We start from the raw sequence: 112607 nt of genomic DNA, 5'->3' as shown, positions 1-112607 counted from the left end.
AGGCACTCTCCGAGCGTGGTCACGAAGGTGGCGGGATCCATGGCCGAGAGCGCTGACGGCCATCAGGAGCAGGTGCGACGGCTCGGGCTGTACGGGACCCGGGGCGTGGTGGCGCGGTGCAGGGACTTCACGCACGAGGCGTTGGCCGACTGGGGCTGGATTCCGGCGGAGAGCGAGGAGGCCGGCGAGCGGGTGGAGGATGTCCTGCTGCTCGTGTCGGAGGTGGTCACCAACGCGTGTCTGCACGCGGGCGGCCCTCAGGAGTTGGTGCTGCGGCACGGAGACGGCCGGCTGCGGGTGGAGGTGGCGGACGCGAGCCCTGAGCATCCGCGCGTCCTGGTGGGCCGCTCGCCCGCGCTGCCCGGTGGGCACGGTCTGATGGTCCTGGACCGACTGGCCGGTGCGTGGGGCAGCGAGGCGAAGGGCCCGGGGGACGTGGGCAAGGTGGTGTGGGTGGAGGTCAGTCTTCCGTCCCGTCCGCCGTGGCGCCGTCCTGGAGCAGGCCTGTCCTGAGCTCGCCGAGGATGCGGCTGAGCAAGCGCGAGACATGCATCTGGGAGAGGCCGAGGCGTCGGCCGATCTCCGCCTGGGTGAGTTCCTCGCCGAAGCGGAGTTCGAGGATGCGCCGGTCGCGGGCGTCGAGCAGGGCGATGAGCGGGCGGAGCGCCGTGAGGGACTCGATCAGCTCGTAGGAGGGTTCCGTCGTCGCGAGCTGCCGGGCGCTCGCGCCGGGGGCCGCGTCCTCGTCGCCGGCGGGTATGTCCAGGGAGTGGGCGCTGTAGGCATGGGCCGCGAGCTGGCCTTGGGCGACGTCCTCCTCCGTGAGGTGGAGGTAGGTGGCGATCTCGGCCCTGGTGGGGCGGTGGCCGAGGCGCTGCTCCAGGGTGTCGGCGGCCTTCGCCAGGTCGATCCGCAGCTCCTGGAGGCGTCGTGGGACGTGGAGGGCCCAGCTGGTGTCACGGAAGAAACGCTTCATCTCGCCGGTGATCGTCGGGAGCGCGAAGGAGGAGAAGTCGACGCCCCGGTCGGGGTCGAAGCGGTTGATCGCCTTGATGAGGCCGATCGTGCCGACCTGGACGATGTCCTCCATCGGCTCGGCACGGTTCCTGAAGCGCCGGGCGGCGAATTTGACGAGGCTGAGGTTGAGCTCCACCAGGGTGTTGCGGACGTACGCGTACTCCGGGGTTCCCTCGTCCAGCTCCCTCAGTCGCGCGAGGAGCGAGACGGAGAGCGTGCGGGCGTCGTCCGTGGATACGGCGGTGGGGTGTACGGGCTCGGGAAGCCCGTCGAGCGCGGCCTGGCGCGTCGAGGCCTCCGCCTCGTGTGGCGCCACCACGGATGGGCTCGGGGCGGCGGAGCGCGAAGTGACGGAGAGGGCTCTGACGGTCGACATGAGAGCTCCTTCGACGGTGGCGGTGGGCCTGCCGCCGCGGTCGCGAAGGGAGCGGCGGCGGTCCGTCTGTCGAGCGTCCTGAGAGAGAGATGCCCACTTTCTGCGGGTTTGACACGGTATCCGAGAATCGGGGCGGAGCTCTCGGGGTCGTTCACTTCCGGGCGGCGACGAGGGCGCGCGCGGCCCGGACGACGTGCGCGCGGGAGATGCCTGCCGCGTCGAGGAGCTCGTCGGTCTCGCCGGAGCCCGGCAGGCCGGTGACGGCGAGGTGGGCGAAGGCGGGGTGCGCGACGCCGGGGTGGTCGTCTGCCGCCGCGAGGGCGGAGAGGACCGCCTCACCGATGCCGCCTTCGGGGTGGTGGTCCTCGGCGACGACGAGGGCGCCGGTCTCCCGGGCAGCCCGGGTGAGGGTGTCTACGTCGATCGGCTTGACGGAGTACAGGTCGACGACCCGGGCCCGGACGCCCTCGTCGGCCAGCTGGTCGGCGGCGGCGAGGCACTCGTGGAGAGTGACCCCGGCTCCGATGAGCGTGACCTGGTCGTTCTCCCCCTGGCGGTGGGTCTTGGACCCGCCTACGGGGAAGGTCTCGCCGTCGGCGTAGAGGACGGGGTAGGCCCCGCGCGTGGCGCGCAGGTACGAGATGCCGTCCACGTCGGCCATCGCCGCCGTCAGCGCGGCCGCGGACGTGGCGTCGCTGGGGTACAGGACGGTGGATCCGAGCACCGCCCGCATCATGGCGAGGTCTTCGACGCCCATCTGGGACGGGCCGTCCGCGCCGATCTCGACACCGCTGTGGGTCCCGCACAGGGCGAGGGTGACCTGCGAGACGGCGGCCATGCGGATGAAGTCGTGGGCTCGGGTGAGGAAGGCGGCGAACGTGGTGGCGTACGGGCGGAACCCGCGTACGGCCATGCCGACCGCGTCCGCGATCATCTGTTGCTCGGCGATGTACGTCTGGAAGTACCGCTCGGGGTGGGCCTTGCCGAAGTCCTCGGCGTGGGTCGAGTTGCCGACCTCGGCGTCCAGGGCGACGACGTCGGGACGGGCGCCGAGGGCCGCCAGCGCTCGACCGAACGCGACCCGGGTGGCCACGTCGTCCCCCACGTCGAAGCGGGGCAGTTCCACGGTCCCGGCCGCGGCCGGGAGTGTGCGGCCGGACGGGACCGCGGGCGGCCTCGGTCCGCGCGCTCTGAACTCGTGGCCGCCGGACAGCTCGGCGACCGCGCGCTCGGCGACGTCCTCCGGCAGCGGTTTGCCGTGCCAGCCTTCCCGGTCGGCCACCTCCGGCACACCGCGGCCCTTGACGGTCCTGGCGACGATGACCGTGGGGGCCGCTCCGTCGGCGGCCGTGGTCATGGCCCGGTCGATCGCTTCGAGGTCATGGCCGTCGATCACGATCGCCCGGCATCCGAAGGCCTCGGCACGGCGGGCGTAGGCATCGGTGTCCCACCCCAGCTCGGTCGGCCCGCTCTGTCCGAGACGGTTCACATCGATCAGGGCGGTGAAGTTGGCCAGCCGACGGTGGCCCGCCTTGCCGAGGGCCTCCCACACGGACCCCTCGGCCGTCTCGCTGTCGCCGCACAGCACCCACACCCGGTACGGAAGCCTCTCCAGATCCCGGCCGGCCAGCGCGATGCCGACGCCGTAGCCGACGCCCTGGCCGAGAGAGCCGGTCGCCACGTCCACCCAGGGCAGGACGGGCGTGGGGTGGCCTTGCAGACGGTGTCCGAAGCGACGGTACGTCGTCATCAGCTCGTCGTCACCGATCGCGCCCGCCGCCTTGAACATCGCGTAGAGCAGGGGCGACGCGTGCCCCTTGGAGAAGATCAGATGGTCGGCGGCCGGGTCGTCGGGCGCGTCCCACGCGTAGCGGAGGTGGCGGGTCATGAGGACGGCCATGAGGTCGGCGGCCGACAGGCTGGACGTGGGATGCCCGGACCCCGCCGCGGTACTGGCGCGCACGGAATCGGCCCGCAACTGCTGGGCGAGCCCGAAGACCTCCGACAGGTCGCTCGTGGGGCCGACGTCGGTGAGGGGTCGTTCCGTTCGTTCCGCTCGTTCGGCCTGTTCCGCACGTTCGGCCTGTTCCGCACGTTCCGTCATGAGTGCACTCCTTTCACCCGGGGCGCGAGGACTCGTCCCCTCGGCGTCGTGCGTCTGCCCGGGTGTACGTCAGTCGCGGTCGTCGCGCGTCAGTCGACCGGTTCGTCGGGGGTGGGATGCTCGGGATGCACAGAGGCGTCCCGCGGCGCTCCCCTCGGCCCAGTACCGGCCTGATCGGTGTTCGAAAGCTCCTCGTCCGCCTCGACCTCATCGGGTACGGGGACGGACAGCGGGTCCTGTCCCTCGGTGACCTGCTGGTCCTCGGTGTCCCGGGGCAGGTGCTCTTCAGGCCGCCGGTTCCCTTGCTCGCGCATTGTCGTCAGCCTTCCTGTCCTGTGGCCGCCGTCCGGTCCCTCGATGCGGGCGGGGCGAGGCCTCGGTCAGCGGTCCTTTTCCTTCCGCTTCTTGTGACGCGCGCTCGTCGCTCCGGCATCGCTCTGCTCCTGCAGACGACGGCCTTCCGCCTGGAGGGCAGGATTCCGCAGCGCGATGCCGTCGGACTCCTTCTTGAGCCCCCGGATGCGCGTGAATGCCGCTTTCATCTTTCCCATCGTGCTCACCCTTGATCTTGTGCGACCGGAGGCAGGACGCCGGCCGGAGCGGCTGCCCGGTGCCTCTTCCTCGCGTATGTCCCTCTGGCCGCCCCGTAACCCCGCCCCGTACCCCGCCTACGTCTCCCGGAGGGTGACGCGGCGGCCGGCGCGGCGACCGCCCAGATCCGGTGGCCCGACGACGACCAGCGGGATGCCCCGGCGGCCGCACAGCCGACGGGCACGGGCGAGGACGCTGAGGGAAGCCGGAGAAGGGTCGGCGGTGGGCAACTGAACCCTCACTCGACCGTACGGGCGGTGGGCGAACAGGGCCATCTCGATCTCGAGGGTGGCCGCGGCTCGACTGGAGATGTCGAGGTCGCGGAGGATCGCCAGGTGCAGGACGCCGTCCTCCACGTTGTGCCCGATCAGCATGTCGCCTCCCGTACTCACAAGCCGTCCCCGGCCGGAGGACGCTCCGTACGGAGCTCGGCGGAGGGCGGCACGAGCAGTATCTCCCGAACGGGGGCGGATCGCCTGGCACCGCCTAAGGCCCGGCCGGCGGCGCGGCCTGGTCGGCGACCGTTCGCCGGTACGCCACGTGTCCGCCCAGCGCGCCGGTCACGGCGAGCGCCGTCAGCCCGGCGAAGGACCAGACGCGGCCTTTGACCGTGCGGCCCCGCATTCTCGCGCCCAGCGACGTCACGTAGCAGGCGATCATGGCGACGTTCGACACCGCGTGCGCCAACCCGACCCGGGCCTGCTCCGGGGGCAGGTCCGCCCAGTCGACCCAGCCGGCGAGGGCCGCGGGGGCCGCGCCGGCCAAACCCACGGCCGTGAGCGTCGTGGCGGCCGGCTGTCCCCCGGGAACGACGTCCATCACGCCGGCCGAGAGGAAACAGCCGACCGGGACCTGCACCAGTACGGGATGCAGCGGATGCCCCAGGGGCCGGCCCCGCAGCAGGTCGCGGGCTCCGTGCAGCGGAAGGGCTCGGACGGCCCGCTGAAGCGCGTGGACCGCTGGATCCGCCACCGTGAGCCGCTCGAGGCGTCCCACGGCTCTCAGCCACCCGGCGGACGCCGTGTCGAGGACCGCGGCCGGGCTCGTACACGCGGACCCGGTCCCTGCGGTCGTGGTGGTGCTGTCGGTGGTCGAGTGCGGACTACCGCGATGCATGGTGACTCCTCGACTCGTATGCGTGCGGTGCGGTGCGGTGGTGGACGTCGGAGGACGAATCCGTCGGCTCCGCACTGCGCCTGCCCAGCCAGGAGGGGTTGATGCGGAAGAGCGTCGGCATCAGGAGGCCACACTGCTCACCCCGCCCGTCCGGCGCCGCTTCCTCCTAGGCTCGACACATGACCGAGAACGACATTCAGCTCAAGGCCATCGCGGCGCTCACGGCCCTGCGCGGTGGTGTCGGCGCGGATTACGTCTCCGACCTGCTCGGGGAGGTCATCCCGACGCGGTTCGTCGTACCGGACACCGACGATCCGGCGGAAGTGGCAGCGGCCATGCTCGGCCAACTCGCCGAACCGCTGAGTGCGCTGATCAACGGCTTTGTGCTGGCCTTCGAGACACTCGCCGGCGCGTACGACCGGACCGATCCCGACACGCCGACCGACGCGATCCTGCAGGCGCTCGCGCTCGGCATCGCACGCGACGCGGAGTGATCCGGCGAGGGCCATCGAGCACGCGGCCAGGGTGCGGCGCGTACGCACTCGACGCGGTGCATACCGGCCGAAGCCCCGGGCAGGAGCCGATCAGGAGGCAGGAGAAAGGCCAGGTCCGCAACACCGGCGAGGCCGCGAGGCTGCGAGGCGAGTCGAGTCATGACCGAGAAGAAGATCATCACGGTGATCGGGGCGACCGGCAGGCAAGGCGGCGGCCTTGTGCGGGCCGTCCTGGCCGATGAAGGGGAAGAGTTCGCGGTACGGGCCGTCACCCGCCACCCCTACGGGGACCCCGCCCAGGAACTGAAGCGCCTCGGCGTCACGGACATCGTCCGGGCCGACATGGACGATCCTCCCAGCCTCGCCCCAGCCTTCGAACACGCGTACGGCGCCTTCCTCGTGACGAACTTCTGGGAGCACATGTCCGCCGAGCGGGAGAAGGCCCAGGCCCTGGCTCTCGCCCGGGCCGCTTCCCACGCCGGCGTCCAGCACGCGATCTGGTCCACGCTCGAGGACACGCGCGCGTGTGTCCCGCTGGACGACGACCGGATGCCCACGCTCCAGGAGCACTACAAGGTGCCGCACTTCGACGGCAAGGCGGAGGCCGACCGGTACTTCACCGAAGAAGGCGTACCGACCACCTTCCTGCGCACCACCTTCTACTGGGAGAACCTGCTCAGCGACTTCGCTCCGCAGCGCGGCGAGGACGGGGCACTCCAGCTGGTCTACCCGATGGGTGACCACAAACTGTCGGGCATCGCCGTCGCGGACATCGGCAGGACCGCGCTGGCCGTCTTCCGCCGTGGCACCGACTTCATCGCCGCCACCCTGAGCATCGCCGGAGAACACCTCAAGGTCGCCGACATGGCAGCCGCGATCGAGGAGACCCTCGGGGACCGGGTCCGGTACAGGCCGCTGACACCGGACGAGTTCCGCGCCCAGGGATTTCCCGGCGCCGACGAGGCGGGGAACATGTTCCAGTTCTACGCCGACTGCGAGGACCACTTCGTCAAGGCCCGTGACATCGACGCCGTACGCGAACTCCACCCGGACCTCCAGTCCTTCGGCACCTGGCTCGCCGCGCACAGGGACCGGCTGCGCACCGCCTGGCCATGACCTGGGCCAGGACGACGGCCCGATCGGAGCTCGTCATCCGACGCCGACGCCGACGAGGCCGTGGCCCGCAACAGGGAGCGCGGCGGCACCGTCGGCGTCGGTCCCGTGGGCCGGGAGGACATCATGAACGCGGCATACCAGGTGCAAGCAGGCCGGCGGACCGTCGAGGTCCGCCGACCGGGGAAGGTGCTCTTCGGCGACGACGGCATCACCAAGGCCGACCTCGCCGCGTACTACCGCACCGTCGCCCGGCGGATGCTGCCTCACCTGCGCGGCCGCCCCCTCATGCTGGAGCGCCACCCGGACGGCATCGACGACCCGGGATTCATGCAGAAGGAGATTCCCGAGCACTTCCCGGACTGGGTCCACCGCGCCGAACTGCCCAAGGAGGGCGGCACCGTCAGGTACGTCCTGTGCGAGGACACGGCGACCTTGGTCCTCCTCGCCGACCAGGGCTGCATCACCCCGCACCGCTGGCTTTCGCGGGCCGACCGGCCGGACCATCCGGACCGGCTGGTCTTCGACCTCGACCCGTCCGACGACGACTTCACCCCGGTACGCGAGGCAGCGCGGTGGCTTCACGGCCTCCTCGACGAGATCGCGCTGCCCTCCGTGCTCATGACCACCGGCTCGCGCGGACTGCACGTGCTCGTGCCACTGGACCGTCGCGCGCCCTTCGACGACGTACGTGCCTTCGCGGCCGACGTCGCGGGCGTACTCACCGATCGGCACCCGGACCGGCTCACCACCGAGGCCCGCAAGAAGGCTCGGGCGGGGCGGCTCTACCTCGACATCCAGCGCAACGCGTACGGCCAGACCGCCGTCGCCCCGTACGCGGTGCGGGCCCGCCCCGGCGCCCCCGTCGCCGCTCCGCTCGCCTGGGACGATCTCGACGACCCGGACCTCGACGCCCGCCGATGGACCCTCGCCGACGCGGACCGGCTCCTGGAGGCGGATCCCTGGAGTCCCGCCCCGCGCCCCCACTCGCTCAGCGCGGCGGCGGACCGTCTCCGTCGCGGAGTGGCATGAGCGCTCCTCCGGCGTCCTGGGCAGGCAGGCGGGATGTCAGGCCGGCGGAACGGGTCCCGGCGCCGGTCCCGGCGCCGGCCGGGGCGGCCGGGGCGGGGGCGTCGGCGCCTCCGGGTCGGCCGGGAAGGGGCGAGGGGGAGGCGGGGGTCTCGGATCCGAAGGATCCCGCGGGATCGGACGGGTGGGCGGCCCGGTCTTCGTCCGCGTCATGCCGCACCGCCTCCTTCGCCTCACACTGACCGGCTACCCGCCACCGCGACCGTTACGCGTGGGGTGCCCGCTCGCCGTCGGGGTAGTCGCCCCTCAGGGCCCCGGTTCCGTTCCGGGGCGCCCCCGGCCCCTGCCCGTACACCAGGAGGAGGCCATGACGGCGAAGCTGTCATGGGCGGCGCTGACCCGACATCGGCCGAACGGCCTCGCTTCGTCGTCCAGATCCACGACGCGACCACCGACCGTCACGACAAACCGATCCCGATCGCCACCGCCCTGGAGCACGGCCACGCGTCGTTCCGGCTCGACGGCCGGAAACCGCGGGGAGGTTACTCGCTCACCCGCATCCGCTCCGACCGCGACGGGGAACGGGCAGATCGCCGCCGCCGGTGAGGCCGCGTCATGAAGAGGATGTTCCGCCGCCGAACCGGGCTGTCCGCGGAAGAGGCAAAGAGGCACTGCGATGAACACGAGCGAGATGATCACCCGGCTGCTGCGGGAGCACGGCCGGACGTACGCCGACGAAGCGGGCATCACCCTCCGCGACAAGCCCGCCCCGCTGTACCAACTGCTGGTCCTCACGGTGCTCTGCTCGATCCGGATCAGGGCCGGGACGGCAACCGCCGCCGCCCGCGAGCTGTTCACGGCCGGCTTGCGGACGCCCCGGGCGATGGCGGAATCGAGCTGGCAGGAGCGCGTGGACGCCCTCGGGCGGGCGCATTACGTCCGCTACGACGAGAGCACCGCGACCGCGCTCGGAGAGGGCGCGGAGCTGCTCCTCGACCGCTTCGACGGCGACTTGCGGAACGTCCGTGACCAGGCCGAGGGCGACGCGGGGAGGCTGCGCGAGCTGCTGCGGGAGGTACCCCGCATCGGGCCGGTGGGCGCGGACATCTTCTGCCGCGAAGCCCAGGCCGTGTGGCCGGAGTTGCGCCCGTACTTCGACGAACGCTGCCTCACGACCGCCGCCGAGCTCGGACTCCCCCACACCCCGGCCGGCCTCGCCCGCCATGTCCCTCCGAAGGACTTGGCCCGGTTCGCGACCGCCCTCGTCCGCTGCAGTCTGTCCAAGAACCCCGAGACGTCGAAGCGAGCCGGGTCGTGAGGCGAAATCCGCAGGCAGGTCCCGGCGGACGCCGTCGGGGAATGTACCGCCGGAACACCCATGGACTCGCGGGATCGGGGCAGACGCGGTGCATGGGTGATGTGACATCCCGGAATCGCCCGCCGCGCGCCTGTGGTCTCACCACGAGCCCGGCCCCCATCCAGAGATCGAGGCACGTCATGATCCTCGTCGGAGTCATTCTGCTCATCATCGGCTTCCTCATCGGCAGCTCCGTGCTGTGGACGATCGGGATCATCCTGGCGGTCATCGGCGCCGCCCTCTGGATCCTCGGATCCATGGGCCACGCCGTGGGCGGCCGACGCCACTACTACTAGCCGGGCGGCGCGCCGGCACCCCCTCCGGCCGAACCGACAAGGCCCAGGGCCACTCCGATCCCACGGCGTGGCCCTGCCGCCAAGCCGGCCAGGCCGCCTGGCCACCCCTCCACCCCGGTCGACGTGTGGGCGCTCCCACCGGCTTCGACTCCGGTGACTCGCGCTGCCTCAGGTAGACGGAGAGAGGTGCGGCGGTTCCAGGACCCGGTGAGCTGGGACACGTACGTCCTCTCCGCCGAGTTCTGGAACCGCACGCTGCGGAACTGGCAGTGGTCCTCGTTGTACGTGACCACGCCCGAGCCTCGCAGGCCCGGCCCGTATCGGAAGGCGCAGGGCCACGCCACGGTTTCGTGGCTTCACACCCGCCGCGAAACCGTGGCGTCAGGGCATCACCGCTGTGCGTTCCCCTGCCTCACATCATCGGGCCGGGGGCCTTCCGCTCGGGGGCGACCGCCGCGTCTTCCGTGCCGCCGGCGGAGTCGCCGGGGCGGATCCGGCCGCGCCAGCCGCCGGTCTCGTGCGCGTGCTCCTCGATGAAGCCCTTGAACCGCTTGAGGTCGCCCTTGACCCGCCGGTCCAGGACACCGACCGCGCCGGCGGCCTTCTCCGCCATGCCGTCGGGCTCCACGTCCATGGCCAGCCGGATGCGCGTGTGCGCCTCGTCGAGGGGCTGGAAGCTGACGACGCCCTTCTGGCGGACGTCACCTCCGACCGTGCGCCACGAGATGCGCTCGTCCGGCAACTGGTCGACGATCTCGGTGTCGAACTCACGGGTCACCCCGGCCACGCGGGTCCGCCAATGACAGTGCCGGTCGTCGAGCTGCCGGACGTCCTCGACGCCTTCCATGAACTGCGGGAACTCCTCGAACTGCGTCCACTGGTTGTACGCGTTCCGCAGCGGGACATCCACATCGATCGTCTGCTCCACCTTGCTCATCACTGTGCCTCTTTCCTGTCGTCCAGGTCGTCACGGAGTGGGTGGTCCATCAAGCAGAGGGGTTCGCCAGGGCAGGCGGGGAGTGCTCCGTCAGGTCAATGGGCGGCGGCACCGAACTCGGCGTGCTGGGTGCGCAGCGCGAAGTCCGGTTCCTCCCGAGGCGGCGTGCCGAGGAAGAGTCGGCGCGCTTCGGCGCGGGCCTCCGCCATCAGCGTCCGGAACTGCTCGTCCGAGAGCCCGCTCGGGTCCCGTACCCTCCGGCCGTCGGCGTGCCCACTCATCTGCGGGCCTCCTTCCTGCTCGTGCTGTCATCGCCGCGCCTACCCGGTAGGAGGGCGAACAGACACGGAACCGGTGAACGGTTCAGGAGCGCCCGGTACCCGCGCCGGCCATGCATGGCAAGGCCCGCGCGGGGTACTCGCGTGCCGAAGCGAGGAGCCTGCGATGACGATCCTGACGATGGGTGTCGAAGAGGAGTTCGTGCTGGTGGACCGCGCGACCCGCGCCCCCGCCAACAGAGCGCCGGAAGTGATCCGGCGCGCCGCCCGCGAACTCGGCGACCAGGTACAGGCCGAGTTCTTCGACGCACAGATCGAGATCTGTACCCTTCCCACCGCGTGCCGCGACGACCTCCGCGCCCAACTCTCCCGGCTGCGCGGGGTCGTGGGCGCGGCCGCCGCGAAGTCACGGTGCAGGCCCGTGGCCTGCGGGACGCCCGTACTGCCGCCCGAGGAACCGCTGACGGTGACGGACGACGACCGGTACCGGCTGATGGCCCGGCGCTTCGCCTCTCTGGTCACGTCCGACGACGGACTCGTCTGCGGCTGCCACATCCACGTCGGGACCCTCGACCACGAGCGGGCACTCGCACTCGCCCTGCACATGCGGCCCTGGCTGCCCATCCTCCAGGCCCTGGCCGGCAACTCCCCCTACGCCCACCACCGGGACACCGGGTACGACAGCTGGCGCGCCGTCGAGCACGCCAGATGGCCGACCGTGGGCCCGACGCCCATGCTCGACGAGGCCGGGTACGCCGCCCATGTGGGCAGGCTGGTCAGGAACGGGACACTCCTCGACAACCGCATGGTGTACTGGCACGCCCGACCCTCCGAACACGTCCCCACCCTCGAGGTGCGCGTCGCCGACACCAACGCCGACCTGGACACGGTGGTCCTGCTCGCCCTCCTGGTCCGCGGGCTCGCCACTGGCCTGCTGCCCCACGTGGACGCGGAAGTTCCGCCACCCCGTGTCCCCGACCCGAGTCTGCTGCGGGCCCATCGGCTCGCCGCCGAGCAGGGCCTCCGCGGGACCGGCATGGATCCGGCGGACGGCCGCGAGCGACCCGCCGTCGACCTCGTGGACGCGCTCATCGACCACGCGCGCCCGGGCCTGGACGCGACCGGCGACACGGACTGGGTACGCGAGCAGTGGGACCGGATCCGTACCGACGGTGGCGGCGCGGCCCGCCAGCGTGCCGTCTTCCGTCGCCACGGCCGGCTCGGCGCGGTAGTCGACGCACTCGCCGCCGCCACGGTAGCGAGCTGATCCGACTGCTCTGAGCCGTCTCCGACGGCCTACGACCACGCTGTATCCGCCGTAGACACGTTCGGTTAGGCTGGCCTTCCCTGCATGCGAACCTTGGCGTGCAGGTTCGGGTTCCGGTGCCGCAGGTGGGAACCCAGAAGACGGAACGGGCAGAGGCAGGGCGCAGGTGAGAGACAGTGACCGAGCTTGTGCGCGTCGTGCGCCCGGTGGGGCGGAAACGCCCATGCGAGTGACGGACACGGGTTCCGGCCCGGCGCCCGGGACGAGGCGTCGTGGATAAGATCGCGGTGACGGCCGGAGCCCTGTACGTCATCATCCTGCTTCGCGCCGGAGGGACGTTCGCCGTCGGGTGGCTTGCCGCCGCGGGTGCCCGGCGCAGCAGGTTCGCCGGGCGGATCTCCTCGGAGAAGTTCCGGCGCGCCGAGCGGGCGATTCAGCGGTGGGGCGCGCCGGTGGTGGCCGCCTCGTTCCTGACCGTCGGATTCCAGACCGCCGCCAACTTCCTCGCGGGCAGCATGCGCATGCCGTTGCCGCGCTACCTCCCCGCCCTGTTCGTGGGCGGAGCGGCCTGGGCGCTGATCTACGCGACGGCGGGGCTCGGCATGCTCGAAGTGCTGGGAAGGCTCTTCGCCGAGCAGACGGCCCTCGGGGTGTCCGCCGTGGCCGCCCTCGTCCTCGCGGTGTGCGGGATGGTGGTGTACCGCAGAAGGAGGGCGGTCCCGTCCTCCGGCGACACCGTGGCCGACGAGTCGTAAGCCCGTCCTCCGTCTCGTCCCGAACGGACAGCAGCAGACCGACTGCGTGGCGGGACGCGTCACGCCCTGGCCTCCTCCGGTTGGTCCGAGGTCGGTGCCGGCGTCACGGATTCGGATGCGGCGGGGTGACGTGTGGTTCCGAGGTGCCACAGGAGGGTCAGGGCGGTGACTCCGGCGGCGATCAGTCCCAGTTCGGCCGGGGCGAGCCCGAACCATTCCTGCGCCAGCCCGCCCAGTCCGCCGCCGAGGGCGACCCCGACGTAGAGCGCGGAGGAGTTGAGGCCGAGCAGGACGGGTGCGGCGGCGGGGCCGAGGGCGACGAGCCGGTGCTGCTGCGGGACGACGATGACGCCGATGGTCACGCCCCAGACCGCCGCCCAGATCAGCGTGGGCACGAGGGCGCGGGTCGCCAGGGGGCTCAGCGCCAGGACGAGAGTCCCGAGGGCGAGGGCGCCGGTGAGGACGCGGGCGGAGTCGTGGCGGTCGACCAGGCGTCCGGCGGTGATGTTCCCGGCCAGGGTGCCGACACCCCAGGCCAGCAGGACGAGGGTCAGCAGCGACTCGTTGCCGCCGGTGGCGTCCCACAGGGCCGGGACGATGTAGGTGTAGAGCGTGTAGGTCCCGAGGAAGGCCAGTGAGGTGACCGCCAGCAGGGCCAGTACGTGGCCTTGCCCGAGCGGACGCAGACGGTCGGCCAGCGAGGCGGCGGGAAGCGTCACCCTGGGCAAGCCGACGGCGATCCCGACGGCTGCCAGCAGCCCGATTCCGGCGACGGCCCACAGGGTGACGTGCCAGTCGGCGCGACCGATCAGTGTGCCGAGCGGCAGTCCGAGCGCGGTCGCCGACGTGAGGCCGCCCAGCACGAAGGCCAGTGCCCGGCCGCGGCGTTCCGGCGGTGCGATGGCCGCCGCGGTGCTGGAGGCGGCGGCGGTGATGACGCCTGCTCCCACGGCGGTGACGACGCGGGCGGCCATCACCACCTCGTAGTCGGTCCCGAGCGCGGTGGCGGCGTTGCCGATCACGAAGACGGCCAGCGCGATCAGCAACGCCGACCGCCGGTCCAGGCCGCTGGTGAGGGCCCCCATGATCGGCGCTGACAACGCCAGCGTCAGGGCGAAGACCGTCACCAGCTGGCCGGCGGCCGGGGTGGAGACCCCCAGGTCGGCCGCGATCGCGGGGAGCAGGCCCGCGATGACATAGCCGTCGGTGCCGACGGCGAACGTCGCCAGGGCCAGGGGCAGGAGTCGTTTCAGCATGGAGCGTGCCGCCTTTCCGGAGTGGCATGGAGGTAGGCGATAGGTACGGTAAGTGACACATGGATGGTTGTCCATGCATCAATGAATGGCTACCCTGGAGACCTGCCAGGAGGGAGGAGAACGATGCGCGAGGTGTCCCAGCCGGCGACCGAGGCGATCCGGATGGTGGAGGTGCTGCGTGCGCTGGCCGATCCGGTGCGACTGGAGATCGTCCAACGGCTCGCCGTGACCGGCGAGGAGAGCTGCAACGCCATCGGCGGCGACCTGGACGTCCACCAGACGACGCTGTCCCACCACTACCGGGTACTACGCGAGGCGGGCGTCACCTGGACCACCATCAAGGGCCGGTCCCGAATGGTGCGGCTGCGCCGCGACGACCTGGACGCACTGTTCCCCGGCCTGCTCGACTCCGTACTGAACGGAGCCCGCCACACGCACGCAGGCACAGGCAGCAACTGACCGCCCTCCTCCGGCGCATGTCCACGACTGCGGCCGTGCCGCGACGTATCCCAGAGGTCGAATGTCGGGCACGGATTTCTACGCGCGTCGAATGGACGCCGGCATATATCGGAAAACACCATGCGGAATCTTCTCGCTTGGAGCTATGACCACAACATTCGACAGAGGGCGTAATTCACCCCCGGGCCAGGAGAGAATTCCGGACGCACTGTCCAAAAAAGATCCAGAGGAAAGACCCATGCGACGAAGACTCTCCGGCCTGACGACCTCCGTGGCCGCGCTCGGACTACTGGGCTCCCTCGTCACCGCCTGCGGCTCGTCCGGTGGCGAACCGACGACGTTGCGCCTGGTGGCACCCGAGTACGGCGCCGGCCCCGCGACCACCTCCAAGGTGTACTGGGACAAGCTGACCACCGCCTTCACCGCCGCCCACCCCGGCATGAAGGTCGAGGTGACGCTCTACCCGTGGGCCGACATCGACCGCGAGGTCACCCGCATGGTCAAGGAGAACAACGCCCCGGACGTGGCGCTGATGGGTGCGTACTCCGACTTCGCCGCGCAGGGCCGCCTTTACGCCGCCAGCGAGGTGATGTCGATCAGAACGGAGGCGAACTTCCTGCGGCCCCTCGCGGAGGCCGGCTCGGTCGACGGCGAACTCTACGGCCTGCCCTTCGTGGCGAGCAGCCGGCTGCTCTTCTACAACGAAGAGCTGTTCGACGAGGCAGGCGCGAAGCCGCCGAAGACCTGGTCGGACCTGACGGACGCGGCAAAGGCGCTGAAGAAGGAGGGCGTCCTCTACCCGTTCGCCCTGCCGCTCGGCCCCGAGGAGGCGCACGCCGAAGCCCTGATCTGGGAACTGAGCAACGGCGGCGGCTACACCGACACCAGCGGCGGGTACAGCATCGCGTCCGAGCAGAACGCGCAGACATTCCGCTGGATCAAGGCCAACCTGGTCGCGCCGGCCCTTACCGGCCCGGTCCCGCCGGCCGAGCTCAACCGGCAGGACGCCTTCGACGCCTTCCTGCGCGGCGACGTCGGTATGGTCAACGGCTATCCCTCACTGCTTCACGAGGCGAGGGCGAAGGGCATGAAGGTCGGCACCCTGCGCATGCCGGTGTCGGACACACTGGATGAGAGGGAGACCCCGCCGGCGGCGGGCGTGGCCGACTGGATGATGGCCTTCAAGCACGACGGCAATCGCGAACTGGTGGGCTCGTTCCTGAACTTTGTCTACCAGGACAAGAACATCAGCGAGTTCGCCGGGCGCTACCACCTGTTGCCGTCGACGGTGTCCGCCACCCAGGCATCCCAGTACGCGGCGGCGGACCCCAGCGCCGAGCAGTTCCTCACCGCACTGCGCACTGCCGAGCTCTACCCGGTCAACGACCCGTCCTGGCTCCAGGTCAGCGACACCATCAAGCGGAACATCGGCAAGGCCGTCGCGCCCTCCGCCGACCCGAAGGCCGTCCTGGAGCACATCGCCCAGCAGGCCCGGGACACGGCGCAGCAGAGGTAGCGGTCTCCGGAATCCGCGGGACCGTATCCCCTCGTGCTTGCACTGGCTTTTCAGACGAGCACGCGGGTGTGAGCGGGCAGGTAGGGAGTGATGTTGCGCCAGGCGCGCTCGATGTACTCCTCCTTCTCACCGACCGGAGCGACATAGTGCAGCGCGCCTTCGGCGGCGTCGTTGCCCTCAAGACGGGCGATGATCCAGGCGGCGAGGTACTGCGAGGCCAGGCAGCCACCGGCGGTGGCGATGTTGTCCTTGGCGTAGAAGGGCTGGTGGAGCACCTCGACGCCGGCGGCGACGACCCAGGGCCTGGTGGTCAGGTCGGTACAGGCGGGGATGCCGTCGAGCAGGCCGAGCTTGGCCAGCACGAGCGCGCCGGAGCACTGCGCCGCGATGAGTTGGCGCGAGGGGTCCAGGCCGCGCAGGACCTTCATGATCGCCGGGTCTTCGACGACCTCGCGGGTGGCGATGCCACTGCCGACGATGACGGCGTCAGCGGCGCACGCCTCCTCAAGAGTCGACATCTGCTCGATGACGACCCCGTTCATCGACGTCACCTTGGGGCTGGGGGTGGCGATGGTGACGCGCCAGTCGTCGGACCTGATGCGGTTGAGCACTCCGAGCGCGATCAGGGAGTCGAGCTCGTTGTAGCCCTCGAAGGTGAGGATGGCGATGTGCACGGTGACTGTCCTTCCGGCTGGGTGTGCCTCGACGGTAGGGACGCGTGAACAGGACAGTCAAAGAATTGTCATGGATACAATCCGGCGCATGGCAGCCCCGCGGTACAAGACGCTGGTCGACGCACTCGCATCCGACATCCGGTCGGGGCGACTCGCCGCAGGCGTGCGCCTGCCGACGCACCGCGCGCTCGCCGCCCGCGAGAGCATCGCCGTCGTGACCGCGACTCGGGTGTACGCCGAGCTGGAAGCGATGGGTCTGGTGAGCCGGGAGCAGGGTCGCGGCACGTTCGTGCGTGACATCGCGGTGCCCTCCGGTCACGGCATCGATCAGCAGGTCGTCGCCACGGGCGCGGTCGACCTCAACTTCAACTATCCGTCGCTGCCCGGGCAAGCCGATCTCCTTCGGCAGGCCCTGCGGGAGGTGGCCACCTCCGGTGATCTCGACACGCTCCTGCGCTACCAGCCACATTCGGGGCGTCCCCAGGACAGAGCCTCGATCGCACGGCACCTGAGGCGTCGCGGAATCACCACTGACGCGGAGCGGATCCTCATCGTCAACGGTGCGCAGCACGGCCTGGCCGTCACCGTCATGGCCACGCTCGACGCCGGCGACGTCGTCGCGGTCGACGCACTCACGTACCCGGGATTCAAGGTGCTCGCGCATGCCTTCCATCTCGACCTGGCGCCCATCCCCGCAGCCGCCGACGGGCCGAATCTCGATGCCCTCGAGAAGCTGTGCGCGACCCGCCCTGTGCGCGCGATCTACACCATGCCCACCTTGCACAACCCGCTGGGATGGGTCATGCCGGCAACCGACCGGAAGCGCCTGATCGAGATCGCCCGGCAGCACGGGGCGCTCATCATCGAAGACGCCTCCTACGCCTACCTGGTCGAGGACCCTCCACCGCCGCTGGCCGCCACCGCGCCGGACATCACCGTCTACGTCTCGGGACTGTCCAAGAGCATCGCCACCGGCCTCCGGGTCGGCTTCGTCGTCGCCCCGCCTTCTGCGGTGCCGTCGCTCGAACGCGCGATCCGAGCGACCACCTGGAACACCCCGGCCCTCACCACCGCGATCGTCTGCAGATGGCTCGACGACGGCACGGTGGACCACCTGGAAGCGCAGAAGCGAGACGACGCCAAGGCCCGCCAGGCACTCGCCGGACAAGAGCTGGCCGGCCTGCCACTCGTCAGCCACCCCTCGTCGTACTTCACATGGCTGCCGCTGCCCGACGACGCACGCGCCGATCGCCTGACCGCCACCCTCGCCCGCCGGCACATTTCGGTGTCCACGGCGGAGCCGTTCAGCACCTCGATGCACCCGCCACAGGCGCTCCGCCTCGCGCTGGGCTCGACCGATCTGGACCGTCTCCAGTCGACGCTGCGTACCGTGCGACGAGTCGCCATCGAGGACGCCTACGCCTGAACTCCTCTCGACTGGCCGAGCTGTCCGCCGCACCGAAGGTGTGGCTACAGGCCCTGCCAGGCGGGCTTCGCCGCGTACGTCGCGCGGAAGAGTCCGCGAGCTTCAGTTTGGAGGCCGCGGCCTCGTCCACGACGACCGTGGCGTGCGGGTGCAGTTGGAGCGCGGAGGCCGGTACGAGTGCGGCGACGGGGCCCTCGACGGTCTGCGCCACGGCCTCGGCCTTGCCCTCGCCGGTGGCGAGGAGCACGAGGTGGCGGGCTTCCAGGATGGTGCCGATGCCCTGGGTGATGACGTGGTGGGGCACCTGCGTGATGTCGTTGTCGAAGAAGCGGGCGTTGTCCACGCGGGTCTGCTGGGTCAGCGTGTTGATCCGGGTGCGGGAGGCGAGCGAGGAGCACGGCTCGTTGAAGCCGATGTGCCCGTCGGTGCCGATGCCCACAGGTCCACGCCGCCGGCCTCGGCCAGTGCCCTGTCGTAGGCCTCGCAGGCCGCCTGGACGTCCTCGGCGGAGCCGCTCCACCGTGCTCCGCCAGGTCGTCGAGCCCCTCGGGCTCTCCCCGGACGCCTTCATGGGCCCCGACGGATCCGGGCGCGGGAGGCGTCCACGGAACCGGCCGCGACCTGGGCGGTCAGGGCGTCGTAGATCGGGATCGGAGTCGAACCCCGGGGCCACGCCGAGCGGCGCGTCGGGCTTGCGGCGCAGGAGGCCGGCGATGCCGTCCGCGATGAGCTCGCCGCCCGCCTTGGCGTCCGGCCGCGGGTGTGCGCGTCGTCCTCACCACCGGTTTCGACCGACAGGTCACCGACCCGCTGCTCGCGGCCGTCGGCTGGCGCGTCGGCGACCGACTCGACGCCGTCGTCTGCGCCTCGGAGGTGGCCGCGGGCCGCCCTACGCCGCACATGATCCACGGCGCGATGGAGCTGACCGGGGTCACCGACCCCGCCGAGGTCCTGGTCGCGGGCGACACCGCGCTCTACATCCGCGCCGGCCACGCGGCCCGGGCCGGCATCGTCGTGGGCGTCCTCACCGGGGCCCAGACCCGCGACGAGCTCACGGCCGAACGCCCCACCCACATCCTCGAAGGAGTGAGCGAACTCCCGGCCGTCCTGCGGCGCTCCCGGCCGTCCTGCGGCTGTGACCCTCCATCATGTCCTTCCGCTCCACCGTGGTGGATACGGGTCCGGTGCCGGCTACTCCCCCGTTCGCCGGCCCCGGACCACGCCTCACGGCCGGTTCACCGGCGTGCGGGCGGTGGTGCGGCCTGGGGTCCGGGCCGCACCACCGCCCGGTGGTGCGATGGTGTCGCTACGGGGCGACCTTCAGCAGCTTGTTCGCGGTGCCGGGCGAGGCGTTCTTGATGGCGTCCGCGGTGGCCGCCCCGGTCAGCGCGGCGGCGGTGTCGGCCGGCGTCGCCGACGGGTTGGCCGCCAGGTACAGGACGGCGGCGCCCGCCACGTGCGGGGCGGCCATGGATGTGCCGGAGATCGTCTTGGTGCCGGTGTCGCTGTCGTTCCAGGCGGAGGTGATGTCCGAGCCGGGCGCGTACAGGTCGACCACAGCGCCGAAGTTCGAGAAGTCCGACTGCTGGTCGTCCTTGGTGCTGGACGCCACGGTGAGCGCCTCGGGCACCCGGGACGGCGAGCCCTGTCCGGCGTCGGAGGACTCGTTGCCGGCCGCGACCGCGAAGGTCACGCCGGAGTCGATGGCCCGCTTGACCGCCGCGTCCAGCGCCTCGTCGGCGCCGCCGCCGAGGCTCATGTTCGCGACCGAGGGCCCGGAGTGGTTCTGGGTGACCCAGTCGATGCCCGCCACGACCTGTTCGGTGGTGCCGGAGCCGTTGTCGTCCAGGACGCGAACGGCGACGACCTTGGACTTCTTGGCGACGCCGTGGGAGGTGCCGGCGATGGTGCCCGCGACGTGGGTGCCGTGACCGTTGCCGTCGTCGGCGGTGTTGTCGTTGTCCACGGCGTCGAAGCCGTGGCTGGCCCGGCCGCCGAAGTCCTGGTGCGAGACCCGTACGCCGGTGTCGATGACGTAGGCGGTCACGCCCTCACCGCCGTTGTCGGGGTAGGTGTACTTCTGGTCGCCCGCCGCGTCGGTCTGGTCGATCCGGTCCAGGCCCCAGGACGGGGGGTTCTCCTGCGTCTCGTTGATGCTGAACCGCTTGTTCTGGACGACCGTCCCGACGGCGGGGTCGGCGGCGAGGCGCTTGGCCTCGTCGACGCTGAGGCCGGACGCGGAGAAACCGTTGACCTCGGAGCCGTAGGAGCGCACGAGTGTGCCGCCGTACTTCTTCGCGAGGTCCGCCTTGTTCGCGGTTGCGTCGAGGATGACGACGAAGCTGCCGGCGACGGCGCCCGGGGCGCCGAGACCGTGCACGGTTCCTTCGGCCGGGGCGGCCGCGCCGGCGATGTTGCTCGCGAACAGCGCCGCAGCGGCGGCACCTGCCACACCAGTGGCTATGGCCGCGTTACGAAGTCCGTGGGATCGCTTGTGAGTTGCCATGAAAGGGGATCTCTCCTCGTGTTGACGTGTGGGGCGTCAAACGTTCGAGAGAACCCTGTGCGGGTTGGCAGGAGCAAATCAAGTGCGAACCCGGGGTACGGGCTTATTCAACAAGGTTTCTTAATGATCTCTCCGCATCGTCTTCACGCCGCACACGCCGTCTGGCGAACTCCTGCCTCAAATGGGCACGTTCTCGCTAGCCAGCGCCGAGGCGTCGCCGAGCTGGTGCGCGGCTACGAGGACTTCGCATGAAGCTGCCGGTCTCCGGGGAACTGCCCCCTGGCCGACGCCCCGCCGCCGGACGCCCAGGACCTAGGATGCGTGAGTTCGAACGGGCAGGACATCGGGGGTACGTGGCATGAGCGGTTACGGCACTGGTGGGTACGGTGACCCGGCGGGCGGCAACGGCCCGTACCCACCCCAAGGACACCCCCACGCGCCTCCGGTCCCCCCGCAGGGACACCCGAACGCCCACCCCGGTCCGCCACCGGGGTACCCGAACGCTCACCCCGGTCCGCCACCGAGGTACCCGAACGCCCACCCCGGTCCGCCACTTGGGTACCCGTACGCACCACCCGGCCCTCAGCCGGCATACCCGTACCCGCCGACCTACGTTCCGCTCCCGCCTCCGCGCACAGCGCCCTCGCGGGCCCGGAACATCCTGCGCGGCCTCTACAACCCCCTGTACGCCGCCCAGCGGACCTTCCGCCCCTCGCGCCCCGGGATCGTCGACGATCGGGAGGTCCGCAAGCTCCAGTTGTGGCGGACCGGTCTGGGGCTCGTCGCCTGGGTGGGTTTGATGCTCACCTACAAAGCCATCGCGAACGCCGACGACGTCCATGGCATGGCGAGCGAACGCCTCGACCAGAGCTGGTCCAGTGTGCTGGTTCTCGTCTGCACCTTCCCCGTAGTGGTCGGCGCCTTCGTGGCAGCCGCACGGGACGGCCTGCGGCGGGTGTACCTGCGCCGGGCTCTGCGCCCCCTCGGCTCGGTCCTGGCCATCATGGCGTCCATGGGCACCTCCGCCCTCGCCATGGCTCCGGAGACGGCGGGACTGCGGGACGCGGTGGGGCTTCCCGGCAGGATCATCATCGTCGTGCTGTGCCTGTGGGCGATCGGCTTCGCGCTCTACGGCATCGGACTGTCCTTGGTCCACGTGTTCCGCACCGCCGACATCCACGAAGTCCTACCGCCGATCCTCGCCGGCGTCCTGGTGTGGGAGATGGCCCTCCTGGATGTGATCACCGAAACCTACGCCCAGGTCCCGCCGGGCCCCCGGATGATCTTCGTCCTCGGCGCCCCCGTCACGGTGACGGCCCTGTCGTGCTGGGAGCTGTACCGACTGCGGCGCAACCACGGACTCACGCTCCGAACGGCCCTGCGCGGCTGACACCCCGTCGGACACGAAGGTCGACCATCAAGCCGCGCCACCCGGCAATACTGAAATGCCCGCTCCCGACCGCCCGCTGAGCCCCCGACCCCGGAGACGACATGCGCAACCCTCTCGCCACTCCCGCCGCCCTTGGCGCTGTTCTTCTGACCGCAGGCATGCTCCTGGGCGCTCCTGCCGCGCAGGCCCAAACCTCCGCTTACCCGGTCAGCGCTTTCGACGTCACCGTCGGGAACACGTACACCCGGGGCACCGTGACCTGGTACAACCGATCGATCGGCGTGTCGGGCGAGCACAAGTCGGTGAGCGCGACGAGCTGCCGGGGGACCACGGTCTTCGCCCTGGACTCCGACAACCGCGAAGTGGCGCGCTACGCCAGCCACGACAACGTGTGCGGCACCAGTGCGAAGTTCGACTTCACGATGACTGTGTACCTGCCCGGCGTCTCCATCGTGCGGGTCTGCCTCGACGACGGCGCCAAGCAGCCTCCGGTCACCTACTTGGAGTGCGCGCGCTACAGCCGCCCCTGACGGGCCGTTGGAGAGTGTGCGACATCCCATACATGGCAACGGCTGGTTTTGCGCCTTGTAGCCGGACCTGGCGGTCCGTCACCTTCGGGTGAGTGCTTCGTCGGACCGCACTGTCGGCTGCAGCTGCAATGCTTGGGCGGGTAGATCGGCCGGCCAGGGGAGGCACTTGATGTCAGGATTCGCACGCGACCCGAAGTACTACGGCGACCGGCTGGTCTACGAGCCTCTCGAGAGCAAGTGGTCCCGCTACCACGCCACCCACTGCGGCTGCGGACAGGACTGGCTGACCGCGCACGCCGTCCCGGCCGGCTTCACCGTCATACCGCGCGGCAGGTCCGGCTACTACGGCCTGGTCGGACCAGGCCTCACCGAGGGCGTCGACGAGACCGCACTCACGGCCAACGCCCTGTGGGAAGCCGTCACCGGCAAGCCCGGCACCCAGACCTGGCACGAGCAGGTCCACGTCACCTGCCGGACTCCGGAAGCCGAAGCCGCGCGCAAGGCCGCGAACGACGCGCACTACGGACGGATCCGCGAGGAGAGCGCGAAGCGCAAGGCTGCGGCACAGACAGAGCGGGCCACCGAGAAGCAGCTGAAGTACCTCGCGAACCTCGCCGAGAAGGCGGGCAAGGAACGCTTTGACGCCGAGTTCGTCAAAGCGGTCAAGGGAACGGACATCAAGCCGCGTGCTCCTCGGGAGCGAACCGCGACGGCCTCGAAGCGGCTGACCAAAGCGGCCGCGCGGAAGCTGATCGCTGCACTGCTGGAGTCTTGATTCCGGCCCGGCCTCTGCCACTGGACGCGAGGCCTGCCGACACGCTCCGCGACCCCGTGAAGGTGGAGGGAATGAGTCCGTTCTGTCCGGGTTCCGGGTGGGTAGGTGGTGGATAGGTCCCCCCGAGGGAGGCTGGCTCGATGCCGTGGTTCGTATGGCTGCTCGCCGCCGGGGTGCTTGGTGTCGCGGAGTTCTTCACCCTGACACTGGTTTTCGGGTTGCTGGCGGGCGCCGCATTGGTCGCCGCTGTCGTCGCAGGTGTGGGAATCGGCCTTCTCGGCCAGCTCGTGGCGCTCGGGGTGGCAGCCGCAGCCGGCCTCCTCATCGTCCGTCCTGTCGCGCTGCGGATGGCCCAGGCACCCCTCATGCGTGACGGCAGTGATGCGCTGATCGGCAAGCGGGCCGAGGTGATGCAGGAGGTCACCGCGAACCGTGGCCTGATCAAGCTCTCCGGTGAGGAATGGTCCGCTCGCGCCCTCGACGAGAGCCTCGTGATCCCGGTGGGAGCACTGGTGGATGTCATGGAGATCGATGGCGCCACAGCGGTCGTCTACCCCCGCGAGCTCCTTCCGTGAACGGCTGAACACATCGCAACGGAGGAATTGTGGATCCCGTCCTCATCCCGATTCTCGTGGCGGCGATCGTTGTCGTCTTCCTCGTGGCCGCCACGGTGCGGATCGTCCCGCAGGCACGCCGCTACAACATCGAGCGGTTCGGCCGGTACCGGCGGACGCTGCAACCCGGCCTGAACTTCGTCGTGCCGGTGGCCGACCGCGTGAACACCAAACTCGACGTGCGCGAGCAGGTGTACTCGTCCGCACCCAAGCCGGTGATCACCGAGGACAACCTCGTGGTGAACATCGACACCGTGCTCTACTACCAGATCACCGACCCGCGGGCGGCGGCCTACGAGGTCGCCGACTACCTCCATGCGATCGATCAGCTCACCGTGACCACGCTGCGGAACGTCATCGGGTCCATGGACCTGGAGCAGACGCTCACCTCACGTGAGGAGATCAACGCGCGGCTGCGCGCGGTCCTCGACGACGCCACCGGCAAGTGGGGCATCCGGGTCAACCGTGTCGAGATCAAGGCCATCGATCCTCCGAGCACCATCAAAGAGGCGATGGAGAAGCAGATGCGGGCCGAGCGGGACAAGCGCGCGGCCATCCTGCACGCCGAAGGGGAACGGCAGGCCAAGATCCTCACCGCGGAGGGCACGAAGCAGAAGGACATCCTGGAGGCACAGGGCACGCAGCAGGCCATGATCCTGCGGGCCGACGGCGAGGCGAAGGCGGTGGAGCGCGTCTTCCAGGCCGTCCATCGCAACAACGCCGACCCGAAGATCCTGGCCTACAAGTACCTCGAGACGCTCCCCCACCTGGCGAAGAGCGACAACAACACGTTCTGGGTGATCCCGGGCGAGCTGACCGAAGCCGTCCGCGCCGTCACCCACGCGTTCGGCGACCGGTCGACGATGGGTCTTCCCGCACGTACACCGACGGAGGAAGGAACCGCCCCCGATGCCGAGGGCGCGCCGGACGAGGGCGGGGCGCCGGAGCTCGAGGCAGGTTCGCCGCTCTCGCTCGACGCTGCCGCGGCCGCTGACGAGGTCGCGAAGAGGGCCGACGCCGTGGTGAGCGACGCGAAGGCGGAGGCCGAGGCCGCGAGGGCGGCGCAGGTACCGGGCCGGGGGCAGACGGCCGGCGATTGACGATCACCCGGGTTCATCCGTCGTCCGGGTCGTTGTCCGGGTCGTTGTCCGGGCCGTTGTTCGAGACCCCCTTCGTACCGCGCAGTGAGTGGCGCTGGACGAGGCGGGCGATGTCGCGTGCGGTGACGACTCCCACCAGGAGCGTGCCGTCGATGACGAGGATCCGTATGCCGCTCCTGCTCGGGCGGGCCCCTTCCAGCACGCCTTCCAGGAGGTCCTCCGGCGCGCACGTCGTGCATTGCGACAGCGGGGTCGCCACGTCACGTACACGCACGGTCTTGCGCTGCGGCGCGGGGATTCCCGCGAACCGTGACAGGTCGACCAGGCCGCTGGGGCGGCCTTCGAAGTCGGTCAGGGGCAGGACGGAGTGGCGGGCCCGCATCGCCACGTCGTCGACGCAGCGTTCCACGGTGAGCCAGTCCGGGCAGGTCTCCACGGGGCTCGACATGGCATCGGACGCTCTCACCCCGTGCAGCGCCGCGGTCATTCCGGCCTGCCGTCGCTCCGCGCCGGCGACGATCAGGACGAAGAAGCCGATGACCATCAGCCACAGACCGCCGAAGGAGCCGCGCAGGAGCGCGACCCAGCCTCCGGCGATCAGCAGGAAGCCGAGCACCTGGCCGCTGCGCGCGGCCGCTCGCTCGGCCCGGTCCCGGTCTCCGGTGCGCCACCAGATCACCGACTGCACCACCCGCCCGCCGTCGAGCGGCGCGGCGGGCAGCAGGTTGAACACCCCCAGCAGGACGTTCACCCACGCGAGCCACACCAGGACGGCCGCCGGCACCGACCAGCCGAACAGCGCGTCCAGCCCCACGCCCGCCCCGAGCGCCGCCGCGCCGACGACGAGACTGGTGAGCGGCCCGCCTACGGCCACCAGGAAGGCCGCGCCGGCCGTGCGCGGCCTGCCCATCCGGGTCATCCCGCCCAGGGCCCAGAGCGTGACGTCCTGGACGGGGATGTCCTTCCTCCGGGCGATGAACGCGTGCGCGGCCTCATGAGCCAGCAGGCTGCCGACGAGCAGCAGGGCCCCCAGCAGGCCCGCGACCGTGTACGTGGCGTTCGACATGCCCGGAAGCCATAGGGGGAGCGTCTGGCTTCCCAGGCTATATCCGAAGAGGAGCACGAGCAGGGGCACCGTCCAGTGGACGAGCAGCGGCACGCCGAGGACCCGTCCGATCCGAACCGAGCCGTTCATCGCCGTCTCCCGGGGCTCAAGCCGGCGGTCCTCCGCCCGAGCCGCAGACCATCGGAGCAGTCCCGGTGATCGGATCAGTACGGCGTCCGCCTACTCCAAGTGTTGCTCGCCGGGCGGCACCCGGAGGCGCAGGGCGTCTGTCGTGGTCACCGGGCGATCCCCGGAGCGCCTGTCCGGTAGATGTCGGGGATGCCGTCGGCGTCGTCGTCGCGTTCCTCTTCCTCGTACAGCTGCTTGTAGAGGCGGTTGCGGCGGCGCAGGAGTACGGCGGCGAGGGCGGCCGCGGTGAGCGAGCCGATGAGGACGGCGGCCTTGACGTGTTCGGCCTCGGCCGCGGTCGGGAAGGCGAGTTCGCCGATGAGGAGGGCGACGGTGAAGCCGATCCCGGCGAGGGCCGCGAGGCCGAGGACGTCGGCCCAGGCGAGGTCGGGGTTGAGCTGGGCGCGGGTGAAGCGCGCGGCGAGGTAGGTGCCGAGGAAGACGCCGAGGATCTTGCCCACGACCAGACCGACGAGGACGGCGAGGGGCTCCGGGTCGGTGAAGACGTGGGCCAGGGCCGCGCCTGACACGCTCACCCCGGCGGCGAAGAGTGCGAAGAGCGGGACGGCGACGCCGGCGGAGAAGGGGTGGACGAGGTGCGAGACGCGGGCCGCCGGGCTCCTGGCCTCGCCCTTGTCGCGCGTGGTGCGCAGGATCAGGCCCATGGCGACGCCGGCGACGGTGGCGTGGACGCCGGAGTCGTACATCAGCGCCCAGATCGCGAGGCCGAGCGGCACGTACCACCACCAGCCGCGCACGCGCAGGCGCTGGAGGGCGTAGAAGAGGACGAGTCCCGCGACGGCGCCCCCGAGCGCCCAGAAGTTCAGGTCGGAGGTGAAGAAGACGGCGATGATCAGGATGGCGCCGAGGTCGTCGACGACCGCGAGGGTGAGCAGGAACGCCCGGAGGGCCGAGGGGAGATGGGTGCTGATGACGGCGAGGACCGCGAGGGCGAAGGCGATGTCGGTGGCCATCGGCACCGCCCAGCCGTCCAGGCTTCCACCGCCCGCTGCCGCGGTGAGTGCGTAGAGCGCGGCGGGCACGGCCATCCCGCAGAACGCCGCGATCACGGGCAGTGCCGCCGTCGCGGGGGTGCGGAGCTCGCCGACGACGAGTTCGCGTTTCAGCTCGATGCCCGCGACGAGGAAGAAGACGGCGAGCAGGCCGTCGGCGGTCCAGTGGCCGACGGACAGGTCGAGGCCGAGGGCGGGTATGCCGAAGTGGACGTCGCGGATGCTCGCGTATGCCTCGCTCCAGGGGCTGTTCGCCCAGATGAGGGCGATGACAGCGGCGCCGAGGAGGACGAGCCCGCCGACCGTCTCGGTGCGCAGCGCCTCGGTGATCGCTTGGCGTTCGGGCCAGGGCAGCAGTCCGAGGACGACTTTGCGCTGGCGCGGCTGGGACATGGGGCGAGCCTCCGGGGCGTGTCGGCGGGTGGGCATACGGGCCCCTCGAACGCCGACCAGACTTCCCGGCACACCAGCGTCGTATTGACGCGTTCCTTACACCCTATCGGGTGCTCGGGGGGCTCGCCAGAGCATCTTCGTGCACTTATTTCCGCTGGTCAGAAGTCTGCGTACTGGTCGGGGACGTCATCGGGTCGTGATGCGTGGCGTCCCACAGGACACGTCAGGAGGTGGCGCGGGTCCATGGCGCGGGTGATGGCCGTCTCCACGGCGGTGATGCGGTCGGCGAGCAGGCCGAGGGCGGCGACCGCCCTGGCGGCCGGGTCGTCTCCGGAGCCCCCAAGGCCTGGGTGCGGGTATGGGCGGCGATGATCTCCGACCGGCGGGCGGCCTGGGCCGGCGTGAGGGTGCCGCGCAGTTCGGCGAGCTCGAGGAGGTTGGCCTCGGCTTCGGTGGTGAGGGTCTGGGCCTCGGCGGTGTAGTGGTCGTGGATCACGGCGACGAGTTCGGCACCGTTCATGGCGGCCGAGATGCGGGCCGCGATCTTGTTCATGGTGCGGTACGAGCCCTGGAGCCGGAAGGGCGGTTCCGTGCGGGCCGCGTCGCTGCGGGCGGCCGAGGCGATGTGCTCCTCGTTGACGGCCAGGACGGTCTCGCAGGCGGTGAGGAGATGACGCAGGACGGCGAGGATCCGGTCGAGCTCGGCCGGGGGGGGTACGGGTGGGCCAGGCGGTCGCGGCGCGCGACGGGGTCACCGGCCGCCAGGAGGGACTGCCTGCGGGCCGTGAAGGCGTCGTGGATGTCGGTGCGCTGCGTGGCGATGTCGCCGAGGAAGTCGTCGTGTTCGGCGAAGCGGGACTCCAGGTTCTCCAGTTGGAGGAGGAGTCGGCCGAGCTGGTCGTCGCCTCGTCCGCGAGCCGTTCCGTCTCGGCGTGGTGGACGGTGAAGGCGTCCGCGCGCCGGAGGAAGGCGACGGCCCGCCGGGCGGCCGAGGTGATGTCGGCTTCGACGTCGCCGGCGAGGGTGTCGATGCCGTCCGTGTCGGCGTAGCGCGTCTCCTTCAGGGTCACCAGGTGCCCTTGCGCCTGGCGGAGTTCGGTGATTCGCGAGATCCACTCCTCGGCCGTGGCGGGCGCCTCGCCGCGAACGCGCCGGACCAGCCGGTTGATCCGCTGCGCGGACTCGGCCAGTGCCTCGGCGGCCCGCCGGGTGAGGGTCGTCACGGTCTCGAACTCGTCGAGGACCTGCGCGGCGGTGTCCCGGAGCGCGGTCAGCGGAGCGTCGAGGTCTCCGGCTTCCGGGTCTCCGAGCCAGTGGTGTGCGTCGTGCGCGCGACCGCAGGCGGCGACGAGTGCCTCGTACACCTCGCCGGCGGGTGTCAGCTCGGTGGCCTGGCGGGCGATCGCCAGGCAGTCGGCGATGCCCCGGGCAAGGTCGGCGTTGCCGATGCGGGCCGACGGACCGTCGCCCACGGGAGCCGTGTGGATGTCGGAGACGTACGGCGTCCGCCAGATCTGCACCGGGTGGCCCCGGCCGGGCTCTGCGGAATCGCCCCGCAGCACGGCCATCGTCCCGTCGTCGAGCAGCGCGTGGCCGCGGCAGGCGACCGGGTTCGCGATCTCCTTGCGGATCAGGTTGTACGGGAGGAGCAGGCTGCGGCCCGCTGCCTGGGCGCGGAAGACGAAGAGGACGTCTTCTCCGTCGGGAGAGCGGACCACCCGGTCGAAGGTCAGCCCCGACGTATCGGTGTCGAAGGTCTTCACCGGGCCGGAGGCCAGGCAGGAGCCGCCGGGGAAGACGATCCCCTCGTCATCGGGCAGCCGCAGGCACGCCTGCCCGATGCCGTCGAGCCGGACCACGGTCCTGGTCAGGGTGTTGAAGACGAGGTGGCGGTGCGTCTCCTCCTTGTACGGGCGGACGCGCACCAGGGTCAGGGTGCCCACGACCGCGTACGCCACCTCGGCGTCGGCCAGCGACTGCAGCGGCTCGTCGACCGGCTCCGTGTGGATGCCTTCGGGCGACTCGGTGTCGTTCTCCGTCTTGACCGTCAGCGTCCCACCGACCGCCGAGACGAAGACGCGGCCGTCGAGCGCGATGTGCGGATGGCGGCCCAGCACGTGGTCGTCACGGGTCGTCTCCACCCAGTCGACGTCATGGGACGGCGGGAGGGCCAGGTCGCGCTCGCCCTGCGCATCGAGGAACCGCGTCCCGCCGGACGGATCCACGGACCAGCGCAGCACCCGGAGGTCGTCCGCTTGCTCCCCTGTCCGGAAGACGGCGAGCAGCCGGCCCTCCTCGCGGCGCAGCCGCAGGAGGCGCGCCCCCCGGAAGTAGCGGTGCAGCGCGGAGAACTCCCGTACGAAGCCGGGGTCGTCGAGCAGACCGGGCACGGCGTCCTCGGGCAGCGCCTTCAGGTCGCGGTCGTAGAGGGTGAAGACGTCGGCGACCGCCGTCTCGGACGGTCCCGTGGACGGCGTGTGGGAGCCGAGGAGCAGCAGGTCGTCGCCGACCGCGGCGACGTCCCGGGGCACGCAGGCGTGCTCGGTGCGCACCCGGCCGGTGCCGGTCAGGCCGAGCTCGCCGGAACCGAAGGCCGCGATCCGGGCCTCGTTGAGGGTCCCGGTGCGCCCGGCCAGCTCGGCCGCCTGTGCGGCGAGCCGGTCACGCAGCACCGTGTACGTGTCCTGGTCGATTCCGGCGCTCATCTCGCTCCGCTCCTTGTACCGTGGTGGATACGGGTCCGGTGCCGGCCACTCCCCCGTTCGCCGGCACCGGACCCCCTGTGACCGCTCCCCCGGGGCGGTCAGCTCATGGAGACGCCATTCAGCGCCGCGGTCTCGGCCGGGGCCCCAGTGGCCGGGCCGGGGACGTGCGCGTCGAGCACGCCGGACTTCATGACCTTCGCGAGGAGCGCGGAGACACTGAGGTTCTGCACGTCCGCGCTGGAGAGCGAGCCGAGCACCTTGGTGAGGTCCTCGGTGAAGGAACCCTCGCCGTTCAGCCACGGACCGGCCAGCGACCGCGCGGTCCGGGAGTGGTCCAGGAAGCCGTCGACGGACTTGCCGAGCGCGATCGACTGCACGAGCCGGTCGAGGAAGACGGACTCGCCACCGACGATGCTGATGTCGGCGTTCTCCAGACCCGTGGCGAGCACGGCGGCCTGTGCCTCCGCGACCTGTCGCCGCACGTCGAGGCCGGCAAGCCGTATCTCCTTCTCGGCCTCCAGCCGGAGCCGGTACTCCTCGTGGGTGCGTGACGCCTCGTCGAACGCGGCGACGGCGATCGCCTTCTGGTTGAGCCCTCGGCCTCCTCACAGGCCGGCGGTGGCAGGATCGTGCACGGTGCGGAGGCAGGAGCATGCCAACGGTGAGTCCTGTGGAGGAGGGGGTTCGCTGCGATGCTTCTGATGTGGTCGGGGATCTCGTCCCGGGCACCTCTGAGGAAACGGCGCCGGGGCGCCGGGAGGGGAAGAACCATGATGCGTACCGCCACCAGCGAGGCTGCCCGAGGGATCGCGGCGGCGATGCTGACCGCGCTGGCGATGGCAGGGACGTTCGCCGCCCTCGCGGGGAGCGTCACACCGGCGAGCGGTGACGCCGTCGTAGTGGCGGGCGGCTGTCTCGACCCCCAGGACGCGTGCTGGGTCAACGGCTGGCAGGAGAAGCCGGGCACCTGATCCTGAGCGGCGAGCCCGCCACGGGGGTGGGTCCAGCGGTCCGGGGTGCCGAGCACGACGCGCGGCCCACCGCCTTTCCAGTACCTCGTCACCGACCGACCGTGGAGCACCGCCGATGCACCGCATGCAGATCCTGGGAATCACCCCTGCTGAGGAGCAGACGTACCGCCACCTGTTGAGGCATCCCGGCAGCGGCGTCGCCGAGATCGTCGCCGCGCCGTGGCACCCGCCCGGGGCCGGTGCGGCTGCCGTGGGGCGACTGAAGGCCCTGGGCGCCGTGGTCGAGAGCGACGGAGCGCTGTGGCCGGAGGAGCCGAAGGTGGTGGTGGGCCTGCTGGCCGAGCGGCTGCTGGCCGAGCTGCACACCATCACCCGCAGCCTTGCCCAGGTCTACACGGTGGTGCGCTCCCTGGAGGACGAGGCGGACGCCGCCGGCCGGCGCGAGGAGGGTGACACACCTCCGCAGGACGGCCGGCTGGTGGAGCGGATCACCGATCCCACCGCGTTGCGGGCGAGGGTGGAGGCCCTCGCCCTGAGTACCCGCTCCGAGGTGCTGGCGGGTGGGCTCTGCGAGGAGGTCGACCGCCGGGTCCTGCGGCTGACCTTGCCACTGGGCCTGCGGATGCTGGGTCGCGGCGTCACCGTGCGGCTCCTGGTGCGGCGGTCCATGCTCGCCGACCCGGTGGTCGTCGCCCACCTGCGCCGGCTGGCCGACGCGGGCGCTCGGGTGCGGGTGCTGTCCTCCTCGGACAGCCCGATGGCGGTGTGCGACGGCGGGACCGCGCTGGTGCCGGTCGAGCCCTCGGACATCGCCAAGGGCGCGTTCGTCACGGCTGAACCCGGCATGGTGAGCACGGTCGTCAACCACTTCGAGCGGCTTTGGGCGGACGCCCGGGAATTCGGGGACGGCTGACGGCCGGGTCACGCCCCGGCTGTCAGACCCGCCGACTGTCAGACCCACCCTCGTTCTCGGGCCCGCAACGCCGCATGGGCGCGGTTCTCCGCACCGAGGAGCCGCATCAGCTCCGATATGTGGCGGCGGTAGGTACGCAGTGCGGTGCCCACCTGGCGGGCGCCGGTCTCGTCCTTGCCGACCGTGCACATCGCCCGCAGCACCTGTACTTGCAGATCGGTCAGTTCGGTGTCGCCCGACGAGTCGTCCCCCTGCCCGACCAAGTCGGTGAACTCCTCGGCCCCCGCCCACAGACGCTCGAAATTGTTGACGACGGTGGTGACGATCCCCTCCTCGCTCGAGCAGAGGGCGCCCTTGGAGGTGTTCTTCGGGTCCACCGGCACCAGCGTGGTGTGGTGGTCGTACACGATCATCAGCTCGCTCAGGTCCTCGACCACCCGGATCCGGGCCCCGGCGGCGGTCAGTTCCTGGAGGTAGGCCCGCGTGGTGTCGTCCGCCACCGCGGAGGCGCGGACCAGGTTGCGCAGGACGACGCCACGGCGCAGGCAGCGCAGGTCGAGCGGGCGGGAGTGCTTGATGTTCTCCAGGGTGAGCGCGTCGTAGGGCTCGGAGGCCAGAACCTCCGTACGGGCGAAGAACGCCAGTTCGTCCAGACGTTCGCGGATGGCCGATAACCCCATCAGCCGTTCCACCGGGGCGTGTTCGGAGTTCGGACCCTGGTCGCGCGCGTCGCGCGTCAGGGAGTCCACGATGGGTTTCAGGTCGGACAGCGTGCGGATGGTGCTGTAGAACTCCTCCAGGCGCTGCTGGGCCAGCCGGTTGACCACCAGGTCCGGCTTGTGCGGCCACGCCTTGCCGTCGTCCTCGCGGATGACGTGCAGTTCCCGCAGCCGACGCACCGCCGCGTCCAAGGTGAGGGGTTCCTGCCTCAACAGGACGTGCACCTCGTCGAGTTCGACGCCGGGGTTGCGCAGCAGGTGCCGGTAGAGCTCCTCTTCCGCCGCAGTGAGACCAAGAACCGCCATGTGGTGCACGAGCAAGAGGCACTCCCGTGGGAGAGGACATCGGGAAGGATCCGGCCGGCGTGTGCTGCAGGAATTGTAGAAGGGAGGTGCCCGAAGGGTAAAGGTTTCCCCAGGAGCCCCTGGTGACTCGGCAGTAGGATCTTCGGTGCTGGAGCGATCAGGCCGGATCCTGCACCGGGTTGGCCGTATCTGGCCAACAGGCCTTGTTCCTCACCGTCTTGGGCGCTGCCATATTCGGTCGTGAGGGAGGTGTGGTGCTGACCACACGACGCGAGGGGGGACACGATGCCGCCGCCGGCGGCCCCTGCGGCCCGGGGCCGGTACCTGCCTCAGCACTTCACACGAGAGGTGGCAGAGCCAGATGCTTTTCCGACTGCTGGGGCCTGTGAGGATCGCGGGCGGTGCCGAGACGCAGTCGGCAGCCCGCCGCGCGCTGCTCACCGCGCTGCTCCTGCGCCGGGGACAGTTCGTCGGCATGGGCGAGCTGACCGAGCTGTTGTGGGACGACCCGCCGAGCTCGGCAGTGGCCAACATCAGGAGCCACCTCACCGGGCTCCGCCGCGGCCTGGACTCCGCGCAGCCGGGACTGAGCAAGCGGCTGACCACCAGCCGCGGCGCGGAGACCGGGTACGCCCTCGGCGTCGACGCGGACGAACTCGATCTGTCCTGCTTCCTGAAGCTCGCCCGGCAGGGCAAGGAACTGCTCGCCGCGGGCGACCACCGGGCCGCGGTCAGCCACCTGGACGAGGCCCTCGCCCTCTGGCGCGGCCCGTTCGGCCTACGGCTTCCGGCCACCCGGTGGTTCCACGCGCATACTGTGGGCCTCAGCAACACCCGCTTCGAGGCCTGCCAGGACTTCTTCACCGCCTGCCTGCTGACCCATCGGACCGAGATGCTGTCGTACCGCATCGAGACCGTCCTGGCCGAGGCCCCTTACCGGCAGCGGCTGTGGCAGTTACTCGCCGCCACCTACTGCGCGCAGGGCGACGTGGCCGGCGCGCTGGGCGTGATCGAGCGATGTCGGACCGTCTTCGCCGACGAGCTGGGCCTGGACGTCCCTCCCGGCGTCGAGGCCATCCGGGCCGCCGCGCTCACCTGGGACACAGAGCGGGCGCACCGCCTGGTGGCCGAGATGGCGCGCCAGTGACGGCGGGCACCCGGTCGGCCGGGGGTCGGGTCCGACGGCGACTTCGGTCGCTCGCGATAGGGGAACTGGTCAACGTCCCGTTGCAGACGGCCGTCTGGTTCGGCGTGGTCGGCGTGCCGGCGACGGCCGCCAACCTCTTCGGGTTCGCACTGGTCACGCTGCTCCTGCTGGAGGGCGCCGCGTACTGGACGGTCAAGCTTCGAGCCCTGTCCACCGGTAGCGGCGCGCCGCTACCCGGGGCGGCGGTGTTCGCCGCCGCTCGGGTGGTCAACCTGGTGCTGCTCGGGCTCGGCGTGCCGCTCACCGTTCTCGCGGTGACCGATGCCCCCGGGACCGGGAGCATCCCAGGCCTGCTCTTCACGCTCTTCGCCGTCCTGGAGCACGTCAACTATTTTCATACCCAGCTGATGTACGACACTCCCGAGGACCGGCGCAGCCGCCGCAGGAACGGGCGGCGTCGGGCACATCTGGCCCGTGACCTGGAGCGGGCCCGGAAGCTCGAGACCGGGCGACCATCCGCCGATGAGCTCCGTCGCTCCTGACGTCTCAGGCGCACCGTGACCGGCCCGGTCACGGTGCGGCCTTGAGAATCTCGTAGAGGTCGGACGCGGCGGCCCGGGGTCCGTGCACCGCGCCGACCCCGGTGACGTTGAGGACCACCTCGTCCACGCCGAGCGCCCGGTAGGCGTCCAGCCGCTGGTGGATCTCCTCGGCCGTCCCGTAGAGGAAGATCCCGCCGTCCACCAGGGCCCGGACGTCGTCGGGCCCGCCGTCGCCGGTGATCCGGATGCCGGCCCGCCGCAGGACGGCCTGGTAGTGGGGGAACTGGATGTGCCCCCCGCAGGTCGCCCGCAGCAGTTTCGCCATGTCCCGGTCGGGGCCGGCCAGTGCCACCGGAACGTAGGCGGTGACCTTGACCGGCTGCTCCGGACGCCGCTCCTTCGCGCTCCGCAGAGCCGGGATCAGGAACTCCTCGAGGTACGCCGCCGAGGCCATCCAGGTGATGGCCACGTCGGCGAGTTCTCCCGCGAGTCCGGCCATCCGCTCCCGCAGGACGCCAAGGCCCAACGACACCTCCGGCTTGTGGAACGGCATGAGCTGCGCCTTGGCGGAGAAGATCTCCCCCTCGCGGTCGCTGATCCCGCCGTCCAGCAGGTCCCGGACGATGGTGACGTACTCCCGGCAGGCGGTGAGCTGACTGGGGTAGGGCCGTCCCATGGCGCAGGTCTGCGCGGCGAGCGAGCCCGGACCGTAGCCGGCCACCACCTCGTGCCCGGTGGCCAGCGCTGCGGACCGTGCCTCGATCGCCGCGTTGTACGGCGAGCGGTAGGGCATCAGCGACACCCCGAACCCGGCGGGCACCCTGATTCCGGAGCCGGCCAACCAGCTCACGATCTGATGGCTGTCCAGAACGAGACCCTGGCCCTGCCACAGCCGGGCCGCGCCACCCCATTTGACGAGATTGGCGAAGGGGATCACCTGCTCGGGGCGGGTGGCGTTGACGGGGAGGAGGATCGAGTGCCGCATCCCGGCAGCCCTTTCGACGAGTGGTGGAGCGGATGACAGGCGGGCGGTCAGCTCCGGGAAGGCGCGGACAGTTCCAGCGGGAGGCGCAGACCGGCCGGGTCCGCGCCGCTGAGCAGGGCATCGACCATCAGGTCGGTGTCTCCCACGCCGGCCCAGCCGAGCATGTAGCCGATCAGTGAGGTCCGGCCGGCCGCGCCGGTGAAGTAGCCGTCCTCGCGGATCCGGTCGAGGACCTCGGTCTGATGGGCGACGGCCCGCTCGAACAGGTCCGCGCGTCCCAGGGTGCGGCCCGCGCCGATCAGGCACTGGACGACGCCGCTGCTGCCGTGGCAGACGGAGAGGTCCACCGCGCGGCCGGGCGCCAGGGCGGTCGCCCGGCCGACCAGATCGGCCAGCCGGGACTCGGTCAGCCAGTCCTCCCGGCCCGCCGCGGCGAGGATCTCCGAGCCGGCCAGCAGGAGGCCGGCAGCACCCTTGCACCAGCCGTGCTCCGCCGGGACGCCGTCCCGCTCCCAGCGGCCGATCAGCCAGTCCGCCGCCTCCTTGGCGGTGCGCTCAAGGCCGAGAACGGATCCGGTCCGGGCCGCCGCCCAGCGCAGTCCCAGTTCGCCGTGGGCCAGGTCCGACCAGTGGGTGTCCCGCTCCCTGCCCAGGTGGGACAGGGTCAGGTCGGTGAGCCGCTCGACCGTCGTGGCGTCGGCGGGGAAGGAGGAGCCGTCGCGGCGGAGACGGTCGAGCAGGACCATCAGCAGCCCGGCCGGGCCGTTGGAGAGGTCGGTCTCAAGCACGCCTTCCGCCGCGCGGTCCTGGAGGGCCTGGAGCAGGCCGGCCAGCCGGGCGGACGCGGTCTCCGGGTCCTCGGGGCGGACCAGCAGAAGCGAGGCGGCCCCCGTGAACACCGACTCGGGGCGCTGCAGCAGCGCCTCGCCGTACTCGGCGAGCAGGGTGGTGAGCCCCCGGTCGGCGCTGCCGGCCGGACCGGCCAGGCTCTCGTCGCGGGCGGCGGCGCGGTTGAGGAAGGAGACCACGCCGGCCGAGTCGTGGAAGGAGACGAAGTTGCCCGGGGTGATGGTGGAGGCGTCGCGGTCCGGGCCGATGCCGCCGACCCATCCGCACTCCTCCCGCCCGTCGGGAGCGGTGACCGGCACCCGCACCTCGGCGATCCGGCCGGCGATCGCCCGCCACCAGTCACCGGGGCGGGCACCGGCCAGCAGCTGCCCGCCGAAGACCCCGGAGGCCGAGAGCCCGCCGGGCGTGTCCTCGCCGCACAGCTCGCCGAAGCACTCCTCAAGGAGGAAGTGGTGGTAGGCATCGGTGCGGGCCGCGTTGTGGGCGACGCCGCGCCGGGCGAAGTCCAGCGCGGTCGCCGAATACACCCCGGGTGTCGACCCGTTGACCGTGCCGAGCGCGTCGGAGTCGCCCCGGGTGACGAAGTACGGCACGTTGCCGCCGTGCAGCGAGGCGCGCTCCGCGTCCGCCGCGAAGCGCTCCGCCTCCGGGGAAAGGTAGTCCTGGTGCATCTTCAGGAGTCCGAACAGCCGCTCGGCCTCCTTGGGGTCCACCAGGTACTTCGGGTGGGTGGAAGCGTCGATGAAGCGACCGTAGATCATGGTGGAGCGCAGCAGCAGCCGCACCGGCACCCCGGGGTGGGCCTCCAGGACGCGGGTGACGGCACCGTCCCGCAGAGCCGTCAGGGCCGCACGGCAGCCGGCCAGGATGGCGTCGAACCACTCGGTGGCGATCAGGTGCGTCTCGCCCAGCCGGGGCACGTTGTCGCCCTGCCGGTAGTTGAAAGGCTCCCGTGACACCGCGATGGCGTCCGTTCCCGGGTCGCGGATCACGGCGCTGGTCATGGACGACGGCTGGTCGCCCGCCACCCCGACGCCCGCCATGATGAAGTCGACCGGCGAGGTCGGGTTCACCATCGGCACCAGCATCGTGGAGGCGACGGACAGCTTGGTGTGGTTCATCAGCGCGTCGGGGAGCGACTCGTCGCCCACCCCGGCGTCCGGCCGGAGCATGGTCTCGGTGTCGATGACGCACGGGTGCTCGCCGCAGGCCAGCAGGTTCTCGTCGTGCAGGTCGGTGGCACCGATGGAGCCGAACAGCACCGCCAGCGCGCCGATCCGGTAGAAGTAGCGGCCGGGCTGGTCCGCCTGCTCCATGGCGGCCGGCACGGTGAACTCCTGCCAGCCGTGCGTGCCCACGGTGAACGACCGGGGGACGCAGCGGGACAGCGGGTGCTCCAGGTACGGGGCGACCGCCCGGTACAGGTCGCGGACGAAGTCGTCCGCGGTGAGCGGCCGCGGCTTGAACACCAGCCGGGTTCCGTTGGCCAGGTGGAGGATGTGTACCTGACGGTTGTCGTTGTGCAGGTCGGAACCGCTGGGCGAGATCGCGGACAGCAGCCGGCCGTCGTCGCCCGGCTCGCCGAGCAGTCCGGCCTCCGCAAGCAGCGGGTGGTCGTCGGCGAAGGCGGTGAGGAACTCGCGGTAGGCGTCCAGGGAGTGGGACAGCATCGTGGTCAGTCGCCGCCGCAGCACCGGGTACTTCTCAAGGAGGGCGTCCGGGGCGCCGGGCTCCTCCAGACGGGCCGTGAAGCGGCGCAGGGCGGTGTCGCCGCCGGACTCCATCGGCAGGCCCAGCTGCTCGCGGAAGGTGTGGAACTCGCCGATGAGTATCCGGTAGGACTGCGTCTCCACCGTTTTCAGCAGGGCCTCGTGGGCCTGGTCCAGCACGCTGTCGCGGCGGTCCGGGACGGCGGCCCGCAGCAACGGCTCGCGCAGCTCCTTCTCGACCGCGGACCGGGGGACCACATGGGAGTAGAAGGGGAGGAAGGCCTCGATGGCCACCATGCTCTCGCTCATGCCCCGGCACCTTCCACCAGCAGTTCGGCCGTCAGGCCGGCCCCATCGGCTGTCGCCGCGTACAGGTCCCGGTACACGCTGCCTCCGTCCATGAGTTCTGAATGTGTTCCTTGCTCGACGATCCGTCCCTGGTCGAACACGTAGATGAGGTCGGCGGACTCGATCGTCGACAGGCGGTGCGCGATGACGATCTGGGTGGCGCCGATTCCCTCGATCAGCCGGGTCACCCGGCGTTCGTTGACCGTGTCCAGGGAGGCAGTGGCCTCGTCCATGACGAGGATGGACGGCCGTTGCAGGAGGGTGCGCACGATCGCCAGCCGCTGCCGCTGCCCCCCGGAGAAGTTGGAGCCCATCTCGGCGACCAGGGTCTGCAGACCCATCGGCAGGTCGTCGAGGAAGTCCAGGATGCCGGCCTCGCGGCAGAACTCCCGGACGGTCTCCTCGGGGATGTCCTGGCCCAGGGTGAGGTTCTCCAGGATCGACCGGTTGTGCAGGTGGACCTCCTGCGGGATGTAGCCGATCACTCGGCGCAGGGAGTCCCGGTCGTACTCGCCGGCGTCCCGGCCGCCGAAGCGGACCGCGCCGGAGGTGGGTTCGTGCAGGCCGCAGACGATGCGGGCCAGGGTGCTCTTGCCCGACCCGGAGGCGCCCACCAGGGCGACCCGGGCGCCGGCCGGGATGTCCATGGTGACGTCGCGGACCACCGGTTCGCTGTGCCGGGTGTAGCGGAAGGACACCTGGTCCAGTTGGACGGAGGCGGACGCCAGCTCCTTGCGGTCGCCGCCGGGCCCCTCGGGCTCGGTGCGGGTGATGTCGCTCAGGCGGGACATGTAGCGGCTGGTCTCGGTGAACTCCGCGTACGCCTGGAACACCGAGGTGGAGATCGCGAAGTAGGTGGCGGCGACGGTCTGCACCGCGATCGCCCCGCCGATGCTGATGGTTCCCCGGCCGACGAAGTAGAGGCTGGCGAGCAGCAGCAGCAGCGGCCCGAACATCTGGATGGTGGCCGCCACACCGGTCACCTGGCCCTGCTGCAGCCGCATCCGCGCTTTCATCGCGTCGAGGGAGGCGGCGTAGGTCTCGCGCCAGGTGTCCAGGTACTGGTCGGCGTAGCCCCCCATCTTGATGGTCGGGATGGAGACGATGGCGTCCAGCTGCAGCGACTGGCTCCTGCCCAGGTGGGTGATCTCCATGTCGACCGCCTCGAGCACCCGCAGTCGGGTGGCGGCCAGATAGCCGGCGTTGGCGAGCACCAGGGCGAGCGCCATCAGCCCGAGCCGCCATTCCACGTGCAGCAGGTAGCCGCTGACGCAGACCATGGTGCCGACGTCCAGCACGCCCTGGGCGACCCGGGAGGAGAGCATGTCGCGGACGGCGTTGACGCTGCCGAGCCGGAAGAGCAGCTCGCCGGGCTGACGGGTGGTGAAGAACCGGTACGGCAGCAACAGCAGCCGGGTGAAGGCGTGATCCATCAGGTGCCGCCCGACCACCGACACCAGCGAGGACAGCAGCAGGATCCTCAGGAGATGCAGCAGGTAGTAGCCGACGGCGGCGCCGACCACCATGCCGATGACCCACAGATGGTCGCCGAGCTCCGTCCAGCCGGAGAACCGGTCCACGGACCATTCGGTGAGCAGCGGGATCCCAAGCACCGAGGCGTAGGCGGCCAGCGACAGCGCGCCGACACCGGCCATCCGGCGCCCCGCGCCCTCGGGCAGCAGGGGCATCGTCCGCCAGTCGGCGAAGGGCCGGCGGCGGAGCCGGCGGAACGCGGGCCCGGGCTCGGCGGTGAGGACCACGCCGCTGAAGTGCTGGGCGAGTTCGTCGGAGGTCATCCGGCGGCGGCCGACGGCGGGGTCCATGACGACGGCCTGATCGCCGTCGAAGCTCTCCAGGACCACGAAGTGGTGATCGTCCCAGAAAAGGATCACGGGCGAGTCGAACCGGGTGAGCGCTGCGACGCTCCGGGCGCTCAGCAGCCGGCTCCGCATGCCGCGGGACTCCAGGAACCGCGCGAGCTGCCGGGCGCTCAGGCCGTCCCGTCCCGCGTCCATGTCCTCGCGGACCTCGGAGAGGCCTTCGTCCCGCCCGTAGTAGCGGAGCAGGGACACGCAGCAGCACAGACCGCACTCGGTCTGGGCGACCTGGGTGACGGCCGGCACGCGTCGCGCGGTCCGACGTGATTCCGGGCGAGCGCCCATGGCTACCGCACCTCCGGGTTGTGGGACGTCGGGCAAGGAGAGGGGCTTGCGTTGACGGGGCGTCGGACGGGGCGGGAGGCCGGGAAGCCCGGCGCGGGTCGGACCTCGGTCCGGCCCACCCCCACCCCGTCCGTCGTGACCGACGCGGCGGTCCGGTTCAGCGGGCCGCGCGTGTCAGAGCCGTCAAGGGCTTCAGCACTGGCTGGTGCACTTGGTGGTCGGGCAGGCGGAGGCGGACACCAGGGTCGCCACGGCGGTGACGATGGCGCAGCTCCAGGTCGTACCGCCGTACACGTCCGCCTCGCCCATCTCGACGAGCTCGAACTCGTCGTAGCCGCCGAGGACGTCGGCCTGCATCTTCTCCATGGTCTTCTCCTTTTCGGTTTCTCCCGACACGCGCCCGGAACTCGTATGGCGAAATACGGAACGCGTACCCTCCGCCTTCGGAGGACGCCTCCCAGTCTGTCCGCCCCCAATTCGTCGAACGCATAGACCTGGCGCCTTTGTACGCACACGCTGAAATGCACCGGAAAATGCTCCGGGCCCCCACGCATTCGCATGGGGGCCCATTCACGGGGTGTGAGGTACGTCGACTCAGACGTCCCGCCGCACCGTCTTCCAATGTCCGAGGGCCACCGCCCCCACCGTCCACACGGTGAGCACGCCAAGACCGGACCACGCTCCCAGCACCTCGTCGCCCCCCGAGCCGCGCAGCACCATGCCTCCCGCCACATCCGGCAGGAACCGTGCCACCTCCCCGACCCCCGGTATGTTGCTCAGGATCGTGGAGAGCATGAAGAACAGCGGAAGCAGAATGGACAGCGCCGCCGCCCCCGACCGCAGCAGCGTCGCCACCCCCATGGAGAACGCCACCAGCAGCACGGTGTAGAGCACGGCCCCCGCCACATGCCCCGCCGTGGTGAGTCCCGTCGGCGCCCGGTGCTCTCCGATGCCGCTCTGCACGATCAGGAAGGCCGGCACCACGCCCACCACCGCCAGCACCCCGCTGACCAGGCTGACAAGACCCACCTTGGCGTAGTAGAACCGGGCCCGGTCGGGGACGGCCAGCAGACTGCTCCTGATCGACCCCGACGCGTACTCGCCCGTCACCGCGAGAATCCCCATGATCACCAGAACGATCATCCCGAGCGGTACGGCCGACAGGCCGAGCCCGACCGGGTCGAACCCCGGCGCCGTCAGCTGCCTTTCTCCGGGAACCATCCCGTAGACGAAGGCCAGTCCGATCATCAGGACGAGATAAACCGCCGGGGACCATTTCGGGGACCGCAGCGTCGTCAATTTGACCCATTCCGCGGCCACGGCGTGCTTCATCAGAGCCCTCCCATCGAAGCCCGGTATTCAGCGTGTTCCTGGGTCAGCTTCATAAACGCCTCCTCCAGCGAACCGGCGGAAGCGGTCAGCTCGAGAACGGCGATGTTCTCCGCGCTCGCGACAAGTCCGACCTTCTCCACGGACGCCCCGCTCACCGCCAGCGTCGCGTCGTCCTGCCGTACGGATTCGATGCCCTGCTCCCGCAGTGCCCGCCGCATCCCCTCCGGATCGGCCACCCGGGCCAACACGGTCCTGTCCGAGTGCGCGGCGATGAACGCGTCCACGGGGGTGTCCGCGAGCAGCCGGCCCCGGGCGACGACCACCAGATGGTCGGCGGTCACCGCCATCTCGTTCATCAGGTGGGAGGAGACCAGCACCGTCCGCCCCTCCGCGGCCAGCCCCCGCATCAGCTCCCGGATCCACCGGACACCCTCGGGGTCGAGCCCGTTGACCGGCTCGTCGAACAGCAACACCTCGGGGTCGCCGAGCAGCGCCGCCGCGACGCCGAGCCGCTGCCCCATGCCGAGGGAGAATCCGCGCACCCTCTGCCGGGCCACCGCGAGCAGGCCGACCCGGTCCAGGACCTCGTCGGCCCGGGTGGCGGGCAGGCCGTGGGAGGCGGCCAGCACCCGCAGGTGGTTCCGGGCGCTGCGGCCCGGGTGCACGGCCCTGGTGTCGAGCAGCGCTCCCACCCGGGTCAGCGGGCGCGCCAGGGTCCGGTAGGGGACGCCGAAGACGGTGGCCCGGCCCGCGGTGGGCTCGTCCAGACCGAGGATCATGCGCAGGGTGGTGGACTTGCCGGCGCCGTTGGGGCCGAGGAATCCGGTGACCTTCCCCGGGGTCACGGAGAACGACAGACCGTCGACGGCGACCTTCGCGCCGTACCGTTTGGTGAGGTTCTCGACCTCGATCATCACAGCACCTCTCGTCCATGAACAGTCGCGACCGGACGGCCATGCCCACCGGCCCTCATACGGCCCCCGCCATCGGCTCCGCGTACAGCCCCGCGTACACCCCGCCCAGGGCCAGCAACTCCTCGTGCGTCCCCCGCTCCACGATCCGGCCGCGGTCCAGGACGTGGATCAGGTCCGCGTCCTGGATCGTCGCCAGCCGGTGCGCGATGACGATCTGCGTGGCGCCGGTCTCCGCGATGATCCGGGAGACCCGCCGCTCGTTGGCGGTGTCCAGCGAGGCGGTCGCCTCGTCCAGGACGATGACCCGCGGCCGCTGCAGCAGTGTCCGCACGATGGCCAGCCGCTGCCGCTGCCCGCCGGAGAAGTTGGAGCCCATCTCGGACACCAGGGTCCGCAGCCCCATCGGCAGTTCCTCGACGAAGTCGAGGATTCCCACGGCCGCGCAGTACTCCCGGACCGTGGCCTCGTCGATGTCCTGGCCCAGGGTCAGGTTCTCGAGGATGGTCCGGTTGTGCAGGTGCACCTCCTGCGGGACGTACCCGATCTGCCCGCGCAGGAAGTCGGTCCGGTAGGCGCTCATGGGGTGGCCGCAGAACTCCACCGCCCCTCCGGTCGGCTGGTGGAGCCCGCAGACGACGCGCCCGACGGTGGACTTGCCCGAACCCGACGCGCCGACGAACGCCACCTTCGCGCCGGCCGGGATCTCCAGCGACAGGTCCTCCAGCACCGGCCTGCTGTGCCGGGTGTAGCGGAACGACACCTCCCTCAGCCGTATCGAGGTGTCGTGGAGTTCCGTGAGGGGCCCGCCCTCCGGCTCGCTCTCGTGCGCCGTGATGTCGCTCAGCCTGCTCACGTAGCGGGAGGTCTCGGTGATCTCCGTCAGCATCTGGAAGACGGACGTGCTCAGGGCGAAGAAGGTGCCCGCGACGGCCTGCACGGCGATGGCCGAGCCGATGGTCACCGTCCCCCGCGACACGAAGTGCAGGCCGGCGAGCAGCAGCGCCAGCGGGCCGAACATCTGCGTGGTGGCGGCGATTCCGGAGATCCAGCCCTGCTGGATCCGCATCCGGGTGCGCATCGCGTCCAGCGAGGCGCTGTAGGTCGCCTCCCATTCGTCGGCGAACCGGCCGGCGTAGCCGCCCATCTTGATGGTGGGGACGGACACGATGGCGTCGAGCTGCGTGGACTGGGAGCGGGAGAGCAGCGCGAGCTCGGTGTCCGTCACTTCTTTCACCCGGTGCCGGCTCAGCCACAGGAAGCCGCCGTTCAGCAGGAACAGCGCGAGCGCCAGCAAGCCGATGCGCCACTCGGTGACGAACAGGTAGACGCCGATGCAGGCCAGGGTCCCCACGTCCAGGACGCCCTGGGCGATCCGCGAGGAGAGCAGGTCCCGGACGCTGTTGACGGTGTTCAGGCGGAACAGCAGCTCGCCGGGCTGCCGGGTGGCGAAGAACTTGAAGGGCAGGGAGAGCAGTCTCCTGAAGACATGGCTCATCAGATGATGGCCCGTCACGGCGATCAGCCCCGCCAGCGCGGCGGTGCGCAGCATCCACAGCAGCAGGTAGCCGATCGCGGCCGCCGCCACCGCCCCCGCGATCACCCCCGTCTGGGACAGGTCGCTCCAGGCGTCGTCCCGGTCGACGGCCCATTTGGTCAGCGCCGGTATGCCCAGCACCGCCGCGTAGGAGCCCAGCGACAGGACGGCGACCAGGGCGATCCGGCGGCCTGCCCGGGCCGGGACCAGCGGCAGCGACCGCCAGTGCCGGAAAGCGGGGAGGGACTGCCGGGTGAAGCCCGGGCCGGGGGAGGCCGCGATCACCACGTGGGAGAAGCCGGCCTCCAGCTCGTCGCGGGTGAGGCGCTTGCGGCCCACGGCCGGGTCCATCACCCAGGCCGTCGTGCCGTCGAAGCGCTCCAGGACCAGGAAGTGGTAGTCCTCCCAGAAGAGGATCACCGGCTCGGTGAAGCCCCGCAGGGCCTCCACGCTCCGGGCCCTGAACGCCTTGACCTCCATGCCCCTCGAACGAAGGAAGTCCGCGAGCTGCTTGGCACCGAGACCGTCCCGGCCGGCCTCCAGGTCCTCCCGCACGGTCCGGAAGTCCTCGGTGCGCCCGTGGTACGCCATCACCGCGACGCAGCAGCACAGCCCGCACTCCGTCTGGGTGACCTGGGTGACGGAGGGAACCCGGAGGCCCATCAGAGAGCTCCGTGCCAGATCGGCGACACCCGGGGCCGCGCGTCGTCGAGGCGGCCGAGCAGGTGCAGCAGCACACCCGAGGAGCCCACCATGGCGCTGTCGGTGTGCGCGTAGCGGGAGCCGGTGTCGGCGAGCTTCTCCGCGACCACGTCAGGTCCCAGCCGGCGCGCCTCGACGGCGGCGGCCCGCTCCGACAGCTCCTGGTCGTCGCCGGCGATCCGGCGGACCACGTCGATGTTGCCGAGGTCGCCGTGGCACCAGGTGAGGTTGCGTCCGAAGCCCTGCCGGAAGGTGTTGTCGAGGGCCGCCTCCAGGCGCTCGGCGGCCCGTTCGTCCGCTGTCCGGGCGGTCACGGCGGACAGCGCCATGGCGATGCCGGCGGCGCCGTGGCACCAGCCGGTCGAGAACCGGCCCGGGAAGGCGGAGTTGGTGGACCAGTTCCGCTCCTGGGGCACGTAGAAGGACTCCAGGCGGTCCGTCAGGACGCCGATGGCGGCGTCGACGCGGTGTCCGGGGTGGTCGGGGTGGTCGGGGTGGTCGGGGTGGTCGGGCAGCGTGGCGAGGGCGTGCAGGACTCCCGCGACGCCGTGCGCGAAGCCCGACTGCTCCCACCAGGAGCCCGACGGATCCTCCACATGGCCCAGCAGCCGGCCGGTGAGCCCGTCCAGGGCGTCGAGGCTGTGGTCGCCGCCGATCGAGGCGATCATCGTGGCGATGCCGGAGATCCCGGAGATCACCTCCGGGGTGTTCTCGGGGCCGAGCTGCTCCACGACCAGTGGCACGGCGTCCTGTGCCGCCTTGACCCAGCCCGGCTCCCGCAGGATTCGCCCGGCCTCGCACAGGGCGAACAGCAGGCCGGTGGTTCCGGTGTAGGCGCCGGCTCCGCTCTGCCGGATGCTGCGCAGCTCGTAGACGCCGTCGGTGAGGATGCCGGCGCTGCGCTCGAAGACCTGGCGTGCCACCCGCTCGTAGCGTTCGTCGCCGAAGTGGGCCGCGGCCGCGGCCAGGGCAAGCGCGGGGCCGGTGCGTCCGGTGTACAGGTCGTACCCCAGCACGCCGGAGGGCCACGGCCGGGCGGCCTGCGCGGACGCCAGCGGGCCGATCCAGGTGGCGGGGAGATGACCGTACTGGTCGGGGAGGCTGCCCGCGGTCAGGGAGTCGGCCAGCGACCGGGCGAGCCGCTCCAGGCCGGTGCGCTCTCCGGTGGAGGCCCGGCCGTTCCAGGCGGTCCCGCCGGAGAGGTGGTTGTCGGGGAAGCGGGAGCAGAAGGCCGAGTGGAGCAGCCGTAGCTGCCGCCTCACCGCCTGCTCGTCGAGCGCCGCGGCCTTGGCCAGCGCACGGGAGAGCGGGGTGTGGTCGAGCCGGACGCCGGTGTCCTCGCCGTCGCAGTCGTGGACGGTGGTGCCGGTGGCGGGCACGGTGAAGTAGGGGACGTCGCGTTCGGCCATCTGCCGCAGTTCCGAGCCGACCAGCCTGCGGTCGGAGAACCGGGAGGGGATGGCGATCCTGTGGAGCAGGGCCTGGGCGAGCGCCGGGTCGGCCATCGCGGCGGCGGAGGCCGCCATCCGCAGGATCTGCGCGTACTGCGACGTCGGGTTGTGGATGTAGCGGAGGCGCATGGCCGGAGCGAGCCCCTCAAGCAGGGTGGTCCACCAGGAGGGCCGGCGCATCACCGCCTCGCAGACCTGCCGGAACCCGTCGGCCATCAGTCCGGCGAGCCCGTGGATCTCCTGTTCGGTGCTCTCCCGGACCACGGTGGAGCGCTGCTCGGACGGGCGGGCCTGGAGGTGCACCCGGATCCGGTCGGTGAAGGGGTGCTCGAAGACCATGGTCTTGAAGGGGGAGACGCCCTGGTTGTCGCCGCCGAGGAAGCCGAGGTCGACGTAGCCGGAGTCCTCGTTCTTGCCGGCCAGGACCAACGGGAGGATCCCGATGCCGTAGACGCTGCGGCCGATCTCGTCGTACGCGTTGCCCTCGGCCTCCGGGGTGGGGCCGGTGTGCACCCGGGAGGGGTGCAGCAGCGTCTCGAGGTCGATGGCCACCGGGCCCAGGCGGGTGGGCAGGATGTTCTCGAAGTGCATGTCCCGCGCGTCCAGCAGGTAGAACACGGCGGCCAACTGGCCGCAGGCCCGCATGAACGGCACGCTGAATCCGCCGATGTCCTCCTGTTCGACGTACTCGACGTACCCGTACCCGTCGCGCACCAGGGTGCGGGCGGCGGGCAGTGCGCAGTCGGCCTCCGCGTTGACGCGCTCGACGACGGTCTCGAAGGCCGCCTCGCACGAGACGTCTCGGGGCTTGTAGACCAGGCGGGCTCCCGAGGCGAACGTCAGGATGCTCACCGCCCTGCCGTGGGCGTGCGAGTCGCCGTCGGCCCCGCCGATGGACGACAGCGGGTCGCCGGGGGCGATGCGGGAGAACCGGAACACCTCGTCCCGGTCGGCGTGGAGGCGCCGGACCAGTTCGCGCGCGGCCTCGCGGGCGTTGCGCACCACGTGGCCGGCCGCGGAGCGGAGCACCGGGAACGGCTCCAGGGCGTCTCTCCACGCCCGGGTGACGAAGTCCTGGTAGCGCTCGTGCGGGGTCGCCCCCCGCAGCAGCCCGTCGGTGGAGGCCTTGTTGACCGCGGCGACCAATGTACGGGTCGCCACGTCGCGGAGCCGGGCCTCGGCCCGGCCGAGTACCTGGAGCGTAAAGGCGTCCAGGTCGGCGACGGCCTCCGTGAGGTCCTCAGGGAGGAGCCTGCCGGCAGCCGGCAGTGCCAGCTGCCGGATCACGCGCTGGAACGGATACTCCTCCGGCTCCAGCGACCAGGCGAGCGCGGCCGGCGAGGGGGCCTCTGGAGCGGCGTCGGACGGAGCCGAGAGCTTGACGTGGACGGCGGGCGCGAAAACGCCGAGGGGCTCGATGGTTTCGCGGATTTCGACGCTGTCGAGTTCTGGGTAAAGATTCGCGGGCGAGATCAATGCTCCGGCTCCCTGCGCGGAAGATGATAGATTGCCACGTTGCGCCGGGGGCGGGGAGCATGAGCCGCTCCCCGCCCCCGGTCCGTGCCCAGCCTTCGGGCTCAGTTGCAGTTGGGCTGGCACTCCTTGGTCAGCGTGCACCAGCCGCCCTGGTTGCCGAGGAAGTCGGACAGCGAGAACGTGTTGGTCGAACACGCGCCGTAGGCGACGCCGTCGAAGTCCTGCTCCGCGATCTCCTCGATGAGCGAGATGTCACCGTCGAAGTTGTTCATGTGAATTCACATCCAATCCGGCCGCATATATCCAATAGGCCATTCTGCGGAAAACCCTCGGCCCATGGCTCGTCGCCCGGCTGAGCGACGAGGGAAAGCTATGCGCGTCGATAGCCAGTCCACAACCCATCGGTTGCCTGACGGGTCACTGAAAAACGCTTCCGGTGATGCCACTGGAGTCCCCGATGACGCCGTTGAGCTGCGACTTCGATGCCATGTGGCCGAATCCTGCCAGGGTGCTGGCAACTTGGTGCAGTTCATTTCCCGGCGGATTCATGCGCGGCCGTATGCGCGAGCGGATGCACTGGATATGCGCGGCAAATAGGGGGCCGAATGCGATCGGCCAATTTCCGCTCGCGATACTCTCATGGCCGTAGATCATCTCCGTGGCACGGCCGGCCGGTCCGCGCCCGGCAGGCCATCAGGCATCACGTGCGCATAAGCCTGGTGCGTGATCCTCGGATGTCCCCTTCCAGGCGATTCAGTCCGCCCTCTACCCGGAACGTGCCGTAGAGCCTGACGCGCTCCGCCACCTTCGCCGCGATGTAAGGAGGCAGCGGATTCCGAGGGCGTGCGCCGGCCCGGACCTTGAGAGTCGGTTCCGCGCCGCTCCTGCCGTCCGACCGCGGTCGGCTTGCGGGGCGGCGCCGACGGTCGCATAGTCCGAGGTATGGACGCGCGTGAGGCGGCGCTCCGACAGGCGTACGACCATGCTGTCCGGTGGCTGGCGAGCCTGCCCGACCGCCGGATTCCCGCCCGCGCTTCGGTCGACGAGATCGTGAGCGCGCTCGGTGCCGAACTGCCTGCCGGCCCCAGCACGCCCGCCGACGTCGTCGACCTGCTGGCCACGGCCTGCGAGCCGGGGCTCACCGCCTTCCCCAGCGGCCGCTTCTACGGGTTCGTGGTGGGCGGCACCGAGCCGGCCGCGCTGGCTGCTGACTGGCTGGTCAGCGCCTGGGACCAGAATTGTGTGATGCGCACCGTCTCGCCCGCGTACGCGGCGGCGGAGGAGATCGCCGGTGCCTGGTTGCTCGATCTGCTCGGCCTGCCGAGGGACAGCTCCGTAGGCTTCACCACGGGTGCGACGATGGCGAACTTCACGTGCCTCGCAGCCGGGCGGGACACGGTGCTGCGGCGCACCGGCTGGAACGTCGCCCGCGACGGCCTCACGGGTGGCCCGCCCGTGCGTGTCGTCGCCGGCGAGTCCCGGCACATGGCCATCGACCTGGCCTTGCGCTACCTCGGGCTCGGTCGGCCCGACCTGGTGGCGGCGGACGATCAAGGACGCATCGAGCCCGAGGCCCTGCGGGAGGCGCTGACGGCCGGCGGACAGAGGCCCACGATCGTGATCCTCCAGGCCGGCGACATCCATTCCGGCGCCTTCGATCCCTTCGCCGCGAGCATCCGTGCGGCGCGCGAGGCAGACGCCTGGGTCCATGTCGACGGCGCGTTCGGACTGTGGGCAGCCGCCTCGCCGCGCTGCGCCCATCTGACGGCGGGCTGCGCGGACGCGGACTCCTGGGCGACGGACGCCCACAAGACGTTGAACGTCCCCTACGACTGCGGACTCGCGATCGTGCGCGACGCGTCCGCGGTCCGGGCAGCGATGGGCCAGCGTGGCGACTACCTCATCCAGCACGAGCAAGGCGACCCCATCGACAAGGTGCCCGAACTCTCGCGGCGTGGCAGAGCGTTCACCGTGTGGGCCGCCCTCAGGTCCCTCGGCCGATCAGGCGTCTCCGACCTCGTCGACCGGCTGTGTCGCCACGCCTCCGCGTTCGCCGCCGGCATCGCCGAGATCGACGGCGCGACCGTTCTCAACGAGATCGCGTTCACGCAGGTCTGCGCCGAGTTCGGCGGCGACGGACGCACCGACCGGGTCCTCGCCCGGCTGCTCGACGACGGCACGGCGTGGATCAGCGGCTCCACCTGGCACGGCAGACGCGTCATGCGGATCTCGGTGAGCAACTGGTCGACCACCGACGACGATGTGGTGCGCACGCTCGACGCGATCCGGCGCGCGGCCACCGGGGCCTGACGCCCGTCGAACCGCCCGTCGCGCGCCCCTGCACCAGGAGTCCCGGGACGGACGGAGTCCGGCTGCCCTCGGGGGCCCGCTTGTTCGCGCTGCTGAGCAACCCATCGGGCCGGGGAGGACAAGGGGCCGCGCTCCTAGGGGGCAGCGGAACCGCGCGCCCCGACCGCGCCCGCCGGGCGGGTGGCCCGCTCGATCGCCAGCAGCGGAGAGTCAGATTTTGCCAGGTTCTGTGCCGTCGAAGCCGCGGGGTGTCCCCGGTTCCTCACGCGGATTCATGACCATCAGGGAACACCGCTCCAGCGGCATGAGGCCGTAGACGCAGGCGGGGTACGCGGGGATCCATGGTGCATCTTCTCTCGTCCCCGTCACCCCATGGGCGGCTGTCGTCAGCTGGCCAGAAGACCCCTCTTCCGCAGGAGAGTGAAGCCGGCCCGGCCGAACATCTGGCGTTCGAGCATCTTGATCCGGTTGACGTCCTTCGACAACGCCGGAGTTCCAGGGCAGGGTGAGCCCGGCGATGACGGTATCTCGGTCCCGTTCGATGCCCGCGGCGAGGGTGTGGAGGCTGGGGAGGTCGTCGCGCCGGACGGCATCGAGCCACTGCGGCAGCCTTCCCTTGGCGCTCGGTGAGCATCTGGGCGAAGGAGCGGACGTGAGTGGTGCGCGGTGAAGTTCGCGGCGACCGGTGAGGCGGCGGCGGCCTGCGGCTGGCGCTATTCGGTGATCACGGGATGGCGTCCACAGGTGCTCTCGGGTCTGGACGCGCTGTCGGCTCAACGGCGGCCGTTGTCGGACCAGCTGGGCTGCCAGCCGACCCTCCTCGCGGCCGCCGCCGACGGGCCGGTTCCGTTCGGGGAACTGGTACAGGCGACACGGCTGCCGGCGGTGGGCGGGCCCACGCGGTTCAGCACTCGGTGGCGGTCGCGTCGTAGCCGGCAGTGGAAGTGGGGGTCGAGGTGGCGGTGTCGTGGTCGGTGCCGGGGGTGTCCTTGGGTTCCGTGATGCCTTCCATGCGCCGACGGTATCGGGCAGGACGGACACGTGGGGTGAGGACGCGGCTCGGCGCCCCTGGGGGTGCCGCCTCAGGGCCGGAACTCGTGGGAGTGCAGGCCGCGTTCGCCGACGGCGACGAGCCCGCGGCCGTCGGGCAGCCAGGCGCAGGAAAGCAGCGGTGTCTCGGCGCGGACGCCGGCGACGGTCCGGCCGGTGGCGGCGTCCCAGACGCGGAGCAGGGAGCCGGCGGTGGCGATCCACTTGCCGTCGCGGGAGACGGCGAGGCCGTTGACGGGGCCGTCGGGGTCGGCGACGGTCGTCAGGAGAACGCCGGTGAGCGGGTCCCACTGGCTCACGTCTCCGCTCAGGGACGTGGTGAGGAGGCGGCTGCCATCGGGTGTGACGGCGAGCCCGGTGAGTTTCTCGCCGCGGTGGATCTGGACCTGGCGGCCAGCGACGGCGCGGCCCCCCGCGAGGCGGACCACCTGCACCAGGGACTCGGCACCGGTCCGGCCGGACCGCGGCCGGTGGCGCAGCACGGCCAGCCAGGTCCCGTCAGGCGCGACGGCGACGGTGTGCGCCCGGCCGTCCGCACCCCACGGACCCGGCACCGTGTCGGTCCGGACCTCCCGGAGACGGTTCCACAGTTGGAGCGCTCCTGCGGAGTCCGCGACGGCGAGCCACCTGCCGTCGGGGGCGACGGCGAGGGCCTGCGCGGTGGTGGAGGGGCCCAGCTGGAGGACGGCGGGGTCCACGGTCACCGACTGGTCCGTGGTCTTGATCTCGACACCGTGCAGGTGGCCCGCCGCGTACCAGCTGCCGTGCGGCGCGAAGGCGACCGGCCCTCGGTACTCCCCGTGACGTGACGACAGGGGGCTGCTCCAGCTGTCACCGTACGAGTCGCAGAGCCGGGTGCTGCCGTCGCGATGGGCGACGGCCAGCCACTCGGCGTTGCCGACGACGGTGACCGTCCGCATTCCCTCGCCGTCGCCGGAGCGGATCCGCTCCGGCCCCCGGCTGTCCCAGACCCGTACCGTTCCGTCCTCTCCGGTGCTGATCACCCGGCCGCCGTCCGGTGTGACCGCGACGGCGTGGACCGGGCCGGTATGGGCGGTGTAGCGGGCGCGGCACTCCCGTGTCCGCCGGTCCCAGACCGCGACGGTGCCGTCCTCGCCGCTGCTGGCCAGCCACGTGCCGTCCGGCGAGACCGCCACCGCGGTGGCGGGGCCTCTGTGCGCGGAGATCTGCGACGCGTGGTGGGGCGGCGTCTCGTCCCAGATCTGCAGCACGCCGTTCGCCTCGGCGGAGACGATCCAGCTGCCGTCCCGCGCGATGGCGATGGCGTTCACCGGAGCCCCGGCGGTGGGACCGCGGTCCTGCACCTGGGCGAGGTCCGAGGACATCAGCCGGACTCGTCGGCGGCCGCCGACGGCCAGCCACACACCGTTGGCGGAGAACGCCACGCAGGTGTGCTCGTCACCCTGCTGGACGTTCTGCGCGAGGTGGTTCCCGCTCCAAGCCCATATCTCCAGAGTGCCGTCCGTGGCGACGGTCGCGATCCGGCTCCCGGAGGCCGCCAGGGCCCGCACCGACGCCCCGCGGCCCCCGACCGGCCCGACGGTTCGCGTCGGCGGGGTGGCCCGGTCGGAGGTCCAGGTGTGGAAGTTACGGCCCGGCCCGCCCGTCACCAGCTCGGTGCCGTACGGGGCGACCGTGAGGACCCTGAAGCGTCCGGGGCCCCGGACGTCCACGGTGAACTCGCCGCCGCTCTCCGGGTCGAGCCCTCGGGCCATCCCGTCGGCTCCGACGGTGATGAGCGACGTGCCGTCGGACCGGACCCCGACGGACCACACGGGTCCGGTATGGCCGAGGAAGGTGCGGAGAAGCGCCGGCTCGGGCAGGTCGGGCGGGGTACTGCGGTTGCGCAGCAGCGGCCGGGCCGCGATCTCGGAGGCGGCCTGCCGGCCTGCGATCCGGTCGCGCCACAGCGGCAGCGACTCCAGGCGGCTGTGCAGGACGTTCGTCAGGAGCTCGGGCGGGTCGGTCGGGGTGAGGAGGTGGGCGGCTCGGGTGAGGTCGTCGGCCAGCCGGGCCGCGTGCCGTGTGGGGACGTCGAACAGGTCGGCCCAGGCCGCCATGGGGCCGCGTTGGTGAAGTCGGGTCTCGATCCAGCGCAGGTCGCTCGCGACGCGCTCCGCGTCATCCGTCCGCCCCGCGGCGAGCAGGTGCTCGATCGCGTGGTCGAGGACGTATCCCTCGGACGACTCCCAAGGACGGGGACCGAAGGCGTCGGCGAGCATGCCGTGCAGCGCGGTCGCGGCCGGTTCGCCCAACTCCTTGTGCAGATAGTCGCGGAGCACGTCGTGGATCGCGACGCGGCCGCCGTGGTCAGGGGTGAGCGAAACCAGGGAGAGCCGGTCGAACGCGGCGCAGAGCGTACGGCTTTCGTCCTCCGTCAGACCGTCCGTCGCCGTCCACAGGCGGGCGATCAGCGGGACGGGGATCGACTCGTCCTCCGCGAAGACGGACAGCTCCGCGAGGCGCCGGTCACTACCGGGCGGCAGCAGGGTCCGGGCAGCCTCCACCGTGGCCCGGACGGCCTGGGCGCGGCGGGCCGGATCGTCCAGGTCGAGCGTGACCGGGTCCGAGTCGACCACGGCGGGACCGTGCGCGACGAGCCCTCGCAGGGTCTGCGCCGCAGCGTGCTCCGGATCGGTGCCGGTGGCGACGCGGCGGCTGATCAGCCGATTGGTGAGGCGCAGGAGCAGGGCCCAGCGTCCGGTCGCCTCCAGGAGGTCGCGGACGAGGGGTTCGGGGAGAGCGGGCAGGTCCCAGGTGAGGACCGCGCGGGCCTGGGCGGGGGACATCTGGTCGACGCGGACGCGTTCGGTGCCGCGCGGCAGGGCGCCGGGGACACGGGTGGTGACGAGGCGGACGCAGCGGGCGCCGCCGCGCAGGAAGGGGTCGAGTTGTTCGGCGTCCCAGACGTCGTCGAGGAGGAGCAGGGTGCGGGGGCGGCGGTCGAGGAGCCGGCCGAGGTGGTCGCCCGCCAGGCCCGGGTCGTCGAAGGCCGTCGTGTCGCCGGTGACGAAGCGGGTGGCCTCGGCCACCTTGGCGGCGATCGCCGCCCGGCTGCGGACGTCACGGCCGATCGTGACGACGTAGATCCGGCCGCGGAAGTGCCGCCGTACGCGCGGACTCGCGGCCACCGCCCGGGCGAGGACCGTCTTGCCGAAGCCGCCGGCGCCTTCGAGGGCGGTCGTGATGGCGACGGTACGACTGCCGCGCCGGGTACGGCACACCGCCTTGACGGTGCGGGCCCGTTCGGTGCGGTCGATCACCCAGTCCGGAACGGTCTGCGCGGACGGGGTGGGCGGATCGCCGGCGACCGCGGCGGGCCGCTCCTGCCGCCAGGCCAGGACGACGGCCACGAGGATCCCGGCGACGGCGAGTCCGGCGACCCACCACCACGGCTGCTGCCGGATGCGGTCGAGCGCGCCGGGCCAACGGTCCTCGGACGTGGCGGCGTTGGCCGCGAGCGAGGCCAGTACGGCCACGGCCGCCGCGATTCCGGCGAGCGACGCGCCCTTGACGGCACCGCGCACGTGCCACCTCCCTGTCCTGACTGCCCTGACGATAGCCAGGGGGCGGGGCGGGCGTCAGCCGGTGGCGGCAAGTACCGGCCGGGACGCCCGTGCCAGTGCCTGGTCGTAGCGGCGCAGGATCAGCCGGGCGAGGGCCGGGTGGGGGCCGAGGGGGGCGAGCCAGGGGGCGGCGGCGTGGCCGGCGAAGAAGATCACCAACAGCGTCGCTTCTGTGGTTCGGCCACGCGGAGTGAGGGGGGAAGGTAGCGGGTGGACCAATCCCGGTGGCGAGAATGAACGGCGGTCAGTCTCCCGCCTCTGCTGCCAACCGCTTGCTGAGGAACTGCTTCGCTCCCTCAACCACTTCCCTGTTGAGTTCCTCGAAAGGGACTCCCCAGCTCCCCTCCCAGCCGTCCGGGTTGTGCGCGCAGCGGACAAGGGGTTCCAGCTCTTCGGGGTAGCCGAGGTCATAGGCGGTGTCTGCCCAAATGAGGTGGTGCCGGCGACGGGATCCAGGGATCCGTCGGCTATCTGACCGGCGATCCAGTAGGCCATCGCCCACTTCGCGGCCCGAGGGTCAGCGGGCGGGTGGAAGAGCAGTCCCAACTCCTCCAGCACTTGAACGCGTCCAGCTTCAACACCCACCAGCTCTGGTACTGACGTACCCTCCCCGCGCCGGCGCCGGCCGGTCTCGGAGGACGGCGCCTCCGGGTCATCTACGAAAGAAGGGAAGATCAACACGTCACGCCGTCAGACGCCTGACCAGGTGCGGCAGATCAGTCCTTCGCCTCGCGGACGTCCTTTCCCTGCTCGGCGAACGCCTTGAAGTCCTGCATGTGCTGTTGCGACTGCTTACGGAAGGCGCCGGGCATCAGAAGTCCCACCAGCTTCATGAGAAAGCCGCTGAACCGGTATTCGTTCTCGCTCTCCCAGAGCGTCCTTCCCGGGCCGGCTTCGGTCAGCCGGTCGCGCACTGCGCTCCACATGCCCTCGCCGACGATCTCGCGGTCGAAGTGAACGACGCTCGTTTTCGGGATCTCGCGCAGGTCTGCCGGTTCCCGGCGTGTGATGGTCTCGGTGCACTCGATCTTCCGCTGGCCCATCTGCATCACGATCCGCGACTTGGTACCGAGCTGCCCGTGCTCCCCACTCAGCGGCTCGTGCAGCACCAGGCCCCGCAGCCAATTCGGCAGGTGCGCCGGGTCGGCGAGCAGCTGGACCACCTTCTCCCGTGGCAGGGCGATCTCGATGGAGACGGTGTATTTCATGGTGCGCATCATTCCCTTTGGGACACCGTGCTTTTGTACTGCTCGTCGTACTCCTCGGCTGAGGGCACTGCATTCTGTGTCCTGAAAGTAAAGGGTAGCGAGGTACGGGGCGAGTATCTTCAGCGACTCTGCCTGTCGGGCACCCTGTTCGCCAAGCAGCCGCGCCCGCTCCCGTGCGCGGAACCACTCCCCATGACCGGCCCGGAACTCCACCTGCTCGGCATGGCCGAGTTCGAGAAGTCGAGAAGCCAGATGCGGCGGAATGCGCCGAACTCCGTCCGAGCCCGATAGTCGATGGCAACGAGCTCAAGGCTCGATGGCACAGGACAGTCACCACAACGGCCGAACATCACGGCCCCACCTGCCGGCGCCGACGGTGCGGGACTGTCCCGTCTCAGTGGAGTTTGACGATTCTCACCAAGGCTTGAGCGGTCGACCTTGATCGGGCACGGGCGTCGAGCGGTTGGTCCTGTCAGTGGTGGCGGTTAGCCTGCGGCGCAGCCGAGGGTCGGCGACCAGGGAGGTTCTGCAGTGGGTGGCAACGAGTGGACGGCGACTGGGCCGTACCAGGAGGATCTGGCGGCGGCGTTCCGGCAGGCTCAGAACCAGGAGTTGGCGAAGGATGATCACGGCTTTCCGGGGCGGGACATCGTCGAGCTGTGGGAGGACGAGGGGTGGCGGGAGTACATCCTGACCGGAGGTACCTGCACGGTGCTCGACTTCTACGCGCTGATCGACGCCGATGCAGGTGACGAGTTCGCGATGATGCGCCCCTTGACCGAGGACGAGATCCGCAGCTGGGCTCCCGACGGCCGACCCACGTACGACCAATGGGACGCCGAGATACGTCGACTGCTCGACCCGATCGGCCGTGGATACGGCCGGTGCACAGTGTTGTACCGGGATGGCAAACCAGCCGAGATCGCCTACTGGGGCTGTACCGCGGACTAGAGTCCAGCGCCAGTCGAACTCCGGTGAGACGCGTCAAACTCCACTGAGACAGGCCCAGGACATCTCGCTGTCCTTGGCCGGTGAAGCAAGGCCGCGCATGAAGCGGGACGGTCTCACAGCGGACAAGGGCATACAGCAAGCGCAACACCGTTGAACGGGCGATCAACTGTCTGAAGCAGTCCCGGGTGGTGGCCACTCGCTACGGCAAACGTGGCTACGTCTTCCTCGGCACCGCGACAGCGGCAGCCCTGGCCGTGATCGGCCGGACAAGTCCTCGTCGCGACAGCCCGGTATCCGCCGGCGACGGGCCCGGTCATCGCAGCCGTCGTGGCCACCCGGGCCCTGGCCGAGATCTTCGGCGTGGTCGTCCACGTCCGGGTGAAGTCTTTCCCTCCAACCGGGGATAGGCGCTGATCACATGGGGTGAATGGGTCGCGTGGCTCGTTTCCCGAGCCCGGGCGGGAGGCGTTGATGGGGATGTGAGTACCTCAAGCACCGCCCCGATACTGACCGCTCCTCCCGCCGCCACTGCCCCTTCGGCCGTGCACGACTCGGGCGCGGACACCGCGCCCTGCGCCATAGTCATCGCATCCTGCACCAGCCTCGGCACCACCCTGGTCATCCACCTCACCGGAGAGATCGACCACTACAGCGCAACCCCGCTGCGGGCACTGCTGGCCTCCGCGGCCGACGACGGCTACACCGGCCTCGTACTGGACACAGCCAGGGTCACCTTCTGCGACTCCGGCTTCCTCGCCGTCCTCGACCAGTGGCACCGTCGAGGACGCCGACTCAAGCTCGCGAACCGCTCCCGGGCCGTTCGGCACCTTCTGAACGCCACCCCCACGGTGCAGCAGACGGCCCAGGCCGGCTCAATGACGGCAGCGGCCACGTCATGACCTTCATACTCCTGACCTGCGTGCCCATGCTCTCGGCGGTCCTCCTGCTCCAGTGGGAACCCCGCGAACCCCGCCGCTGCCACGCAGCCCCACATGCCCGGGCCGCACCCCGCAGAACGCTCATCCACTGCCACCTGGCGCTTCCTCTCCCGGTATAGACCAGGAGAGGATGGTGGGGCCAGCAGCTGGACGCAGGCCCCACCGCTAGAGCAACCCTCGTCCCAACGCTCTTTGGTGCCGAAACACACGCAGGAACCCAGATGGCCGGCCGCGCTTGCAGGCCGGTCCGGGGCTTGGGCTACCGAGCTTGGTGGTCCCAGCGTCTGACGAGGACAGACGTGACCGGCGCTCGCGGACGCGGGTGCGGTCGTCGAGGTCGACGCCGCGCCCGTGCCGTCTGCGCCGGTCACCTCGCGGCTGGGCTACGAGGTCGGTCGCGGTGAGCCCGCCAAGCGGCGAGCGCTTCGGTACGGCTGCCGGCTGGATGCTCGGCATGCCAGTCACGCAGGAAGCGGTTGAGCTCGAACTGCGCGCCGATCTCCTGAAGCTGGGCAGCGGTCTGGCGCGTGGCGTGCCAGTGGGTGATGGCGTCGGCCAGGGTGCGCCCTGCGCCTTCGGCAACGAACGCTCGCATGTACGCGTCGAAGTGGAAGCTCGGGCCGATCTCCCGGCGGAAGTACTCGCGCAGCACCTGACTGCACCGCTGGCCTTCGGGAATCACGGTGGAGCCGTTCACCGGCGCGGCGAGCTGGTGGCCGGCGCTGCGCGTCCGGGACGGCGCGGCCGGCAGGGCGATGCCGTCCAATGCGGCCCGCAGTCGCGCCGTCAGCGCCGCCTTCCCACCGCCTCGCGGCACCCCAAGTTCCCGGGCTAGCACGGTCAGTTCGGCCAGCGTCCAGTACCAGCGGGCCAACTCGTCCCCACGCAACGCCGCACTCAGCTCCGGTCGCGTCAGGGCGTCCGCGTTCGAACTCATGTCCCCATAATAGAAGAGCCGGCACCCCCAGCGTTCGACGAGACGAACCGGCGGCCAACCGCGACGGCGGGGCCCGCCCCACTCCCCCGGCCGGCTACTTGACCGGCTTCCACGTTCCGCAGTTCTCCGATGTGAACTGCCCGTCGGACGGCGCGATCGTCACCGTGATCTTCCGCGCCGACGTCGCGAACCGGTTGTCGATGATCTCGCCGTCCTCACGAGTCCGCTCCCAGTAGCACTGCGACATCGAGCCCTCGACCCGATACGTACCCGGCGCGATCTTCCCGATATCCCCCGCCGGCTTCGCCACCACCGCGTACGTGCCGTCGTTGTATTTACCCGACGCCGCTGCCTTCACGTCGTCCGCGACAATGCAACGCGGGGAGCCTCACCGCCATGCCGGCTTCCAAGGCCCGACACGACGGAGCCTGACCGTACGGTCGCGGTCGTCGACCTGGGCGTCGTCACCGAAGCCGAGGCCCTCACCCAGCTGACGGCCGCCTACCGGCAGATGAACCGGACCGAGCGGCGCCGCGTCGCCCGCCGCGCGAACCCGGCGACCCGCGCGGCCCTCGCCACGGTCGAGCGCACTATGGCCCTGGAGCACTCCCCGGGGTCTATGGCGGCGATCCTCACCGACGGCCGCGAGACGCAGGCCCCGCACCTCGCCCTGATCGACGCCCTGTTCAAGCGGATCGTGCGCGGCGAACGCATCGAGGCCCTCATCACGATGCCCCGCGGCACGGCGCGATCGGGCGGCACCGACCGGCCGGCCGAAGGGGTCGTCCTGGTCGTCGCAGATCGCGGGCAGGTCACGCTTGATCCAGTCGGGCCTCGCCGCCGGGCGTACGACCGACGTCCACCTGTACGTCGTCGCCGACCGCTCCGGCCGCACGGGCGTCAACCGGGAGACACGAGGTCTGCCGCCTCGCTCTCGAGGTCGCCGCGGATGCGATCGTCTGTGCTCCGTCAGGGCGCCGTAGAGCGGCGCGCGGTGCTCGGGGTACCGCTTCCGTCGGAGACCACCCGACGAATCGACCCCGAGCACACGAGGGGCCCGCACGCATCGGTGCGGGCCTGGATTCGTTCCGGGACGGCCTCACCTTGCCGGCCGAGACGGCAGGGCGTCAGTCCGTGTCGATAACGCGCAGCCAGACTTTCGCCGCCTTGGTGCCTGGAATGGACCAGTCGAAGTTCTCGCGGACACCGGAGCCGCACGCTTCCACCATGTCGATCCATCCGGGACCGCCGTCGGATGTAGCGGTGACGGTCGCGCATCGACCGTCCGCGGCCGTGTCCTGGACCCAGCCGTAGACCTTCACCCCCGTACGGGTGCAGGCGATCTTCCAGTGGGCTTCGCCGCCGCGGGCAGTGGGGGATGCCTCTGAGGGGCACGTGGCGGCGCTGGCCGGGCCGGCTGTACCGAGCGCCAGTCCCGATGCGAGGACGGCGGCCGACAGCGCGGAGGCAAAGGACATCTTGAGCGTGGGCAACAGCGCTTACCTATCTCTTCGTCGGGTCCAACGAGGGAAGATATGCGGCCGGTTCTGGCAGGTGAAACGCCGCCTCCCCCCAGCCACGAAGTTCACCGGAACCGGGCACCGTGCCCGTCAGCCGGACCTGGCCGCCCGCGTTCGTACGGACGGCCGGGACCGGTCCGCGTACGGTGGCCGAGACGGGTCCCCGGGCGGTGACAGCGGTCAGTGCGCGGCTGCCCGCGGCGAGGAAGTAGCGCGCCCCGGAGGGCGCCGTCCAGTACGTCTCCGCCAGCAGGTGCTGGCCGAAGCGACTGCACGTCGCCGTGTCCACGGGCGCCCTGCCCGGCACCCGTACCTGCGTCGGCCCGGTGCTCCTACCCGGCCCTTCCCGAGCCACCGCCACGCGGGCGCGCCCGTCCCAGCCTTCCGCGCGGGTGCCCGTCCAGGTGGCGCGTCCGGCCCGCTCCGGCAGGGACTGCTGGGCGAACTCCCACCGGTTCACGGCCCGTACGCCGGTTCCCCGCAGGCCCGGCAGCGTCGCGCAGGCCGAACGGGCCCAGGCAGCGAGCCCCGCGGCCGACGTCGCCTCGCGATGCTGGCGCGCGGGGGCTCCCGTCCCCGGCGCCGGGGTCCACGTCAGGTGCGCCGGGCCGAGCTCGCCGAGGTCCACCAGCAGGAAGGAGTGGTCCTCGACGATCCGGGTGGACGACCGCACGTGCAGCGCGGGAACGCTGCGGACGGGCGCTCTGAGGGGTCCTCCGGTTAGGTGACCCCGCACTCGCGTCGTTTGTGCGTCGTACCATGGATGCATGACCGACCGACCGACACACGGGGTCACGACGGGGGCCGTGGCCCGACGTCTGGGGGTCTCCCCCACCACGCTGCGATCGTGGGATCAGCGATACGGGATCGGCCCGGCGGTGCGTGAGGACGGTCGGCATCGACGCTGGTCGCCGACGGACATCGCTCTCCTTGAGGCGATGTGCCGGCTCACCACCTCGGGCGTGCCACCGGCCGAGGCGGCCCGGGTGGCCAGGGCCCGAGCCGGACGCCGGCCACTCCCGTTCGAGCTGCCCGGCGTCTCCGTGCCGGCACGGGCCCCAGGGTCCGGCAACGGGCTGCCGCTCGGCGAGGTCCACCGGGAGTTCCGGGGACTGGCCAGGGCAGCGGTTCGCCTCGACAGCCCCACCATGGACACGCTGCTGCGCGAGCTGGTCACGGCACACGGGCTCGTCACCTCGTGGGAAGAGGTGCTTGTGCCCACCTTGCACGCCGTCGGACGCAAGTGGGAGTCCTCGGGCGACCGGTACGTCGAGGTCGAACACCTCCTGTCCTGGCATATCTCCACTACTCTGCGGCAGTTGGCGGGCTCCGCCCGGCCACATCCGGACTACACGACACCGTTGCTGCTCGCCTGCGTGCCGGGCGAGCAGCACACCCTCTCCCTGGAAGCCCTGGCCGCCGGTCTCGCCGAACAAGGCCTACCGGCCCGCATGTTCGGTGCGGCGGTACCGGCCGAGGCTCTCGACGCGGCGGTACGACGGCTGGGGCCGACGGCCGTGGTGCTCTGGTCGCAGGCCCGCTCCACCGCCAGCCACGCCCTGGCCCGGCACGTGGCCGACACCTCGTTCGGCGTCAGGGGCGCCCGGATCCACCCCCTGGTGCTGCTCGCCGGCCCCGGCTGGGCCGGCCGGCCGGTCGCACCGAGCATGCTGAGGCCCGCCGGGCTGCGCGACGCGCTCGACATCCTCACCCGCCGCTGCATCGCTGCCCGCGACCCCCTCGCCGCCGACCGGAAACCCGTCGGCTGAGGCGTGGGGAGCCCGTCGGGCTCAGTCGCGGGGAAGAAGCGCGGCGGCAGTGAGTTCGGCGGTGCGGCGGTGCCAGTGGGCGGCGCCGCGGAGCATCGCGTGACCCCCGGTGGGCATCGGGATCGCGACCGCCTCGGCGCCGGCCGTCCGGGCCCGGCGCACGAGCGCCCAGGACTCCCGGGCGGAGGTGATCCGGTCGGCCTCGTCGTGCAGCACGTACACCGCCCGCCCCGCGAGGTGGTCGACGGGCTCCCCCGGCGGGCACCAAGGCGCCAGGGCCACCACACCGCGGACCATCGGGTCGCGGGCGGCGCTCAGCGCGGCGCGGCCGCCCATCGAGTGACCGACCAGAACGACGGGGATCTGCCCGGCCTCCTCCCGGAGCCGCACGAGCGCCGTCTCCACGTCCCGGGCGGGGTCACGGCGTCCGCCGTTCCAGCCCCGGTGCCGGTAGCGGACCTCCGCGACGAACACGTCCCGGCCGAGAGCGCGGGTGACGGCGGCCGCGAACGGCCGCATCCGCAGAGCGGGCAGGTTGACCACGGGCGGCGGGCCGAGGCCCTCGGAGCGCCCGCCGTGCAGCACGAGCACGGCGGCGACGGGAACGGGCGGCGCGCTCCGCACGACGAGAGAGCCCGCCGCGCCGCGGCGGACCGTGAGGGCGGCTGCGGCCTTCATCGGGCTTCGGTCCCCGCGTCCCGGCGGGGCGGCCGGGGCAGGAAGCCGCTGGTGCGGGCGACGTAGGCGGCGTAACCGGGTCGGTGCGCCATGTGGTTCTCCAGCAGCCGCTTGCCGCTCCCCCAGATGAGCAGTGCGCTCATCACCAGGGGCGACACGAGGCTGAGGACGGCAGTCTGCCACGTCGCGCAGGCGGTCAGGTAGAGCCCCCACCAGACCAGGAAGTCGCCGAAGTAGTTGGGGTGCCGGGTCCAGCTCCACAGTCCCCGGTCCATGATCCGCCCCTGATGCGCGGGGTCGGCCTTGAAGCGGGCGAGTTGACGGTCCCCCACCGCTTCGAAGGCGAGGCCCGCCGCCCAGAGGACGAGTCCGAGGACGAGCAGGGGGTCCACGCCCTCAGGGAGGTACGCCGCCGCCTGGACGGGCAGGGAGACCAGCCAGACCAGCGCGCCCTGGAGCAGGTAGACCTTGCGCAGCGCGTAGAACGCGGGGTTGCCGGGTGCCCGGGCCAGCATTTTCGCGTAGCGGGGATCCTCGCCGTGGCCGCGGCCCCTCCGGGCGATGTGGAACGCGAGTCGCAGCCCCCACAGGCAGGTGGCCAGGGTGACGGCGAGCCGCCTGCCGTCGTCCCCGTACCCGGCGGACAGCACCCAGGTGACGACGGCGACCGCGGCGAAGGCGAGACCCCAGGCGACATCGACGATCCGGTGGACGCCCTTCACCGAGGCGATCACGAAGGCCACCAGCATCACCGCGAGGGCCGCTCCGGCCGACGCGGCCAGATTGGCCACCAGTGCGGACGCGGTCATCGGGACGTCCCCGGGCAATCCGTGGCGACGAGCCGGAGCTGGCGGACGTCGAGGTAGTGCGCACGGAAACCCGCCTCGGAGTAGGCCAGGTACAGCTCCCACATGCGGTGGAAGACCCGGTCGAAGCCGAGTGCCCCGACCGCCGCCGACTCCTGGACGAACGCCTCCCGCCAGAGCCGGAGCGTCTCGGCGTAGTGCGCGCCGAAGCCGGTGTCGTGGGTGATGCCCAGGCCGGCGGCCGCGCTCTCGTGGGCGAGGGCGTCCCGTGACGGGATGAGGCCGCCGGGGAAGACGTACTTGCTGATCCAGGTGTGCGTCCGGGCGGTGTGCAGCATCCGTTCGTGCGGCATGGTGATGGCCTGGAGGGCGACGGCCCCGCCGGGCGCGAGGAGGCGGCGCAGGGCGGCGAAGTACGTGGGCCAGTACTCGGCGCCGACCGCCTCGATCATCTCGACGCTGACCACGGCGTCGTAACGGCCCTGGACCTGCCGGTAGTCGCGGAGTTCGACGCTCACCCGGTGCGACACACCGGCCTCGGCGATCCGGCACAGGGCGAACGCGCGCTGCTCCTCGGAGAGCGTGACGGTCAGGACGTCGGCGCCTCGCGAGGCGGCGCGTACGGCGAGTTCGCCCCAGCCGGTGCCGATCTCCAGGAGTCGGGTCCCCGGGCCGACCCCGGCCAGGTCCAGCAGGCGGTCGATCTTGCGGTGCTGGGCCGCGGTGAACTCCCCCGGCGTGGCGGGGAGGGTGTCGAACACGGCCGAGGAGTAGGTCATGCTCGGGTCGAGGAAGCGGGCGAACAGGTCGTTCGAAAGGTCGTAGTGACGCTGGATGTTGTCCCGCGCGCCGGCGAGGGTGTTGCGGTCGCGGTCCGGGCGGCGGCGCACCCAGGCGCCCCGGAGCCGGCGCAGCGGAGCGGGCACGAGGTCGTCCACGTGGGCGGCGAGCACCGTGAGGAGGCCCACGAGGTCGTCGCTGTCCCACTCTCCGGCCATGTACGACTCGCCGAAGCCGATCAACCCGTCGGCGCCGACCCGCCGGTGGAAGGCGGCCGGGTCGTGGAGGGTCAGCGTGGGGGCGCCGGCCTCGCCGGTACGGGGGCGGGGAACGGCGCCGGGCGGGCCGCCGGGGCCTGTCCGCAGCGGCAGCCGGGCGAAGGCACGGGCGAGGACGCGCCGTGCGACGGCCGTGCGCAGGCCCGAGGCGCGCGGGAGGCGGGCGACGTCGGGCCAGCGTTCCGGATCGACGGGCGTACGGTCGGAAGCCGCGACGAGGGGGACGGCCGACGGGACGGAGACGGTCACAGCATGCCTTCTCGGGTGGACGGGACGGGACGGGGACGGACGGGAAGGCCCTTGAGGTACAGGCGGATCCCGTGCCACCAGATGCCGGCGCTGACGGCGGCGGTGGACCACGGGTGGCGCAGCACCGTGGTGAGCAGGCCGCGTGTGTCGGCCGGGCGGCGGCGGCCACGGACAGTGGCGGTCAGCGGCCGGCTCCCGTCGCCGTGCCGCAGTTGGACGGTGAGATCGAGGCGCTCGCCGGGGAGGGGCAGCCTCATCCGGTAGGAGCCTTCGACGTCGAGGAACGGGGAGACGTGGAAGTCCTTGGCGACGTCGGCGAGTCCGGCTGTGTCGGGCCGCAGGAGGTAGCAGTGCCGCCCGCCGTAGGTGTTGTGGACTTCGGCGACGACGCAGACGGGGCTGCCGGTCCGGTCGTGGCACCAGTACAGGGTGAGCGGGTTGAAGACGTGGCCGAGGACACGCGCGTGGGCGAGCATCAGCACCCGCCCGTCCGCGTTCCGTACGCCCTGGGAGGTGAGGTAGGCGTCGAGGCCGGCGCGGAGGGTGGGTGCCCGGCCGCCGAAGTGGTCGCGGGCGTCGAAGCGGGCCAGTGGGCGCAGGAGGCGGGGCAGCCGGGGCAGGTCGTCGAGGTCGACGAGCCACAGGTACGTGCGCTGCCGCAGGCTGTGACGCACAGGCCCGACGCGGGTGTGGGCGACCTCGCAGGGGTAGAGCGCCGGCACCCTGGATGCCACGGGTGAGACGGGTGAGACGGGTGCGGCCGGTATGGCGTGTGTGCCGTGGTCGGTCACCAGGTCACCCCCAGAGCCCGGGCCGCTTCGACTCCGGAGCGACACCCGTCCTCGTGGAATCCCCAGCCGTGGTAGGCGCCGGCGAAGGCGGTCACGGACGTGGCGAGGCCCGGCAGTTCACGCTGGGCGGCGACGGAACGGGGCGTGTAGACGGGGTGCTCGTACACGATGCGGGCAAGCACCGTGCGTTCGTCGACGAGTCCGTCCGCGTTGAGGGTCACGATGTGCGGCTCGTCCACGGCGAGGCGCTGGAGCCGGTTCATGTCATAGCTCACCTTGACGGCCCCGGGGCGCGCGTCGCAGGTGGGGAGCCAGTAGTTCCATGAGGCACGGGCGTGCGTCGGGGCCGGGAGGAGGGTGGTGTCCCGGTGCAGCACGGTGGGGTTGCGCGAATAGGTGAACGCGCCGAGGACCCGGCGCTCGTCGGGGCTGGCGTCGGCGAGCATCCGCAGCGCCTGGTCGGGGTGGACGGCGACGACGACGGCCGCGTGGACCTCGGACTCCCCGTCGGCGGTGGTCACGCGCACTTGCTCCGTGCCGCGTTCGATCGCGCGGACCGGAGTGGCGGTACGGACGGCCGCGAGCCCCTTGGCCACCTTGTCCACATAGGCGGCGGAGCCTCCCGTGACCGTCCGCCACCTGGGCGAACCGGTGGTGGACAGCAGCCCGTGGTGGTCGAGGAACCGGAAGAGGTAGCCCGCCGGGTACAGGAGGGCGGTGTCCGGCGCGCAGGACCAGACGGCGGACACGAGTGGGATGGCGAAGTGACCGACGAAGTACGGCGAGAACCCGCCGCGCTCCAGGAACGAGCCGAGGGTCTGGCTGTCGTCCCCGGACGCGAGCAGGCGCCGGGCGGACCGGTGGAAGCGCGGTACGTCGGCGAGCATCCGCAGGTGGCGGCCGCGACGCAGGTTGCCTCCGCCGAGGAGACCGCGGGGGCCTCGGGCGCCCGCGTACGCGAGGCCGCAGCCGTCGCACCGGACGGACATGCTCATCTCGGCGTCCTGGGTGGCGACGCCGAGTTCGCGGAACAGCCGCAGCAGATGCGGGTAGGTGCGCTCGTTGTGGACGATGAAGCCGGTGTCCACGCGCACGGTGCCGCCTTCCCGGGTCGGCAGCTCGTGGGTGTGGGCGTGCCCGCCGAGCCGGCCGTCCGCCTCGTAGAGCACCACGTCGTGGATCCGCGACAGCACGTGAGCGGCGGTCAGGCCGGCCACTCCCGCCCCGACGACCGCCACGGTTCGCCGGTTCATGCGTCCTCCCTCACGTCTTGGGGGGTCCGCGCACCTGACGCGCGGAGCGTCCCCGTGGGTGGTTCGGCACCGTGCGCCCGCCGGATGGGTGCGGGTTCCCCGGGCACGGTCGTGGCGCCCGCGACGAGGCGGCAGCGGAGCCGCTGCAGGCCTCTCCGGGTGTGGCTCTTGACCGTGCCGAGGGGCATGCCCGTGCGCCGCGCGATCTGCGCCTGGGTCAGGTCTCCGGAGCAGGCGAGGGCCAGGACATCGCGCCGGACGCTTGGGAGGCGGGCGAGTTCGCCGGTGATCACGAGGCGGTCGAGCAGTCGGCCGGGGGCGTCGGCGGCTACGGAGGGGCTCACAGGTCCGGATTCCTCCTCGGACGCCAGGGCGGCGGGACGGCTCACCGTGGGCACTGCGATCATGACGAATCCTCTCCTGCCCGGTGTACGGGCGGGTGCTTCCCTTCCCTCAGGGTCCGGCGAGCGGATGCCTGTCTCAAGACGCAGCGTTTGCGCATCGATTTAGGCGGGCGGCGAGAAGCCCGAGGGCACACAGGAGAAGGGGAACGACCGCATGGGCCACAGCACCCCGAGGCTGCCGCCGCGCCGCGTGGTTCCACCATCGGACCGCATCTCTCGTCTGAGGCGCAGCACGGGAAATGGCGTGCTGATCGCGGGTACGAAGGCGAGCTGGTCGGCGCCGCCGGAGGCCAACTATTGCCCGCAACAGGCGGAACGCATGGAGCCGCGAGCCAGCCACCACGCACTCGCGATGTCAGGTGGAGTCGAGCACCGAGTCGAACTCCAACGGCAGGTGCAACTCGGTCTCCATGGTGCTGATCCGCCGCAACCGCACCACCGGCGAACTCGCCTACTGCCGCGGCTTCTCACTCCGGCCGGTGCCGCTGACCGAACTGGTGCGGGTCACCGGATCCAGAGGCCGGTGGAAGGGACCTTCCAGGCCGAGAAGGGGCTGGCCGGACTCGACGAGCACCAGGTCCGCCGTTGCCCCCTGGATCCGCTGGGTCACCCTCGCCATGCTCGCCCACGCCTTCCTCGCCGTTGTCCGCGCCGACGAACACACCCGCCGACCCGGGCCAGCCGACCTGGTCCCACTGTCCTGCAACGAGATCCAGCGCCTGTTCATCACGCTCGTGGCACAGCCGATCCACGACGCAGCCCACCGGATCGGCTGGTCCGACCGGCGACGCCGCCACCAAGCCCGATGCCGCACCAGCCACTACCGGCGACGAGCCGCGTCCCAGATATGAAAATCACGATCTACAGCTGGAGTACTAGCCAGGCTGAGCCTCATGCCAGGCGTCCTACCAGTGGTGCGTAGGACACCATGTCTTCGACGAACTCGACCCGCCACTGCGTACGGCCTGTCGAGTGCCAACCCCCCATGTTGTGCTGCTTCGCAAGGAAGCCCTGCCCCGCCATGGTGGCGACGGCGTCCTCCCGACTCATTCCGAAGTCCAGTGGTCCAATGGTCTGGAGTGGACTCAGCGCAATCCGACCAGAAGATCCGAAGAAGACGCCCTAGCCGCGGAGGTGCGTGCCGATCTTCAAGAACGCCTGGATGAGGGGGACCTGGGGGACGGACGGGGAGATGATCTGGGACGCGTAGTGGACGATCACCAGGTCGAGGGCGGGGGAGATGAAGAGGCGCTGGCCGTGGATGCCGCTCGCCATGAAGGATCCGTACGGGTCGTTCGGGATCCACCAGAGGTCGTGGTAGGAGAGGGTGGCGGGCGCCTCGGGAGGTGCGGCGGGGAAGCGGACGCGGTGGTGGTAGCCGTCCGGAACGCCGGAGACGATGGTGGAGGCGACGGCTTCCGGGACGATCTGGCGGTCACCGATCGCGCCGCCGCAGCGGATCATCTCACCGAGCCGGGCCAGGTCGCGGGCGGTGGCGCTGAAGCCGCCGCAGGCGGCCTCGGAGCCCTCTGAGTCGAGGAGGTAGTACGCGTCCTCCTCCGCGCCGATCCGGGACCAGATCATCTCGGACAGCAGAGCCGAGGTGGTGGTGCCGGTGACGCGGCGCAGGACCTCGGCGAGGGCCTCGACGTTGCCGTTCTCGTAGCGGAAGTCGATGCCCGGCTCGCCGGTCGCCCGCGCGGTGGAGAGGTGTTCGCGGATCGTGGCCGGCCCTGTGTAGCCGTAGGGGCGCAGTTGGGGGGCGAGGACGGCGAAGTAGCGCTGCGCTTCGAGTGCCTTGTCGTACGGGCGGCCCGCGTAGCTCATCCGCGTGCCCATGTGGAGGAGGTGGTCGACCTGGGCGTCTCCGAAGGCGCTGCCGGCGAGCTCGGGAACGTACTTCGCGACTTGGGCGCCGCGGTCGAGCTTCCCTTCCCGGGCCAGGACCGCGGCGACGAGTCCGAGGTAGGACTTGGCGGCCGAGGCGTTGAAGTGCGGGACATGGGGCTCGTACCCGTGGAGGTACTCCTCGTGCACGAGCAGGCCGCGGTGCAGGACCAGCAGGGCGTCGGTCTCGGCCCGGGTGAGCAGCTCCGTGAGGGTGAGGGACTGGCCGTGTGGTCCTGTGAACGTGAGGTCGTCGAGGGCACCGGCCGGCGAGGTCGGTAGCGCGGACGCGCCGTCGGAGCCGCGCCAGACACTGCGGCTCGGAACGAGTTCCCGCCCTGAGGTCGTGTGGCGTCGGGCCCAGGCCGGATCGGTGTATCCCCGGGCCCATACGAGGTCGGCCAGCGACGGTATGCCTGTCATGCGTCCGCTCCGCTCTTCGGTCATGCGCCTTCCGGTCGCGTTACCGTACATCTTGTTCGGTAACGCGACCACATCTGTCAGGCGGCAGGCGGGAGGCCGGGGTGCGGGCGGGGTTCAGGGGGTGAGGTCGAGAGCTCCCGGGGCGTCGGACGGGGCGAGTCCGGTGGCCCAGACGCGGCCGTAGACCGACAGGTCGCGCAGATGCGCGGTGATCTCGGCGGCGCTGTAGCCGGTGTCGTTCTCGACCCACCAGGTGAGCAGGCCGACGAGTTCGCCGGTCCATGCCCGGGCGACGACGTCGAGGGGGATCCGCGGTGTCACCGCGAGCTGCTCGGTCCGGGTGCGGAAGGCGGCCTCGGCGTGGGCGCAGATGAGGTCCGTGAATTCTCGTAGGGCCCGTCCGTCGCCCTCGCCCCGCAGGACGACTCGGTAGACGGGCTTCTCCTGCTCGGCATGTTCGAAGATGTACTTCACCGGCAGTCCGGTGAACCCCTCCGCGTGCGCCTGCCGGACCGCCGGCAGGAGGCGGTCCCGGTCCTCGGCGAGGTCGCGGACGATGCCGACCAGGAGGTCCTCCTTGTCGCGGTAGTGGGCGTAGAAGGTGGCCCGGCCGACGTCGGCGCGTTCGGTGATCTCCTCGACCGTGATCGCGTGGAACCCCTTCTCCAGGACCAGTTCGACCAGGGCCTGGCGCAGTGCGGCCCGCGTCCTGCGGACGCGGCGGTCTCCCGCGGGCTTCATGTCCACTTCGTTTCCTTCTCGTCCGAACCGTTGACCTGACCCTAACGCTGCCTTTACGTTGCCGCACATCAAGCTTGCTACTGGACACAGTGTTCGGAAACTCTGGAGATGCGATGAACTTCGGGCGGTACGTACGCCGGACTGCCGGCCACCAACCCGATGCCGAGGCGGTGGTCTGCGGACCCGGCCGGCTGACGTACGCGGAACTCGACGACCACAGCGACCGGCTCGCGACGGCCCTGCGTGCACTCGGCCTGAGCCGGGGCGACCGCGTGGCGACTCTCGCCGCTAACCGTGCCGAGCTGGTCGTCACGGAAGTCGCCCTCTACAAGGCCGGCCTGGCCCGCGCGCCGATCAACGCCAGGCTCGGCACCGCTGAAGTGGCCCACCTGCTCGCGGAGTCGGACGCACGGGTGCTGTTGACGGACGCGGCCCATCTGGATATCGCCCGCGCCGCGGTGCCCGGTACGGGCGTGAAGGGCGTCCTTGGCTACGACGGCCCGAGCGATCTCGGGCCGGGCTACGCCGAGACCCTCGCGGGCACCGAGCCGGAACCCGTCGAGGCGGAGTGCGACAAGGACGACATCGCCGTGCTGCACTTCACCTCGGGTTCCACCGGCAAGCTCAAGGCGGCGGTCCAGACCTACGGCAACCGGCTCGCCCTGATGCGCAAGTCGGTGATGAGCGCCGACACCCGGGTGGGCCCCGGTGACCGGCAGATCCTGGCCGGGCCGGTCACCCACGCCTCGGGCATGCCGCTGATGGGCATCTTCTTCGCCGGCGGCTGTGCGGTCGTACTGCCGCGCTGGGACGCCGAGGAGTTCCTCGCCACCGTCCAGCGCGAGCGCGCCACCCACGCCTTCGTCGTGCCGACGATGGTCAACACCGTGCTCGCGCTGCCGAACGCCCGCGACTACGACCTCTCCAGCCTGCGTCAGCTGATCTACGGCGCCGCGCCGATGTCACCGGCCCGGATCAGGGCCGCCTGGGACCTCTTCGGCCCTGTCCTCTCCCAGGGATACGGGTGTGGCGAGACCACCTCCGGCGTGCTCTTCCTCTCCACCGAGGACCACCGGCGCGCGATCGAGGGCGAGGACGAGGAACTGCTGCTGTCCTGCGGCCGTCCGCTCGCCGAGGCCGAGGTCGCCATCGTCGACGACAGCGGAAAGCCCGTCGCCGACGGAGAGATCGGAGAGATCGCCGTCCGAGGCCCCGATGTCGTCCCCGGCTACCACAACGAGCCGAACCTCACGGCGGAGACCTTCCGGGACGGCTGGTTCCTCACCGGCGACCTCGCCCGCCGCCGTTCCGACGGCTACGTCTTCATCGTCGACCGCAAGAAGGACATGATCGTCTCCGGCGGGTTCAACATCTACGCCGTCGAGGTCGAGTCCGTCCTGCACCAGCATCCCGACGTCTACGAGGCCGCCGTCGTCGGCGTCCCGGACGAGCAGTGGGGCGAGGCCGTCAAGGCGGTCGTCGTGACGCGCGACGGCGCCACCCTCACGGAAGCCGACCTCACCGACTTCTGCGCCGAGCACCTGGCCCGCATGAAGAAGCCCCGCTCGGTCGACTTCGTCGCGGCCCTGCCCCACAACCCCAACGGCAAGATCGACCGCCGCGCCATCCGCGACCGCTACTGGGCGGGCGCCGAGCGCCGCGTCAACTGAACAGGACCTGGCATGCCCTTCACCCTCGAACCCTCCTACGACGACAATCCGCGCCTCCAGGACCTCGTCGTCCGTCTGCGCACCTACCTGGCCGACGAGCTCATCCCGTACGAGCGCGAGCACGGCATCACCGCGGAGACCAAGCTCGACCGCACCTCCCTCGAACCCGTCTGGAAGCGCAGCGCGGAACTCGGCTTCTACGGCATCAGCCTGCCGCCCGAGCTGGGTGGCCAAGGCCTGAGCTTCTACGAACTGTGCGCCCTCAAAGAGGAGCTGACCGCCTCCGGCGCCGCTCTCTCCCACTCGGTGCTCGGCGACATGGGCGGCCCGCTGCGCGTCGGCGCGATCGTGAAGTACGCCACCGAGGAGCAGCGGGAGCGCTATCTGATGCCCGTCGTCCGGGGTGAGCGGGCGTGCTGCTTCTCCATCACGGAGGAGGACGCGGGCTCCGACGTGCGCCGGATGACGACGACCGCCACCCCGGACGGGGACACCTACGTCCTCACCGGCAAGAAGGTGTTCAGCTCCGCGGCTCCCTTCGCGGACTTCGCGATCGTCGTGGCCCGCATGGCCGGCACCGAGGAGGCGTACAGCGCGTTCCTCGTCGACCTGGACACCCCCGGCTGCACGGTTCTCGATGGCGACGTCCCCATGTCCGGGCAGCAGATGGAGGGCGACCTCGTCTTCGAGGACTGCCGGATCCCCGCCGCGAACCTCCTCGGCGAGGTCGGTCAGGGCCTGCGCATCGGCATCGGCCGCATCACCCTCAACCGCCTGCTGCATTGCCCGTCCCTCATCGGCGCCGCCCGCCGCGCCTGGGACCTGTCAGTGGAGTACGCCATGAACCGCGTCGTCTTCGGCCAGCCGCTCCTCGCCCATCAGGCGATCCACCACAAGATCGCCGAGATGGCCACCGAGATCTACGCCGCCCGCGCGATGGTGATGGCCACCGCCGCGAAGGCCGACCGGGGAGACAACGTCTCCGTCGAGGCCAACATGTGCAAGCTGTTCACCTCCGAGGCGTCCTTCCGCGTCGCCGACCAGGCCGTCCAGATCCACGGCAAGGCCGGGCTGACCCGCGGCCACGAGGTCGAGCAGATCTTCCGCAGCCTGCGGATGTTCCGGATCGTCACCGGAACCACCGAGATCCACAAGAACGCCATCGCCAAGGGCCTGATCTGACCGACCCCTTGGCGCCCCGGGCGGTGCCGCGGGCCCCCGCCTCGGCGAGCGGGCCCCGCGGCCTCGGGGGACGACCGCCCACCTGTACGACACCCCTGCTCCACCCGCATCCGCAGGAGTCGCCCCATGGCACCCCGTACCGCCGCCGCGCCGCCCCGGCACTTCGCCGCCCCGGCACCCGACCCCCGCAGAGCCTGGCTGATCATGGCGATGATCGTGGCCTTCATGGTCATCAACTTCGCCGACAAGTCGGTCCTCGGCCTCGCCGCCGTTCCGATCATGGAGGAACTCGACCTCAGCAACAGCACCTACGGCCTGATCTCCAGCTCCTTCTACTTCCTCTTCAGCGTCTCCGGACTCCTCGTCGGATTTCTCTCCACCCGCATCTCCAGCCGGGTCCTGCTCTTCGTCATGACCGTGGTGTGGGCCGTGGCCCAGCTCCCGGTCCTGGTGGTGGCAACGGTCCCGACCCTGATGGCCGGCCGCATCCTGCTCGGCGCTGCCGAGGGACCGGCGGCCTCGATGTCCATGCACGCCCTGTACAAGTGGTTCCCGCCGGAGCGCCGCGCCCTGCCCTCGGCCCTCCAGATCGGCGGCGCGGCCCTGGGCACGCTCATCGCGGCACCCGTGGTCACCTGGCTGATCGACGGCTTCGGCTGGCGCTCGGCCTACGCCGTCCTCGCCGCCGTCAGCGCGGCCTGGGCGTTGGTGTGGTGGCGCGTGGGCCACGACGGCCCGTACGACAACAAGCACACGGCCACCGGATCCAGCGGGCCGAGGCTCCCGTACCGCAGGATCCTGCTGACCGGCACCGTACTGGGCGGCATCGCCAGTGCCTTCGGAGCGGCGTGGGCACTGTCCCTCAGCCACGCCTGGCTGCCCGCCTACTTCAGGACGCAGATGGACATGTCGGCGACGGCTTCCGCGACCGCCATCAGTGTCATGTCCGGCTTCGGCCTGGTACTGCTGCTGGCGGTCTCCCCGTTCGTGGACGCGCTGAAATCCCGTGGCGTGAGCAGCCGTTGGTCCAGCGGAGCCGCGCAGAGCATCGCCGTGTGCGTGGCGGGGTGCGCGATGGCGGCGTTCCCGTTCGTCGACGCGTCCGGTCCGCGGCTCGTGCTGATCGCGCTGGCCTTCGGCGGCATCGCGATCGCCATTCCCCTCCACTACATGACGACAGCTGAGGTCGTCCCTCCTGCCCAGCGCGGCGCCGTCTTCGGCATCGTCGCGGGTATCGGCACCCTGCCCGGCCTCGTGGCACCGTTCCTGACCGGCCACCTCATCGACGCGGCCGACACCCCGGCCGCCGGCTACACCACCGCCTTCCTCGTCGCCGGCGCCGTGATGCTCACTGCCGGCGCCTTCGCCCTCACGGCCATCCGCCCGGAGCGGGACGCACGACGCCTGGGGCTCGGCACCGGGCCCGGCCCGTTGGGGTAGGCGCCCGACCGGCCTCCGACGCGAAGGTCCCGACCCCGATTCCGGGTCTGCCGGAATCGGGGTCTTGGTGTGCGGCACGGCGACGCCCAGGCAATTCCTCGTGCTCCTCCGCGATCAGCAGCTCGACCGGCGACGTGCGGCGGGCGGTGGGCGACGTGGCGGACGCAACGGCTGGTCGCCAGGCTTCGAGCCGTTCAACTTGTGCGGCGTGCCATCGACGAGTACGCGCGACGGAGGATCGGCAGGGGCCCGGTCAGACGGAGACGCTTCTGCTGAACCAGCCACTGAACGTCTGTTCCTTCGCCTCGGCCGCACACCGCTCGGCCCGTTCCAGCACCCTTTCGGCCTCCGCTCGCCAGCTGGCCGCGTCCGCGCGGGGCGGGGGCAGGAAGGGGCCACGCTCGGCCGCTTCGGCGGCGGCTCCGAAGAAGTCGCCACCCTTGCGCTTGAAGTCGTCCGTCCCCCACGCGCGGCCGGCGTCGCGTGGGGGCACCTTCCGCAGGTGGGGAATGTGCTTGGCGCAGTGGATGTACGCCTCCTCGACGGCGACCTCCACCCAGACCTGGGCACGGCGGCCCGGTACGGGGTCGTACGCGAGACCGAAGTGCGTACGGCGCATCTCGTCGTCGGCGACGATCCGCGCCGTGCCGTTGACGTGGAGTCCGATGCGGTCCTGGAGGAAGTCCATCATCAGGATGCCGACGTGGGGGTTCTCCTCGATGTTGCCGAGGCTGGCCTGAACGCCGTTGCCCCGGTACTCGGGGTAGGCGAGGGTCCGGTCGTCCAGGACGTGGAGAAATCCGGGCGGCCCGGCCCGGAAGGTGTTGTCGCATTCGCCGTGCCGGTCGGCGGTCGCCAGGAAGAACATCTCCTGCCGTGCCGCGAACTCCCGCATCCGGGTGTTGAGACGGTCGAGGACCTGGTCGGCGTAGAACCTGTCGGCGCGTTCGGTGGTGCCCATGCGCTGCTGGACCCGATGTTCGCCGTCGCTCCCCGGGCGAGTGGTGCGTACCGGCGGCGCCTGCCGGAGCACGGCCTGTTCGCGTTCGAATGTGCTCAATTCCTTGCCCCGACCAGTTCCTCGATGGAGTCGTGCCGTATGCGGTGGGCGGGTATGCCGATGTCCACCAGGGTGTCGACGCCGCGGCGAATCATGCCGGGCGGTCCCGACAGGTACGCGTCGTAGGTGTGCCACGGGCCGTACTCGTACACGGCTTCCGGGAGCCGGGCGCCCAGGCCGCCGCCTGGACCGTCGTCGACGACCGGACGGACGGAGAGCCAGGGGTGCGACTGCTGCATCCGGAGCATGGTCTCGATGTCGTACAGGTCGTGGTCCCGGCGGGCTCCGTAGAACACCTGGACGGAGCGGTGGCGGCCGTGCTGGGCCACGTCCTCGACCAGGGCCTTGATGGGCGCGATGCCGGTGCCGCCGCCGAGGCACAGGAGCCCGTTGTCGGTGCTGTGGTCCACGGTCATGGATCCGGCGGGGGGACCGAGCCGGATGACGTGCCCCGGGCGGGCGCGGTGCACGAGGGCGTTGGAGACCCAACCCGCCGGCACGGCCTTCACGTGGAAGGAGAGCAGGCCGTCGGAGCGGGGTGCGCCGGCGAAGGAGTAGTGCCGCCAGACGCGCGGCCACCAGGGGGTCTCCAGGGCGGTGTACTGCCCGGCGAGGAAGGGGTACGGCTGGTCTGGCCGGACCGTCACGACGGCGATGTCGGGCGTACGCATGTCATGGGCGACCACCTCCGCCTGCCACGAGGCGGGGGCACGCAGCGCGTCCTCGGCCGCCGCGTCGATCATGATCTGGGAGATCGTGGTGTAGGCGGCCACCCAGGCGGACTCGGCCCTGGGCCCCCAGCTCCGCGGGGCGTAGCGGGAGAGGGCGCCGATGAGGCATTCGCCGACGGCGGGATAGTGCTCGGGAAGGGTGCCGTACTTCCGGTGTCCGCGGCCTAGGTGGGACAGGTACGCGGCCAGGGTGGCGGTGTCGTCCGCGTGGGTCGCGGCAGTGAGCAGCGCCTTGAAGAGGCGGTCGCGCTGGGTGTCCATGGCAGCGGGGAAGAGTGCCCGCAGGTCGGGGTGGCGGAGGAAGAGCAGGGCGTAGAAGTGCGAGGTGACCTTGTCGGCGATCGGCTCGATCTCGGCCATGGTGCGCCGCAGGAGGCCTACGTCGGACGTGTCCTCCGGGGCCGGGGACGGAGGTGGAGCCGGGGCCGGAGTCGGGGTGGCGGCCTGGGGCGGGCCCTGCCGCTGAGCCGGAACCTGGGCGGGTGAATCGGGTGCCGTGCGGCTCCGGTCGACGCCGCTGCCCACGGGGCGTATCTGGGTGAAGGGTCTGCCGGACATGCGGCCCACGGCGTCCCGGTGCCCGTCCTGCTGACCATCGCGCTCGCCGCCGCGCTGTCCGTTCCGGTGATGCTGCGGGTCTGTTCCGAACCAGCCGGCGCTCCGACTGCCGCCGCCGGAACTGTCGCCGGACCTATCGCCACCGGCGGACGTAGGGGTCGGAGCATCCATCGGTTTGCCTCGCCTCGAGCATCTTTCGGTCGACTGCGTACGTGGGGTCCGAGTGCGCCCCCATCCTTCCTCTCCGTATCGGAATTCCCGGCGTTTCATCCCAGCTTTCAAAGCCAATGACACGCGCCGCACTTGATACGCGACAGCACTCGAACGTGCGAACGGACTCGACCATACCCCGCTCGCAAGCACGCGTGACCAGACCCTTAAGCCGCCACGGCCCCGCGGCATTTGGGCAGGTCAACACGGTGCGCGGGCGAGAAACTCGGGCTCCGTGATGAGTTACCGACGAGTTCGAGCGATACGACGAGCCGTTCGCCACAGGCTCATGAGGAAATTCCCGACGGAAATGAAGCAGGGCACCTCGAACCTCTCACACTGCACGCGCGGATTCCTCACTTTCTCCACATTCGGGTGCCGCCGCGGAGCCAGAGAGCCATCAGGGCCCCAGGCATGTCGGGTCGTCAACGACTCCGCGTGGGCGGGGAATGACAACGAGCTGGTGCTGCACGCGTCCTCCGGGTGGTACGACGGGCCGGCCCGTCGCGGTTCTCCCCGCCGTCGCGGCGGACGCGCCGGCCCTTCGTCGCTCCGCCGCGTTTCAGGCTCCGACCATTGATGTCCGTCGGGGGTGGCCGTGGACCTTTCCGTTCGTGGAGATCAGGTAGCGGCCGCAGTCGAGGAGGACGTTCGAGAAGTTGTTGGCCCTGCCGTGACGGGCGACCTTCAGCGCGTCGATCCGTACTGCCCCGGCCCGGACCCACCCCCGCAGGCGCACCCAGGTGCACCGCGTCCTCGCCAACCTCCGCGGCCACCGCTGACGGCCGCTCACCCGGCCCGGCGGGCCGGTGGAACGACGCCCCGCGCGGCATACGGCGCGGGGCGTCGCCACGCGCGGCGTCCGCCGCTTTCAGCCCTGTTCCGGCGCATGATGAGAGGGTCACCTGGGGCCGCCGGTGACCGGCGGCGAAAGGCAGGCTGGTACCGGTGGAGAACGACACTCTGGGCTCGGTCCTGGCCGACGTGCTGGCCTCGTCCCACCGCCTCGCGCCTCGTGCGCTCCCCGACCTCGTGCAGGACGCCGGCCGGCGGCTGGGGCTGTCCGGTGCCCGCGCATACGTGGCCGACCTGCAGCAGCGCGATCTGGTCCCGCTCCTGGCTCCCGAGCAGGCGGGAAGGTTCACCGCCGACGGCGGGACCGCGGACCTGGAGACACTGCCCGTCGACAACTCGCTCGCCGGACGCGCCTACCGCACCGAAACCGTGCAGCTGAGCCGGCCGGACGCCGGCGACTCCGAACGGACGGGATGGATCCCGGTCGTGGACGGCATCGGCCGGTTGGGAGTGTTGCGCGTGACCGCGCCGGAACTCGATGCGTCCCTGCTGCACCGGTGCGAGGCCCTCGCCGACTTGGTCGCCATGATCCTCGCGGCGATGCATACGTACAGTGACCTCCTGGCCCGGACCATGCGCACCCGGCCGATGAGCCTGCAGGCCGAGTTGCTGTGGGCGTTCCTGCCACCGCGCACCATCGGCACCGCGGCGGTGACCTCCAGCGCCGTCCTGGAACCCGCGTACGAGGTGGGCGGGGACGCGTACGACCACAGCCTGGCCGGAGAAGTGCTGCACCTGACGCTTCTGGACGCCATGGGTCACGACCTCGCGTCCGGCGGCTGCAGCGCCACGGCGCTGGCCGCCTGCCGTTCCGCTCGGCGCTCGGGCGGCCGCCTCGACGACATCGCCGTAGAGATCGACCGCGCCTTGGACCGCTGGATCCCGGGGCGCTTGCTGACCTGCGTCATCGCCAACCTCGACACCACCACCGGCCGGCTGGACTGGATCAACTGCGGCCACCCTCCCCCACTGCTGATCCGTGACCGCCGGGTCGTGACCGGCGCACTCGACCGCACCCCCCATCCACCACTAGGGCTGACCGGCTACGACGTGCCACCCCCGCACGTCCACAGCGCCCACCTGCAGCCCGGCGACCGACTGCTGTTGTTCACCGACGGTGTCACCGACGCACGCTCCGCCGCCGGCGAGCTGTTCGGTGAACAACACCTGGCCGACGCCGTCGTCCGTGCCCTGACCGACGGCCTCCCCGCACCCGAAGCCCTGCGCCGCCTGATCCAGCAGATCCTCGTGCACCAGGACCAACGCCTGAACGACGACGCCACCCTTCTTCTCACCGAATGGCACCCCCAGCCCTGATGAAACCCGCCGGGGAAAGCCGTGCCCCCGCCGGAGCCGACAGAGCCATCCGTGCCACGACGTCCCGGCCCATGAGCGACGCGGGTCACGCCGAGACCGACCCGCCACCACACCGCCGGGCGCCGGGCGCTACGCCTCCCGGCCCATCGGCTCCGAAGCCTCAGGCGGCCTCCCTCTCCATCGACAGACATCGTGGCCGGCCTCCAGACCAGGCGACGGAGCAGTACGGAGTCATCAGCGGCACGAGTTCCTGGCGCCTGCTGTTGCGGAGCACCGGGCCGGTCGTCGAACGGCCGCAGCGGGCGACTGCGTTCAGCAGACCGTGGCCCAGCGTCTCCGGGAATGCCGCGGCGTCCCAGAGCCGCCCCGCCGGCAAGAGCACCACACCCCGTTCGCTCAGCCTCCCCTCGCTGCTCGGTGGCGATGAGCAGCTCGCCGTAGCGGCCGGCGATCTCGCAGGAGCGGTCTCCGGAGACGGCGATCCCGATCGGGGGCGGATGGATCGTCGGGGAGATCCCAGATACCGCTGGCGAACAGGGAACCGTGATCGCCCACGGATTCCCTTCCTCGAGCATGTCCAGGCGGACGTGGGCGGCGGCCAGCCCGCGCCGATGATGTGCTCGTTGAGGTTCTCGCCCGACCCCAGGCCCTGCCGGAAGCGCCCCTTGGGCAGGAGCTGCATCGTGGCCGCCTACTGGGCGACCACCGCGGGGTGGTAGCGGAACGTCGGGCAGGTCACGTACGTCATGAGCGGGATCCGGGAGGTCGCCTGCGCGGCGGCGCCCGGCACGCTCCACGGGTAGGGCGCGGCCCCTGGGCCTCCAGCCAGGGGAAGGAGTGGTCGGAGATGACGGAGAAGTCGAATCCTGCCCGCTCCACTGCCACCACGTGGTCGACAAGTTCCCGGGGTCAGGCCTGCTCGGCCATCATCGTGCATCCGATTCGCGCCATATTGGGCGGCTTTCCGCTTCGGTCCCCTGAAACGTGTGGCCGCTCCCTGCGGGGCGGGGCTGGGCGCGGCTCGCGCTGGCCGGGCGGATCACGCGGTACCGGCCCCCGCACGGTCCGTGGCCTCAGGCCGGGTGCCCCGGATCGAGATCCCGTAGCTCCCGGTATCGGAGCAGCACGGGCGGTGGGCCCTCGCTCCTTCTCCCGGCCGCCAGCCGATCGTTGCGAACTTGTCGACCCGGTCGCCCGTCTCCTCTCCGAAGAGCTCCGCCGGCGCCCGCTCGTCCCGGTGGAGCACGTGCGCTGTGAGGTACTCGGCCTCGCGCGCGACGCGGTAGGTGTGGTTGGCGACCGACAGCCACACGGCGAACCTCGGCGGGTCGATGGAGCACTGCGAGGCGAAGCCCACCAGGCAGCCCGCCCGCTCTCCGCCGGACGCGGCCGTGACCACGTACATCGGGGCGTCGAGTTCGTCGGTGAAGGGATCCGGGTCCGTCACAGCGCCTCCTGTGGTTCCGCATGGTCCAGTGGGCCCCGTCGGCGGGCAACCGGCGCTGCCCGTCGCTCGGCCGACCGGGGGACCGATCCCGGTACGGCGGGCCTCACAGACCGAGGTCGAGGAGGGCGTTCTCCACGACCTCGGTGAGCGCGGGATGGATCCAGTACGGGGATTCGACGAGCGTGGTGGCGTCGATTCCGAGCGTCGCCGCCAGGACGAGGGGCTGGATGAGTGTCGAAGCCTCGGCGCCCATCAGGTGGGCGCCGAGAAGACGCCCGGTGCCGGGCTCCGCGAGCACCTTGCAGAATCCGGTGGTGTCCTCCATCGCCCAGCCGTAGGCGACGTCGCCGTAACCGGCCAGGCCCACGACGTAGTCAAGGCCTCTGTCGCGGCAGTCCTGCTCGGTGGCGCCGACCGAGGCGATCTGGGGCTGGGTGAAGACCGCCGCGGGTACCAGGTCGTGGTCGGCGGCGATGAGGTCGTCCGGATGACGGAGGTTGTGTGCGACGACCTTCGCCTCACGGTTGGCGACGTGCTTGAGGGGCACCGGTGAGGAGATGTCCCCCAGGGCGAAGACGCCGTCCGCGGTGGTGCGCTGATGTCGGTCGACGCACACCCGGCCGTCGTCGTGGGTGGCGATACCGGCCGCTTCCAGGTTCAGCCGGTCGCTGTTCGGGGCCCGGCCCACGGCGACGAGCAGCATGTCCGCGTCGACCGTCGATCCGTCGTCCAGGCTCAGCCGCAGCGCGCCCGGCCGTCCGCCGACTCCTGTGAGCTCCCGGCCGAGCCTGAGGTCGTAGCGGGAGCGGACCAGTTCCGTGAACCGCTCCGCGACGGTCTCGTCCTGGGGACCGAGCAGGCGCTTCTCCTTCTCCACGATGGTGACGGAGCATCCCGCCTCCGCGAACACCTCGGCCAGCTCCGCGGCGATGTATCCGCCCCCGAGGATCGCCAGGCGCCGGGGCGGAGCATCGATCCGCATGATGGTGTCGGACGTCTCGTACGGCAGGCCCGCCTCCGCGACAGGCCCGGGGATGGAGGGCCGGCTGCCCGCCGCGACGACGATCTTCCCGGCGCTGACGTCGACGGTCCGGTCTTCACGCTCGATCCGAAGGCTCCTGGGTCCGATGAACCGGGCTCTGCCCTCGTACACGGTGACCGAGTCCTGCTGCACGCGCCCCTGGCGGCCGCTGTCCCGTTCGGTGTCCACCCGCCCGAAGACCCGGTCGCGCACCTGGCGCCAGCGCACCGCTCGCAGTTCGGCGTCCACGTCGTACGTCCCGGCCTCCCGGACGGTGCGGGCGACCTGCGCGGTGTACGCGAGCATCTTGCTCGGGATGCACCCGGAGTTGAGGCAGGTGCCGCCGAACCAGCGCTCCTCGACGATGGCCACGTCCAGATCGGCGAGCGAATCGTCGACAACGGCATTGCCGGATCCTGCACCGATGACGACAAGATCGTGGTGACGCATCCGGCCAGCCTCTCAGGTCCGTGCGCTCAAGGGCGTGCGCAACGCGCTGCGTCCCTGGGCCCAGGCCGCGCCGATGTGCTCCGCGAGGCGGTCCTCCAGGTGGACGGTGGCCGCGCAGCCGAAGGCGATGTCCGCCTCCAGGGACGGCTCGTCCGCGAGCAGTCCGCCGACGACCTCACGGCGCACGACCTGCTCGTGCACGGCGTCCGCCTCGACGTGCTCGTCGTAGAAATGCTCGGCGGCCGTTCCTGCCCCGCAGCGCCGCATCGCCTTGGCGAGCCGTCTGGAGCCGGGCGAGGAGGTCACCTCGACGCAGGCGAAGTGACCGACGAGGAAACCTCGGTGGGACCGGTGGAGCCCGAAGAGCGACATCAGGTTGACGGTGGCGAGCAGCGGCGCGGGAGCGTGGTCCAGGTAGCGGCCGTACGCGGGGTCGAGGCCGAGGTCCACCATGAGGTCGGCGAAGAGCTGGGCGTGAATCCGGTCGGGGTGGCCGGCACCGAACTCGTCGTACTCGATGGCGGCCATCGCGGCCTTGGCCCTGCCCCGCAGCCGGGGGATCACCCAGACGTGCGGGTCGGCTTCCTTGAGGTGGTAGAGCGAGCGAAGAGCCGCGTACTCCCGCAACTGCCACAGCTCGCCCTTCCGTTCCAGGTAACGGCTGAGACCAGCGACGGAGTCCAGTGGTTCGACGAGGAGCGGCGCGAAGGCCTCCGCGACCGATCGGGGGGCGTCGGACAACTGGGTGCTCAAGGCGTGCAGGAAGCGGGATTCCATGGCCTGACGCAGCCGCAGGAGTTCCGGGTCCCATTCGCGGTCGTCGTCCACACCGTCGAAGCCGCGGTAGTGGAGCTCGTAAAGGAGGTAGAGCGCGAGCTGGAGGTCCTCGCCCCAGGGGTCGGCTGTCAGTACGGCGCCCGGGCGGTACGCCGGAGTGCCGTTCGACCGAAGGGCCTCGGTGACGGCGGCGGACAACGTACCGCGCGGTTCGACCAGGCGGGGCTCCGCGGTGGCCGTGGTGCTCGTCAGCGAGGGCGTCATGAGGGGTTCCTGTCCTTGGAGGGCGGGACGGCGCGCTCGCGGGGGCGGTGACTGGTGTCGCACCACGGGTAGATGCGGCTGCGGCGGCAGGTGCAGAGGGCGACCATGAAGCGCTCGCAACGGGCGACCGTTCCGTCGTCGAGGACGATCTCGACCGGCCCCTCGACCAGGACAGGTCCCTTCGGGTCCTTGGCCGCCCGGTTTGCCGGCGCCTCCGCGCGTGCCGGACCGGAGGTGTTCTGGGAGTCGCCGGGGGTGTGCCGGGAGTCAGCAGGCACGGATGACCACCAGCTCTTCCCGTTCCTCGGCTTCGGCCGCCAGGCCCACCCGCGCCAGCCAGGACCGGCGCGAGCACAGGACGGGACCCCAGGGCACCGAGGCCCTGGCCGTGACGTCCGCTGCCATCCCCGCCTCGATCAGTCGGTCGACGGTCTCCTGGGCCCCGCACATCTGGGAATGCACCAGGAGCAGGACCCCACCGGGCCGCAGCAGCGCCGGAGCGCTCTCGCAGATGCGATCGATGACGCCTCGCCCGTCCGGTCCGGCGTCCCAGGCCCGTTCCGGCCCCCGCGAGGGCAGCAGGACGTCCGGTGCCGGCACATAGGGCGGATTCGAGACGACGAGGTCGAAGCGGCGGCCCGGGCTGTGCGCCGCGAAGTCGCCGTGAACGACGCGCACAGGCAGCCTCTGGCGCAGAGCGTTCAGGCGGGCGGTGACCACGGCGGGCCATGAGATGTCGACCGCCGTGACCCGCGCCCGTCGCCGAGCTGCGTCGAGGGCGAGTGCGCCGGTGCCCGTACCGATCTCCAGCACCTCGGTCCCGGGCCCGAGGTCCTCCTGGGCGAGGGCGTGGGCGAGCAGACGCGTGTCCGCCTGCGGCCGGTAGACGCCGGGCAGCGCGATCAGCCGGCCTGGCAGTGTGCCCAGGGTCAGAGCCGTACCGGACACGAGACACCTCCATGATCGACGGGACCGATCGCGGGCGGGACGGCGCGGACCGGCTGCTCCCTGCGACTGCCCCGTGCGGGGCGGCCCATCCACGATGCGGCGATCTATCGACCCGAACGGAGTCAACGGACACGAGGAGTGACGCCGGTCTGCCCCGCCCGCCGCCTGTGGGGCAGGCGGGGCCGCGACCAAGAAGCCCGCCGAAATGCGGGAGCCGAGCTGCGGCGGAAGGGTCATCAGCCGGGGGTCAGCACCACCTTGACCATGCCGTCCCGCTTCGCCTGGAACGTCTCGTAGGCCTGGGGCGCCTCCTCGAGCGGAAGGACACGGGTTGCGAACTCGTCGACTCCCCACGGATCGCTGTCGTCGAGCGGCGGCAGGATGTCGTCCACCCGACGCCGGACGTTGGCCTGGCCCATCCGGAGCTGGAGCTGCTTGTCGAAGAGGCTGCGCATCGGCACGGGGTCGACGGCGCCGCCGTAGACGCCGACCAGACTGATGGTGCCGCCGCGGCGTACCGCGTCCACCGCCGCGTCGAACACGGCCATGCTGTCCACACCGGCCTTGGTCATCAGCCTCTTGCCGAGGGCGTCGGGCAGCAGCCCCGTGACTCACTGCGCGGCTTCGGTGAGGGGGCGCCGTGCGCCTCCATACCGACGGCGTCGATAACGGCATCCGTGCCTCAGCCGTGCGTGAGGTCCCGTATCCGGTCCCCGAGCCCGTCGCCCAGCTCGGCGAGGTCGAGCGTGTGGACACCGTGCTCCTGAGCACGAGAGAGCCGTTCGGGGACGAGGTCCACGCCGAGGACCTCACCCGCGCCCCTGTGAAGGGCCACGCGAGCGGCCATGTCGCCGATGGGTCAGAGTCCCAGCACCGTCGCGCTGCCCCCAGGCGGAACTTCGGCGTAGGCGACGGCCTGCCAGGCGGTCGGCAGGACGTCGGAGAGGTAGCGGTACTTTCGGTAGAACACCAGCTCAGGGGCGTGCACAAAGCGACGTTGCTTCGCATAATGGTCAGTGGCCTCGCGCGCCGCCTCGCATGCGACCGAGCACCCCGCCGGGTAGGGCTCGACTCCCCCACGGAAGGAGATCGTCGTGCTGATCAGCCATGCGTTCGTCCACGGGGTTCTGCACATGGCGCTCCCGTCCGACCTCGACGTCACCAACCGGGCCGCGGCCGTGCTGGAGACCGAGGCGCTCGTCCATGCCCATCGCCCCCGCCTCGTGCGGATGCGGCTGGCCGGTCCCGACCCGTCGCCGGCCTCGCTCAGCGCGCTCGCCCGGGCACGGAGGTTGTGCGCCGGCCTCGGCATCCCTCTCATCGCCGCCCACCCCACGACAGCGCGAGCAGACGCCTCCGACGCGCCCAGGACCGCATGATCACCTGAGACCCGAGGGCGGCTCCCGCGGGATCGGCGGCCGTGCGGCCCGGCCCGGCTCTCAGAGCTCTCGCCACTTGGACTGGCCGAAGGAGAACGCCCCGAAGAGGACGAGACCGACGGCCACGGCGACCAGAAGCCACGGGCCCGCCGGGGCTTGTGCCAACGAGCGGATCGCGTCGTCCACGCCCTTGGCCTCGCCCGGATCGGACTGACTCGATGCCTTCATGCCGAAGAAGCCGACGGCGGCGAACACGAGCCCGCGCGCGACGCCGCCCGCTGTGCCCGTCACGTCCATGAAGCCGCGCTCCAGCGTGAGCATCCGCTGCCACTCCAGATGCTCGCGGTACTGCCGCAGCACGGCCCGGCCTGCGATCCACAGCCCCGCGCCCAGGAAGCCAGCAGCCACCACCCCCACCCACCACGGGCCTCCGGGCAGTGACAGCAGCCGGCTCGTGAGGTCATGGCTCTGCCTGTCGGTCGAGCCCGCGCCACTGCCCCGGTCCCCCGCCGCGAAGGACAGGACGAGGAATGAGGAGACCGCGTAGAACGCGAACCGGCCACCGGACAGAGCGCGTTTCCCTGGGCGGTCGCCCTTCGGCCCGGCGGCCCCGAAGAGCGCCTCCGAAAGCCGCCACAACGCCATGCCGGCGAGGCCGACACCGAGAGCCCAAAGCAGGACGAACCCGAACGGCGTCGAGACGACCTCCGCGAGGGCCCCGCCCCGGTCGGCCTGCTCGCTCGTGCCCGTCAGACCGATGCGTACCGCCAGGGCTCCGACGAGGAGGTACAGCACCCCGCGCGCCACGAAACCCGCCCGCGCAGCTGCCCGTACGCCCCTTGCACGGACCGCTCCTCTCGCCACGGTCGTGGACGACTCTCCTGTGGTCATGACCGGTCACTCCCCTCGGGTTGGAACCTTCGGGTGCCCCGTATCCCCCGGCCGAACCACCGGACGTCTCTCGACAGCATTCTCGAGGCGTCGTCGAGACTCGCGAGGCTGGCAGTGCTTCAGGTGCCGCCGACCGGTCAGCCGATGGGAACGGCACCCGCACCCGTGGACAGGAGGAATGACAAGGACACGCTGAAGCATTGACCGACCACCAGCCGGTGGATTCCTGGGGGTTCTGCTGAGAGGGGCGACGTTACGTCGCCCCTCTCAGCAGAACCCCCAGGCCCCCGCTCTCCGGCCCCCGTGATCGCGCACGCCACTACCGTCGACGGCGCGGACGGGTTGCTTCGTCGGCTTCGTCCTCGTCGTCCTCTTCAGGAACATCTCCCTCTGCGTACTCCTCCTCGCCATTGGCGTAACTACCGTCGGGTCCCTCTTCGTCTTCCTCAGCCTCTTCCTCCTCAGGCTCTTCGCCTTCCTCGAACTCGCCGCCCTCTTCGTCGTCTTCGTACTCCCCTTCCGCCTCGCCCGCGTCTTCGTCTTCCTCGTACTCCCCTTCTTCCTCCAGCGCCTCTTCGTGGGTGACGACCACCTCGCCGTCTCGGATCTCGCCGCGCCAGCCCTCCGGCTCGTCGGTGGTGAGTGAGACATGCCGCAGGAAATGCTTGAGGTCCAGGCGCAGGCGGCGGCCTTGAGCGCGCCACAGGTTGCCGGTCTTCTCAAAGAATCCGGAGGGGTAGTACTCCACCACCACGACGATGCGGGTCAGCGACTGAGCGAGCTCGTGGAAGCTGACGCAGCCGCGGGTGCTTCCCTTCGCGCCTTCGGAAGTCCATACGATCCGCTCATCGGGTATCTGCTCCTGAACGGTGGCCTTCCAGCCGCGCGTCGAAGGCCCGACCTTGATTTTCCAGTCGCTGGTGGTGTCATCGTTGCGTGAGACGTCGCGAACGCCCTTGGCGAAGCCACTGAAGTCCTCGTACTGAGACCAGTGGTCATAGACGGTGCGCAGCGGCAGGCCGACGTCGATGAACTCGACGATGTTGATGACCTTCCCGCCGCTCTTACGGCCCTTCTTGCCCTTGCCGAAGATTTGGGAAGCGGCGCCGGTCACCTTGTCCTTGAGGCCACTGAGGCCCTGGCCCATCATTGCCTTCACGGGCGAGTCGCCCTGCAACATCCGCCCCCCGATTCCGGCCACGTCAGAGAGTTTCCCGTTGCCTTCCGCCACGTCAGAGAGCTGATCGGTCACTTCCCCCAGCTTGTCCGACGCCTTATCGGCAAGCTGCTCGGCTTGGGCTCCCAGGAATGACGTCAGCTCTTCGAGCAGCTGGTCCAGTCCCGACTTCGGTTCTTGCGCGCTGGCGCGTTCTGACTGTGCCATGACCTACCTCCGCGTGGACGGCTTGCGGCCTGACGTCTTCTTCGCCGCCGTCTTCCTGGCCGCCGTCTTGCGTGCGGGTGTACGCGCTGTCGTCTTCTTTGCCGGCGCCGTCTTACGTGCCGACGCGCGCGCTGCGGTCTTCTTCGCCGGCGCCGTCTTGGCCGTCTTCTTGCCGGCGGCCTTGGCAGGTGCGGCCTTCTTGGTCGGCTGGGCCTTCTTGGCGGCTGCGGAGCGTGCTGAAGGCTTCCCCGCTGAGCTCTTCTTCGCCGCGGTCTTCTTCGCCGCGGTCTTCTTGGCCGCCGTCTTCTTGGCCGCCGTCTTCTTGGCGGGTGCTGCGGGCTTGGAGGCGCTCGGTCGCCGCGCCCTTCGGGGCCGGGGCTCTTCCTGAGGCTCTTCCTCTTCCTCCGGCTCCTCCGCTTCTTCCTCTTCCGGCTCGTACGCTTCCTCCGCTTCTTCCTCTTCCTCCTCCGGCTCTCCTTCCTCTTCTTCCTCCTCCTCGGCCTCCGGCTCCGCGTAGCCCTGTTCGTCCTCGTCCTCGTCCTCGTACTCGCCCTCGGTTTCGTACTCGTCCTCGTCCTCGTAGGGCTCCTCTTCGTCTTCCCTCTTGCCCACGCTCGTCAGTTCGAGGGTGCGGTTGTGGAGCGAGTCGGCGAGGTCGCCGAGCTTGCGATTTGCCGCGGCTCCCAAAGCCTTCTTGCCCGCGTCCAGGGCCTCGCCCCGCAACTGTTCGCTGATTTCAGCGAACTGGGGCGTCTCCTTGAGCTTGCTGAGGCCCTCCATCATGAGCTGACGCGGCTCAAGGCCGAAGCGGCGGCCGGCAAGATACGTGGCCACTGTGAGTGCGAGGCGGCCCTTCTTGGTGCGTCCGAGTACGTAGCCGCCGGCCACAGCGGCCGCGAGCGCGTATTTGGTCGTGTCCTGCATGAGCTGTATCCCTTCATCAGGGCGCTTGCGGGCTGTACGTCGCCGCACAGGAATACCGTCTGGGCCAACGGGCCGTGTGGCTGCGTTCTGCGCTGGCAGCCGAAGAAGCGGCTCCGCTCAGGCGGTGTCCACACCGCCTACCCCGACACGGGAGATATATCCCCATATGCTGACATTGTAGTTTCAGCGAGCGGTGTTCCCCCAGTGGAGTGACCACATGGCCGCAGCAGAACCGACACGTCCGAGGAGAGTCCGCCCCCGCCCGGCCGAGAACGCCGAGGAACGGGAGCGGCCGTCGGCACGCCCCGCTTCCGCCAAGCGGCCGTCAGGCGCTCCCAACGCGTCGTCGGCGATACGTTCCGCAGCCGGGCAACTGGCCCAACTGCTCGGGAGGCCCCCTGACTCCGTCTCATCGCTCAGGCCGACCGAGGACGGCTGGGAGGCACAGGTGGAAGTGGTGGAACTGGAACGCATCCCCGACACGACCAGCGTGATGGCCAGCTACAAGGTCGCCCTGGATCCCGAGGGGCAGCTTGTCTCCTAAGAACGAACCCGCCGGTACAGCCGAGGCATGATCGACCGGCCGACCTGAAGACCTGCCGCCCGGGAAGGGAGGCGCCATGACCATGGCGCCGCAGAGGGGCGGCAACGTAAGCAGGGGCGGAAGCCGCACAGGCGGAAGCAACCTCGATGACGTGTTGGAGCTCATTCTCGACCGCGGTCTAGTGGCCGAAGCGCAGGGACATCGGCGCCGCCGCCACCCGCGGCGAGGGCGGCGAGGGCGGCGCCTGAATGAGCCGGAAGGCTTGCGACATCGAGTCACCGACGTCATGGAGGCCGGGACCGGGATGCAGTGGGAGAGGACCTGCTCAGACTCGTCCTCACCCTGGTCGAACTCCTTCGTCAGCTCATCGAGCGCCAAGCATTGCGCCGTGTGGACTCGGGGGACCTCCCAGACGAGCAGGAGGAGGAGCTGGGAGCCACGCTCTCGGCACTCCACGACCGGCTTGCCGACTTGTGCGCCCAGCACGGCTATGCGCTGGAGGATCTCAATCTCGACCTCGGCCCCCTGGGGCCGTTCGGAGCCGCCCCATTGGCGACGCGTACAGCCCCGGGAGACCATGGCAGCAGCGCCGCTTCACGCGTAGGCGGCCCCCGAGCCACGTACCGCGAGGAGCTCCATGTCCTTTGCTGCGCCCCGAGTGGAGTAGAGCGCCGGCTCAGCGCCGGGAATCCAGCCACTCGCCGCGCAATGTTCCCAGTAGGGGTACTTCGCCCGCTGGCTCAGTCCGAGGATCGCGGCCGGCTCGACGACCTACCTGAGCGCACCAGCATCGAAGCCAGCGGCGACATGGCCGGGATGGAGAAGCACACCGATGACCAGCCAGCACGACGGTAACGAGCCCTCTTCCCCCTCTGTGGAACCTCCAGAGGCCGAGCGCACACAGGGCGAACCCGGCCAAGCCGACGAGCCATCGGCCGGAGCCGACGGCAGGACCGCAGCGAAGGAGAAGGCTGCCGCGGTCAAGGAACACACCATCGCCAAAGCCAAACAGGCCACCGCCCAGGTCCGTGAGAAGGCTGCCCATACGACTGAGCTGGCAAAGAGCAAGACACCCGAGCCTCTCCTGCACACAGCGACCCAAACCGCAGCGCACGTCCGCGACACCGCATCCCGAGCCGGACACCTCGCAGCCGACAAAACCCCCGACGCGGTCCGTGAAAAGGCTGCTCACGCGGCGCACGCGGCAGGATCCACATGGCCCCCACTGCTTTCAGCGGGGATCGCCCTCCTCATCGTTCTCCTCGTGCGCCGCGGTCGGCGGAACCGCTGAAAAGCACCGAGAGGAGCCGGCGCCCCACCCGACGGTGCCGCTGCCCGGTCAGCACGGTCTCGCCGCCGACGAGTCCGACCGCAGTGTCCGACCGACCGCGCGTGGCCTCGGGGTCCAGGGTTCGAGGGCGAGTACGCCGATTCGCCTCGTGTGTCAGGGGTGCTTTGGGTGGGGGTGCACGCCGGGGCCGATGGTCTGCCCTGCCAGTGGGGTGGGTGAGAGGTCGGAAGGCTCCTCACCGGGCTCGAGGAGCGTGTCGGCGGCACCCACGACGAGGTGGTCGGGACGGCCGATCATCTCTTCGTCTTTACCTTTGTACTCAAGACGCCACAGCAAGCTCCGCATGGCCTCCAGCCGACCCCGCCGCTTGTCGTTGCTCTTGACCACCGTCCACGGCGCGTGATCGGTGTCCGTCGCACGGAACATGGCGATCTTCGCGGTGGTATAGGCGTCCCACAGGTCCAAAGAGGCCAGGTCCGTGGGCGACAGCTTCCATTGCCGCACCGGATCGACCTGCCGGATCGCGAAACGGGTGCGCTGCTCGGCGCGGGAGACCGAGAACCAGAACTTGACCAGCGCGATCCCGTCCTCCACGAGCATCGCTTCGAAGGCCGGACACTGCCGCAGGAACAGATCGCACTGCTCCGGGGTGCAAAAGCCCATGACTTTCTCGACTCCGGCCCGGTTGTACCAGGAACGGTCGAAGAAGACGATCTCACCCGCTGCCGGCAGATGGGCGATGTACCGCTGGAAGTACCACTGGCTCTCTTCCCGCTCGGTCGGCCTGTTCAGGGCGACGATCCGTGCCCCACGGGGGTTGAGCCGCTCGGTGAACCGCTGGATCGTCCCGCCCTTGCCCGCCGCGTCTCTGCCCTCGCAAATCACCACCAGCCGTGCACCCGTGCCCTGCACCCAGTGCTGCAGCTTCAGAAGCTCGATTTGCAGCACCCGCTTCGTCCGCTCGTACTCTCGGCGCCTGATCTTGCGGTCGTACGGATAGTTCTCCTGCCACGTACGGATTGGCGCGCCGGAGGCATCCAGCAGTATCGGCTGCTCCGGCCGACGGTCGTCCACGCTCAGGCCGGAGAGCAGGTCCTCTGCTTCCTGCCGCTGAGATTCCGGATCACTCACGTCCCGCGTCTACCCCGAGCGGCACCCAGGTACCACGGGAGACGGCATCCGAAAAGACTTCCCTGCGCCATCACGCGACCGTTTCGGGCCGGCATCGGCCCCTAACCGAGCTCATGGCGTCTGGGTGGGGCGGGGTGGGATGTCTGATCCGGTCAGGGCCGGCCCTGCCTCACTGGCCGGTGATGTCCGCGTACGCCAAGAATGTCAGGACCAGTCCGCCCGTCGCGAGTGCCCCCGCGAGAAGGAAGGCCGCAGTAGTGACGACCGGCATGGCCACGAGATCGACGACTGCGAACGAGACGGCCTTGGGATCGGTCGTCCGGTAACGAAGACGCGCACGCGAGCCGACCTTGCGCCGGTCGTCATCCGAGGTGCGCGGTACATAGGCGTGGTGGCTCCCGCCGTCCGGTGTGGTGAAGCGATAGAGGTGGCGAGAGGTACCAGAACTTACGCAGGTACCGACGACGCCGGCTGTGCCGCGCAGGGCTTCACGGGTCTCATGAAACAGGCGCACGCCCTTGCGGGCCACGAGCCAGCTCACCCAGAGCAGAAGCGCTGCGAGAATCACACCCGACAAGCCCACCAGAATGCGCATGTATCCCCCTCCCCGCGTAGTGCACGGACAGCACACCACCCTGGACGCTACAGAACTTGATGGGGCGATGCCGTACTGGTTGCCCGACAGCCGGAGGGGGTGGGTCACGAGATGCCTCGATGTCCAGCCCGGTGAAGAACGGGTCAGCCTGTACAGCGCGATCAGCGCGGCATGGTCGAGGACTGCCGTCAGGTTCACGCGGCGTGGCTCTGGTGGGCGCGGATCTTCGCCCAGCCCCTGTCCCGCAGGCAGTACCGAGTACGGCTTCCCGACCTGCGCCGGATGCCCGTCGGGCGTTATCGGGTCCTGTACGAGATCACCGAGGCCACCATCACCATCGTGGTCATCCACGTGGGCCGCATCTGGGGACAGTCCGTGTGAAGTCCTTGACCCAGATGATTGAGGGGCGGAGATGGAGGTCGGCGAGGTAGCTCTGAGGGGTCTTGTCATAGCGGGTGGCGATGTCACGACTCAGGTGCTCGACCCCTTGTTCGTGTCGGCAAGTTCGCGCCCGCCGTCAGCTTCGGCCGGCAGCGCTCCGGCCACCGGTCCGATGCTCCGGAGCCCGGGTGTGAGGGCGAGGGTGACCGCGGCGGAAGCGGCGGCCATCACCGTCATGGCGGTCGCGGGTGAGGTGAGTTGCGCAATGCCGCCTGCGACCGCTGCGGCGATGCCCTGCATGGTGAACATCCCTGAGTGGTGCAGTCCGAGAGCGTGACCCGTCAGCTCGCTCGGGGTCAGGGACATCAGGCGTTCCTGGAGCAGAAGGTTGGCGGAGAAGCCGGTCGAGGCCACGGTCACGGCGGCGAGTGCCACGGGCAGCGCCGGGTGCAGGAAGAAGATCAGATATGGGGCGGCGAGCAACAGCAGCAGTGGCGGCGCACCGAGCCTGTCGCGCCAGTTCGCGGGCAGGAAGCGGCCGGTCACGGTGTCCCCCGCCAGCATGCCCACCGCGGCGGAGGCGAACAGGAGCCCCGCGTGGTGTGGTGCGTAGGAGACGAAGAGGGACTCGCAGCCGACGACGAGTCCGTTGGGCACCCACAGGGCGAGGTAGACGCGGCGCCGCGGCTTCGCGGCCCACAGGCGCGCGTTCGTCCGCCAGGTCTCGCTCGCGGAGGGACGGCCTTGTGCGCGCGGGAGCCGTCTCGCGAGACCGATGCGGGCGACGGCCGCGGAGACGACGAAGAGGGCGGCGCCGATGAGCAGGGCCCCGCGCGGCGCCAGGACGTTGACGAGTACGCCGCCGACGGCGTACCCGCAGATCTGCAGGCTCCCCGCGCACATGTTGAGCACCGAACGGCCGAGCAGATAGCCCTCTGCGGGGAGGATCTCGGTAAGCAGTCCGTAGCGCACTCCGCCGCCGACCGAGCCGAGCATGCCCTGTACCGACAGGATCGCGAAGAACGCCCCCATGGGGAGGCCGGGCAGGGCCAGGGTGGTGGTGGCCGCGGCGAAGAAGAGCGCCAGGCCGACGGTCGCGGCGCGCGGCGGCAGGCGGTCCACCGCCGACAGCAGAACACTCGCGCCGATCATCTGCGCCAACAACGGGCCGAACATGCTGAGGGCGGCGAGGAGCGGCGATCCGGTCGCACCGTAGACGAGCGTCCCCACGGCCATTCTGCTCACCGTCTGGGCCGCCACGTGTGAGGCGAAGGCCGCGAACAGCGGGGTGAACTCCGGGGTCTTGAAAAGCTCCTGGTACGTGCGCATGGCCGCAGTGTCGTCAGGCGGTCGGAGGCGGAGTTAATGTTTCGCGGGGAGGCGAAACAATTGGGCTGGTGGGAAGTCAACGCGGATACGCTCGCGAGCAGCCGGTTCGTCGTATCGCCTCTCTGCGAGACAACAGCGAGCCTGATGGCCCTGGAGAGGGGCTCACCCGCGCATCCCGCCGAGCGCCGCTGGCTGGACAGCCACGCACCTGCCTACCGGGCACGACTGGCCGCCGATCCGGTCACAGGCCTGCTGGTGCGCGTCGCCCTGGGCAGACACCGCTGGATCGCCGACTTCCTGACACCGGTGCCGTCCCGAGAGGACGCGACACCGTACGGTGCGCAGTTCTACGACGAGGTCGCACGGATCCGCGAGACACCGTCCGACACCGCCCGCACCGACCTCGAGATCGCTCACCGCGGACCACTGCCCGGCCCTTTGCTGCGCGCAGATGTGCCGGGACGCCTCGCCGACCTGCTGGAATGGGTGTGGCGGGAGACCGTGGCGTCCGACTGGCCGCGGCGGCGACGCGTCATCGAAGCCGACGTCGTCGCGCGTACGAGCCAGTTGAGCCGGGCGGGGTGGGCAGCGGCACTGGACGACATGCATCCGGAGATGCAGTGGCTGGGCGGCAACCGCCTGCAGATCAACGCCCGCGACTTCCCACCCCGGCAGCTGAAGGGATCGCAGCTGCTGTTCGTGCCGGTCACGCCGCGCAGGGGATGGATCTCCAGAGACCGGCCGGACTCCCACGGGGCGGTGCTCCGCAACGCCGTGGTGTACCCGTGTTCGGGCGCACTGGCGGACCCGGAGCGCGCAGCCACCCCGGAGGGCCTGGCCACGCTGATCGGTGCCGGGCGGGCGAGCGTGCTGGTGCTTCTGGACAGCCCCATGAGCACGACGCACCTGGTGGCGATGACGGGCCAGGGTCTCGGCTCGGTGGGCCGCCACCTCAAGGTGCTCCTGGGCGCCGGGCTGGTCGGCCGCCGCCGTGCGGGACGGTCCGTGCTCTACTACCGCACGGCTGCCGGCGACGTGTTGGTGCGGGCGCAGACCTTCTAAATCCTGTCTGACAATGCGCGTCGGATGTCGGAGTTCAACGCAGCGTAGTCAGCCCAAGGTCAGCACGGGAGTCACCACCGCACCACCAAAGCGTGCCCGATCAGTGCAACCCGGACATTCCATCCCCAGGCCCCTCGCGGGCCTTCGGCAGGGGCAGGACGGCAGGCCATGGAGGCTGGGTGCACACGAGCGGCCTGAACTATGGTGTCCCACCACATACGACCCTGACCTGCGCCTTCCTACGGTATGGCGACACCGAATCGTCCCCGCACTTGCCTGGAAGTGGTGCACATGGCCGCCGCAACTCCCTCCCCGACGCCACCCGGATCCCTGAAGCGCATCGTCGCCGCCAGCCTCATCGGCACCACCATCGAGTGGTACGACTTCTTCTTGTACGGGTCCGCCGCGGCGCTCGTGTTCAACAAGTTGTTCTTCCCCGAGTCCGATCCGCTGGTCGGGACCCTGCTGTCCTTCCTGACGTACGCCGTCGGGTTCGCCGCCCGGCCGCTCGGGGCGCTGGTGTTCGGGCACTACGGGGACCGGCTCGGGCGGAAGAAGCTGCTCGTGCTGAGCCTGCTTCTGATGGGTGGGGCGACGTTCGCCATCGGGCTTCTGCCGACCCACGCGACCGTCGGCTCCGCCGCGCCGGTGCTGCTGACCGTCCTGCGCCTCGTGCAGGGGTTCGCGCTCGGTGGTGAGTGGGGCGGGGCCGTGCTCCTCGTGTCCGAGCACGGGGACGCGAAGCGGCGCGGGTTCTGGGCCTCGTGGCCGCAGACCGGTGCGCCGGCCGGGCAGTTGCTCGCGACCGGTGTGCTGTCCGCGCTCACCGCGCTGCTCTCGGACGCCGCGTTCGTCTCCTGGGGCTGGCGCATACCCTTCCTGCTCTCCGGCGTCCTCGTGATCGTCGGTCTCTGGATCCGCCTCTCCGTCGACGAGTCGCCCGTCTTCAAGGCCGCCCTCGCAGCCGCCGAGGAGCGCAAGGCGGTCGGCGGACAGGTCGAGAAGCTGCCGCTGGTCGCGGTTCTGCGCCACCACTGGCGGGACGTGCTCATCGCCATGGGCGCCCGCATGGCCGAGAACATCTCGTACTACGTCATCACCGCCTTCATCCTCGTCTACGCGACCACCCAGGTCGGTCTGAGCAAGCAGACCGCCCTCAACGCCGTCCTCATCGGCTCCGCCGTCCACTTCGCGGTGATCCCGCTCTGGGGCGCGCTCTCCGACCGGCTGGGCCGCCGTCCCGTGTACCTGATCGGCGCGATCGGTGTCGGTGCCTGGATGTTCCCGTTCTTCACGCTCATCGACCGGGGCACCTTCGGCTCCCTGCTGCTCGCCGTGACCGTCGGCCTGGTCCTCCACGGGGCGATGTACGCACCGCAGGCCGCCTTCTTCTCCGAGATGTTCGCCACCCGGATGCGCTACTCCGGCGCCTCCATCGGCGCCCAGTTCTCCTCCGTGGCCGCCGGCGCCCCGGCGCCGCTCATCGCGACCGCGCTGCTCGCCGACTACGGCAACTCGACCCCGATCGCCCTGTACGTGATCGCCGCCGCCCTGCTCACGGTCGTCGCCATCGCCTGCGCCAAGGAGACCCGCGACCGCGACCTCGGCGAGATCGAGGAGCGGACCCCCCGGGAGTCCCGCGTCGGTGCCGACGTCTGACGGTCGTCGAACAGCGCATGTCGCATGTCGCATGTCGCAGAGCCTCGTGGTCCGCTCACTCCCGGCGGGGCACGAGGCTCTTCGCTCGTCACTTTTCCGGGACCGCCGCCGCGAGCGCGTGCAGGCGCAGGGCCAGTTGGATCTCCAGGGCGCGGGCCGGGGACTGCCAGTCGGGGCCGAGAAGCCGGCCGACCCGTTCCAGGCGCTGTGCCACCGTGTTGACGTGCACGTGGAGTTCGTCCTTGGTACGGGCCGGGCTCATGCCGCTCGCGAAGTACGCGTCCAGGGTGCGTACGAGATCGGTGCCGCGGCGGCGGTCGTACGCGACGACCTGGCCCACGGTCCGGTCGACGAAGCCGTCGATGTCCCGGCTGTCCGCGAGAAGCAGCCCGAGGAAGCCCAGGTCCTCGGCGGCCGCGCCCTGGCCGGAGCGGTGCAGGAGCCGGAGCGCGTCGAGGCAGCGGCGGGCCTCCTCGTACGCGACGGCGACCTGGTCCGGGCGGTCGAGGGGCGCGCGTACGGGGGCTGAGGCGCCGACGGTGACCGGCTCGCGCAGGGTGCCGCCGAGGTGGCGGGCGGTCTGGCGGGCCAGCTCGGCGGCGCTCTCGCCGGGGCCGAGCGGCAGCAGCAGGACCGTGCCGCCGTCGCGCGCGGAGGCGAGTCCGTGCCGGGTGGCGGCGAGGTGCGAGGCGGCCGCCCCGAGGCGCCGCCGGTCGGCGCTCTCCCGGCGGCCGGCGTCGGTGTCGGCCGCGCCGCCCGCCCGGTCGATGCGGGCGGCGAGCACGACGTGGGGTGCGTCGCTGTCGGTACGGAGCCGGGCGGCGCGCTCGCGCAGCAGGCGGCGGTCGCGGTCGGGGGCGTCGAGGAGGTCGTCGAGGAGTTCGCCCCGTACGCGCTGTTCGGCCTCGCCCGCCGAGCGGCGGGCGAGCAGCAGCAGGGACGTGACGAGCGCGGCCCGCTCCAGGGTCCGCTGGTCGACGGGGTCGAGGTCGGGCCGGCCGCGGAGGACGAGGGCGCCGAGGGTCTCTCCTCCGGCGGAGACGGCGGCCACCCAGTCGTCGCCCTCGCGGACGGCGTGGCCCTCGGCGCGGCGGACGGATCCGGCGTCCGCCGCGGTGAACTCGACCGTGCCGCCGAGGACTTCGGAGACCGCGTGGGCCACGTCGTGGACGCCCCCGCCGTGCAGGACGAGCTCGGAGAGCCGGTCGTGGACCTCGGAGGCCCGCTCGATGACACCGCTGTGCTCGCGGATGATGTCGTTGGCCCGCTCCAGCTCCGCGAGGGCCGAGCGGGTCTCGGCGAGGAGGTTGGCCGTGTCGATGGCGACGGCGGCGTGCGCGGCGAAGGAGCAGAGCAGCGCGACCTGTTCCCGTTCGAAGACCCTGGCCCTGCGGTCGGCGGCGAAGAGGACGCCGATGACCTGGCTGCCGAGGCTGAGCGGCACGCCGAGGATGGCGACGAGGCCCTCGTCCCGTACGGCCGTGTCGATCGTCCGGGTGTGCTGGAAACGCGCGTCGTCGAAGTAGTCGTCCGTGACGTACGGGCGGGCGGTCTGGGCGACGAGTCCGCCGAGCCCCTCGCCCATGCCCAGCCTCACCTGCTGGAAGCGCGCGGAGATGGAGCCCTCGGTGACCCGCATGTAGGTGTCGCCGGCGGCCGGGTCGTTGAGGCTCAGATAGGCGACCTCGGTGCCGAGGAGCGAGCGGGCGCGCTGGACGATCGCGCGCAGCACGGCGTCCAGGTCGCGGAGTCCCGCGAGGTCGTGGGCGGTCTCGAAGAGCGCGGAGAGCTCCGCCTCGCGGCGCCGTCGCCCCTCCAGCTCGGCCCGGACGCGCAGGGCGAGCAGCTTGGCCTCTTCCAGCTCGGCCAGCGCCTCGGGGCCCGCGCCGCTCGCACGGGCGAGCAGCACGGGCCGGTCGTAGGCCTCCGCCGCGGCTCCTCGGGCGAGGAGTTCCAGGTAGGAGACGTGTTCGTGGGACATGGACACAGGGATACCTGCCGAACGTGTGGTCGCACCACCCCTGTGGACAACCTTCAGCGCGGCCTCCGCAGGGGCGTCCCTCAGTGGGCGGTCCAGCCGCCGTCGAGGGTGAGCGAGGTGCCGGTGATGAACGAGGCCTGCGGGGTGCAGAGGTAGAGGACGGCCTCGGCGACCTCCTCGGGTTCGATGAGCCGCTTCAGTGCCGAGTCCTTGAGCATCACCTCGGAGAGCACACGCTCCGGCGGGATGCCGTGGGCGGCGGCCTGGTCGGCGACCTGCCGCTCGACGAGCGGCGTGCGTACGTAGCCGGGATTGACGCAGTTGGAGGTGACGCCGTGCGGGGCGCCTTCGAGGGCGGCGGTCTTCGAGAGGCCTTCCAGGCCGTGTTTGGCGGCCACATAGGCGGACTTGAAGGCGGAGGCGCGCAGGCCGTGTACGGAGGACAGGTTGACGATCCGCCCCCAGCCCTGGGCGTACATGTGCGGCAGCGCGCCCCGGATGAGGCGGAAGGGGGCCTCCAGCATGACCGTGAGCACGGTGTGGAAGACGTCCGGCGGAAAGTCCTCGATGGGGCGGACGAGCTGGAGTCCCGCGTTGTTCACGAGGATGTCGGCCCCTGCGGCGGCGCCCTCGGCCGCGTCCAGGTCGGTGAGGTCGAGGAGTCGGGGTTCGACGCTCCCGGGGAGGCGGCCGGCCTCCCCGGCCAGGGTCTCCAGGCCCTCGGCCGCCCGGTCGACGGCTCTGACCCGGGCCCCGGCGGCGGCGAGCCGCAGCGCGCAGGCACGCCCGATGCCGCTGGCCGCGCCGGTGACGAGCGCGGTGCGGCCGGTGAGGTCGAGGGCGACGACCCCGGGCAACGGGGTGGGGGAGGCGAAGGCGGAGCCGGCGACAGAGACGGATCCGGACACGGATCCGGACGTGGATCCGGACTCGGAGCCGGGGCCGGAGCCTAGGGCGGTGATGGGGGCGCTCATGCTCCGCACCCTATGAACGGGCCACTCCCCCACCGATGTGGTCCCCGCCCATAGTTCAGCTGTTCTCTGTGGTGCGGAACCATGTGGGGTCGTCGGCGAGCGCCTTCTCGATCCGGAGGTACGAGAAGCGCTTCATCTCCGGCAGGTCGTCCACCTCGAACCAGCCGACCTCGGTCGACTCGTCGTCGTTGACGCGGGCCTCTCCGCCCACGGCGCGGCAGCGGAAGGCGACGTCCATGTACTGGCAGGTGTCGCCGTTGGGGTAGACGACGGGCTTGCGCAGGGTCTCCACGAGCAGGATCCGCTCCGGCACACAGTGCACGGCGGTCTCCTCGTACACCTCGCGCACCGCGCAGTCGGCGGGCTGCTCGCCGGGCTCGACGATGCCGCCGATGACCGCCCACATCCCGTTGTCCGACCGCCGGCCGAGCAGGACCCGGCCCCGGTCGTCGAAGACGACGGCGCTCACGCCCGGCAGGAAGAGGAGCTGGTGTCCGGCCGTCTCGCGCAGCGTACGGATGAAGTCAGGGGTAGCCATGGCTCCGACCCTAGATCATCGGATCATCCGCGGTCCGGGCCCGGCGCCGGGCGCGTACGGAGCGGAAGGCCGACCAGCCGAGGCCGGCGGCCGCGAGTGCCACGAGCAGGGCCTCGGGCAGGGTGCCCATGCGGGTCGCCGGGGTGAGCGAGGAGCGCAGCGGCACCTCCTCGACCAGGACGTCGGGGGTGAACATCTTCGTCTGCGCGACGATCTCGCCGTCGGGGCGGATCACGGCGCTGACCCCGCTGGTGACGGGCACGACGACCGACCGGCTGTGCTCGACGGCCCGCACCCGGGACATGGCGAGCTGCTGGTAGGTCATCTCGCTGCGGCCGAAGGTGGCGTTGTTGCTGGGGACGGTGATGAGCTGGGCGCCATGGGTGACCGTGTCGCGCACGGCCCAGTCGAAGGCCGCCTCGTAGCAGGTGGCGAGGCCGACCTTGGTCCCGGCGAGGTCGAAGACGCCGACCTTCGAACCGGGGCCGAAGTCGCGGCTGACCCGGTCGACGTTGCTGTTGAAGAGCCGGACGATGGACCGCATCGGGATGTACTCGCCGAAGGGCTGGACGTGCCGCTTGTCGTAGGTGGCCACGGGGCCGCGCTCCGGGTCCCATTCGATGAGGGTGTTACGGAGCTTGCCGGTCGGCGGGGAGATGACCGCGCCGATCACCGTGGGCACCCCGATGGCCTGGACGGCGCCGTCGATGACGTCGGCCGCGTCCGGGTTCGCGTACGGGTCGATGTCCGAGGAGTTCTCCGGCCACAGGACGAAGTCGGGCTGCGGCTCACGACCCGCCTTGACGGCCTCGGCGAGCTCGTGGGTCCGCGCGGCGTGGTTGTCGAGGACGGCGCGGCGCTGGGAGTTGAAGTCGAGGCCGAGGCGGGGCACGTTGCCCTGGACGGCGGCGACGGTGGCGGTGCCGTCCTCGGCCGAGTCGTCGACGAGGGGCAGCGCGGCGACCGCGCCGGTCACCGGGAGGAGCACGGAGAGCGCGGCGACGGCGAGCGGGCCGCGCGGGACGGTGCCGGTGGCGCGAGCGGCGCGGAACTGCCGGTACGCCTCGTACAGACCGAAGCCGCACAGGGCGACCGCGAAGCCGAGCACGGGAGTGCCGCCGACGGCGGCGAGCGACAGGAAGACGCCGTCCGCCTGCCCGAAGGCGATCTTGCCCCAGGGGAAGCCGCCGAAGGGCACGCGCGCGCGTGCCGCCTCGGCGAGGATCCACACCCCGGCCGCGAAGAAGGGCCACCACGGAAGCCGGGAGACAGCCGCGATGCCGAGACCGGCGGCGGCGACGAACAGCGCCTCGATCGAGGCGAGGGCGACCCACGGCACCGGGCCGACCTCCGCGCCGGTCCAGACGAGCAGCGGGAGCATGAAGCCGAGACCGGCCAGGTAGCCGAGACCGAAACCGGCGCGGAGGCGGCGACCCCGCAAGGTCCAGCCGAGCAGCGCGAAGGCGGGCAGGGCGAGCCACCACAGGGGGCGCGGCGGGAAGCTCAGGAAGAGCAGGAGCCCGGACAGCAGGGCCGTCGCGGGCCGCACGAACCGTCGCAGCGGGGAAACCGGCGCGGGCGAGCCGTCGGTTCCGGACGCGGGGGTGGGTGCGGGGGTGCTGATGGTGGCGCTCACCTTGCGGAGTCTACGGGGCGTCCCTGTCGACACCGAGGCAGGTACGAGCCGGGTGACCGGGGTCGTCCCGTCGCCGCCCGCGGGTGGGGAGCACCGGGGCTCAGACGCCCGTCGGGGCGGGCGGACCCGGCGGGGCCGGGTGGCGGAGGCGGTCGCGGATGACCCGTACCGCTGACTCGGCGTCGTCGACCGTGACCGTGAACGTAAGGCCGTCACCCAGGCGCAGGACCAGCGCCTCGCCCCGCCGGACGATCACCGCCGTGCCCTTCTCGGGGCGCCAGCGGTAGCCCCAGCCGCCCCACTGGCGCGGTGTCACGCTCGGGGCGAAGTCGGCGCCGACGACATGGGAGAGGGGGATGCGGCAGCGCGGCAGGCCGATGTGGCCGCAGCGGACCTCCATGGCGCGGTCGTCGACCTTGACGGCCACGTGGACGAAGGCGAGCGTGCCGAAGAGGACGAGGAGTCCGGCCGCGACGCAGCCGATCACCGCCATGAGGAGGGCCGCGATGCCCGAGGTCCAGGCCGACTCGACGGCGATGGTGATGCCGAGGGCCATGCAGGCGGCACCGGCGGCGGCCGCCAGCCACTGGAGGCGGTTGGTGGCGCGGCCGGTCCAGACGGCGGGCTTCCGCTTGTCGGCGTGCTGGTCCCGGGGGTACTGCCTCATGTCAGGAAGCGTACCCAGCATCGTGCGAAACAGCGCGCCGGAGAGCGGTCACTCCCTCACGGTCAGTGAGCGGGCGCGGGGTTCGCGAGGAGACGGCCTTCGGCGTAGCCGAGGGCGGTGGCGGGGAGCTGTCCCGGCCGGCCGCTGAGCAGGACGGTGAGGCCGCCGGTGGGGTCCGCGTCGGGCGCGGGCTCGGCGCCGATCCGGCGCAGCGCCTGCGCGGCGACGGCGTCGGCGGAGCCGTGGAAGACGAGGGGCGGCAGGCCGGCCCGGCCGCGCGCCTCCAGGGCGGCGAGGATGCGCTCCTCGACCAGCTCGTAGTGGGTGCAGCCGAGGACGACGGCGCGGACGTCCGCCGGGGTGAGGGCGGCGGCCGCGGCGACGGCCAGGTCCACGGCGTCCCGGTCGCCGTACTCCACGGCGTCGGCGAGCCCCGGGCAGGGCACCTCGGTGACCTCGGCGCCGTCCGCGAACTCGCGGATGAGTCCGCGCTGGTAGGCGCTGCCGGTGGTCGCCGGGGTGGCCCAGATCGCGACCTTGCCGCCGCCGGTGGCGGCGGGCTTGATGGCGGGGACGGTGCCGATGACGGGGATGCCCGGTTCGAGTGCGGCGCGCAGGGCGGGCAGGGCGTGCACGCTGGCCGTGTTGCAGGCCACGATGAGCGCTTCGGGGCTGTGCTCGGCGGCGGCGAGGGCGACCGCGAGGGCGCGCTCGGTGAGGTCCTCGGCGGTCCTCGGACCCCACGGCATGCCGTCGGGGTCGTTGGAGACCAGCAGATCCGCGTCCGGCCGCAGCCGGCGCACTGCGGCTGCCGCCGGGAGCAGGCCGATTCCGGAATCCATGAGCGCGATCTTCACCCGGTCACCCTAGCCGATGGGCCTCGCACACCCGGCGATCTGGGGCAGACTGCGGCGAATGAGCACCCTCGCCTGGTTCGCGATCGCTTCCCTGGCCGCCTGGTTCTGGCTGCTGCTCGGCCAGGGCTTCTTCTGGCGGACGGACCAGCGCCTGCCGCCGGTCGAAACGGGCCGGAACGTGGCCGCCGGGGGCGGGTGGCCACGGGTGGTCGTCGTCGTACCGGCGCGGGACGAGGCCGAGGTGCTGCCCCTGAGCCTGCCGTCGCTGTTGGCGCAGGACTATCCCGGCGAGGCCGAGGTGATCCTCGTCGACGACGGGAGCACGGACGGCACCGGACGGCTCGCCGCCGAGCTGGGCGCGCGGCACGGTGGCCTGCCGTTGACCGTCGTGGAGCCGGGTGAGATGGAGCCCGGCTGGACGGGGAAGCTGTGGGCGCTGCGGCACGGTGTCGCCCTGGCACGCGCGCGTGAGCCGGAGTTCCTGCTCCTGACGGACGCGGACATCGCCCATGAGCCCGACAGTCTGCGGCTGCTCGTCGCGGCGGCGCGGGCGAACGACCTGGACCTGGTCTCGCAGATGGCCCGGCTGCGCGTCGCGAGCCCGTGGGAGCGGCTGGTCGTGCCGGCGTTCGTCTACTTCTTCGCGCAGCTCTACCCCTTCCGCTGGATCAACCGCGCGCGGCCCCGCGCGACGGCCGCGGCGGGCGGCTGCGTGCTGCTGCGGACGGAGACGGCGGTGGCGGCCGGTGTGCCGGAGGCGATCCGGCGGGCGGTGATCGACGACGTGTCGCTGGCGCGGGCGGTTCGGCGGGCGGGCGGGCGGGTCTGGCTGGGGCTCGCGGAGCGGGTCGACAGCATCCGCCCCTACCCGGGCCTCGCGGAGCTGTGGCGGATGGTGTCGCGGAGCGCGTACGCGCAGCTGCGGTACAGCCCGCTGGTGCTCGCGGGGACGGTGGCGGGTCTGGTGGTGGTCTATCTGGTGCCGCCGGTGGCCCTGGCGGCGGGCGCGGTGACGCGGGACGCGGTGGCGGCGTGGGCCGGGGGTGCGGCCTGGGCGGTGATGGCGGGGACGTACGTGCCGATGCTGCGCTACTACCGGCAGCCGCTGTGGCTCGCGCCCCTGCTCCCCTTCACCGCGCTGCTCTATCTCCTGATGACCGTGGACTCCGCCGTGCAGCACTACCGCGGCCGGGGCTCGGCGTGGAAGGGACGCACGTACGCCGGCAATTACGTTTCCCGACACGGGGAGTAGCGCCGTCAATTCGGCGCGTGCGCGTCGCCCCCCGTTCCCTCGGATTGACGCCTAAGCATGCCCATGATCACTTCTTACACGCCTTCCCGGCACCTTTTCTTTATGTGTTCTTCACGCCGGGGTACGCCGGGGGCCTCGCAGGGCCACAACCCGCCGGTAACCCCCTCCGAACTCGGCTTTTACACGATCTTGGGGCCGCGCGCCGCCCGTTTTTGTCACGTTCGCTCGGATTGGGGATCCACCTCTTCGCGAAGCCCGTCAAACAACCCTCTAATCAGTCTCCCCATCCAGCACATCGTGGGCTTAACTTATGTGCCATGACCTCCCCCCGCTCCACCTATGGAGGCGGTTACCACACCGCGCCGTCCTTCCCGGACACCCCGATCTACGACTCCCTGGTCGCGGAGCGGGGCACGCCTCAGATCGCCCCGATCCGAGTGCCCGCCGCCTACGACACCGGCAGCTTCCCCGGAAGCGGTTCTTATCTGCCGGCGCTCCCCGCGGCCCTGCCCGCCCTTCCGGCGGCGCCCACCCCGCACCCCGCCCCCGCCTACGGCGGTGGGTACGGCTATCCGCAGCCCTCCCCGCAGATGGCCCCCGTACCGCTCCAGCACGCCCCCACCCCGTACATCCCGCAGCAGCCGGTCGCCCCGCGCGGCTACCAGGGCGGCGGGTACCCGCAGCAGCCCCGCCCGGCCGCCCAGGGGTACGAGGCGATGCGCCCGGCCGCCCCGCGGCCCGTACCGGCTCCGGCGCCCGTCCCGGCCCCGGCACCGGCGATGTACCAGGACCCCTACAACCGCCCCTACCAGGGCGGGGGCTACTGACCGGGGTCGGACCCACCGGCCGACGAGGTCCGGAGCGGCTGGCAGGATGACGTCATGTCCGATCCTGCACTCCGCTCCGTCCACGTCCACCCGGTGAAGGCCATGCGCGCGCTGAGCCCCAGGGAGGCCGAGGTGGAGCCCTGGGGGCTCGCCGGGGACCGTCGCTGGACCGTCGTCGACGCCGCGGGCAAGGTCGTGACCCAACGCCGTCACCCCCGGATGGCGTTGGCCACGGCGGAGCTCTCGGCGGACGGCGGCATCGTGCTGTCCGCGCCGGGTCACGCGGAGCTGAAGGTCGAGGTGCCGGCCCCCACGACCACGCTCACGGTGGAGATCTTCGACAAGTTCGTGGAGGCGGTCCCGGCCGGCGGTGAGGTGGCCGCCTGGCTCTCCGCGTACCTGGAGACGGACGCCCGGCTCGTGCACATGGACGCGCCCGAGCACCGGCGGCCGGTCGACCCGGACTACGCGCTGCCCGGCGAGACGGTGAGCTTCGCGGACGGCTATCCCCTCCTCGCCGCCACCACGGCCTCGCTCGACACCCTCAACTCCCTCATCGCGGCCGGCGACCACGCCCACGAGGGCCCCCTGCCGATGAACCGCTTCCGGCCGAACCTCGTGATCGAGGGGACCGAGCCGTGGGCGGAGGACGGCTGGACCCGGCTCGCCGTCGGCGAGGTCACCTTCCGCGTCACCCGGCCCTGCGGGCGCTGTGTCGTCACCACGACGAACCAGCTCACCGCCGAACGCGGCAAGGAGCCGCTGCGCTCCCTCGCCCTGCACCGCAAGCGCGACGGCCGTGTCTTCTTCGGCCAGAACCTCGTCCCCGAGCACCGCGGCACGGTCCGGGTCGGCGACCCCGTGAAGATCCTCGACTGACACGCGCGCGTTCCCGGCGGCCCGACAGGCGGGGAACGCGTCCCCGGGGCACACTCGTTGGAGGAGCGGCCGACAACGAGGGGGTCCTGAGGTGCGCGCAGCCACCGGAGTCTGGCGCTGGCGGCGTAATCCCCTGCGCCGGACCACGGATCTGGTCGAGGCGTGGATCGCCTTCACGGCCGCCGCGCTCCTCTGCCTCCTCGTGCCCCTGGTCGGCTGGGCCGCGGGCTCGTCCGCTCACGGCTCGCTCCAGCGCGCGGTCCGCGCGCAGGCGGAGCAGCGACTGCCGACGACGGCCCGGGTCGTGCACCTCGCCGACGGACCCACGAGCGGCCCCCGTACGACCGAGACCGCCGGGGAGGAGCGGCTGCGCCGGTCCGTGGTGGCGCGCTGGACCGCCCCGGACGGCACGCCCCGGACGGGAACGGTGCCCACGGCGAGGCGGCACTCCTCGCCGGGCGACGCTTTCGCCCTCTGGACCGACCGGGACGGGCGCCCGGTGTCGCCGCCGATGCCGGCGGGCACGGCCCGCGCGCACGCGACCATCGCCGGTCTGATGGCCGCGCTCCTCACCGGCCTCCTGGTGGAGACCGTCCGCCGTCTCGCCGTACGCCGTCTCGTCCTGCGGCGGTACGCGCGCCTGGACCGCGCGTGGGCCTCGGCCGGCCCCGATTGGGGCCGCGCGGACACCGGCAGCTGACCCGTACCGACGCCGCCGACCTACCCGTACGAGTAAGCCCTCACGACCCGTCAACCCCCACCCACCGCGCGCGCTACGGTGGGGCATCGGAACAGCGGCGAGGCATCAGGCGGGGGCAGGGCACACCCATGGCACAGGGCACGGTCCAGGTGACGCACACCGGCACATCGCGGTGGCGGCGCCGCACGGGTGAGTACGCCTCTCTCGCCGCCGCCCTGGAGGCCGCGAGCGACGGGGACGTCCTCACCGTCGCGCCCGGCACCTACCGGGAGAACCTGGTCGTGCGGCGGGCCATCACCCTGCGCGGCCCCGAGGGGTCGGTCGGCTCGGTGCGGATCGCGCCGCCGGACGGGGTGGCGCTGACCGTCCGCGCCTCCGTCACCGTCCAGGACCTGCACATCGAGGGGCAGGACGTCGCCGCGCCCGCGCTGCTCGTCGAGGACGGCACGCCCGAACTGCTCGACCTGCGGATCATGACGCGCTCGGCCGCCGGGATCGAGGTGCGGGGCGCCGCCCGCCCGACGGTCCGCCGCTGCACGATCGACAATCCGGCCGGGGTCGGCATCTCGGTGGTCGACGGCGCGGGCGGGGTGTTCGAGGAGTGCGAGGTGGTCTCCGCCGGGCAGGCGGGCGTCTCGGTCCGCGGCGGGGCGCATCCGCGCCTGGAGCGCTGCCGCGTGCACCACGCCTCCGGCGCCGGGATCGCCGTCACCGGCGAGGGCAGCGGCCTGGAGGGCATCGGCTGCGAGGTGTACGAGATCAAGGGCGCCGGCATCCAGATCGCGGCGCGCGCCACCGCGCACCTCACCGACTCGTCGGTGCACCGCACGTCGGCGGACGGCATCACCCTCGACACGGACGCCGTGCTCACCCTCTCGGACTGCGACATCCACGACGTCCCGGAGAACGCGGTCGACCTGCGCTCTCGCTCGGTGCTGACCCTGACCCGCTCGACGGTCCGCCGGTTCGGCCGCAACGGCCTGTCGGTGTGGGACCCGGGCACGCGCGTGGACGCCAACCAGTGCGAGATCCACGACAGTACGGGCGACTACCCGGCGGTGTGGGTGAGCGACGGCGCGAGCGTCGTCCTCGACGCCTGCCGGGTGCACGACGTGCCGGACGCGCTGTTCGTCCTCGACCGGGGTTCGCGCGTGGACGTGGTCGACAGCGACCTGTCGCAGGTGCGGAACACGGCGGTGTCGGTCAGCGACGGGGCGACGGCCCAGCTCGACGACTGCCGGATCCGGGAGGCCTCCACGGGCGCCTGGTTCCGGGACCACGGCAGCGGCGGCACCCTGGCGGGGTGCACGATCGACGCCGTGCAGACCGGGGTCATCGTCACCAAGGGCGCCGACCCCACGATCGACCGGTGCACGGTCACCTCGCCCGCCGAGGCCGGTTTCTACGTGTCGGCCGAGGGCCGCGGCTCCTTCCACGGCTGCCGGGTCACGGGCAGCGGCGGATACGGGTTCCACGTGACGGACGGCTGCCGGACGAGCCTGCGCAAGTGCCGTACGGAGCGGTGCGCGCGCGGCGGGTACGAGTTCCCGGAGGAGGGCGCGGTCGCGGAGGACTGCACCAGCGACGAGAGCGCGGTCCGCTCCTCCGTGCCCGACGGCGGCACCGTCCTGACGGCCACGCAGTCGGCGGGGATCCTCGGATCGGTCCCCGTGCCCCGTACCCAGCCGGCCGCCGCCCCCGCGCCGGTCGTACCGGTGCCCGAGGCCCGCTCCTCGCAGGACGTCCTCGGCGAACTGGACGCCCTGGTGGGCCTGGAGAGCGTCAAGCACGAGGTGCGGACGCTCACCAACATGATCGAGGTGGGTCGCCGGCGTCAGGAGGCGGGCCTCAAGGCGGCCTCGGTCCGCCGTCATCTGGTCTTCACCGGCAACCCCGGCACCGGCAAGACGACCGTGGCCCGGCTCTACGGCGAGATCCTCGCCTCGCTCGGCGTCCTGGAGCGGGGCCATCTGGTGGAGGTCTCCCGGGTGGACCTGGTCGGCGAGCACATCGGCTCGACCGCGATCCGTACGCAGGAGGCCTTCGACCGGGCGCGCGGCGGGGTGCTGTTCGTCGACGAGGCGTACGCGCTGTCGCCCGAGGACTCGGGGCGGGACTTCGGCCGCGAGGCGATCGACACGCTCGTGAAGCTGATGGAGGACCACCGGGACGCGGTGGTCGTCATCGTCGCCGGATACACGGCGGAGATGGAGCGCTTCCTCACCGTCAACCCCGGTGTGGCGTCCCGCTTCTCACGGACCATCAGCTTCGGCGACTACGCACCGGACGAGCTCCTGCGGATCGTGGGGCAGCAGGCCGACGACCACGAGTACCGCCTCGTGCCGGGCACGGACGAGGCGCTGCTCACGTACTTCACGAAGCTGCCCAAGGGCCCGGCCTTCGGCAACGGCCGTACGGCGCGGCAGACGTTCGAGTCGATGGTGGAGCGGCACGCGGGCCGGGTCGCCGCGCTCGCCGAGCCGAGCACGGACGACCTGACCCTGCTCTATCCGGAGGACCTTCCCGAACTCCCCTGACGATCTTGGCGGTCTTGGCGGTCTTGAGGGCCTTGAGGGCCGCCGTCGTTCGGCGCGCGCTGGCGGGGCAGGGCGGGCAGCAGCTGGTCGAGGAGCGCGGAGCGCCACAGGGCGAACGCCGGGTCCGCCTGGTAGTCGGAGTGGCCCAGGATCGGTTCCGGCAGCGGGTGTTCACGGGTGCGGCCGTACGCGACCGGGTCGAGCAGCACGTCCGCGTCGACGGCCGGCCGGTCCGCCTCCGCGGGGACGCGGACGGGGCCGCCGATGGGGTCGGTGGCGCGGTGGAGGTTGCTCCAGCAGTGGACCGTGCGGTGGAGCGACCGGAGCGCCTCGGGGCCGAAGTAGGCGGGGAACCAGCGCCCGTAGAGCCGCTCCAGGGGTGAGCCGTAGGTGAGGAGCGCGACCCGGCCGCGGGTGGCGGGCGGCAGCTGCCAGACGGCGGCCGCGGCGAGGACGCTGCCCTGGGAGTGGCCGGAGATGACGAGCCGGCCGCCGGTGCCGCGGGTCCAGGAGCTCATGCGCCAGGTGAGGTCGGGGACGGCCCGTTCGGCGTAGCAGGGCGGGGCGAAGGGGTGGGCGGCGCGCGGCCAGAACGTGCCGACGTCCCAGAGGATGCCGATGGTGCGGCGGGCCGAGGCGTCCCTGTAGGCGCGGCGGCCCCAGGTGACGAAGAGCAGGAAGCCGAGGCCGATCATCCAGGAGCCGAGGGCCTGGGCCGCGGAGGCGGCGGAGGCGATCGCGGGGTGGGCCCCGTCGAAGGCCCGGCCCGGGACGTTTCCGCTGGCCCAGGCTCCGGCGACGGACGCGGCCCCGAGGAGCAGGGTCGCGCCGGAGACGACGCCGACGAGGACGGGCGCGGAGTCGGTGAGCGCCGCGCGGGCCCGGCCGGCCGCGATCTGTCCGGTGCGGACCGGGTCCGGTTCGCCCGCGGCGCCGTAGTCGGCCTCGACGGCGGGCCGCAGCCGCCGCGCGTCGAGCACGGTCCGTACGGCGAGGAGGGCGGCGGGTGCGAGCAGCAGCAGGAGCAGCACGGGGATCACGGACGCCTGCCAGCTCAGCAGCACGGGCGGGCCGATCCGGGTGCCCTGCCCCGCGCCGGGGCCGTCGAGCCAGTCGGCGACGCGCTGCGCGACGCCGCCGGACATGACGCCGGCGAGGGCGCAGGCGAGCATGGCGACGGCGGGGCCGCCGAGTCCGCGCAGCGCGGTGCGCGGGTCCCTGTGGGGGCGCTGGAGGAGCAGGGCGACCACGCCGAGGGCGACGACGAGGCCGCCCTGGGCGAGGGTGAGGGCGCCGAAGGCGGCGTCCCCGGGGAGGGTGCCGCTGGAGACCCAGCCGGGACGGGACCAGCCGGCGTGCACGGCGGCGAGGACGAGCAGGGCGAGGGCGGACCCGGGCAGCCAGCACACGAGGGCCCGCTCGACGCGCAGGTCGAGACGGCGCTCGCTGCGGCCCCGACGGCAGACGACCCAGAGGACGACGGCGCCGAGGGCGACGAGGGCGGCCTGGAGCGCGAGGCCGACGGCCGCTCGCGCCCCCGTGTCGTGGCGGGCGGTGACGGTGACGAGGGCCGCGGCGACGGTGAGGAACCCGGCGGCGGTGTGCGCGCCCCGGAGCCGGGCGACGAGGCGGCGCCCGTACCAGAACCCGGGACGGCCGAGGGCGGGGCGGAGCTCGGCGGGGGTGGGGCTCGCGGGGCCGGTCTCCTCCTGGTCGGCGGTCTCCGTGTCGGCTTGAGGGGCGGCCTGGGCGTCGGCTTTCGGCTCCGACACGGGGGCGTCGTAGCCGGTGGGCGGGCGCTGGGCCTCGTACGCGCTCCAGGTCCGGTTGGACAGGTACCAGAGCAGACCGACGAGCGCCGTCGGCACGAGCGCGGCGAGGGCGAGCCGGCGCCCCGGCGCGGACCACCAGCCGCCGCTTTCGGCGGCGAGGAAGCCGAGCCAGGAGTACGCGTCGGAGCAGGCCGCGGTGCCGGCGCACTGCCAGGCCGTCAGATCGAGCGCGACCTCGCAGGCCGCGGCGGTGAGGAGCACCGTGAGGGTGAGGGCGACGAGCCGGACGAGGACCCCGTACAGCCGGACGAGCCCGGGCCGGCCCTGGGCGGGCGGGCGCATCCAGTGGGCGAGGTTGGCCACCATGAAGGGCAGGAGCAGCAGCCACAGGGCGCGCGTGCCGTCGCCGGAGGTGAGGTTGGACCAGCAGTACGCCTCCGGTACGGGCCGTGCGGCGTGCCGCTCGGGGTGCTGCTCGGCGTCGAGGTCCTCGGTCCGCCGGTACACGGCGGCGGTCCCGTCGCCGGTGACGCGTACGGTCCTGGG

The 112607-nt window shown here is 71.3% G+C and carries 102 protein-coding genes and 9 pseudogenes (2 of these 111 running past the window's edge); 45 read left to right on the top strand and 66 right to left on the bottom strand.

Annotated features, from left to right (window positions below; genetic code table 11):
- Both ACIBG6_RS01870 and ACIBG6_RS01865 read left to right on the top strand, forming a co-directional pair.
- Positions 1–56 carry the 3' portion of an STAS domain-containing protein gene (locus ACIBG6_RS01870; protein WP_399220502.1) on the top strand. It extends 385 nt beyond the left edge of the window, so the window shows 56 of its 441 coding nt (coding positions 386–441); its start codon lies off the left edge, out of view; its stop codon occupies positions 54–56.
- Positions 40–513: an ATP-binding protein gene (locus tag ACIBG6_RS01865; RefSeq protein WP_399220501.1), complete on the top strand. Its 474-nt coding sequence runs from the start codon at positions 40–42 to the stop codon at positions 511–513. Before ACIBG6_RS01870 ends, ACIBG6_RS01865 begins: the two co-directional genes overlap by 17 nt.
- On the opposite strand, the gene ACIBG6_RS01860 is transcribed toward ACIBG6_RS01865, so the two are convergent.
- From ACIBG6_RS01860 to ACIBG6_RS01835, 6 genes are all read right to left on the bottom strand, one after another.
- Positions 461–1393 carry a SigB/SigF/SigG family RNA polymerase sigma factor gene (locus ACIBG6_RS01860; protein WP_399220500.1) on the bottom strand — a complete coding sequence of 311 codons (933 nt, stop codon included), beginning with the start codon at positions 1391–1393 and terminating at the stop codon, positions 461–463. The two genes, ACIBG6_RS01865 and ACIBG6_RS01860, sit on opposite strands and share 53 nt — an antisense overlap.
- A gap of 151 nt (positions 1394–1544) precedes the next feature.
- Entirely contained in the window at positions 1545–3497 is a 1953-nt protein-coding gene (locus ACIBG6_RS01855; protein ID WP_399220499.1) for a transketolase, read from the bottom strand.
- A gap of 89 nt (positions 3498–3586) precedes the next feature.
- On the bottom strand, positions 3587–3811 hold the full coding sequence (locus ACIBG6_RS01850) for a hypothetical protein (RefSeq protein WP_399220498.1): 225 nt from the start codon (positions 3809–3811) through the stop codon (positions 3587–3589).
- A gap of 66 nt (positions 3812–3877) precedes the next feature.
- Positions 3878–4039, bottom strand: coding sequence for a hypothetical protein (locus tag ACIBG6_RS01845; protein ID WP_399220497.1), 162 nt, complete (start codon positions 4037–4039; stop codon positions 3878–3880).
- A 126-nt stretch (positions 4040–4165) separates the two neighbouring features.
- Positions 4166–4462: a hypothetical protein gene (locus ACIBG6_RS01840; protein ID WP_399220496.1), complete on the bottom strand. Its 297-nt coding sequence runs from the start codon at positions 4460–4462 to the stop codon at positions 4166–4168.
- Positions 4463–4574: 112 nt separating this feature from the next.
- Entirely contained in the window at positions 4575–5204 is a 630-nt protein-coding gene (locus tag ACIBG6_RS01835; RefSeq protein ID WP_399220495.1) for a DUF2231 domain-containing protein, read from the bottom strand.
- A gap of 179 nt (positions 5205–5383) precedes the next feature.
- Between ACIBG6_RS01835 and ACIBG6_RS01830 the strand changes: the two genes are divergently transcribed.
- The 6 genes from ACIBG6_RS01830 (at position 5384) to ACIBG6_RS01805 (ending at position 9493) form a co-directional block, all read left to right on the top strand.
- Positions 5384–5698, top strand: a complete 315-nt coding sequence (locus tag ACIBG6_RS01830) for a hypothetical protein (RefSeq protein WP_399220493.1) — start codon at positions 5384–5386, stop codon at positions 5696–5698.
- A gap of 159 nt (positions 5699–5857) precedes the next feature.
- On the top strand, positions 5858–6814 hold the full coding sequence (locus ACIBG6_RS01825; protein ID WP_399220492.1) for an NmrA/HSCARG family protein: 957 nt from the start codon (positions 5858–5860) through the stop codon (positions 6812–6814).
- 123 nt (positions 6815–6937) lie between these two features.
- Positions 6938–7843 (top strand): non-homologous end-joining DNA ligase, encoded by a 906-nt coding sequence (gene ligD, locus ACIBG6_RS01820; RefSeq protein ID WP_399220491.1) that lies wholly within the window; start codon positions 6938–6940, stop codon positions 7841–7843.
- A gap of 381 nt (positions 7844–8224) precedes the next feature.
- Entirely contained in the window at positions 8225–8446 is a 222-nt protein-coding gene (locus ACIBG6_RS01815; protein WP_399220490.1) for a hypothetical protein, read from the top strand.
- A gap of 70 nt (positions 8447–8516) precedes the next feature.
- The gene (locus ACIBG6_RS01810) at positions 8517–9158 is read left to right on the top strand and encodes an endonuclease (protein WP_399220489.1); all 642 of its coding nucleotides are present in this window, start codon (positions 8517–8519) and stop codon (positions 9156–9158) included.
- Between the two features lie 179 nt (positions 9159–9337).
- Positions 9338–9493: a DUF6131 family protein gene (locus ACIBG6_RS01805; protein WP_399220488.1), complete on the top strand. Its 156-nt coding sequence runs from the start codon at positions 9338–9340 to the stop codon at positions 9491–9493.
- A 104-nt stretch (positions 9494–9597) separates the two neighbouring features.
- On the opposite strand, the pseudogene ACIBG6_RS01800 reads toward ACIBG6_RS01805, so the two are convergent.
- Positions 9598–9683 (bottom strand): annotated as a pseudogene (locus tag ACIBG6_RS01800) (DUF6766 family protein); the annotation flags it as partial.
- Between ACIBG6_RS01800 and ACIBG6_RS01795 the strand changes: the two are divergent.
- A pseudogene (locus tag ACIBG6_RS01795) lies at positions 9647–9724 on the top strand (hypothetical protein); the annotation flags it as partial. The pseudogenes ACIBG6_RS01800 and ACIBG6_RS01795 sit on opposite strands and share 37 nt — an antisense overlap.
- Before the next feature lie 181 nt (positions 9725–9905).
- Here the strand turns inward: ACIBG6_RS01795 and ACIBG6_RS01790 are convergent.
- Together ACIBG6_RS01790 and ACIBG6_RS01785 are read right to left on the bottom strand one after the other, a co-directional pair.
- Positions 9906–10430 (bottom strand): SRPBCC family protein, encoded by a 525-nt coding sequence (locus tag ACIBG6_RS01790; protein ID WP_399220487.1) that lies wholly within the window; start codon positions 10428–10430, stop codon positions 9906–9908.
- Between the two features lie 95 nt (positions 10431–10525).
- Positions 10526–10711: a hypothetical protein gene (locus ACIBG6_RS01785; protein ID WP_399220486.1), complete on the bottom strand. Its 186-nt coding sequence runs from the start codon at positions 10709–10711 to the stop codon at positions 10526–10528.
- Positions 10712–10874: 163 nt separating this feature from the next.
- On the opposite strand from ACIBG6_RS01785, the gene ACIBG6_RS01780 reads away from it, so the two are divergent.
- Both ACIBG6_RS01780 and ACIBG6_RS01775 read left to right on the top strand, forming a co-directional pair.
- Positions 10875–11975, top strand: a complete 1101-nt coding sequence (locus ACIBG6_RS01780; protein WP_399220485.1) for a glutamate--cysteine ligase — start codon at positions 10875–10877, stop codon at positions 11973–11975.
- 272 nt (positions 11976–12247) lie between these two features.
- Positions 12248–12730 carry a DedA family protein gene (locus ACIBG6_RS01775; RefSeq protein WP_399220484.1) on the top strand — a complete coding sequence of 161 codons (483 nt, stop codon included), beginning with the start codon at positions 12248–12250 and terminating at the stop codon, positions 12728–12730.
- 59 nt (positions 12731–12789) lie between these two features.
- On the opposite strand, the gene ACIBG6_RS01770 is transcribed toward ACIBG6_RS01775, so the two are convergent.
- The gene (locus tag ACIBG6_RS01770) at positions 12790–13986 is read right to left on the bottom strand and encodes an MFS transporter (protein WP_399220483.1); all 1197 of its coding nucleotides are present in this window, start codon (positions 13984–13986) and stop codon (positions 12790–12792) included.
- Between the two features lie 123 nt (positions 13987–14109).
- Here ACIBG6_RS01770 and ACIBG6_RS01765 point away from each other — a divergent pair, with 123 nt between their 5' ends.
- Together ACIBG6_RS01765 and ACIBG6_RS01760 are read left to right on the top strand one after the other, a co-directional pair.
- A complete protein-coding gene (locus ACIBG6_RS01765) occupies positions 14110–14445 on the top strand; it encodes an ArsR/SmtB family transcription factor (RefSeq protein WP_399220482.1) in 336 nt (111 codons plus the stop codon).
- Positions 14446–14683: 238 nt separating this feature from the next.
- Positions 14684–15961: an extracellular solute-binding protein gene (locus tag ACIBG6_RS01760; protein WP_399220481.1), complete on the top strand. Its 1278-nt coding sequence runs from the start codon at positions 14684–14686 to the stop codon at positions 15959–15961.
- 50 nt (positions 15962–16011) lie between these two features.
- Here ACIBG6_RS01760 and ACIBG6_RS01755 read toward each other — a convergent pair whose 3' ends face one another.
- Complete coding sequence (locus tag ACIBG6_RS01755) at positions 16012–16635, bottom strand: DJ-1/PfpI family protein (protein WP_399220480.1); 624 nt, start codon at positions 16633–16635, stop codon at positions 16012–16014.
- 88 nt (positions 16636–16723) lie between these two features.
- On the opposite strand from ACIBG6_RS01755, the gene ACIBG6_RS01750 reads away from it, so the two are divergent.
- A complete protein-coding gene (locus ACIBG6_RS01750; RefSeq protein ID WP_399220479.1) occupies positions 16724–18061 on the top strand; it encodes a PLP-dependent aminotransferase family protein in 1338 nt (445 codons plus the stop codon).
- 44 nt (positions 18062–18105) lie between these two features.
- On the opposite strand, the pseudogene ACIBG6_RS01745 reads toward ACIBG6_RS01750, so the two are convergent.
- Positions 18106–18788: pseudogene (locus tag ACIBG6_RS01745) on the bottom strand (glucosamine-6-phosphate deaminase).
- Between the two features lie 35 nt (positions 18789–18823).
- Between ACIBG6_RS01745 and ACIBG6_RS01740 the strand changes: the two are divergent.
- Positions 18824–19420, top strand: a complete 597-nt coding sequence (locus ACIBG6_RS01740; RefSeq protein WP_399220478.1) for an HAD family hydrolase — start codon at positions 18824–18826, stop codon at positions 19418–19420.
- On the opposite strand, the gene ACIBG6_RS01735 is transcribed toward ACIBG6_RS01740, so the two are convergent.
- Positions 19368–20567 carry a S8 family serine peptidase gene (locus ACIBG6_RS01735; RefSeq protein ID WP_399220477.1) on the bottom strand — a complete coding sequence of 400 codons (1200 nt, stop codon included), beginning with the start codon at positions 20565–20567 and terminating at the stop codon, positions 19368–19370. The genes ACIBG6_RS01740 and ACIBG6_RS01735 overlap by 53 nt on opposite strands.
- 799 nt (positions 20568–21366) lie before the next feature.
- On the opposite strand from ACIBG6_RS01735, the gene ACIBG6_RS01730 reads away from it, so the two are divergent.
- The 5 genes from ACIBG6_RS01730 to ACIBG6_RS01710 all read left to right on the top strand — a co-directional run bounded on the left by ACIBG6_RS01730 (position 21367) and on the right by ACIBG6_RS01710 (position 24976).
- On the top strand, positions 21367–21957 hold the full coding sequence (locus ACIBG6_RS01730) for a hypothetical protein (protein ID WP_399220476.1): 591 nt from the start codon (positions 21367–21369) through the stop codon (positions 21955–21957).
- Positions 21958–22058: 101 nt separating this feature from the next.
- The gene (locus tag ACIBG6_RS01725; RefSeq protein ID WP_399220475.1) at positions 22059–22487 is read left to right on the top strand and encodes a hypothetical protein; all 429 of its coding nucleotides are present in this window, start codon (positions 22059–22061) and stop codon (positions 22485–22487) included.
- Between the two features lie 169 nt (positions 22488–22656).
- Complete coding sequence (locus ACIBG6_RS01720) at positions 22657–23262, top strand: hypothetical protein (protein WP_399220474.1); 606 nt, start codon at positions 22657–22659, stop codon at positions 23260–23262.
- Positions 23263–23402: 140 nt separating this feature from the next.
- On the top strand, positions 23403–23837 hold the full coding sequence (locus ACIBG6_RS01715) for an NfeD family protein (protein ID WP_399220473.1): 435 nt from the start codon (positions 23403–23405) through the stop codon (positions 23835–23837).
- Positions 23838–23866: 29 nt separating this feature from the next.
- Positions 23867–24976: an SPFH domain-containing protein gene (locus ACIBG6_RS01710; protein WP_399220472.1), complete on the top strand. Its 1110-nt coding sequence runs from the start codon at positions 23867–23869 to the stop codon at positions 24974–24976.
- Between the two features lie 13 nt (positions 24977–24989).
- On the opposite strand, the gene ACIBG6_RS01705 is transcribed toward ACIBG6_RS01710, so the two are convergent.
- The 4 genes and pseudogenes from ACIBG6_RS01705 to ACIBG6_RS01690 form a co-directional block, all read right to left on the bottom strand.
- A complete protein-coding gene (locus tag ACIBG6_RS01705) occupies positions 24990–26171 on the bottom strand; it encodes a site-2 protease family protein (RefSeq protein ID WP_399220471.1) in 1182 nt (393 codons plus the stop codon).
- 146 nt (positions 26172–26317) lie between these two features.
- Entirely contained in the window at positions 26318–27616 is a 1299-nt protein-coding gene (nhaA, locus tag ACIBG6_RS01700) for a Na+/H+ antiporter NhaA (protein ID WP_399220470.1), read from the bottom strand.
- Positions 27617–27774: 158 nt separating this feature from the next.
- Positions 27775–30321, bottom strand: a pseudogene (locus ACIBG6_RS01695) (hypothetical protein); the annotation flags it as partial.
- 98 nt (positions 30322–30419) lie between these two features.
- Positions 30420–30917 (bottom strand): annotated as a pseudogene (locus tag ACIBG6_RS01690) (flotillin family protein); the annotation flags it as partial.
- A 174-nt stretch (positions 30918–31091) separates the two neighbouring features.
- Between ACIBG6_RS01690 and ACIBG6_RS01685 the strand changes: the two are divergent.
- Together ACIBG6_RS01685 and ACIBG6_RS01680 are read left to right on the top strand one after the other, a co-directional pair.
- A complete protein-coding gene (locus tag ACIBG6_RS01685; RefSeq protein ID WP_399220469.1) occupies positions 31092–31292 on the top strand; it encodes a hypothetical protein in 201 nt (66 codons plus the stop codon).
- Between the two features lie 124 nt (positions 31293–31416).
- Positions 31417–32205, top strand: coding sequence for a helix-turn-helix transcriptional regulator (locus ACIBG6_RS01680; protein WP_399220468.1), 789 nt, complete (start codon positions 31417–31419; stop codon positions 32203–32205).
- 38 nt (positions 32206–32243) lie between these two features.
- On the opposite strand, the gene ACIBG6_RS01675 is transcribed toward ACIBG6_RS01680, so the two are convergent.
- A complete protein-coding gene (locus ACIBG6_RS01675) occupies positions 32244–33230 on the bottom strand; it encodes a helix-turn-helix transcriptional regulator (protein WP_399220467.1) in 987 nt (328 codons plus the stop codon).
- A gap of 361 nt (positions 33231–33591) precedes the next feature.
- On the opposite strand from ACIBG6_RS01675, the gene ACIBG6_RS01670 reads away from it, so the two are divergent.
- Together ACIBG6_RS01670 and ACIBG6_RS01665 are read left to right on the top strand one after the other, a co-directional pair.
- Positions 33592–34377, top strand: a complete 786-nt coding sequence (locus tag ACIBG6_RS01670) for a BTAD domain-containing putative transcriptional regulator (protein WP_399220466.1) — start codon at positions 33592–33594, stop codon at positions 34375–34377.
- Positions 34378–34457: 80 nt separating this feature from the next.
- On the top strand, positions 34458–34919 hold the full coding sequence (locus ACIBG6_RS01665) for a hypothetical protein (protein ID WP_399220465.1): 462 nt from the start codon (positions 34458–34460) through the stop codon (positions 34917–34919).
- Positions 34920–34947: 28 nt separating this feature from the next.
- On the opposite strand, the gene ACIBG6_RS01660 is transcribed toward ACIBG6_RS01665, so the two are convergent.
- The 9 genes from ACIBG6_RS01660 to ACIBG6_RS01620 all read right to left on the bottom strand — a co-directional run bounded on the left by ACIBG6_RS01660 (position 34948) and on the right by ACIBG6_RS01620 (position 48653).
- Positions 34948–35904, bottom strand: coding sequence for an LLM class flavin-dependent oxidoreductase (locus tag ACIBG6_RS01660; RefSeq protein WP_399220464.1), 957 nt, complete (start codon positions 35902–35904; stop codon positions 34948–34950).
- Between the two features lie 47 nt (positions 35905–35951).
- Positions 35952–38771, bottom strand: a complete 2820-nt coding sequence (gene lanM, locus ACIBG6_RS01655) for a type 2 lanthipeptide synthetase LanM (RefSeq protein ID WP_399220463.1) — start codon at positions 38769–38771, stop codon at positions 35952–35954.
- Positions 38768–40933: a peptidase domain-containing ABC transporter gene (locus ACIBG6_RS01650; protein ID WP_399220462.1), complete on the bottom strand. Its 2166-nt coding sequence runs from the start codon at positions 40931–40933 to the stop codon at positions 38768–38770. The genes lanM and ACIBG6_RS01650 overlap by 4 nt, the downstream gene beginning before the upstream one ends.
- Before the next feature lie 231 nt (positions 40934–41164).
- A complete protein-coding gene (locus ACIBG6_RS01645) occupies positions 41165–41338 on the bottom strand; it encodes a class II lanthipeptide, LchA2/BrtA2 family (RefSeq protein ID WP_167346869.1) in 174 nt (57 codons plus the stop codon).
- 228 nt (positions 41339–41566) lie between these two features.
- Entirely contained in the window at positions 41567–42304 is a 738-nt protein-coding gene (locus tag ACIBG6_RS01640; RefSeq protein ID WP_399220461.1) for an ABC transporter permease subunit, read from the bottom strand.
- Entirely contained in the window at positions 42304–43218 is a 915-nt protein-coding gene (locus ACIBG6_RS01635; protein ID WP_399220460.1) for an ABC transporter ATP-binding protein, read from the bottom strand. The genes ACIBG6_RS01640 and ACIBG6_RS01635 overlap by 1 nt, the downstream gene beginning before the upstream one ends.
- 55 nt (positions 43219–43273) lie before the next feature.
- Positions 43274–45415 (bottom strand): peptidase domain-containing ABC transporter, encoded by a 2142-nt coding sequence (locus ACIBG6_RS01630; RefSeq protein WP_399220459.1) that lies wholly within the window; start codon positions 45413–45415, stop codon positions 43274–43276.
- Complete coding sequence (locus ACIBG6_RS01625) at positions 45415–48381, bottom strand: type 2 lanthipeptide synthetase LanM family protein (protein WP_399220458.1); 2967 nt, start codon at positions 48379–48381, stop codon at positions 45415–45417. The genes ACIBG6_RS01630 and ACIBG6_RS01625 overlap by 1 nt, the downstream gene beginning before the upstream one ends.
- 101 nt (positions 48382–48482) lie before the next feature.
- On the bottom strand, positions 48483–48653 hold the full coding sequence (locus tag ACIBG6_RS01620) for a plantaricin C family lantibiotic (protein WP_017237622.1): 171 nt from the start codon (positions 48651–48653) through the stop codon (positions 48483–48485).
- 670 nt (positions 48654–49323) lie between these two features.
- Here ACIBG6_RS01620 and ACIBG6_RS01615 point away from each other — a divergent pair.
- Positions 49324–50691 (top strand): pyridoxal phosphate-dependent decarboxylase family protein, encoded by a 1368-nt coding sequence (locus ACIBG6_RS01615; RefSeq protein WP_399220457.1) that lies wholly within the window; start codon positions 49324–49326, stop codon positions 50689–50691.
- Positions 50692–51773: 1082 nt separating this feature from the next.
- On the opposite strand, the gene ACIBG6_RS01610 is transcribed toward ACIBG6_RS01615, so the two are convergent.
- The 3 genes from ACIBG6_RS01610 to ACIBG6_RS01600 all read right to left on the bottom strand — a co-directional run bounded on the left by ACIBG6_RS01610 (position 51774) and on the right by ACIBG6_RS01600 (position 56536).
- Positions 51774–55289, bottom strand: coding sequence for an NB-ARC domain-containing protein (locus ACIBG6_RS01610; protein ID WP_399220456.1), 3516 nt, complete (start codon positions 55287–55289; stop codon positions 51774–51776).
- A 54-nt stretch (positions 55290–55343) separates the two neighbouring features.
- A complete protein-coding gene (locus ACIBG6_RS01605; RefSeq protein WP_399220455.1) occupies positions 55344–55484 on the bottom strand; it encodes a hypothetical protein in 141 nt (46 codons plus the stop codon).
- A 560-nt stretch (positions 55485–56044) separates the two neighbouring features.
- Complete coding sequence (locus ACIBG6_RS01600) at positions 56045–56536, bottom strand: SRPBCC family protein (protein WP_399220454.1); 492 nt, start codon at positions 56534–56536, stop codon at positions 56045–56047.
- Between the two features lie 531 nt (positions 56537–57067).
- On the opposite strand from ACIBG6_RS01600, the gene ACIBG6_RS01595 reads away from it, so the two are divergent.
- Both ACIBG6_RS01595 and ACIBG6_RS01590 read left to right on the top strand, forming a co-directional pair.
- Positions 57068–57487 (top strand): hypothetical protein, encoded by a 420-nt coding sequence (locus tag ACIBG6_RS01595; RefSeq protein WP_399220453.1) that lies wholly within the window; start codon positions 57068–57070, stop codon positions 57485–57487.
- A 479-nt stretch (positions 57488–57966) separates the two neighbouring features.
- Positions 57967–58386: an STAS domain-containing protein gene (locus ACIBG6_RS01590; RefSeq protein WP_399220452.1), complete on the top strand. Its 420-nt coding sequence runs from the start codon at positions 57967–57969 to the stop codon at positions 58384–58386.
- 406 nt (positions 58387–58792) lie between these two features.
- On the opposite strand, the gene ACIBG6_RS01585 is transcribed toward ACIBG6_RS01590, so the two are convergent.
- The 5 genes from ACIBG6_RS01585 to ACIBG6_RS01565 all read right to left on the bottom strand — a co-directional run bounded on the left by ACIBG6_RS01585 (position 58793) and on the right by ACIBG6_RS01565 (position 61555).
- Positions 58793–59362: a DUF6434 domain-containing protein gene (locus ACIBG6_RS01585; protein ID WP_399220451.1), complete on the bottom strand. Its 570-nt coding sequence runs from the start codon at positions 59360–59362 to the stop codon at positions 58793–58795.
- A gap of 94 nt (positions 59363–59456) precedes the next feature.
- Complete coding sequence (locus ACIBG6_RS01580) at positions 59457–59720, bottom strand: hypothetical protein (RefSeq protein WP_399220450.1); 264 nt, start codon at positions 59718–59720, stop codon at positions 59457–59459.
- Positions 59721–59750: 30 nt separating this feature from the next.
- Positions 59751–60266 (bottom strand): hypothetical protein, encoded by a 516-nt coding sequence (locus ACIBG6_RS01575; RefSeq protein WP_399220449.1) that lies wholly within the window; start codon positions 60264–60266, stop codon positions 59751–59753.
- A gap of 223 nt (positions 60267–60489) precedes the next feature.
- A complete protein-coding gene (locus ACIBG6_RS01570) occupies positions 60490–60855 on the bottom strand; it encodes a hypothetical protein (RefSeq protein WP_399220448.1) in 366 nt (121 codons plus the stop codon).
- A gap of 10 nt (positions 60856–60865) precedes the next feature.
- A complete protein-coding gene (locus ACIBG6_RS01565; RefSeq protein WP_399220447.1) occupies positions 60866–61555 on the bottom strand; it encodes a hypothetical protein in 690 nt (229 codons plus the stop codon).
- A gap of 94 nt (positions 61556–61649) precedes the next feature.
- Between ACIBG6_RS01565 and ACIBG6_RS01560 the strand changes: the two genes are divergently transcribed.
- Positions 61650–62651, top strand: coding sequence for a MerR family transcriptional regulator (locus ACIBG6_RS01560; RefSeq protein ID WP_399220446.1), 1002 nt, complete (start codon positions 61650–61652; stop codon positions 62649–62651).
- A 21-nt stretch (positions 62652–62672) separates the two neighbouring features.
- Here the strand turns inward: ACIBG6_RS01560 and ACIBG6_RS01555 are convergent, their stop codons facing one another.
- Genes ACIBG6_RS01555 through ACIBG6_RS01530 form a run of 6 tightly spaced genes read right to left on the bottom strand, consistent with a single transcriptional unit; the run spans position 62673 to position 67893 of the window.
- On the bottom strand, positions 62673–63329 hold the full coding sequence (locus ACIBG6_RS01555) for an alpha/beta hydrolase (RefSeq protein WP_399220445.1): 657 nt from the start codon (positions 63327–63329) through the stop codon (positions 62673–62675).
- Positions 63326–64138: a DUF1295 domain-containing protein gene (locus ACIBG6_RS01550; protein ID WP_399220444.1), complete on the bottom strand. Its 813-nt coding sequence runs from the start codon at positions 64136–64138 to the stop codon at positions 63326–63328. The genes ACIBG6_RS01555 and ACIBG6_RS01550 overlap by 4 nt, the downstream gene beginning before the upstream one ends.
- On the bottom strand, positions 64135–65442 hold the full coding sequence (locus tag ACIBG6_RS01545) for a class I SAM-dependent methyltransferase (protein ID WP_399220443.1): 1308 nt from the start codon (positions 65440–65442) through the stop codon (positions 64135–64137). Before ACIBG6_RS01545 ends, ACIBG6_RS01550 begins: the two co-directional genes overlap by 4 nt.
- Positions 65439–66176 (bottom strand): DUF1365 domain-containing protein, encoded by a 738-nt coding sequence (locus ACIBG6_RS01540; protein WP_399220442.1) that lies wholly within the window; start codon positions 66174–66176, stop codon positions 65439–65441. The genes ACIBG6_RS01545 and ACIBG6_RS01540 overlap by 4 nt, the downstream gene beginning before the upstream one ends.
- A 53-nt stretch (positions 66177–66229) precedes the next feature.
- Positions 66230–67486 carry an NAD(P)/FAD-dependent oxidoreductase gene (locus tag ACIBG6_RS01535; RefSeq protein ID WP_399220441.1) on the bottom strand — a complete coding sequence of 419 codons (1257 nt, stop codon included), beginning with the start codon at positions 67484–67486 and terminating at the stop codon, positions 66230–66232.
- Positions 67483–67893 carry an RNA polymerase sigma factor gene (locus tag ACIBG6_RS01530; RefSeq protein WP_399220440.1) on the bottom strand — a complete coding sequence of 137 codons (411 nt, stop codon included), beginning with the start codon at positions 67891–67893 and terminating at the stop codon, positions 67483–67485. Before ACIBG6_RS01530 ends, ACIBG6_RS01535 begins: the two co-directional genes overlap by 4 nt.
- Positions 67894–68303: 410 nt before the next feature.
- Between ACIBG6_RS01530 and ACIBG6_RS01525 the strand changes: the two are divergent.
- Positions 68304–68741: pseudogene (locus ACIBG6_RS01525) on the top strand (IS701 family transposase); the annotation flags it as partial.
- A gap of 271 nt (positions 68742–69012) precedes the next feature.
- On the opposite strand, the gene ACIBG6_RS01520 reads toward ACIBG6_RS01525, so the two are convergent.
- On the bottom strand, positions 69013–70200 hold the full coding sequence (locus ACIBG6_RS01520) for a serine hydrolase domain-containing protein (RefSeq protein ID WP_399220439.1): 1188 nt from the start codon (positions 70198–70200) through the stop codon (positions 69013–69015).
- A gap of 114 nt (positions 70201–70314) precedes the next feature.
- Positions 70315–70941: a TetR/AcrR family transcriptional regulator gene (locus ACIBG6_RS01515; protein ID WP_329624896.1), complete on the bottom strand. Its 627-nt coding sequence runs from the start codon at positions 70939–70941 to the stop codon at positions 70315–70317.
- Positions 70942–71054: 113 nt separating this feature from the next.
- Between ACIBG6_RS01515 and ACIBG6_RS01510 the strand changes: the two genes are divergently transcribed.
- From ACIBG6_RS01510 to ACIBG6_RS01500, 3 genes are all read left to right on the top strand, one after another.
- Entirely contained in the window at positions 71055–72611 is a 1557-nt protein-coding gene (locus ACIBG6_RS01510) for a long-chain fatty acid--CoA ligase (protein ID WP_399220438.1), read from the top strand.
- Between the two features lie 12 nt (positions 72612–72623).
- Positions 72624–73793 (top strand): acyl-CoA dehydrogenase family protein, encoded by a 1170-nt coding sequence (locus ACIBG6_RS01505; RefSeq protein ID WP_399220437.1) that lies wholly within the window; start codon positions 72624–72626, stop codon positions 73791–73793.
- 126 nt (positions 73794–73919) lie between these two features.
- On the top strand, positions 73920–75233 hold the full coding sequence (locus ACIBG6_RS01500; RefSeq protein WP_399220435.1) for an MFS transporter: 1314 nt from the start codon (positions 73920–73922) through the stop codon (positions 75231–75233).
- 253 nt (positions 75234–75486) lie between these two features.
- Here ACIBG6_RS01500 and ACIBG6_RS01495 read toward each other — a convergent pair whose 3' ends face one another.
- The 3 genes from ACIBG6_RS01495 to ACIBG6_RS01485 all read right to left on the bottom strand — a co-directional run bounded on the left by ACIBG6_RS01495 (position 75487) and on the right by ACIBG6_RS01485 (position 78531).
- Positions 75487–76194, bottom strand: a complete 708-nt coding sequence (locus tag ACIBG6_RS01495) for a pyridoxamine 5'-phosphate oxidase family protein (protein ID WP_399221154.1) — start codon at positions 76192–76194, stop codon at positions 75487–75489.
- A 95-nt stretch (positions 76195–76289) separates the two neighbouring features.
- Entirely contained in the window at positions 76290–77753 is a 1464-nt protein-coding gene (locus ACIBG6_RS01490; protein WP_399220434.1) for a globin domain-containing protein, read from the bottom strand.
- A 601-nt stretch (positions 77754–78354) separates the two neighbouring features.
- The gene (locus ACIBG6_RS01485) at positions 78355–78531 is read right to left on the bottom strand and encodes a hypothetical protein (protein ID WP_399220433.1); all 177 of its coding nucleotides are present in this window, start codon (positions 78529–78531) and stop codon (positions 78355–78357) included.
- 209 nt (positions 78532–78740) lie between these two features.
- Between ACIBG6_RS01485 and ACIBG6_RS01480 the strand changes: the two genes are divergently transcribed.
- Positions 78741–79964, top strand: a complete 1224-nt coding sequence (locus ACIBG6_RS01480) for a PP2C family protein-serine/threonine phosphatase (protein ID WP_399220432.1) — start codon at positions 78741–78743, stop codon at positions 79962–79964.
- Between the two features lie 401 nt (positions 79965–80365).
- Here ACIBG6_RS01480 and ACIBG6_RS01475 read toward each other — a convergent pair.
- The 7 genes and pseudogenes from ACIBG6_RS01475 to ACIBG6_RS01445 form a co-directional block, all read right to left on the bottom strand.
- A pseudogene (locus ACIBG6_RS01475) lies at positions 80366–80852 on the bottom strand (LLM class flavin-dependent oxidoreductase); the annotation flags it as partial.
- 151 nt (positions 80853–81003) lie between these two features.
- Positions 81004–81411 (bottom strand): flavin reductase family protein, encoded by a 408-nt coding sequence (locus tag ACIBG6_RS01470; protein WP_399220431.1) that lies wholly within the window; start codon positions 81409–81411, stop codon positions 81004–81006.
- A 103-nt stretch (positions 81412–81514) separates the two neighbouring features.
- Positions 81515–82882, bottom strand: coding sequence for a mycothione reductase (locus tag ACIBG6_RS01465; RefSeq protein WP_399220430.1), 1368 nt, complete (start codon positions 82880–82882; stop codon positions 81515–81517).
- 12 nt (positions 82883–82894) lie between these two features.
- A complete protein-coding gene (locus ACIBG6_RS01460) occupies positions 82895–83923 on the bottom strand; it encodes an iron-containing redox enzyme family protein (protein ID WP_399220428.1) in 1029 nt (342 codons plus the stop codon).
- On the bottom strand, positions 83920–84201 hold the full coding sequence (locus tag ACIBG6_RS01455; RefSeq protein WP_399220427.1) for a CDGSH iron-sulfur domain-containing protein: 282 nt from the start codon (positions 84199–84201) through the stop codon (positions 83920–83922). Before ACIBG6_RS01455 ends, ACIBG6_RS01460 begins: the two co-directional genes overlap by 4 nt.
- On the bottom strand, positions 84191–84871 hold the full coding sequence (locus ACIBG6_RS01450) for a HemK2/MTQ2 family protein methyltransferase (protein ID WP_399220426.1): 681 nt from the start codon (positions 84869–84871) through the stop codon (positions 84191–84193). The genes ACIBG6_RS01455 and ACIBG6_RS01450 overlap by 11 nt, the downstream gene beginning before the upstream one ends.
- Before the next feature lie 236 nt (positions 84872–85107).
- Positions 85108–85829: pseudogene (locus ACIBG6_RS01445) on the bottom strand (zinc-binding dehydrogenase); the annotation flags it as partial.
- A gap of 136 nt (positions 85830–85965) precedes the next feature.
- Between ACIBG6_RS01445 and ACIBG6_RS01440 the strand changes: the two are divergent.
- A complete protein-coding gene (locus ACIBG6_RS01440; RefSeq protein WP_399220425.1) occupies positions 85966–86250 on the top strand; it encodes a hypothetical protein in 285 nt (94 codons plus the stop codon).
- Between the two features lie 60 nt (positions 86251–86310).
- Here the strand turns inward: ACIBG6_RS01440 and ACIBG6_RS01435 are convergent, their stop codons facing one another.
- From ACIBG6_RS01435 to ACIBG6_RS01425, 3 genes are all read right to left on the bottom strand, one after another.
- Positions 86311–87141, bottom strand: a complete 831-nt coding sequence (locus tag ACIBG6_RS01435; RefSeq protein ID WP_399220424.1) for a DUF1206 domain-containing protein — start codon at positions 87139–87141, stop codon at positions 86311–86313.
- A 319-nt stretch (positions 87142–87460) separates the two neighbouring features.
- Entirely contained in the window at positions 87461–88525 is a 1065-nt protein-coding gene (locus ACIBG6_RS01430; protein ID WP_399220422.1) for an SRPBCC family protein, read from the bottom strand.
- Between the two features lie 3 nt (positions 88526–88528).
- Positions 88529–89449: a histone H1-like repetitive region-containing protein gene (locus tag ACIBG6_RS01425; protein WP_399220421.1), complete on the bottom strand. Its 921-nt coding sequence runs from the start codon at positions 89447–89449 to the stop codon at positions 88529–88531.
- A gap of 217 nt (positions 89450–89666) precedes the next feature.
- Here ACIBG6_RS01425 and ACIBG6_RS01420 point away from each other — a divergent pair, with 217 nt between their 5' ends.
- The 3 genes and pseudogenes from ACIBG6_RS01420 to ACIBG6_RS01410 all read left to right on the top strand — a co-directional run bounded on the left by ACIBG6_RS01420 (position 89667) and on the right by ACIBG6_RS01410 (position 91284).
- On the top strand, positions 89667–89993 hold the full coding sequence (locus ACIBG6_RS01420) for a gas vesicle protein (protein WP_399220420.1): 327 nt from the start codon (positions 89667–89669) through the stop codon (positions 89991–89993).
- A 297-nt stretch (positions 89994–90290) separates the two neighbouring features.
- Positions 90291–90524: pseudogene (locus ACIBG6_RS01415) on the top strand (gas vesicle protein K); the annotation flags it as partial.
- 301 nt (positions 90525–90825) lie between these two features.
- Positions 90826–91284, top strand: a complete 459-nt coding sequence (locus ACIBG6_RS01410; RefSeq protein WP_399220419.1) for a hypothetical protein — start codon at positions 90826–90828, stop codon at positions 91282–91284.
- A 153-nt stretch (positions 91285–91437) separates the two neighbouring features.
- Here the strand turns inward: ACIBG6_RS01410 and ppk2 are convergent, their stop codons facing one another.
- Together ppk2 and ACIBG6_RS01400 are read right to left on the bottom strand one after the other, a co-directional pair.
- Positions 91438–92415 carry a polyphosphate kinase 2 gene (gene ppk2, locus ACIBG6_RS01405; protein ID WP_399220418.1) on the bottom strand — a complete coding sequence of 326 codons (978 nt, stop codon included), beginning with the start codon at positions 92413–92415 and terminating at the stop codon, positions 91438–91440.
- Positions 92416–92584: 169 nt separating this feature from the next.
- Positions 92585–93010: a DUF3592 domain-containing protein gene (locus ACIBG6_RS01400; protein ID WP_399220417.1), complete on the bottom strand. Its 426-nt coding sequence runs from the start codon at positions 93008–93010 to the stop codon at positions 92585–92587.
- Between the two features lie 171 nt (positions 93011–93181).
- Between ACIBG6_RS01400 and ACIBG6_RS01395 the strand changes: the two genes are divergently transcribed.
- The gene (locus tag ACIBG6_RS01395; protein ID WP_399220416.1) at positions 93182–93391 is read left to right on the top strand and encodes a type II toxin-antitoxin system RelE/ParE family toxin; all 210 of its coding nucleotides are present in this window, start codon (positions 93182–93184) and stop codon (positions 93389–93391) included.
- A gap of 90 nt (positions 93392–93481) precedes the next feature.
- On the opposite strand, the gene ACIBG6_RS01390 is transcribed toward ACIBG6_RS01395, so the two are convergent.
- Positions 93482–94720, bottom strand: a complete 1239-nt coding sequence (locus tag ACIBG6_RS01390; protein ID WP_399220414.1) for an MFS transporter — start codon at positions 94718–94720, stop codon at positions 93482–93484.
- Positions 94721–94780: 60 nt separating this feature from the next.
- Here ACIBG6_RS01390 and ACIBG6_RS01385 point away from each other — a divergent pair, with 60 nt between their 5' ends.
- The gene (locus tag ACIBG6_RS01385; protein WP_399221153.1) at positions 94781–95782 is read left to right on the top strand and encodes an ArsR/SmtB family transcription factor; all 1002 of its coding nucleotides are present in this window, start codon (positions 94781–94783) and stop codon (positions 95780–95782) included.
- Between the two features lie 291 nt (positions 95783–96073).
- Positions 96074–97441 carry an MFS transporter gene (locus ACIBG6_RS01380; RefSeq protein ID WP_399220413.1) on the top strand — a complete coding sequence of 456 codons (1368 nt, stop codon included), beginning with the start codon at positions 96074–96076 and terminating at the stop codon, positions 97439–97441.
- A gap of 88 nt (positions 97442–97529) precedes the next feature.
- Here the strand turns inward: ACIBG6_RS01380 and ACIBG6_RS01375 are convergent, their stop codons facing one another.
- The 6 genes from ACIBG6_RS01375 to ACIBG6_RS01350 all read right to left on the bottom strand — a co-directional run bounded on the left by ACIBG6_RS01375 (position 97530) and on the right by ACIBG6_RS01350 (position 104094).
- A complete protein-coding gene (locus ACIBG6_RS01375) occupies positions 97530–99422 on the bottom strand; it encodes a helix-turn-helix domain-containing protein (protein ID WP_399220412.1) in 1893 nt (630 codons plus the stop codon).
- A gap of 80 nt (positions 99423–99502) precedes the next feature.
- On the bottom strand, positions 99503–100396 hold the full coding sequence (locus tag ACIBG6_RS01370) for a 3-hydroxybutyrate dehydrogenase (protein WP_399220411.1): 894 nt from the start codon (positions 100394–100396) through the stop codon (positions 99503–99505).
- A 55-nt stretch (positions 100397–100451) separates the two neighbouring features.
- Positions 100452–100934 carry an NUDIX hydrolase gene (locus ACIBG6_RS01365; RefSeq protein WP_399220410.1) on the bottom strand — a complete coding sequence of 161 codons (483 nt, stop codon included), beginning with the start codon at positions 100932–100934 and terminating at the stop codon, positions 100452–100454.
- Between the two features lie 10 nt (positions 100935–100944).
- Positions 100945–102570: an apolipoprotein N-acyltransferase gene (gene lnt, locus ACIBG6_RS01360; protein ID WP_399220409.1), complete on the bottom strand. Its 1626-nt coding sequence runs from the start codon at positions 102568–102570 to the stop codon at positions 100945–100947.
- Positions 102571–102670: 100 nt separating this feature from the next.
- Positions 102671–103237 carry a hypothetical protein gene (locus ACIBG6_RS01355; RefSeq protein ID WP_399220408.1) on the bottom strand — a complete coding sequence of 189 codons (567 nt, stop codon included), beginning with the start codon at positions 103235–103237 and terminating at the stop codon, positions 102671–102673.
- 62 nt (positions 103238–103299) lie between these two features.
- On the bottom strand, positions 103300–104094 hold the full coding sequence (locus tag ACIBG6_RS01350; protein WP_399220407.1) for a glutamate racemase: 795 nt from the start codon (positions 104092–104094) through the stop codon (positions 103300–103302).
- 58 nt (positions 104095–104152) lie between these two features.
- Here ACIBG6_RS01350 and ACIBG6_RS01345 point away from each other — a divergent pair, with 58 nt between their 5' ends.
- From ACIBG6_RS01345 to ACIBG6_RS01325, 5 genes are all read left to right on the top strand, one after another.
- On the top strand, positions 104153–105346 hold the full coding sequence (locus tag ACIBG6_RS01345) for a glycosyltransferase (protein ID WP_399220406.1): 1194 nt from the start codon (positions 104153–104155) through the stop codon (positions 105344–105346).
- 317 nt (positions 105347–105663) lie between these two features.
- A complete protein-coding gene (locus ACIBG6_RS01340) occupies positions 105664–106173 on the top strand; it encodes a DUF6643 family protein (protein WP_399220405.1) in 510 nt (169 codons plus the stop codon).
- 54 nt (positions 106174–106227) lie between these two features.
- Positions 106228–107052, top strand: a complete 825-nt coding sequence (locus ACIBG6_RS01335) for an MOSC domain-containing protein (protein ID WP_399220404.1) — start codon at positions 106228–106230, stop codon at positions 107050–107052.
- 91 nt (positions 107053–107143) lie between these two features.
- Entirely contained in the window at positions 107144–107752 is a 609-nt protein-coding gene (locus ACIBG6_RS01330; RefSeq protein WP_399220403.1) for a hypothetical protein, read from the top strand.
- A 128-nt stretch (positions 107753–107880) separates the two neighbouring features.
- Positions 107881–110289: a right-handed parallel beta-helix repeat-containing protein gene (locus tag ACIBG6_RS01325; RefSeq protein ID WP_399220402.1), complete on the top strand. Its 2409-nt coding sequence runs from the start codon at positions 107881–107883 to the stop codon at positions 110287–110289.
- On the opposite strand, the gene ACIBG6_RS01320 is transcribed toward ACIBG6_RS01325, so the two are convergent.
- Positions 110259–112607, bottom strand: the 3' portion of a protein-coding gene (locus ACIBG6_RS01320) for a hypothetical protein (protein WP_399220401.1). Its footprint extends 99 nt past the window's final position; only the last 2349 of its 2448 coding nucleotides appear in the window; its start codon lies off the right edge, out of view; its stop codon occupies positions 110259–110261. The genes ACIBG6_RS01325 and ACIBG6_RS01320 overlap by 31 nt on opposite strands.

Source organism: Streptomyces sp. NPDC050842 (genome assembly GCF_044456565.1).
Classification (GTDB): domain Bacteria; phylum Actinomycetota; class Actinomycetes; order Streptomycetales; family Streptomycetaceae; genus Streptomyces.
This window is presented reverse-complemented; position numbering and strand designations above follow the sequence as displayed.

Coding starts and splice junctions, on each gene's coding strand:
- ACIBG6_RS01435 (WP_399220424.1), bottom strand. CDS start 87,141: ATGACCACAGGAGAGTCGTCCACGACCGTGGCGAGAGGAGCGGTCCGT.
- ACIBG6_RS01865 (WP_399220501.1), top strand. CDS start 40: ATGGCCGAGAGCGCTGACGGCCATCAGGAGCAGGTGCGACGGCTCGGG.
- ACIBG6_RS01780 (WP_399220485.1), top strand. CDS start 10,875: ATGACGATCCTGACGATGGGTGTCGAAGAGGAGTTCGTGCTGGTGGAC.
- ACIBG6_RS01375 (WP_399220412.1), bottom strand. CDS start 99,422: ATGTCCCACGAACACGTCTCCTACCTGGAACTCCTCGCCCGAGGAGCC.
- ACIBG6_RS01340 (WP_399220405.1), top strand. CDS start 105,664: ATGACCTCCCCCCGCTCCACCTATGGAGGCGGTTACCACACCGCGCCG.
- ACIBG6_RS01715 (WP_399220473.1), top strand. CDS start 23,403: ATGCCGTGGTTCGTATGGCTGCTCGCCGCCGGGGTGCTTGGTGTCGCG.
- ACIBG6_RS01720 (WP_399220474.1), top strand. CDS start 22,657: ATGTCAGGATTCGCACGCGACCCGAAGTACTACGGCGACCGGCTGGTC.
- ACIBG6_RS01840 (WP_399220496.1), bottom strand. CDS start 4,462: ATGCTGATCGGGCACAACGTGGAGGACGGCGTCCTGCACCTGGCGATC.
- ACIBG6_RS01420 (WP_399220420.1), top strand. CDS start 89,667: ATGGCCGCAGCAGAACCGACACGTCCGAGGAGAGTCCGCCCCCGCCCG.
- ACIBG6_RS01815 (WP_399220490.1), top strand. CDS start 8,225: ATGGGCGGCGCTGACCCGACATCGGCCGAACGGCCTCGCTTCGTCGTC.
- ACIBG6_RS01615 (WP_399220457.1), top strand. CDS start 49,324: ATGGACGCGCGTGAGGCGGCGCTCCGACAGGCGTACGACCATGCTGTC.
- ACIBG6_RS01845 (WP_399220497.1), bottom strand. CDS start 4,039: ATGAAAGCGGCATTCACGCGCATCCGGGGGCTCAAGAAGGAGTCCGAC.
- ACIBG6_RS01380 (WP_399220413.1), top strand. CDS start 96,074: ATGGCCGCCGCAACTCCCTCCCCGACGCCACCCGGATCCCTGAAGCGC.
- ACIBG6_RS01490 (WP_399220434.1), bottom strand. CDS start 77,753: ATGGATGCTCCGACCCCTACGTCCGCCGGTGGCGATAGGTCCGGCGAC.
- ACIBG6_RS01790 (WP_399220487.1), bottom strand. CDS start 10,430: ATGAGCAAGGTGGAGCAGACGATCGATGTGGATGTCCCGCTGCGGAAC.
- ACIBG6_RS01390 (WP_399220414.1), bottom strand. CDS start 94,720: ATGCGCACGTACCAGGAGCTTTTCAAGACCCCGGAGTTCACCCCGCTG.
- ACIBG6_RS01560 (WP_399220446.1), top strand. CDS start 61,650: ATGACCGACCGACCGACACACGGGGTCACGACGGGGGCCGTGGCCCGA.
- ACIBG6_RS01395 (WP_399220416.1), top strand. CDS start 93,182: ATGGTCGAGGACTGCCGTCAGGTTCACGCGGCGTGGCTCTGGTGGGCG.
- ACIBG6_RS01530 (WP_399220440.1), bottom strand. CDS start 67,893: ATGATCGCAGTGCCCACGGTGAGCCGTCCCGCCGCCCTGGCGTCCGAG.
- ACIBG6_RS01765 (WP_399220482.1), top strand. CDS start 14,110: ATGCGCGAGGTGTCCCAGCCGGCGACCGAGGCGATCCGGATGGTGGAG.
- nhaA (WP_399220470.1), bottom strand. CDS start 27,616: ATGTCCCAGCCGCGCCAGCGCAAAGTCGTCCTCGGACTGCTGCCCTGG.
- ACIBG6_RS01365 (WP_399220410.1), bottom strand. CDS start 100,934: ATGGCTACCCCTGACTTCATCCGTACGCTGCGCGAGACGGCCGGACAC.
- ACIBG6_RS01500 (WP_399220435.1), top strand. CDS start 73,920: ATGGCACCCCGTACCGCCGCCGCGCCGCCCCGGCACTTCGCCGCCCCG.
- lanM (WP_399220463.1), bottom strand. CDS start 38,771: ATGAGCGAGAGCATGGTGGCCATCGAGGCCTTCCTCCCCTTCTACTCC.
- ACIBG6_RS01640 (WP_399220461.1), bottom strand. CDS start 42,304: ATGAAGCACGCCGTGGCCGCGGAATGGGTCAAATTGACGACGCTGCGG.
- ACIBG6_RS01785 (WP_399220486.1), bottom strand. CDS start 10,711: ATGAGTGGGCACGCCGACGGCCGGAGGGTACGGGACCCGAGCGGGCTC.
- ACIBG6_RS01680 (WP_399220468.1), top strand. CDS start 31,417: ATGCAGATCCTGGGAATCACCCCTGCTGAGGAGCAGACGTACCGCCAC.
- ACIBG6_RS01630 (WP_399220459.1), bottom strand. CDS start 45,415: ATGGGCCTCCGGGTTCCCTCCGTCACCCAGGTCACCCAGACGGAGTGC.
- ACIBG6_RS01830 (WP_399220493.1), top strand. CDS start 5,384: ATGACCGAGAACGACATTCAGCTCAAGGCCATCGCGGCGCTCACGGCC.
- ACIBG6_RS01760 (WP_399220481.1), top strand. CDS start 14,684: ATGCGACGAAGACTCTCCGGCCTGACGACCTCCGTGGCCGCGCTCGGA.
- ACIBG6_RS01555 (WP_399220445.1), bottom strand. CDS start 63,329: ATGAAGGCCGCAGCCGCCCTCACGGTCCGCCGCGGCGCGGCGGGCTCT.
- ACIBG6_RS01425 (WP_399220421.1), bottom strand. CDS start 89,449: ATGCAGGACACGACCAAATACGCGCTCGCGGCCGCTGTGGCCGGCGGC.
- ligD (WP_399220491.1), top strand. CDS start 6,938: ATGAACGCGGCATACCAGGTGCAAGCAGGCCGGCGGACCGTCGAGGTC.
- ACIBG6_RS01345 (WP_399220406.1), top strand. CDS start 104,153: ATGAGCACCCTCGCCTGGTTCGCGATCGCTTCCCTGGCCGCCTGGTTC.
- ACIBG6_RS01510 (WP_399220438.1), top strand. CDS start 71,055: ATGAACTTCGGGCGGTACGTACGCCGGACTGCCGGCCACCAACCCGAT.
- ACIBG6_RS01400 (WP_399220417.1), bottom strand. CDS start 93,010: ATGCGCATTCTGGTGGGCTTGTCGGGTGTGATTCTCGCAGCGCTTCTG.
- ACIBG6_RS01325 (WP_399220402.1), top strand. CDS start 107,881: ATGGCACAGGGCACGGTCCAGGTGACGCACACCGGCACATCGCGGTGG.
- ACIBG6_RS01850 (WP_399220498.1), bottom strand. CDS start 3,811: ATGCGCGAGCAAGGGAACCGGCGGCCTGAAGAGCACCTGCCCCGGGAC.
- ACIBG6_RS01835 (WP_399220495.1), bottom strand. CDS start 5,204: ATGCATCGCGGTAGTCCGCACTCGACCACCGACAGCACCACCACGACC.
- ACIBG6_RS01550 (WP_399220444.1), bottom strand. CDS start 64,138: ATGACCGCGTCCGCACTGGTGGCCAATCTGGCCGCGTCGGCCGGAGCG.
- ACIBG6_RS01600 (WP_399220454.1), bottom strand. CDS start 56,536: ATGAAATACACCGTCTCCATCGAGATCGCCCTGCCACGGGAGAAGGTG.
- ACIBG6_RS01355 (WP_399220408.1), bottom strand. CDS start 103,237: ATGAGGCAGTACCCCCGGGACCAGCACGCCGACAAGCGGAAGCCCGCC.
- ACIBG6_RS01460 (WP_399220428.1), bottom strand. CDS start 83,923: ATGACGCCCTCGCTGACGAGCACCACGGCCACCGCGGAGCCCCGCCTG.
- ACIBG6_RS01520 (WP_399220439.1), bottom strand. CDS start 70,200: ATGACAGGCATACCGTCGCTGGCCGACCTCGTATGGGCCCGGGGATAC.
- ACIBG6_RS01705 (WP_399220471.1), bottom strand. CDS start 26,171: ATGAACGGCTCGGTTCGGATCGGACGGGTCCTCGGCGTGCCGCTGCTC.
- ACIBG6_RS01810 (WP_399220489.1), top strand. CDS start 8,517: ATGAACACGAGCGAGATGATCACCCGGCTGCTGCGGGAGCACGGCCGG.
- ACIBG6_RS01675 (WP_399220467.1), bottom strand. CDS start 33,230: ATGGCGGTTCTTGGTCTCACTGCGGCGGAAGAGGAGCTCTACCGGCAC.
- ACIBG6_RS01730 (WP_399220476.1), top strand. CDS start 21,367: ATGCTCACCTACAAAGCCATCGCGAACGCCGACGACGTCCATGGCATG.
- ACIBG6_RS01430 (WP_399220422.1), bottom strand. CDS start 88,525: ATGGCACAGTCAGAACGCGCCAGCGCGCAAGAACCGAAGTCGGGACTG.
- ACIBG6_RS01750 (WP_399220479.1), top strand. CDS start 16,724: ATGGCAGCCCCGCGGTACAAGACGCTGGTCGACGCACTCGCATCCGAC.
- ACIBG6_RS01725 (WP_399220475.1), top strand. CDS start 22,059: ATGCGCAACCCTCTCGCCACTCCCGCCGCCCTTGGCGCTGTTCTTCTG.
- ACIBG6_RS01535 (WP_399220441.1), bottom strand. CDS start 67,486: ATGAACCGGCGAACCGTGGCGGTCGTCGGGGCGGGAGTGGCCGGCCTG.
- ACIBG6_RS01620 (WP_017237622.1), bottom strand. CDS start 48,653: ATGAACAACTTCGACGGTGACATCTCGCTCATCGAGGAGATCGCGGAG.
- ACIBG6_RS01660 (WP_399220464.1), bottom strand. CDS start 35,904: ATGCGGCACTCGATCCTCCTCCCCGTCAACGCCACCCGCCCCGAGCAG.
- ACIBG6_RS01735 (WP_399220477.1), bottom strand. CDS start 20,567: ATGGCAACTCACAAGCGATCCCACGGACTTCGTAACGCGGCCATAGCC.
- ACIBG6_RS01495 (WP_399221154.1), bottom strand. CDS start 76,194: ATGGGCACCACCGAACGCGCCGACAGGTTCTACGCCGACCAGGTCCTC.
- ACIBG6_RS01855 (WP_399220499.1), bottom strand. CDS start 3,497: ATGACGGAACGTGCGGAACAGGCCGAACGTGCGGAACAGGCCGAACGA.
- ACIBG6_RS01805 (WP_399220488.1), top strand. CDS start 9,338: ATGATCCTCGTCGGAGTCATTCTGCTCATCATCGGCTTCCTCATCGGC.
- ACIBG6_RS01635 (WP_399220460.1), bottom strand. CDS start 43,218: ATGATCGAGGTCGAGAACCTCACCAAACGGTACGGCGCGAAGGTCGCC.
- ACIBG6_RS01370 (WP_399220411.1), bottom strand. CDS start 100,396: ATGAGCGCCCCCATCACCGCCCTAGGCTCCGGCCCCGGCTCCGAGTCC.
- ACIBG6_RS01645 (WP_167346869.1), bottom strand. CDS start 41,338: ATGGAGAAGATGCAGGCCGACGTCCTCGGCGGCTACGACGAGTTCGAG.
- ACIBG6_RS01585 (WP_399220451.1), bottom strand. CDS start 59,362: ATGAGTTCGAACGCGGACGCCCTGACGCGACCGGAGCTGAGTGCGGCG.
- ACIBG6_RS01335 (WP_399220404.1), top strand. CDS start 106,228: ATGTCCGATCCTGCACTCCGCTCCGTCCACGTCCACCCGGTGAAGGCC.
- ACIBG6_RS01505 (WP_399220437.1), top strand. CDS start 72,624: ATGCCCTTCACCCTCGAACCCTCCTACGACGACAATCCGCGCCTCCAG.
- ACIBG6_RS01465 (WP_399220430.1), bottom strand. CDS start 82,882: ATGCGTCACCACGATCTTGTCGTCATCGGTGCAGGATCCGGCAATGCC.
- ACIBG6_RS01515 (WP_329624896.1), bottom strand. CDS start 70,941: ATGAAGCCCGCGGGAGACCGCCGCGTCCGCAGGACGCGGGCCGCACTG.
- ACIBG6_RS01825 (WP_399220492.1), top strand. CDS start 5,858: ATGACCGAGAAGAAGATCATCACGGTGATCGGGGCGACCGGCAGGCAA.
- ACIBG6_RS01685 (WP_399220469.1), top strand. CDS start 31,092: ATGATGCGTACCGCCACCAGCGAGGCTGCCCGAGGGATCGCGGCGGCG.
- ACIBG6_RS01770 (WP_399220483.1), bottom strand. CDS start 13,986: ATGCTGAAACGACTCCTGCCCCTGGCCCTGGCGACGTTCGCCGTCGGC.
- ACIBG6_RS01670 (WP_399220466.1), top strand. CDS start 33,592: ATGCTTTTCCGACTGCTGGGGCCTGTGAGGATCGCGGGCGGTGCCGAG.
- ACIBG6_RS01410 (WP_399220419.1), top strand. CDS start 90,826: ATGACCAGCCAGCACGACGGTAACGAGCCCTCTTCCCCCTCTGTGGAA.
- ACIBG6_RS01860 (WP_399220500.1), bottom strand. CDS start 1,393: ATGTCGACCGTCAGAGCCCTCTCCGTCACTTCGCGCTCCGCCGCCCCG.